This is a genomic window from Vibrio sp. SCSIO 43132 (assembly GCF_019904195.1).
GTDB lineage: Bacteria > Pseudomonadota > Gammaproteobacteria > Enterobacterales > Vibrionaceae > Vibrio > Vibrio nigripulchritudo.
The window spans coordinates 3,401,807-3,517,149 of the sequence record NZ_CP063199.1 but is presented as its reverse complement, the minus strand read 5'-3'; the positions used below and the strand labels follow the sequence as shown (position 1 = coordinate 3,517,149).

The 115,343-nt window shown below is 46.8% G+C and carries 91 protein-coding genes, 5 tRNA genes, 6 rRNA genes and 2 riboswitches (2 of these 104 running past the window's edge); of the genes, 76 read left to right on the top strand and 26 right to left on the bottom strand.

Annotated elements, in window-relative coordinates; translation table 11 throughout:
* The 4 genes from INR79_RS15725 to thiQ all read left to right on the top strand — a co-directional run.
* On the top strand, positions 1 to 158 hold the final stretch of the coding sequence (locus tag INR79_RS15725) for a flavin prenyltransferase UbiX (RefSeq protein ID WP_223095043.1). Its footprint begins 466 nt before the window's first position; only the last 158 of its 624 coding nucleotides appear in the window; the start codon falls outside the window, past its left edge; the stop codon is at positions 156 to 158.
* Between the two features lie 79 nt (positions 159 to 237).
* Positions 238 to 369, top strand: a riboswitch (TPP riboswitch).
* 44 nt (positions 370 to 413) lie between these two features.
* A complete protein-coding gene (gene thiB / locus INR79_RS15720; protein ID WP_223095041.1) occupies positions 414 to 1,406 on the top strand; it encodes a thiamine ABC transporter substrate binding subunit in 993 nt (330 codons plus the stop codon).
* Positions 1,407 to 1,473: 67 nt separating this feature from the next.
* Positions 1,474 to 3,069, top strand: a complete 1,596-nt coding sequence (gene thiP, locus INR79_RS15715; RefSeq protein ID WP_223095039.1) for a thiamine/thiamine pyrophosphate ABC transporter permease ThiP — start codon at positions 1,474 to 1,476, stop codon at positions 3,067 to 3,069.
* Positions 3,062 to 3,766 carry a thiamine ABC transporter ATP-binding protein gene (gene thiQ / locus INR79_RS15710; protein ID WP_223097036.1) on the top strand — a complete coding sequence of 235 codons (705 nt, stop codon included), beginning with the start codon at positions 3,062 to 3,064 and terminating at the stop codon, positions 3,764 to 3,766. Before thiP ends, thiQ begins: the two co-directional genes overlap by 8 nt.
* Before the next feature lies 1 nt (position 3,767).
* On the opposite strand, the gene INR79_RS15705 is transcribed toward thiQ, so the two are convergent.
* The gene (locus INR79_RS15705; RefSeq protein ID WP_004405530.1) at positions 3,768 to 4,166 is read right to left on the bottom strand and encodes a DUF2170 family protein; all 399 of its coding nucleotides are present in this window, start codon (positions 4,164 to 4,166) and stop codon (positions 3,768 to 3,770) included.
* Between the two features lie 542 nt (positions 4,167 to 4,708).
* On the opposite strand from INR79_RS15705, the gene INR79_RS15700 reads away from it, so the two are divergent.
* From INR79_RS15700 to metA, 20 genes are all read left to right on the top strand, one after another.
* Entirely contained in the window at positions 4,709 to 5,014 is a 306-nt protein-coding gene (locus tag INR79_RS15700) for a PTS sugar transporter subunit IIB (RefSeq protein ID WP_004405541.1), read from the top strand.
* A gap of 87 nt (positions 5,015 to 5,101) precedes the next feature.
* The gene (locus INR79_RS15695) at positions 5,102 to 6,436 is read left to right on the top strand and encodes a PTS sugar transporter subunit IIC (protein ID WP_022551643.1); all 1,335 of its coding nucleotides are present in this window, start codon (positions 5,102 to 5,104) and stop codon (positions 6,434 to 6,436) included.
* 60 nt (positions 6,437 to 6,496) lie between these two features.
* Positions 6,497 to 6,808, top strand: coding sequence for a PTS lactose/cellobiose transporter subunit IIA (locus INR79_RS15690; RefSeq protein WP_022602771.1), 312 nt, complete (start codon positions 6,497 to 6,499; stop codon positions 6,806 to 6,808).
* A 10-nt stretch (positions 6,809 to 6,818) separates the two neighbouring features.
* A complete protein-coding gene (locus tag INR79_RS15685; protein ID WP_223095037.1) occupies positions 6,819 to 8,129 on the top strand; it encodes a 6-phospho-beta-glucosidase in 1,311 nt (436 codons plus the stop codon).
* Positions 8,130 to 8,166: 37 nt separating this feature from the next.
* The gene (gene chbG, locus INR79_RS15680; RefSeq protein WP_223095035.1) at positions 8,167 to 8,886 is read left to right on the top strand and encodes a chitin disaccharide deacetylase; all 720 of its coding nucleotides are present in this window, start codon (positions 8,167 to 8,169) and stop codon (positions 8,884 to 8,886) included.
* Between the two features lie 126 nt (positions 8,887 to 9,012).
* Positions 9,013 to 10,011, top strand: coding sequence for a LacI family DNA-binding transcriptional regulator (locus INR79_RS15675; protein WP_022610312.1), 999 nt, complete (start codon positions 9,013 to 9,015; stop codon positions 10,009 to 10,011).
* Positions 10,012 to 10,130: 119 nt separating this feature from the next.
* Positions 10,131 to 10,955, top strand: coding sequence for an HDOD domain-containing protein (locus INR79_RS15670; protein WP_022551638.1), 825 nt, complete (start codon positions 10,131 to 10,133; stop codon positions 10,953 to 10,955).
* Positions 10,956 to 11,221: 266 nt separating this feature from the next.
* Complete coding sequence (locus INR79_RS15665) at positions 11,222 to 12,472, top strand: HD-GYP domain-containing protein (protein WP_022551637.1); 1,251 nt, start codon at positions 11,222 to 11,224, stop codon at positions 12,470 to 12,472.
* Between the two features lie 191 nt (positions 12,473 to 12,663).
* Positions 12,664 to 13,464, top strand: a complete 801-nt coding sequence (locus INR79_RS15660) for a helix-turn-helix domain-containing protein (RefSeq protein WP_004405560.1) — start codon at positions 12,664 to 12,666, stop codon at positions 13,462 to 13,464.
* A 574-nt stretch (positions 13,465 to 14,038) separates the two neighbouring features.
* Positions 14,039 to 15,590 (top strand): 16S ribosomal RNA (locus tag INR79_RS15655).
* Between the two features lie 102 nt (positions 15,591 to 15,692).
* Positions 15,693 to 15,769: transfer RNA gene (locus INR79_RS15650), tRNA-Ile, on the top strand.
* Positions 15,770 to 15,810: 41 nt separating this feature from the next.
* Positions 15,811 to 15,886: transfer RNA gene (locus INR79_RS15645), tRNA-Ala, on the top strand.
* Between the two features lie 305 nt (positions 15,887 to 16,191).
* Positions 16,192 to 19,078: ribosomal RNA gene (locus INR79_RS15640) — 23S ribosomal RNA — on the top strand.
* A gap of 94 nt (positions 19,079 to 19,172) precedes the next feature.
* Positions 19,173 to 19,288, top strand: a 5S ribosomal RNA gene (rrf, locus tag INR79_RS15635).
* A 316-nt stretch (positions 19,289 to 19,604) separates the two neighbouring features.
* A 16S ribosomal RNA gene (locus INR79_RS15630) occupies positions 19,605 to 21,156 on the top strand.
* A gap of 118 nt (positions 21,157 to 21,274) precedes the next feature.
* A tRNA-Ala gene (locus INR79_RS15625) sits at positions 21,275 to 21,350 on the top strand.
* Between the two features lie 306 nt (positions 21,351 to 21,656).
* A 23S ribosomal RNA gene (locus tag INR79_RS15620) occupies positions 21,657 to 24,542 on the top strand.
* 94 nt (positions 24,543 to 24,636) lie between these two features.
* Positions 24,637 to 24,752, top strand: a 5S ribosomal RNA gene (gene rrf, locus INR79_RS15615).
* The 16S, 23S and 5S rRNA genes sit together here with 4 tRNA genes alongside, the layout of an rRNA operon.
* A gap of 44 nt (positions 24,753 to 24,796) precedes the next feature.
* A tRNA-Asp gene (locus tag INR79_RS15610) sits at positions 24,797 to 24,873 on the top strand.
* 378 nt (positions 24,874 to 25,251) lie between these two features.
* Positions 25,252 to 26,196 carry a homoserine O-succinyltransferase MetA gene (gene metA / locus INR79_RS15605; RefSeq protein WP_004399902.1) on the top strand — a complete coding sequence of 315 codons (945 nt, stop codon included), beginning with the start codon at positions 25,252 to 25,254 and terminating at the stop codon, positions 26,194 to 26,196.
* A 46-nt stretch (positions 26,197 to 26,242) separates the two neighbouring features.
* On the opposite strand, the gene INR79_RS15600 is transcribed toward metA, so the two are convergent.
* Positions 26,243 to 27,514 carry a cation:proton antiporter gene (locus tag INR79_RS15600; protein WP_223095033.1) on the bottom strand — a complete coding sequence of 424 codons (1,272 nt, stop codon included), beginning with the start codon at positions 27,512 to 27,514 and terminating at the stop codon, positions 26,243 to 26,245.
* A gap of 200 nt (positions 27,515 to 27,714) precedes the next feature.
* Between INR79_RS15600 and metH the strand changes: the two genes are divergently transcribed.
* Positions 27,715 to 31,395 carry a methionine synthase gene (gene metH, locus INR79_RS15595; RefSeq protein WP_223095031.1) on the top strand — a complete coding sequence of 1,227 codons (3,681 nt, stop codon included), beginning with the start codon at positions 27,715 to 27,717 and terminating at the stop codon, positions 31,393 to 31,395.
* A gap of 73 nt (positions 31,396 to 31,468) precedes the next feature.
* On the opposite strand, the gene lysC is transcribed toward metH, so the two are convergent.
* Positions 31,469 to 32,902 carry a lysine-sensitive aspartokinase 3 gene (lysC, locus tag INR79_RS15590; protein ID WP_410482885.1) on the bottom strand — a complete coding sequence of 478 codons (1,434 nt, stop codon included), beginning with the start codon at positions 32,900 to 32,902 and terminating at the stop codon, positions 31,469 to 31,471.
* Between the two features lie 56 nt (positions 32,903 to 32,958).
* Positions 32,959 to 33,130: riboswitch (Lysine riboswitch) on the bottom strand.
* A 441-nt stretch (positions 33,131 to 33,571) separates the two neighbouring features.
* On the opposite strand from lysC, the gene INR79_RS15585 reads away from it, so the two are divergent.
* Positions 33,572 to 34,687 carry a pyridoxal-phosphate-dependent aminotransferase family protein gene (locus tag INR79_RS15585; protein ID WP_223095027.1) on the top strand — a complete coding sequence of 372 codons (1,116 nt, stop codon included), beginning with the start codon at positions 33,572 to 33,574 and terminating at the stop codon, positions 34,685 to 34,687.
* Positions 34,688 to 34,967: 280 nt separating this feature from the next.
* Here the strand turns inward: INR79_RS15585 and INR79_RS15580 are convergent, their stop codons facing one another.
* The 4 genes from INR79_RS15580 to INR79_RS15565 form a co-directional block, all read right to left on the bottom strand.
* Positions 34,968 to 36,743 (bottom strand): PglL family O-oligosaccharyltransferase, encoded by a 1,776-nt coding sequence (locus INR79_RS15580; RefSeq protein WP_223095025.1) that lies wholly within the window; start codon positions 36,741 to 36,743, stop codon positions 34,968 to 34,970.
* A 71-nt stretch (positions 36,744 to 36,814) separates the two neighbouring features.
* Complete coding sequence (gene uvrA, locus INR79_RS15575; protein WP_223095023.1) at positions 36,815 to 39,637, bottom strand: excinuclease ABC subunit UvrA; 2,823 nt, start codon at positions 39,635 to 39,637, stop codon at positions 36,815 to 36,817.
* 130 nt (positions 39,638 to 39,767) lie between these two features.
* Positions 39,768 to 40,637 (bottom strand): UTP--glucose-1-phosphate uridylyltransferase GalU, encoded by an 870-nt coding sequence (gene galU, locus INR79_RS15570; RefSeq protein ID WP_004405144.1) that lies wholly within the window; start codon positions 40,635 to 40,637, stop codon positions 39,768 to 39,770.
* Positions 40,638 to 40,728: 91 nt separating this feature from the next.
* The gene (locus INR79_RS15565) at positions 40,729 to 41,370 is read right to left on the bottom strand and encodes a LuxR C-terminal-related transcriptional regulator (RefSeq protein ID WP_223095021.1); all 642 of its coding nucleotides are present in this window, start codon (positions 41,368 to 41,370) and stop codon (positions 40,729 to 40,731) included.
* A gap of 392 nt (positions 41,371 to 41,762) precedes the next feature.
* Between INR79_RS15565 and INR79_RS15560 the strand changes: the two genes are divergently transcribed.
* The 26 genes from INR79_RS15560 (at position 41,763) to tldD (ending at position 72,892) form a co-directional block, all read left to right on the top strand.
* Positions 41,763 to 42,305 carry a single-stranded DNA-binding protein gene (locus INR79_RS15560; protein ID WP_022551628.1) on the top strand — a complete coding sequence of 181 codons (543 nt, stop codon included), beginning with the start codon at positions 41,763 to 41,765 and terminating at the stop codon, positions 42,303 to 42,305.
* Between the two features lie 190 nt (positions 42,306 to 42,495).
* Positions 42,496 to 44,481 carry an RNase E specificity factor CsrD gene (csrD, locus tag INR79_RS15555; RefSeq protein ID WP_223095019.1) on the top strand — a complete coding sequence of 662 codons (1,986 nt, stop codon included), beginning with the start codon at positions 42,496 to 42,498 and terminating at the stop codon, positions 44,479 to 44,481.
* A 10-nt stretch (positions 44,482 to 44,491) separates the two neighbouring features.
* Positions 44,492 to 45,922: a PilN domain-containing protein gene (locus INR79_RS15550; protein WP_022595487.1), complete on the top strand. Its 1,431-nt coding sequence runs from the start codon at positions 44,492 to 44,494 to the stop codon at positions 45,920 to 45,922.
* Positions 45,923 to 45,924: 2 nt separating this feature from the next.
* Positions 45,925 to 46,569: a type 4a pilus biogenesis protein PilO gene (gene pilO, locus INR79_RS15545; RefSeq protein ID WP_022613261.1), complete on the top strand. Its 645-nt coding sequence runs from the start codon at positions 45,925 to 45,927 to the stop codon at positions 46,567 to 46,569.
* Entirely contained in the window at positions 46,562 to 46,891 is a 330-nt protein-coding gene (locus tag INR79_RS15540; protein ID WP_004405138.1) for a hypothetical protein, read from the top strand. Before pilO ends, INR79_RS15540 begins: the two co-directional genes overlap by 8 nt.
* 15 nt (positions 46,892 to 46,906) lie before the next feature.
* Positions 46,907 to 48,556 (top strand): pilus (MSHA type) biogenesis protein MshL, encoded by a 1,650-nt coding sequence (gene mshL / locus INR79_RS15535; RefSeq protein WP_038141985.1) that lies wholly within the window; start codon positions 46,907 to 46,909, stop codon positions 48,554 to 48,556.
* A gap of 2 nt (positions 48,557 to 48,558) precedes the next feature.
* Positions 48,559 to 49,404: an ExeA family protein gene (locus INR79_RS15530; RefSeq protein ID WP_223095017.1), complete on the top strand. Its 846-nt coding sequence runs from the start codon at positions 48,559 to 48,561 to the stop codon at positions 49,402 to 49,404.
* On the top strand, positions 49,401 to 50,669 hold the full coding sequence (locus INR79_RS15525) for a tetratricopeptide repeat protein (RefSeq protein WP_223095015.1): 1,269 nt from the start codon (positions 49,401 to 49,403) through the stop codon (positions 50,667 to 50,669). The genes INR79_RS15530 and INR79_RS15525 overlap by 4 nt, the downstream gene beginning before the upstream one ends.
* Complete coding sequence (locus INR79_RS15520) at positions 50,659 to 52,386, top strand: GspE/PulE family protein (RefSeq protein ID WP_223095013.1); 1,728 nt, start codon at positions 50,659 to 50,661, stop codon at positions 52,384 to 52,386. Before INR79_RS15525 ends, INR79_RS15520 begins: the two co-directional genes overlap by 11 nt.
* Before the next feature lie 9 nt (positions 52,387 to 52,395).
* Entirely contained in the window at positions 52,396 to 53,619 is a 1,224-nt protein-coding gene (locus tag INR79_RS15515; RefSeq protein WP_004405127.1) for a type II secretion system F family protein, read from the top strand.
* A 12-nt stretch (positions 53,620 to 53,631) separates the two neighbouring features.
* The gene (locus tag INR79_RS15510) at positions 53,632 to 54,078 is read left to right on the top strand and encodes a hypothetical protein (protein WP_223095011.1); all 447 of its coding nucleotides are present in this window, start codon (positions 53,632 to 53,634) and stop codon (positions 54,076 to 54,078) included.
* An 89-nt stretch (positions 54,079 to 54,167) separates the two neighbouring features.
* A complete protein-coding gene (locus INR79_RS15505; RefSeq protein WP_004405125.1) occupies positions 54,168 to 54,737 on the top strand; it encodes a prepilin-type N-terminal cleavage/methylation domain-containing protein in 570 nt (189 codons plus the stop codon).
* A 48-nt stretch (positions 54,738 to 54,785) separates the two neighbouring features.
* Positions 54,786 to 55,280 carry a type II secretion system protein gene (locus INR79_RS15500; RefSeq protein WP_223095009.1) on the top strand — a complete coding sequence of 165 codons (495 nt, stop codon included), beginning with the start codon at positions 54,786 to 54,788 and terminating at the stop codon, positions 55,278 to 55,280.
* A gap of 72 nt (positions 55,281 to 55,352) precedes the next feature.
* The gene (locus tag INR79_RS15495; protein ID WP_223095007.1) at positions 55,353 to 55,853 is read left to right on the top strand and encodes a type II secretion system protein; all 501 of its coding nucleotides are present in this window, start codon (positions 55,353 to 55,355) and stop codon (positions 55,851 to 55,853) included.
* The gene (locus INR79_RS15490) at positions 55,843 to 56,412 is read left to right on the top strand and encodes a prepilin-type N-terminal cleavage/methylation domain-containing protein (RefSeq protein WP_004405122.1); all 570 of its coding nucleotides are present in this window, start codon (positions 55,843 to 55,845) and stop codon (positions 56,410 to 56,412) included. Before INR79_RS15495 ends, INR79_RS15490 begins: the two co-directional genes overlap by 11 nt.
* The gene (locus INR79_RS15485; RefSeq protein ID WP_223095005.1) at positions 56,412 to 57,152 is read left to right on the top strand and encodes a type II secretion system protein J; all 741 of its coding nucleotides are present in this window, start codon (positions 56,412 to 56,414) and stop codon (positions 57,150 to 57,152) included. Before INR79_RS15490 ends, INR79_RS15485 begins: the two co-directional genes overlap by 1 nt.
* A complete protein-coding gene (locus INR79_RS15480) occupies positions 57,142 to 57,585 on the top strand; it encodes a hypothetical protein (protein WP_223095003.1) in 444 nt (147 codons plus the stop codon). The genes INR79_RS15485 and INR79_RS15480 overlap by 11 nt, the downstream gene beginning before the upstream one ends.
* Positions 57,586 to 57,590: 5 nt before the next feature.
* Positions 57,591 to 62,021, top strand: a complete 4,431-nt coding sequence (locus tag INR79_RS15475; RefSeq protein WP_223095001.1) for a DUF6701 domain-containing protein — start codon at positions 57,591 to 57,593, stop codon at positions 62,019 to 62,021.
* 172 nt (positions 62,022 to 62,193) lie between these two features.
* Complete coding sequence (locus INR79_RS15470) at positions 62,194 to 63,237, top strand: rod shape-determining protein (RefSeq protein ID WP_004405117.1); 1,044 nt, start codon at positions 62,194 to 62,196, stop codon at positions 63,235 to 63,237.
* Between the two features lie 32 nt (positions 63,238 to 63,269).
* Positions 63,270 to 64,163 carry a rod shape-determining protein MreC gene (gene mreC / locus INR79_RS15465; protein WP_022551593.1) on the top strand — a complete coding sequence of 298 codons (894 nt, stop codon included), beginning with the start codon at positions 63,270 to 63,272 and terminating at the stop codon, positions 64,161 to 64,163.
* Positions 64,153 to 64,641, top strand: coding sequence for a rod shape-determining protein MreD (gene mreD, locus INR79_RS15460; protein WP_004405115.1), 489 nt, complete (start codon positions 64,153 to 64,155; stop codon positions 64,639 to 64,641). The genes mreC and mreD overlap by 11 nt, the downstream gene beginning before the upstream one ends.
* A 17-nt stretch (positions 64,642 to 64,658) precedes the next feature.
* Entirely contained in the window at positions 64,659 to 65,231 is a 573-nt protein-coding gene (locus INR79_RS15455; protein WP_223094999.1) for a Maf family protein, read from the top strand.
* A gap of 19 nt (positions 65,232 to 65,250) precedes the next feature.
* A complete protein-coding gene (rng, locus tag INR79_RS15450) occupies positions 65,251 to 66,720 on the top strand; it encodes a ribonuclease G (protein ID WP_004405113.1) in 1,470 nt (489 codons plus the stop codon).
* An 11-nt stretch (positions 66,721 to 66,731) separates the two neighbouring features.
* On the top strand, positions 66,732 to 70,595 hold the full coding sequence (locus tag INR79_RS15445) for a YhdP family protein (protein ID WP_262415354.1): 3,864 nt from the start codon (positions 66,732 to 66,734) through the stop codon (positions 70,593 to 70,595).
* 27 nt (positions 70,596 to 70,622) lie between these two features.
* Positions 70,623 to 71,450, top strand: a complete 828-nt coding sequence (locus INR79_RS15440) for a carbon-nitrogen hydrolase family protein (RefSeq protein ID WP_223094997.1) — start codon at positions 70,623 to 70,625, stop codon at positions 71,448 to 71,450.
* Positions 71,447 to 72,892, top strand: coding sequence for a metalloprotease TldD (tldD, locus tag INR79_RS15435; protein ID WP_223094995.1), 1,446 nt, complete (start codon positions 71,447 to 71,449; stop codon positions 72,890 to 72,892). The genes INR79_RS15440 and tldD overlap by 4 nt, the downstream gene beginning before the upstream one ends.
* A gap of 80 nt (positions 72,893 to 72,972) precedes the next feature.
* Here tldD and yjgA read toward each other — a convergent pair whose 3' ends face one another.
* Positions 72,973 to 73,500, bottom strand: coding sequence for a ribosome biogenesis factor YjgA (yjgA, locus tag INR79_RS15430; protein ID WP_223094992.1), 528 nt, complete (start codon positions 73,498 to 73,500; stop codon positions 72,973 to 72,975).
* 121 nt (positions 73,501 to 73,621) lie between these two features.
* On the opposite strand from yjgA, the gene pmbA reads away from it, so the two are divergent.
* Positions 73,622 to 74,965, top strand: a complete 1,344-nt coding sequence (gene pmbA, locus INR79_RS15425; protein ID WP_223094990.1) for a metalloprotease PmbA — start codon at positions 73,622 to 73,624, stop codon at positions 74,963 to 74,965.
* Between the two features lie 207 nt (positions 74,966 to 75,172).
* Positions 75,173 to 76,183 (top strand): DNA cytosine methyltransferase, encoded by a 1,011-nt coding sequence (locus INR79_RS15420; protein ID WP_223094988.1) that lies wholly within the window; start codon positions 75,173 to 75,175, stop codon positions 76,181 to 76,183.
* On the opposite strand, the gene INR79_RS15415 is transcribed toward INR79_RS15420, so the two are convergent.
* Positions 76,180 to 76,995, bottom strand: a complete 816-nt coding sequence (locus INR79_RS15415) for a hypothetical protein (protein WP_223094986.1) — start codon at positions 76,993 to 76,995, stop codon at positions 76,180 to 76,182. The genes INR79_RS15420 and INR79_RS15415 overlap by 4 nt on opposite strands.
* 570 nt (positions 76,996 to 77,565) lie before the next feature.
* Positions 77,566 to 77,650, bottom strand: a tRNA-Leu gene (locus tag INR79_RS15410).
* A 193-nt stretch (positions 77,651 to 77,843) separates the two neighbouring features.
* Between INR79_RS15410 and INR79_RS15405 the strand changes: the two genes are divergently transcribed.
* Positions 77,844 to 78,314 carry an RDD family protein gene (locus INR79_RS15405; RefSeq protein ID WP_223094984.1) on the top strand — a complete coding sequence of 157 codons (471 nt, stop codon included), beginning with the start codon at positions 77,844 to 77,846 and terminating at the stop codon, positions 78,312 to 78,314.
* Positions 78,315 to 78,338: 24 nt separating this feature from the next.
* On the opposite strand, the gene lptG is transcribed toward INR79_RS15405, so the two are convergent.
* Together lptG and lptF are read right to left on the bottom strand one after the other, a co-directional pair.
* Positions 78,339 to 79,409, bottom strand: a complete 1,071-nt coding sequence (gene lptG / locus INR79_RS15400) for an LPS export ABC transporter permease LptG (RefSeq protein ID WP_200766631.1) — start codon at positions 79,407 to 79,409, stop codon at positions 78,339 to 78,341.
* 3 nt (positions 79,410 to 79,412) lie between these two features.
* On the bottom strand, positions 79,413 to 80,510 hold the full coding sequence (gene lptF / locus INR79_RS15395; RefSeq protein WP_022595460.1) for an LPS export ABC transporter permease LptF: 1,098 nt from the start codon (positions 80,508 to 80,510) through the stop codon (positions 79,413 to 79,415).
* A 191-nt stretch (positions 80,511 to 80,701) separates the two neighbouring features.
* Here lptF and pepA point away from each other — a divergent pair, with 191 nt between their 5' ends.
* The 3 genes from pepA (at position 80,702) to INR79_RS15380 (ending at position 85,672) form a co-directional block, all read left to right on the top strand.
* Entirely contained in the window at positions 80,702 to 82,213 is a 1,512-nt protein-coding gene (gene pepA, locus INR79_RS15390) for a leucyl aminopeptidase (protein WP_004401731.1), read from the top strand.
* Positions 82,214 to 82,271: 58 nt separating this feature from the next.
* The gene (locus INR79_RS15385; protein WP_223094982.1) at positions 82,272 to 82,721 is read left to right on the top strand and encodes a DNA polymerase III subunit chi; all 450 of its coding nucleotides are present in this window, start codon (positions 82,272 to 82,274) and stop codon (positions 82,719 to 82,721) included.
* Between the two features lie 92 nt (positions 82,722 to 82,813).
* A complete protein-coding gene (locus INR79_RS15380) occupies positions 82,814 to 85,672 on the top strand; it encodes a valine--tRNA ligase (protein ID WP_223094980.1) in 2,859 nt (952 codons plus the stop codon).
* Positions 85,673 to 85,781: 109 nt separating this feature from the next.
* Here INR79_RS15380 and INR79_RS15375 read toward each other — a convergent pair whose 3' ends face one another.
* The 8 genes from INR79_RS15375 to mlaF all read right to left on the bottom strand — a co-directional run bounded on the left by INR79_RS15375 (position 85,782) and on the right by mlaF (position 91,257).
* The gene (locus tag INR79_RS15375; protein ID WP_200766635.1) at positions 85,782 to 86,513 is read right to left on the bottom strand and encodes a 1-acylglycerol-3-phosphate O-acyltransferase; all 732 of its coding nucleotides are present in this window, start codon (positions 86,511 to 86,513) and stop codon (positions 85,782 to 85,784) included.
* 126 nt (positions 86,514 to 86,639) lie between these two features.
* Positions 86,640 to 87,902, bottom strand: coding sequence for a UDP-N-acetylglucosamine 1-carboxyvinyltransferase (gene murA / locus INR79_RS15370; protein ID WP_022595456.1), 1,263 nt, complete (start codon positions 87,900 to 87,902; stop codon positions 86,640 to 86,642).
* A 9-nt stretch (positions 87,903 to 87,911) separates the two neighbouring features.
* The gene (gene ibaG, locus INR79_RS15365) at positions 87,912 to 88,166 is read right to left on the bottom strand and encodes a BolA family iron metabolism protein IbaG (protein WP_022589561.1); all 255 of its coding nucleotides are present in this window, start codon (positions 88,164 to 88,166) and stop codon (positions 87,912 to 87,914) included.
* 12 nt (positions 88,167 to 88,178) lie between these two features.
* Complete coding sequence (locus tag INR79_RS15360; RefSeq protein ID WP_004401737.1) at positions 88,179 to 88,538, bottom strand: lipid asymmetry maintenance protein MlaB; 360 nt, start codon at positions 88,536 to 88,538, stop codon at positions 88,179 to 88,181.
* Entirely contained in the window at positions 88,538 to 89,182 is a 645-nt protein-coding gene (gene mlaC, locus INR79_RS15355) for a phospholipid-binding protein MlaC (protein WP_223094978.1), read from the bottom strand. Before mlaC ends, INR79_RS15360 begins: the two co-directional genes overlap by 1 nt.
* Positions 89,182 to 89,673 (bottom strand): outer membrane lipid asymmetry maintenance protein MlaD, encoded by a 492-nt coding sequence (gene mlaD / locus INR79_RS15350; protein WP_004401739.1) that lies wholly within the window; start codon positions 89,671 to 89,673, stop codon positions 89,182 to 89,184. Before mlaD ends, mlaC begins: the two co-directional genes overlap by 1 nt.
* 2 nt (positions 89,674 to 89,675) lie before the next feature.
* The gene (gene mlaE / locus INR79_RS15345; RefSeq protein ID WP_004401740.1) at positions 89,676 to 90,464 is read right to left on the bottom strand and encodes a lipid asymmetry maintenance ABC transporter permease subunit MlaE; all 789 of its coding nucleotides are present in this window, start codon (positions 90,462 to 90,464) and stop codon (positions 89,676 to 89,678) included.
* Positions 90,457 to 91,257, bottom strand: a complete 801-nt coding sequence (gene mlaF, locus INR79_RS15340; protein WP_022551571.1) for a phospholipid ABC transporter ATP-binding protein MlaF — start codon at positions 91,255 to 91,257, stop codon at positions 90,457 to 90,459. The genes mlaE and mlaF overlap by 8 nt, the downstream gene beginning before the upstream one ends.
* A 255-nt stretch (positions 91,258 to 91,512) precedes the next feature.
* Between mlaF and INR79_RS15335 the strand changes: the two genes are divergently transcribed.
* The 15 genes from INR79_RS15335 to INR79_RS15265 all read left to right on the top strand — a co-directional run bounded on the left by INR79_RS15335 (position 91,513) and on the right by INR79_RS15265 (position 104,730).
* A complete protein-coding gene (locus INR79_RS15335) occupies positions 91,513 to 92,478 on the top strand; it encodes a calcium/sodium antiporter (RefSeq protein WP_004401742.1) in 966 nt (321 codons plus the stop codon).
* Positions 92,479 to 92,501: 23 nt separating this feature from the next.
* The gene (gene kdsD, locus INR79_RS15330; protein WP_223094976.1) at positions 92,502 to 93,473 is read left to right on the top strand and encodes an arabinose-5-phosphate isomerase KdsD; all 972 of its coding nucleotides are present in this window, start codon (positions 92,502 to 92,504) and stop codon (positions 93,471 to 93,473) included.
* An 8-nt stretch (positions 93,474 to 93,481) separates the two neighbouring features.
* The gene (kdsC, locus tag INR79_RS15325; protein ID WP_410482902.1) at positions 93,482 to 94,030 is read left to right on the top strand and encodes a 3-deoxy-manno-octulosonate-8-phosphatase KdsC; all 549 of its coding nucleotides are present in this window, start codon (positions 93,482 to 93,484) and stop codon (positions 94,028 to 94,030) included.
* On the top strand, positions 94,027 to 94,590 hold the full coding sequence (lptC, locus tag INR79_RS15320) for an LPS export ABC transporter periplasmic protein LptC (RefSeq protein WP_022551568.1): 564 nt from the start codon (positions 94,027 to 94,029) through the stop codon (positions 94,588 to 94,590). Before kdsC ends, lptC begins: the two co-directional genes overlap by 4 nt.
* Positions 94,571 to 95,068: a lipopolysaccharide transport periplasmic protein LptA gene (gene lptA / locus INR79_RS15315; protein ID WP_022551567.1), complete on the top strand. Its 498-nt coding sequence runs from the start codon at positions 94,571 to 94,573 to the stop codon at positions 95,066 to 95,068. Before lptC ends, lptA begins: the two co-directional genes overlap by 20 nt.
* 6 nt (positions 95,069 to 95,074) lie before the next feature.
* Positions 95,075 to 95,800: an LPS export ABC transporter ATP-binding protein gene (gene lptB / locus INR79_RS15310; RefSeq protein ID WP_004401747.1), complete on the top strand. Its 726-nt coding sequence runs from the start codon at positions 95,075 to 95,077 to the stop codon at positions 95,798 to 95,800.
* Positions 95,801 to 95,862: 62 nt separating this feature from the next.
* Positions 95,863 to 97,335, top strand: a complete 1,473-nt coding sequence (locus INR79_RS15305; protein WP_004401748.1) for an RNA polymerase factor sigma-54 — start codon at positions 95,863 to 95,865, stop codon at positions 97,333 to 97,335.
* Between the two features lie 23 nt (positions 97,336 to 97,358).
* Positions 97,359 to 97,646, top strand: coding sequence for a ribosome hibernation promoting factor (gene hpf, locus INR79_RS15300; protein ID WP_004401749.1), 288 nt, complete (start codon positions 97,359 to 97,361; stop codon positions 97,644 to 97,646).
* Between the two features lie 2 nt (positions 97,647 to 97,648).
* A complete protein-coding gene (gene ptsN, locus INR79_RS15295) occupies positions 97,649 to 98,092 on the top strand; it encodes a PTS IIA-like nitrogen regulatory protein PtsN (protein WP_004401750.1) in 444 nt (147 codons plus the stop codon).
* 2 nt (positions 98,093 to 98,094) lie between these two features.
* Positions 98,095 to 98,988: an RNase adapter RapZ gene (gene rapZ, locus INR79_RS15290; protein WP_223094974.1), complete on the top strand. Its 894-nt coding sequence runs from the start codon at positions 98,095 to 98,097 to the stop codon at positions 98,986 to 98,988.
* Positions 98,989 to 99,009: 21 nt separating this feature from the next.
* Positions 99,010 to 99,288 (top strand): HPr family phosphocarrier protein, encoded by a 279-nt coding sequence (locus INR79_RS15285; protein ID WP_022605526.1) that lies wholly within the window; start codon positions 99,010 to 99,012, stop codon positions 99,286 to 99,288.
* A 114-nt stretch (positions 99,289 to 99,402) separates the two neighbouring features.
* The gene (gene mgtE / locus INR79_RS15280) at positions 99,403 to 100,761 is read left to right on the top strand and encodes a magnesium transporter (RefSeq protein WP_223094972.1); all 1,359 of its coding nucleotides are present in this window, start codon (positions 99,403 to 99,405) and stop codon (positions 100,759 to 100,761) included.
* Positions 100,762 to 100,965: 204 nt separating this feature from the next.
* Entirely contained in the window at positions 100,966 to 102,603 is a 1,638-nt protein-coding gene (locus tag INR79_RS15275; RefSeq protein WP_223094970.1) for an AMP-binding protein, read from the top strand.
* Entirely contained in the window at positions 102,600 to 103,940 is a 1,341-nt protein-coding gene (locus INR79_RS15270) for a hypothetical protein (protein ID WP_223094968.1), read from the top strand. The genes INR79_RS15275 and INR79_RS15270 overlap by 4 nt, the downstream gene beginning before the upstream one ends.
* Positions 103,941 to 103,965: 25 nt before the next feature.
* Complete coding sequence (locus tag INR79_RS15265) at positions 103,966 to 104,730, top strand: enoyl-CoA hydratase-related protein (protein ID WP_004401756.1); 765 nt, start codon at positions 103,966 to 103,968, stop codon at positions 104,728 to 104,730.
* 6 nt (positions 104,731 to 104,736) lie between these two features.
* Here the strand turns inward: INR79_RS15265 and INR79_RS15260 are convergent, their stop codons facing one another.
* The 4 genes from INR79_RS15260 to INR79_RS15245 form a co-directional block, all read right to left on the bottom strand.
* Positions 104,737 to 106,182: a sensor histidine kinase gene (locus INR79_RS15260; RefSeq protein WP_223094966.1), complete on the bottom strand. Its 1,446-nt coding sequence runs from the start codon at positions 106,180 to 106,182 to the stop codon at positions 104,737 to 104,739.
* Complete coding sequence (locus INR79_RS15255) at positions 106,179 to 106,985, bottom strand: response regulator transcription factor (protein WP_004401758.1); 807 nt, start codon at positions 106,983 to 106,985, stop codon at positions 106,179 to 106,181. Before INR79_RS15255 ends, INR79_RS15260 begins: the two co-directional genes overlap by 4 nt.
* Positions 106,986 to 107,151: 166 nt before the next feature.
* Positions 107,152 to 107,349 (bottom strand): hypothetical protein, encoded by a 198-nt coding sequence (locus INR79_RS15250; RefSeq protein WP_004401759.1) that lies wholly within the window; start codon positions 107,347 to 107,349, stop codon positions 107,152 to 107,154.
* Positions 107,350 to 107,484: 135 nt separating this feature from the next.
* Entirely contained in the window at positions 107,485 to 108,858 is a 1,374-nt protein-coding gene (locus INR79_RS15245; RefSeq protein WP_004401760.1) for a PhoH family protein, read from the bottom strand.
* A gap of 422 nt (positions 108,859 to 109,280) precedes the next feature.
* Between INR79_RS15245 and rapA the strand changes: the two genes are divergently transcribed.
* The 3 genes from rapA to INR79_RS15230 all read left to right on the top strand — a co-directional run bounded on the left by rapA (position 109,281) and on the right by INR79_RS15230 (position 114,014).
* Positions 109,281 to 112,190: an RNA polymerase-associated protein RapA gene (gene rapA / locus INR79_RS15240; protein ID WP_223094964.1), complete on the top strand. Its 2,910-nt coding sequence runs from the start codon at positions 109,281 to 109,283 to the stop codon at positions 112,188 to 112,190.
* A 93-nt stretch (positions 112,191 to 112,283) separates the two neighbouring features.
* Positions 112,284 to 113,021: a bifunctional tRNA pseudouridine(32) synthase/23S rRNA pseudouridine(746) synthase RluA gene (rluA, locus tag INR79_RS15235; protein ID WP_223097032.1), complete on the top strand. Its 738-nt coding sequence runs from the start codon at positions 112,284 to 112,286 to the stop codon at positions 113,019 to 113,021.
* 39 nt (positions 113,022 to 113,060) lie between these two features.
* Entirely contained in the window at positions 113,061 to 114,014 is a 954-nt protein-coding gene (locus INR79_RS15230) for a D-2-hydroxyacid dehydrogenase (protein ID WP_223094962.1), read from the top strand.
* A 57-nt stretch (positions 114,015 to 114,071) separates the two neighbouring features.
* Here INR79_RS15230 and INR79_RS15225 read toward each other — a convergent pair whose 3' ends face one another.
* Positions 114,072 to 114,512, bottom strand: coding sequence for a universal stress protein (locus INR79_RS15225; RefSeq protein ID WP_223094960.1), 441 nt, complete (start codon positions 114,510 to 114,512; stop codon positions 114,072 to 114,074).
* Positions 114,513 to 114,566: 54 nt separating this feature from the next.
* Positions 114,567 to 115,343, bottom strand: the end of a protein-coding gene (locus INR79_RS15220) for a TRAP transporter permease (protein ID WP_223094958.1). Its footprint extends 1,806 nt past the window's final position; 777 of the gene's 2,583 nt are visible here — the last part of the coding sequence; the start codon falls outside the window, past its right edge; it ends in the stop codon at positions 114,567 to 114,569.

Below are 115,343 nucleotides of genomic sequence, written 5' to 3'. Positions count from 1 at the left end.
CTCAAATGGGTGTGACCATCATGCCAGCCGCACCGGGTTTTTATCACCAGCCAAACAGCATAGAGGATTTGGTTGATTTTATGGTTGCCCGTATTCTGGATCATCTAGGTGTGGAACAAGGCTTAGTTCCTCGCTGGGGTTATGATCAACGCAACTAGTATCCCCAAGCATCATTAGCGAATTAGATATTTAAGCCATTTGCATATGGCTAAGTGGAAATAACGCGATACAATAAACCAACTCTCATCGGGGTGCTGAATGTTTGGACGCATAAAATGTTGTCCATCTTATGGCTGAGATAAACCTTTGGTTTGAACCCGTACACCTGAACCAGATAATACTGGCGTAGGAATTGAGCGTGGAATTTTCCTCATCTCAACCCTGTGCCGCTCAACAACGGATAGGAGCGACCAGTGAAATACGCACTGACTACCGTAGCGCTCGCTACACTTGCTGCCACGCCGGCATTCGCCGATCAAAACACACTGACAGTTTACACTTATGATTCTTTCGCGGCAGACTGGGGACCGGGTCCAACAGTAGAAAAAGCGTTTGAAGCGAAATGTGGCTGTAACTTGGAATTTGTGGCACTTGACGATGGCGTGACCATTCTTAATCGTCTGCGTCTTGAAGGTAAGAACAGCAAAGCGGATATCGTTCTTGGGTTGGACAACAACCTGATGGCAGAAGCGAAACAGAGTGACTTGCTGGCAGAACATTCTGTAGATACCAGCACCGTTACCATCCCAGGTGGTTGGGATGACAATACTTTTGTCCCTTACGATTACGGTTACTTTGCCTTTGTGTACAACAAAGAGAAGCTGGCTAACCCACCGAAAAGCCTGAAAGAGCTGGTAGAAAAGCGTGATGACCTGAAGGTTATTTATCAGGATCCGCGTACTTCAACGCCGGGGCAGGGTCTGATGCTTTGGATGAAGTCTGTGTACGGTGACAAAGTAAGTGATGCGTGGAAGCAACTGGCGAAGAAAACCGTCACTGTAACCAAAGGCTGGTCAGAAGCTTACTCAATGTTCCTTGAAGGCGAATCGGACATGGTTCTGTCTTACACCACTTCACCGGCTTACCACTTGATCGCCGAGAACGATGCAAACTTCGCAGCAGCTAACTTTGCTGAAGGTCACTATGCGCAGGTTGAAGTAGCGGCAAAAGTGAAGAACAGCGCCAATCAAAAACTGGCGGATGAGTTTATGGCATTTATCCTGAGTGATGAATTCCAGTCTGCGATGCCAACAGGTAACTGGATGTACCCAGTGACGGATGTGGAACTGCCAAAAGGCTTCGAAACATTATCCCTGCCAGGCAAAGCATTGTTGTTCGAATCAGAAGAGGTGGCGCAAAACCGCAAAGCCTGGATTCGTGAATGGCAAAATGCCTTTACTTTCTAAGTTTTCAACAGACAACAAGCCATGCATAATGCATGGCTTGCTTCTATATGCTTAGGCTTTCTGCGTCGTGAACCAAAACGTACCCAAAGTAGGGATAGTTGTTGCCACCTTTATCCTGATATTTGTAATGTCAGCTTTGTGGGCGTTGCTTTCTCATTCACCCTCACTCAATCTTTTGCAAATCTGGACCGCCCCCTACTATCGTCACGTTACGGAATTCAGCTTCTATCAGGCGTTGTTGTCTACCTTACTTAGTGTTGGTCTGGCTATTCCCGTCGCACATTCTCTGTCTTACCGGCAGTTCCCGGGGCGTAGTTTATTGCTGAAGCTATTTGCCAGCACACTGGTGTTGCCTGTATTGGTGGGGGTGTTTGGTCTTTTAGCCATTTATGGAAACAGCGGTTTACTGGCGGATGGATTGAAAGCGTTAGGCGCTGAGCTGCCGTTCTCTATCTACGGTCTTAACGGCATTCTACTGGCGCATGTATTCTTTAACCTTCCCTATGCCGCAAGACTATTGCTTCAGTCTCTGGAAAGCATTCCACCTGAACAACACAAGTTGTGTGCGCATTTGGGAATGTCGCGATGGAACAAATTTCTCTGGGTAGAATGGCCTCGTCTTAAAGCCCAGTTTCCTCAAGTGAGCGGGCTGGTCTTCATGCTGTGTTTCACCAGTTTTGCCACGGTAATGGCACTGGGAGGTGGTCCTAAATCGACGACCATAGAGCTGGCGATCTATCAGGCAATAAAGTTTGATTTTGATTTACAAACGGGCGCCTTGCTTGCCATGTGGCAAATGCTACTGTGTGGTGTGCTAGCCATCAGTATTCAGAAGCTCTCTAAACCTGTGTCTGTCTCGGCTGGCAGCATGAAACCCATCTCCAAGTACACCGATTCAGTATCGGCAAAGATATGGGACGGGCTATGGATAGGCGGAGTTTTACTTTTGGTTCTACCGCCACTGGGTATGGTGGTACTCAGCGGTTTAAACAACAAGATTCTGACTACGCTGAGTGATGAACGATTCTGGAATGCGTTGTCTGCGTCTTTGCAAGTGGCGGGGATCTCAAGCCTGCTCGCATTGCTTCTGGGGACAGCCATTCTTTCAACCAGCCGAATCTGGCGTTTAAAACGACAAGCTTTTAAGGCGGATAAAATCGAGCTGGCAGGCACCATTATTCTGGTGACCCCCGGATTGGTGATCAGTACCGGGTTATTTTTACTACTTAGGGATATAGCCGATGTATTCGCGATGGCATTCTGGATTGTGGTGGCAGTCAACTGTTTGATGGCTCTGCCATATGTCATCAAGACGCTTTCCCTGCCCATGTTTCAACTGGTTCAGCAATATCAATACCTGTCGGCATCCCTAGGGATAAAAGGCTGGAATCATCTCAGGTTAATGGAATGGCGAGCACTTCGAAAACCATTCGCATACGCCTTTTCTATTAGCTTTATGATGTCGATGGGCGATCTCAGTGCCATTGCGCTGTTTGGCAGTCAGGAATTCCGGACGCTGCCTTTGTATCTCTTCCAACTGCTAGGCAGCTATCAGATGGAGGCGGCGGCTGTGGTGTCACTTTGCCTGCTTCTGCTCAGTGTGTTGAGTTTTACCCTGATCGAACTTCTATTCAAACCGAGAAAGACCCATGACCATTCTTAAACTTCATGACGTGCGATACCGTTACAACAACGAGTCTTTTCAATTCAATTTGGAAGTGGAAGAAGGGGATATCCTTGCTTTGATGGGACCGAGTGGTGCAGGGAAATCGACACTGCTGGCGCTTGTGGCAGGCTTTATTCAGCCTCAGGGTGGAGAGATCTTAGTCTCGGGTCAGTCGGTGGTTGGGCGTGCACCTCACCAAATTCCACTTTCCATGCTGTTTCAGGAAAACAACTTATTCGCCCACCTATCTGTGCGGGAAAATATTGGTCTCGGTATAGAGCCTGGCTTAAAACTCAGCTCCGCTGAAAAGCAAAGAGTCGAAGATGCCGCGCGTATGGTTGGGATTCATGATTATCTGGATCGATTGCCGGAGCAACTCTCTGGCGGGCAAAAGCAGCGGGTAGCTCTGGCGCGATGTTTTGTCCAGCCTCACGGTATCTGGCTGCTTGATGAGCCTTTTTCTGCTCTTGATCCTGTTATTCGAGAAGAGATGCTGGCATTGGTGCAGAGCTTGGCAAGAGAGCGAGGCATCGCCGTTGTGATGGTGACACACCACATCAGCGACGCTAAAGCGATAGCCACAAAGTTTGCGTTTATGTCTCGAGGACAGGTTCAGGAAACACTGCCAGTGTCGGAGCTGGTGTCGACTGGTTCAAATCAGGAACTGGCAGCGTTTGTTCGGGCGGGTGAATAACTTAATACGCCAGATGATGGTTATACATGTCGATAAAGGTTTCGGCATTTCGGAACAGAGTGGCAATCTCAATGATTATGCTCTTGTCTTTTGCCTGAGATGAGAGTGCGCCGTAAGCCACATAGTAATTCACTTCATCAACTCGGTTGACGCCAATATTAGTCAGCGGGATCAGCTTGTGAGTCTGTAAGATCTCTCGGTTTAAGGCATCCACATCGTGGACGTTTTGTTCGGGGAATAAAATACTTTCTACTACGATTTGTTGCTCTGACACTGTTAAATATGCAATCAGGCTATCTTCACTATTGTTGATGATGAGTGTGCCTGAATCTACCGAATCGACTTCCCAACCTCGTCGTGAGTCGATTAATGCCTGTAGATCCTTTAACGTCCATGACACAATTTAATTCCTTTTAAATCAGTAAGTAAGGGCAGTGAGTATAGTGATTAAAATCGATTGGGCAACACGTTGTTTCTTCTCTTTTTAATCGTTGGAAGGCGTTATTGTGGTAAATGTATCAATATATCTTGTTGTAATTTAATCACTATATTTGCATAAACGTTAGAAATTGTGATTTTAGCCTAAGCGCACTTTTTTATGACAAGAGAAATATTTGGGATAAACATCACCTTTGATGTGATTTTAGATTGATCTTGTGAAGGGAATATAAACTTTTCTATTATTTATCTAATCAATAATTCCTAGTTTTAAATTAGAAAACCCCTCATAACTACCTTCATAGATACCATCATTATTTCTGATTACGAATGTTTAAAATTAATTTATTTTGAATAACAAAATAAATTAATAAGGTAATTCTGTCGCTTTTATTTATTAAACTGAGAGGTCGTTCACGCAAAATGCAACCGGTTGCGCTTTTTTGTTTAAGCTCTATTTGATAGAGTTTTTGTAGTTCATTATTTGATCAACTGGAGTGGGTTATGAAAAGGATATTGCTTTGCTGCAGCGCAGGTATGTCAACCAGTATGCTGGTGAAGAAAATGCAAGAAGCGGCGGATAAACAAGGGCTTGAGTGCAAGATAGATGCGCTTTCTGTGAGCGCGTTTGAAGACGCAGTTTCTAACTATGATGTCTGTTTACTTGGACCACAGGTTCGCTTTCAACTAGAAGAAATGAAGAAAGTGACCGATCGCATTGGAATCAATATTGCGGCGATACCTCCGCAGACATATGGAATGATGAAAGGCGATGCCGTGCTAAAACAAGCGCTGGAATTAATTAAGTAAATAAAATAGTTAAATATTAATAAAGAACTCCTGATTAATTTTAATTAATTGGGCAGGGGTTCTTATACCTAAAATAAAGGTCTAATCATGAAAATATATGATGCGATGATGCGGGTCGTAGAGCAACATATTGCTCCTTTAGCGGCGAAAGTCGGGGCTCAGAGACATGTTCGGGCAATGCGTGACGGCTTTATCGTGGCGATGCCATTTATTATTGTCGGCAGTTTTGTTTTGATATTTGCGTTTCCACCTTTCGATCAGGATACCACTAACGCGTTTGGTCGAGCGTGGATAGATTTCGCCACAACCCATTTCGATACCATCATGATGCCGCACTTTATGTCGATGGCATTAATGGGGCTTTTTGTCTCTATGGGCGTAGCCTATAGCCTAGCGAAATCGTACGGCATGGACGGTATTACCAGTGCAGCACTGGCACTCATGTCATTTCTGCTCGTTGCGTCTCCCGCCAGCGAAGGGGCTCTGTCGATGCAGTTCTTAGGGGGAACAGGGGTCTTTACTGCGGTGCTCTCTGGTTTCTTTGCGGTTGAGCTCTACCGAGTCATGAAGAAATACAACATCACAATCCGAATGCCTGAACAGGTTCCTCCTGCAATCCAGCGTTCTTTTGAAGTGCTTTTGCCTGTGGTTGCAGTTTTCATCACCTTGTATCCACTGAGTATCTGGCTTCAGACCCAACATGACATGCTGATACCACAAGCCATCATGGAGGCATTCAAACCTCTGGTCAGTGCATCGAATACTCTGCCCGCCATCATTGGTGCCCTGCTTCTTTGTCAGTTGCTCTGGTTTGCCGGTATTCACGGTGCAGCTATTGTAGTTGGCTTGTTAGGCCCTATTTTCTTAACCAACCTTACAGTCAATATTGAAGCGTTTGTTGCGGGTGAAGAAGTACCAAATATCTTTACGCAGCCGTTCTGGGATTTCTACATCTTCATTGGCGGGTCCGGAGCCACACTTGCTCTGGTGGCGTTAATGTCTTTCAGCCGCTCGGCACACCTGAAAAGTTTAGGGCGCATGAGTGCGGTCCCTGGTTTCTTCCAAATCAATGAGCCAGTGATTTTCGGAAGCCCGATCGTCATGAACCCAACTCTGTTTTTGCCGTTCGTCTTCGTTCCTATCATCAATGCAACAGTGGCGTACTTTGCCGTTCACACCGGATTCGTGGGAATGGGGATCGCGACCATGCCGTGGACGACGCCTGCCATCATCGGGGCATCGTGGGGGGCAGGCTGGACACTGTCGCCAGTGCTGTTGGTTGTCTTGCTGTTTGTGATGGATCTATTCCTTTATTACCCATTCTTCAAAATCTTTGAGCGCGAGCTGCTCGCCGAAGAAAAACAGTCAGAAGAAAGTGAACAGCAAACGTCACCTGCCACTGGTGAAGGCGTGACGGCATAAACCTCGATATTTTATCGCCCAGCTGCGTTGGCTGGGCTTGCTCAAGAATTGGAGAGAATCATGGAACAAGAAACGGTAGTGATGGACATCATCTGCAATGCCGGTGAAGCCAGAAGTTTGTGTTTTGAAGCATTAGCGTTAGCCAGAAAGAGTGAGTTTGATAACGCTCAGGCATCTCTTAAACAAGCCAAAGAATGTTTGAATCGAGCACACCTGACTCAGACTCAGTTAATCGAAGCCGATCAGGGGGAAGGAAAAGTTCCGATGACGTTAGTCATGGTTCACGCACAGGACCATTTGATGACGACCATTCTTGCTCACGAGTTAGCAACTGAAATGGTGGAACTGCACCAGAAACTGGCAGAGAAGTAGGAGAAAAACGATGCAAAAGAAATCACTTAAACTCGCCATCATTGGTGGAGGAAGCAGTTACACACCCGAGCTGGTTGAAGGCGTGTTGAAAAGGCTCGACAAGTTGCCCGTTCGTGAAATGCATTTTGTGGATATAGCGGAAGGGGAAGAAAAACTGGAAATCATCGCGGCACTTGCGAAGCGAATGGTGGAAAAAGTGGGAGCGGACATTGAAATCAAAGCCTCTCTTGATCGCCGAAGCGCCATTAAGGATGCCGACTTCATCATGACTCAGTTTCGGGTGGGAGGATTAAAAGCACGTGCAAACGATGAGCGTATCCCAATTAAATACAACGTTATTGGTCAGGAAACCACTGGACCGGGCGGGTTTGCCAAAGCACTGCGCACTATCCCTGTCATATTGGACATTTGTAAAGACATTGAAGAGCTTGCCCCTAACGCCTGGATGCTGAATTTCACCAACCCGGCTGGGCTTGTGACTGAGGCTGTTCATCGCCACACCAAAGTAAAAAGTATGGGGCTGTGTAATGTACCAGTTTCCATGACCATGATGGTGGCGGAAATGATGGATTGCGAACCTCATGAACTGCAACTGGACTTTGCTGGACTGAATCATCTGGTTTGGGTGCATCAGGTATGGCTACATGGTGAAGACATCACGGAGACGGTTCTTGAAAAAGTAGGTGATGGTGCGAATTTCAGCATGAAGAATATATTCGAAGAACCCTGGGATCCTGATTTCCTCCATGCACTTGGAGTCATTCCGTGCCCGTATCACCGTTACTTTTACCAAACAGAAGCCATGCTGGCAGAAGAAAAACAATCTGCAGAAGAGGTGGGGACTCGTGCAGAACAGGTGATGCAGACCGAAAAAGAGCTGTTTGAGCTCTATCGGGATGTCAATCTTGATCATAAGCCAGAACAGCTTGAGCAACGTGGTGGCGCATACTATTCCGATGCCTCACTTAACCTGGTTGATGCGATTCACAACAACTTGAACGCTGTCCATGTGGTGAACGTTCGTAACAACGGCGCAATTCATACTTTACCTGATGACGCTGTTATCGAATGCAGCTCGGTTGTCGGAAGCTTTGGTGCAAAACCTCTAGCTGTCGGGGCATTCCCAGCGGAAATACGAGGCTTAATCCATCAGGTTAAAGCCTATGAAGAACTGGCGGTTGAAGCTGCGGTAACAGGCAGTTATGAGAAAAGCCTGATGGCGCTGGCCAACAACCCGCTCGTACCGGATATCGCCGCCGCAAAAGCAATCTTGGATGAAATTTTAGAATCCAATAAACCTTACCTGCCTCAATTTAGCTAACAGACATTGGCGGTATGATGGCAAAAAAGGAGGTCCTATGAAGGTGATTTTTAATGCAGACGATTTTGGTCTGACGCACGGTGTAAACCAAGGCATCAAAGAAGCTCATACTCAAGGTGTGGTGAATTCCACCACGCTCATGGTTGGGATGGACACAGACAAAGAAGCCGTTGAGATGGCAAAGCAATTGCCAGATCTTAAAGTTGGCATTCATCTGCGCTTCACGGCAGGTAAACCGCTGACTGGCTCCCAAAATCTTCAGGGAGATGATGGTTTGTTTCCTAAACAACCTGACTTTTGGCCGCGCCGAGACTTTGATGCCGAAGCGATTGAAAAAGAGGTCAGAGCGCAACTTGAGTATTTTGACCAATTGGGTCTCGACCTGAGCCATATTGATAGCCACCATCACGCTCATGGGCACCCGCAAATTTTGCCGATTGTTGAAAACATTGCGAAGGAAAGAGGCGTACCGTTGCGAGCGCAAACAGTTGAAAACTGCCGTTATCAATTTACCGAAAAGTTCTTTGATAAAACGGTCGAGTTAGATGCCTTACTGACTTTGGTGAGCTCTTATCAAGACCGTTGTGATGTGCTTGAGGTGATGTGTCATCCGGCCCATGTAGACGAACACCTGAAACAAATATCGAGCTACGCTCTTCAACGAGAGAAAGAGCTAAGTGTACTGACGGACCCTCGTTTGAAGGTGTCGCTCAAAGATATGGGCATAGAGGTTTCGGATTACTCAGCGGTACTCTGATCGCATAAACAGAAAGCAGCTGCCTCGCTGGAACCCCCTAAACCTTAATTCCAGCGGTGAAATCTGGCAGCTCGCTTTTTTCTCGGTTACATTGAGCCCAGACAGACAATAAGGAACACTGGCAGCATGGCAAGAATTAAAGACGTCGCAGAACTGGCTGGCGTCAATCGTTCGACCGTTTCTCGTATCATCAATGGAGAAGGGAAGTTTCGGGAAGAAACCAAAAGAAAAGTAGAACAAGCCATGGCAGAGCTAAACTATCGCCCCAGTGCGATTGCGCGCTCTTTAGCAACCGCCTCATCGAATATGACGGGGTTGCTCGTGACCTTCTATACTGGTGGTTTCTTCGGTGAAATGATGAATCAGGTTCAAAATGAGCTGGATAAACACAAGAAGTTTCTGATCACCGCGCAAGGGCACCATAGCGCAGAGGGTGAACGTGAAGCGATCCAGCGATTTCATGATCTTCGCTGCGAAGGGTATGTGCTCCACTGCCGCTATATGAGTGATGAAGAACTACGCACGTTAGCTGAACAGCCAACACCATTTGTGTTGTTAGACCGATTTGTTGAAGGTTTAGAAGATCGCTGTATTACGTTTGATCACACTGAAGCTGCGCGTGTTGCTACGTCATATTTAATCCAGCAGGGTCATCAACACCTCGGTTGCATCTCGGGTCCTAGTAGCCGATTCAGTGGTCAGCGACGTCTGGCTGGTTTTGTTGCCGCTGTTGAGGAACATAATCTGGAGCTAAATTCTGAACAGATTATTGAAGGGGATTACGGACGGCAAAGTGGTTACTTTGCAGCGAAATCCCTGATGGAAAACAACCCTCAGATTACCGCTATCTTTTCTGCCAGTGAAGAAATGACCAGTGGTGCCATGCAGTACTTTTACGAGAAGAATATCAGGGTGCCTGAAGATGTTTCTGTTGTCAGCTTTGACAGTGTTGAGGTGTGTGAAAGCTTTTATCCTGCTGTTTCTTCCGTCCAGTTTCCTATCAGCAAAATGGCGAGGGCCGCTGTAGAAGTGTTAACGGCTAAAATCGAGAATAAAGAAAGTGATGTGTCCCACGAGTTTGCACCTGAAGTTAAAATCAGAAAAAGCGTGCGAGCCCTTTGCTAATGAGGGAATACGTTACCTAGCAAAGGTTTAGTCACACCATGGGAGGCAGAGCTCGCCTGTAACTTTGAATTCTTGGCCTATAGTTAAAACTGCACGTTCATTAATTTGGGGAGAATTCAATGGATCAGGCAAGTTTACTATCAAGAATAAATGAATTACCTAAAATTCGAAAAGTCTTGCAGGAGCTCGTTGAAATGGTCAACCGGGATGAGGTTGACCTTATGCAGCTTTCGCAAAAAATCGCTATGGAGCAAGTGGTGTCCGCCCGTATTCTCCGACTCGCTAACTCCGCTCACTTTGGGCGTAGCCGAACAGTAGCTTCTATTGATGAAGCCGTTATCCGCTTAGGTACCGAACCCATCAGAACCTTAGTGGTGGTATCAGTATTGACCAGTGCCTTCCCTAAATTTGAAACCATGGATGTGACTGAATACTGGAACGACACTTTTGAAGTGGCCACTATTGCCAGCAACATTGCGAAAGAAGTGGGGCTGGAACCAAACCAAGTGTTTACCGCTGGTATTCTTCATAACATCGGTGAATTGATGATTCATGCGTTGGCTCCAGAAGAAGCTAAGTCTATTCAAGAAAGAATCGATGCTGGCGAAGTCGCAGAAGACGTTCAGCGCGAAGTGCTGGGCACAACAGCCTCTGAGCTTGGAGCGAAACTCGCAACAGCCTGGAAATTTGCGCCTCAGCTCGTCGATTCAATCGCTCATTGTCTTGACCCTAATAACGCCGCAGAAGAGCCAAAAATTGCCTGGTCTTTACACTTGGCAAGGCAGATCAATATCGATTGGGATGATATTGAAGAGGAAGATCAAAGGCTCGAATATATTGAGTCAAACCATGACGCGAAAGTACTTGGTCTGTCGACGGCATTTTTGCCGACATTGGAAAATGTCAGAGGACAAGGTCGAGACCTCGCAGCTCAAATGGTGTAACGAAATGTATTAAAGGGGTTTGGCTACTCCTTTTTTTCTTTATAATGTCAGTGCTCAATAAATCACAATTTATACATTTTTAGGTGGTTTATTGAGCACTGAGTGGTTGTTAACATACTGAAAATCAATCGTATTGTTACCTAAGTCAAACTTTGCATATTCGCTTTGTAATCCATTTTGTGATTGCAGGTGAATCGCGGTTAGATTGACACTCCCGCTCAAAGTTAAGCGTTAAAAACGTAACTTAGGACAATATTCGATTCAGTGTGGCCAGTATTAAAATAACGGTCGATCGCATTCAACCGGGGTTGCATATCCGGTTACCAGTCAGCTGGAAAGATCACCCGTTTCTTCTCAATAGCTTTAAGATCAAATCCCAGGACCAAGTTGATATCATTCGTCACTTGGGGATTAAACACGTCTATATAAACCCACTCCAAAGTGATGCCCAGCCACTTCCAGCTAACGAAGCAATGGAAAATGTGGAGCAAGAGACAGCACTTGAGCTTGCCAAGAAAAAAATGTGGCAGGAAAAGCAAACCCGCATAGAAAAACTCAACGCATATCGCCGACGTGTGAACAAATGCGAAAAAGAGTTTGAGCGTTCTTTGTCTCAACTGCGTTCAGTCATGAGCAAGATCCGCAGCCGACCGCTTGATGCGGTAAAAGAGGCAACGGTCATGGTGGATGAAGTTGTCGATAAGCTTTTAGCAGACAACAACGTGACACTTCATCTAATGAATGGAAAAAGCAAATTCCAGGACATTTACTTCCATTCGCTAAATGTAGCGGTGATCGCAATGATGATCGCCAAAAGCAAAGGGATGAAGGCGGAAGCGATTAAAGAGATAGCATTTGGTGCACTTTTTCACGATATGGGGAAAGTTCGTGTGCCAGCAGCCATCGTCAATAAGAAGTCACCGCTGACTGCACCGGAAGAGAATTATCTCAAGTTACACACCAAATATGGCTTGGAGCTGACAGAGAAAATTGAAGATTTCCCTTCCAGTGCCAAGCGTATCATTTGCCAGCATCACGAATACCTTGATGGCAGTGGTTACCCAGACGGTCTGAAAGGGGAGCAGATAGATCCTTATGCTCAAATCGTTGCGTTAGCCAATGCCTATGATAACTTGTGCCACCCAAGGATTGAGTCAGAGCAAAAGATCCCATTCAGCGCGCTCTCTCATCTATATAAGAAGTGCAAGCACCTATATAACAATGAAAACCTGAACATTCTCATCAAATTTATGGGAGTGTACCCACCAGGTACCGTCGTCCAGTTGTCTAATGAAATGGTCGGGATGGTCATTTCTGTCAATGCGCAGAATATCCTTTACCCGAACGTATTACTTTACGATTCAAATGTGCCACGTAATCAGGCACCCATTCTTGATCTTGCGGATAGTGAACTCAAAATTGTGTCGGCCATTTTGCCGAACAAGCTACCGGAAAAAGTGAGGGAATACTTAAATCCAAGGACTCGGATATCTTACTACTTTGAGAATGACGCCTAACGCATTCTCAAAAGTGACGATTTATGGAGAGAATTTCGTCGCTGTTTTGCCATGTGTTTGATTTGACGCTTAGATTTCATCTCAAGCACTTGGCAAACCCTAGATGCTCTGATTTTATATCTTTCTTAGATAGATGCTTGGATTCATAGCAACGAGTCGTTGTGGGATTCTATGTACATTGGAGTGTTACTATGCAGTCAACTACACAAACAGCAAAGCCGGAATACCTGCTGATGGCATTACGGCAAACAATAAAAGACGAAGGCATTACTTATAATACTCTGGCGCAGCAATTGGGTGTGCCGTTATCATCATTAAAAAGACACCTTCACAACACCTCTATTCCATTGGAAAAGCTTCTTACCTATTGTGTAGGGGCTGGTATCAATTTGTCAGAGCTTCACCAGGTTGCTCTGAAGTTACAGTTCAAAAACGAAAACTTCTTTAATGAAATTCAAGACGACGTGTTCTTCGAGTTTCCTCAGCTCTACGATTTCTATCGCGAATTGCGTCATCGTGAAAACGACCTTCATTTAATGCAGGAAGAATACGGGCTCGACGATGCGGCTACTTATCTTTATTTACGTGCATTGGAAATCTTAGGGCTTATTCAGTTGGGTGAAAGCAACCGCTTCTCTTTTATCGGTCCTTATCACTACCAAATGTCGAGCTCATCCAAACTCGGACAGCAGTATTTAAAAAGCTTAACCGAACAGCTATTGAAAGCGAAAGACTCAGCCAAAGTTATCTGTGGGCGAATGTATCTTTCCGAAGAGCAACTGGAATCCATTGAAACCAAGCTCAACGAAGAGATACTAAGAACGCATAATGAGAATATGGAACAGGGTCGAACCGAACCTGATCATCTGCGCAATTTGATGTTCTTCGAAACCAAGTATAAGAAGGTATTGTTCTCTGCTGGTATAAGCCCACTACCTAATGATGTCCTTAATAGAGTGAAGAACATGATAAGCGAAGACGGAAATGTCTAACTTATCCACAGTAAAATGTGAATAATATGTGTGATTTAGGGGGGTAAATTTTATTTAGAATAAAATTTGCTCGCTTAGCCTTTCTTTTTAATAAAAATGCTATTTCGGTGTTGCCAACTCTGAATTACTCCCTATAATGCCGCCTCACTGACACGGCAGACGCCACAAGGCTTCAGCGAATATGTCAGTCAGGCTTCTGGCTCAAAAATAGATAATTTGTTTCTTCTTTGAAAAAAGAAAAATAAAAAACGAAAAAGTGTTTGACACTAATAATTATCTCGCTAGAATGACCGCCTCTTCACAAGGAAGCTTAAATCCTTAAGAAGAAAGCTCTTTAAAAATATAGACCTATCAATCTGTGTGGGCACTCGTTGATGATAATCCAAATAGATACTTCGGTATCGATTTAGGTTTCAATGAACTGAGTGACCATTCGAATTGGGAAACAGCCTTGAGCTGTTTTGTTTTACTACTTTCTTTAAATAGAGAGTAAAAGTGAAAACCAATAAGAGCACAGTCAATTCAAACATTACTTTATGTAATGTTCAGTATTCATTGAGCCGACCAAAATCTTAAATTGAAGAGTTTGATCATGGCTCAGATTGAACGCTGGCGGCAGGCCTAACACATGCAAGTCGAGCGGAAACGAGTTGTCTGACCCTTCGGGGAACGATAACGGCGTCGAGCGGCGGACGGGTGAGTAATGCCTGGGAAATTGCCCTGATGTGGGGGATAACCATTGGAAACGATGGCTAATACCGCATAATAGCTTCGGCTCAAAGAGGGGGACCTTCGGGCCTCTCGCGTCAGGATATGCCCAGGTGGGATTAGCTAGTTGGTGAGGTAAAGGCTCACCAAGGCGACGATCCCTAGCTGGTCTGAGAGGATGATCAGCCACACTGGAACTGAGACACGGTCCAGACTCCTACGGGAGGCAGCAGTGGGGAATATTGCACAATGGGCGCAAGCCTGATGCAGCCATGCCGCGTGTGTGAAGAAGGCCTTCGGGTTGTAAAGCACTTTCAGCAGTGAGGAAGGGTGTGTATTTAATAGATGCGCATTTTGACGTTAGCTGCAGAAGAAGCACCGGCTAACTCCGTGCCAGCAGCCGCGGTAATACGGAGGGTGCGAGCGTTAATCGGAATTACTGGGCGTAAAGCGCATGCAGGTGGTTTGTTAAGTCAGATGTGAAAGCCCGGGGCTCAACCTCGGAACTGCATTTGAAACTGGCAGGCTAGAGTACTGTAGAGGGGGGTAGAATTTCAGGTGTAGCGGTGAAATGCGTAGAGATCTGAAGGAATACCGGTGGCGAAGGCGGCCCCCTGGACAGATACTGACACTCAGATGCGAAAGCGTGGGGAGCAAACAGGATTAGATACCCTGGTAGTCCACGCCGTAAACGATGTCTACTTGGAGGTTGTGGCCTTGAGCCGTGGCTTTCGGAGCTAACGCGTTAAGTAGACCGCCTGGGGAGTACGGTCGCAAGATTAAAACTCAAATGAATTGACGGGGGCCCGCACAAGCGGTGGAGCATGTGGTTTAATTCGATGCAACGCGAAGAACCTTACCTACTCTTGACATCCATAGAACTTAGCAGAGATGCTTTGGTGCCTTCGGGAACTATGAGACAGGTGCTGCATGGCTGTCGTCAGCTCGTGTTGTGAAATGTTGGGTTAAGTCCCGCAACGAGCGCAACCCTTATCCTTGTTTGCCAGCACTTCGGGTGGGAACTCCAGGGAGACTGCCGGTGATAAACCGGAGGAAGGTGGGGACGACGTCAAGTCATCATGGCCCTTACGAGTAGGGCTACACACGTGCTACAATGGCGCATACAGAGGGCGGCCAACTTGCGAGAGTGAGCGAATCCCAAAAAGTGCGTCGTAGTCCGGATTGGAGTCTGCAACTCGACTCCATGAAGTCGGAATCGCTAGTAATCGTGGATCAGAATGCCACGGTGAATACGTTCCCGGGCCTTGTACACACCGCCCGTCACACCATGGGAGTGGGCTGCAAAAGAAGCAGGTAGTTTAACCTTCGGGAGGACGCTTGCCACTTTGTGGTTCATGACTGGGGTGAAGTCGTAACAAGGTAGCCCTAGGGGAACCTGGGGCTGGATCACCTCCTTATACGATACGGATAGTTTGTTTTTACTTTTTAAAGTGAAGACGAATAAGTCGCGATGAGTGTTCACACAGATTGATACGGTTTATAACGTTAAGAGCAATGTTGGGTCTGTAGCTCAGCTGGTTAGAGCGCTCGCCTGATAAGCGGGAGGTCGGTGGTTCAAGTCCACTCAGACCCACCACTATCTTCCCAAAGATAGCGGGTCAGACATTGGATCTTTATGGGGCTATAGCTCAGCTGGGAGAGCGCCTGCCTTGCACGCAGGAGGTCAGCAGTTCGATCCTGCTTAGCTCCACCATCTTTAAGTATTTTCTTGATACAGAATATTTAAAAATGGTTCTTAACGAATCATGCTCTTTAACAATTTGGAAAGCTGACGAATAACAACAATCCCCTTATCTACGGATAAGCGTTGTTATTCAATTAAAAGTTCTCAAATCCTAATTCTATGAATTAGGTACCAACACACATTCAAGTGTTCTTGGAAACATCCTTGTGATGTTTATATTTGAGTCCGGCAAAATCGAATGTCTCTCGCTCATTCAATAATGAGAGACACAAACCTTGGTTGTTTGAACATACAGAAACCTCTTGGGGTTGTATGGTTAAGTGACTAAGCGTACACGGTGGATGCCTTGGCAGTCAGAGGCGATGAAGGACGTACTAACTTGCGATAAGCCCAGATAAGACAGTAAGAGTCATTTGAGTCTGGGATTTCCGAATGGGGAAACCCACTTACATAAGTAAGTATTGCTGAGTGAATACATAGCTCAGTGAAGCGAACTCGGGGAACTGAAACATCTAAGTACCCGAAGGAAGAGAAATCAACCGAGATTCCGAAAGTAGCGGCGAGCGAAATTGGATTAGCCCTTAAGCTTTTTATGCGTCAGGTGAAGCTTCTGGAAAGGAGCGCGATACAGGGTGATAGCCCCGTAACCGACAGCGGATTTAAAGTGAAATCGAGTAAGGCGGGACACGTGATATCCTGTCTGAATATGGGGGGACCATCCTCCAAGGCTAAATACTACTGACTGACCGATAGTGAACCAGTACCGTGAGGGAAAGGCGAAAAGAACCCCTGTGAGGGGAGTGAAATAGAACCTGAAACCGTGTACGTACAAGCAGTAGGAGCCCTTCGGGGTGACTGCGTACCTTTTGTATAATGGGTCAGCGACTTATATTCAGTGGCAAGGTTAACCATCTAGGGGAGCCGTAGGGAAACCGAGTCTTAACTGGGCGCTCAGTCTCTGGATATAGACCCGAAACCAGGTGATCTAGCCATGGGCAGGTTGAAGGTTGAGTAACATCAACTGGAGGACCGAACCGACTAATGTTGAAAAATTAGCGGATGACTTGTGGCTAGGGGTGAAAGGCCAATCAAACCTGGAGATAGCTGGTTCTCCCCGAAAGCTATTTAGGTAGCGCCTCGGACGAATACTACTGGGGGTAGAGCACTGTTAAGGCTAGGGGGTCATCCCGACTTACCAACCCTTTGCAAACTCCGAATACCAGTAAGTACTATCCGGGAGACACACGGCGGGTGCTAACGTCCGTCGTGGAGAGGGAAACAACCCAGACCGCCAGCTAAGGTCCCAAATTACTACTAAGTGGGAAACGATGTGGGAAGGCTCAGACAGCCAGGATGTTGGCTTAGAAGCAGCCATCATTTAAAGAAAGCGTAATAGCTCACTGGTCGAGTCGGCCTGCGCGGAAGATGTAACGGGGCTAAGTAGTAAACCGAAGCTGCGGCAATGCACTTTAGTGCATTGGGTAGGGGAGCGTTCTGTAAGCCGTTGAAGGTGGTTCGTAAGGGCTGCTGGAGGTATCAGAAGTGCGAATGCTGACATGAGTAACGATAAAGGGAGTGAAAAACTCCCTCGCCGGAAGACCAAGGGTTCCTGTCCAACGTTAATCGGGGCAGGGTAAGTCGACCCCTAAGGCGAGGCTGAAAAGCGTAGTCGATGGGAAACGGGTTAATATTCCCGTACTTCTTACAATTGCGATGGGGGGACGGAGAAGGCTAGGTGGGCCTGGCGACGGTTGTCCAGGTTCAAGTGCGTAGGCTTGAGAGTTAGGTAAATCCGGCTCTCTTTAAGGCTGAGACACGATGTCGAGTCACTACGGTGATGAAGTCATTGATGCCATGCTTCCAGGAAAAGCCTCTAAGCTTCAGATTGTAAGGAATCGTACCCCAAACCGACACAGGTGGTCGGGTAGAGAATACCAAGGCGCTTGAGAGAACTCGGGTGAAGGAACTAGGCAAAATGGTACCGTAACTTCGGGAGAAGGTACGCTCTTATCGGTGAAGTCCCTTGCGGATGGAGCTGACGAGAGTCGCAGATACCAGGTGGCTGCAACTGTTTATTAAAAACACAGCACTGTGCAAAATCGTAAGATGACGTATACGGTGTGACGCCTGCCCGGTGCCGGAAGGTTAATTGATGGGGTTAGTCTTCGGACGAAGCTCTTGATCGAAGCCCCGGTAAACGGCGGCCGTAACTATAACGGTCCTAAGGTAGCGAAATTCCTTGTCGGGTAAGTTCCGACCTGCACGAATGGCGTAATGATGGCCACGCTGTCTCCACCCGAGACTCAGTGAAATTGAAATCGCTGTGAAGATGCAGTGTACCCGCGGCTAGACGGAAAGACCCCGTGAACCTTTACTACAGCTTGGCACTGAACATTGAACCTACATGTGTAGGATAGGTGGGAGGCTTTGAAACGCAGTCGCCAGATTGCGTGGAGCCGTCCTTGAAATACCACCCTTGTAGCTTTGATGTTCTAACTTGGCTCCCTTATCGGGAGTGAGGACAGTGCCTGGTGGGTAGTTTGACTGGGGCGGTCTCCTCCCAAAGAGTAACGGAGGAGCACGAAGGTGGGCTAAACACGGTTGGACATCGTGTGGTTAGTGCAATGGCATAAGCCCGCTTGACTGCGAGAATGACAATTCGAGCAGGTGCGAAAGCAGGTCATAGTGATCCGGTGGTTCTGAATGGAAGGGCCATCGCTCAACGGATAAAAGGTACTCCGGGGATAACAGGCTGATACCGCCCAAGAGTTCATATCGACGGCGGTGTTTGGCACCTCGATGTCGGCTCATCACATCCTGGGGCTGAAGTCGGTCCCAAGGGTATGGCTGTTCGCCATTTAAAGTGGTACGCGAGCTGGGTTTAGAACGTCGTGAGACAGTTCGGTCCCTATCTGCCGTGGGCGTTGGAAGATTGAAGGGGGCTGCTCCTAGTACGAGAGGACCGGAGTGGACGAACCTCTGGTGTTCGGGTTGTCATGCCAATGGCATTGCCCGGTAGCTAAGTTCGGAATCGATAACCGCTGAAAGCATCTAAGCGGGAAGCGAGCCCTGAGATGAGTCTTCCCTGATACTTTAAGTATCCTAAAGGGTTGTTCGAGACCAGAACGTTGATAGGCAGGGTGTGTAAGCGTTGTGAGGCGTTGAGCTAACCTGTACTAATTGCCCGTGAGGCTTAACCATACAACACCCAAGGGGTTTTGATGGACTCAGATAAGAACATTGAATGTGTAAGAACTAGAACTTAAAAAAACAGCTTTCCGAATTAAAGAATTTGCTTGGCGACCATAGCGTTGTGGACCCACCTGATTCCATGCCGAACTCAGAAGTGAAACGCAATAGCGCCGATGGTAGTGTGGGGTTTCCCCATGTGAGAGTAGGACATCGCCAGGCTTTGATTCTGATTGAACTCGACAGAGTTCAGTCACCATAAGGTTTTAAACAAAAGTTTAGAATTTTATGTTGACTTACAGAGTCAATCGCGTAATATACGCGTCCTGCCTAAGTGCTAACGCACTGAAAGCAAAGCTCTTTAACAATATAGACCTATCAATCTGTGTGGGCACTCGTTGATGATAATCCAAATAGATACTTCGGTATCAATTTAGGTTTCAATGAACTGAGTGACCAATCGGTAGCAATACCGGCACAGTCAATTCAAACATTACTATGTAATGTAATCAGTATTCATTGAGCCGACCAAAATCTTAAATTGAAGAGTTTGATCATGGCTCAGATTGAACGCTGGCGGCAGGCCTAACACATGCAAGTCGAGCGGAAACGAGTTGTCTGACCCTTCGGGGAACGACAACGGCGTCGAGCGGCGGACGGGTGAGTAATGCCTGGGAAATTGCCCTGATGTGGGGGATAACCATTGGAAACGATGGCTAATACCGCATAATAGCTTCGGCTCAAAGAGGGGGACCTTCGGGCCTCTCGCGTCAGGATATGCCCAGGTGGGATTAGCTAGTTGGTGAGGTAAAGGCTCACCAAGGCGACGATCCCTAGCTGGTCTGAGAGGATGATCAGCCACACTGGAACTGAGACACGGTCCAGACTCCTACGGGAGGCAGCAGTGGGGAATATTGCACAATGGGCGCAAGCCTGATGCAGCCATGCCGCGTGTGTGAAGAAGGCCTTCGGGTTGTAAAGCACTTTCAGCAGTGAGGAAGGGTGTGTATTTAATAGATGCGCATTTTGACGTTAGCTGCAGAAGAAGCACCGGCTAACTCCGTGCCAGCAGCCGCGGTAATACGGAGGGTGCGAGCGTTAATCGGAATTACTGGGCGTAAAGCGCATGCAGGTGGTTTGTTAAGTCAGATGTGAAAGCCCGGGGCTCAACCTCGGAACTGCATTTGAAACTGGCAGGCTAGAGTACTGTAGAGGGGGGTAGAATTTCAGGTGTAGCGGTGAAATGCGTAGAGATCTGAAGGAATACCGGTGGCGAAGGCGGCCCCCTGGACAGATACTGACACTCAGATGCGAAAGCGTGGGGAGCAAACAGGATTAGATACCCTGGTAGTCCACGCCGTAAACGATGTCTACTTGGAGGTTGTGGCCTTGAGCCGTGGCTTTCGGAGCTAACGCGTTAAGTAGACCGCCTGGGGAGTACGGTCGCAAGATTAAAACTCAAATGAATTGACGGGGGCCCGCACAAGCGGTGGAGCATGTGGTTTAATTCGATGCAACGCGAAGAACCTTACCTACTCTTGACATCCATAGAACTTAGCAGAGATGCTTTGGTGCCTTCGGGAACTATGAGACAGGTGCTGCATGGCTGTCGTCAGCTCGTGTTGTGAAATGTTGGGTTAAGTCCCGCAACGAGCGCAACCCTTATCCTTGTTTGCCAGCACTTCGGGTGGGAACTCCAGGGAGACTGCCGGTGATAAACCGGAGGAAGGTGGGGACGACGTCAAGTCATCATGGCCCTTACGAGTAGGGCTACACACGTGCTACAATGGCGCATACAGAGGGCGGCCAACTTGCGAGAGTGAGCGAATCCCAAAAAGTGCGTCGTAGTCCGGATTGGAGTCTGCAACTCGACTCCATGAAGTCGGAATCGCTAGTAATCGTGGATCAGAATGCCACGGTGAATACGTTCCCGGGCCTTGTACACACCGCCCGTCACACCATGGGAGTGGGCTGCAAAAGAAGCAGGTAGTTTAACCTTCGGGAGGACGCTTGCCACTTTGTGGTTCATGACTGGGGTGAAGTCGTAACAAGGTAGCCCTAGGGGAACCTGGGGCTGGATCACCTCCTTATACGATACGGATAGTTTGTTTTTACTTTTTAAAGTGAAGACGAATAAGTCGCGATGAGTGTTCACACAGATTGATACGGTTTATAACGTTAAGAGTAAGGAAAACTACTTTTCCAGATGGGGCTATAGCTCAGCTGGGAGAGCGCTTCGCTGGCAGCGAAGAGGTCATCGGTTCGATCCCGATTAGCTCCACCATCTTTAAGTATTTTCTTGATACAGAATATTTAAAAATGGTTCTTAACGAATCATGCTCTTTAACAATTTGGAAAGCTGACGAATAACAACAATCCCCTTATCTACGGATAAGCGTTGTTATTCAAATTAAAAGTTCTCAAATCCTAAAACTGTGTTTTAGGTACCAACACACATTCAAGTGTTCTTGGAAACATCCATGCGATGTTTATATTTGAGTCCGGCAAAATCGAATGTCTCTCGCTCATTCAATAATGAGAGACACAAACCTTGGTTGTTTGAACATACAGAAACCTCTTGGGGTTGTATGGTTAAGTGACTAAGCGTACACGGTGGATGCCTTGGCAGTCAGAGGCGATGAAGGACGTACTAACTTGCGATAAGCCCAGATAAGACAGTAAGAGTCATTTGAGTCTGGGATTTCCGAATGGGGAAACCCACTTACATAAGTAAGTATTGCTGAGTGAATACATAGCTCAGTGAAGCGAACTCGGGGAACTGAAACATCTAAGTACCCGAAGGAAGAGAAATCAACCGAGATTCCGAAAGTAGCGGCGAGCGAAATTGGATTAGCCCTTAAGCTTTTTATGCGTCAGGTGAAGCTTCTGGAAAGGAGCGCGATACAGGGTGATAGCCCCGTAACCGACAGCGCATTTCAAGTGAAATCGAGTAAGGCGGGACACGTGATATCCTGTCTGAATATGGGGGGACCATCCTCCAAGGCTAAATACTACTGACTGACCGATAGTGAACCAGTACCGTGAGGGAAAGGCGAAAAGAACCCCTGTGAGGGGAGTGAAATAGAACCTGAAACCGTGTACGTACAAGCAGTAGGAGCCCTTCGGGGTGACTGCGTACCTTTTGTATAATGGGTCAGCGACTTATATTCAGTGGCAAGGTTAACCATCTAGGGGAGCCGTAGGGAAACCGAGTCTTAACTGGGCGCTCAGTCTCTGGATATAGACCCGAAACCAGGTGATCTAGCCATGGGCAGGTTGAAGGTTGAGTAACATCAACTGGAGGACCGAACCGACTAATGTTGAAAAATTAGCGGATGACTTGTGGCTAGGGGTGAAAGGCCAATCAAACCTGGAGATAGCTGGTTCTCCCCGAAAGCTATTTAGGTAGCGCCTCGGACGAATACTACTGGGGGTAGAGCACTGTTAAGGCTAGGGGGTCATCCCGACTTACCAACCCTTTGCAAACTCCGAATACCAGTAAGTACTATCCGGGAGACACACGGCGGGTGCTAACGTCCGTCGTGGAGAGGGAAACAACCCAGACCGCCAGCTAAGGTCCCAAAGTATTGCTAAGTGGGAAACGATGTGGGAAGGCTCAGACAGCCAGGATGTTGGCTTAGAAGCAGCCATCATTTAAAGAAAGCGTAATAGCTCACTGGTCGAGTCGGCCTGCGCGGAAGATGTAACGGGGCTAAGCAATACACCGAAGCTGCGGCTGCATACTTTGTATGCGGGGTAGGGGAGCGTTCTGTAAGCCGTTGAAGGTGGTTCGTAAGGGCTGCTGGAGGTATCAGAAGTGCGAATGCTGACATGAGTAACGATAAAGGGAGTGAAAAACTCCCTCGCCGGAAGACCAAGGGTTCCTGTCCAACGTTAATCGGGGCAGGGTAAGTCGACCCCTAAGGCGAGGCTGAAAAGCGTAGTCGATGGGAAACGGGTTAATATTCCCGTACTTCTTACAATTGCGATGGGGGGACGGAGAAGGCTAGGTGGGCCTGGCGACGGTTGTCCAGGTTCAAGTGCGTAGGCTTGAGAGTTAGGTAAATCCGGCTCTCTTTAAGGCTGAGACACGATGTCGAGTCACTACGGTGATGAAGTCATTGATGCCATGCTTCCAGGAAAAGCCTCTAAGCTTCAGATTGTAAGGAATCGTACCCCAAACCGACACAGGTGGTCGGGTAGAGAATACCAAGGCGCTTGAGAGAACTCGGGTGAAGGAACTAGGCAAAATGGTACCGTAACTTCGGGAGAAGGTACGCTCTTATCGGTGAAGTCCCTTGCGGATGGAGCTGACGAGAGTCGCAGATACCAGGTGGCTGCAACTGTTTATTAAAAACACAGCACTGTGCAAAATCGTAAGATGACGTATACGGTGTGACGCCTGCCCGGTGCCGGAAGGTTAATTGATGGGGTTAGTCTTCGGACGAAGCTCTTGATCGAAGCCCCGGTAAACGGCGGCCGTAACTATAACGGTCCTAAGGTAGCGAAATTCCTTGTCGGGTAAGTTCCGACCTGCACGAATGGCGTAATGATGGCCACGCTGTCTCCACCCGAGACTCAGTGAAATTGAAATCGCTGTGAAGATGCAGTGTACCCGCGGCTAGACGGAAAGACCCCGTGAACCTTTACTACAGCTTGGCACTGAACATTGAACCTACATGTGTAGGATAGGTGGGAGGCTTTGAAACGCAGTCGCCAGATTGCGTGGAGCCGTCCTTGAAATACCACCCTTGTAGCTTTGATGTTCTAACTTGGCTCCCTTATCGGGAGTGAGGACAGTGCCTGGTGGGTAGTTTGACTGGGGCGGTCTCCTCCCAAAGAGTAACGGAGGAGCACGAAGGTGGGCTAAACACGGTTGGACATCGTGTGGTTAGTGCAATGGCATAAGCCCGCTTGACTGCGAGAATGACAATTCGAGCAGGTGCGAAAGCAGGTCATAGTGATCCGGTGGTTCTGAATGGAAGGGCCATCGCTCAACGGATAAAAGGTACTCCGGGGATAACAGGCTGATACCGCCCAAGAGTTCATATCGACGGCGGTGTTTGGCACCTCGATGTCGGCTCATCACATCCTGGGGCTGAAGTCGGTCCCAAGGGTATGGCTGTTCGCCATTTAAAGTGGTACGCGAGCTGGGTTTAGAACGTCGTGAGACAGTTCGGTCCCTATCTGCCGTGGGCGTTGGAAGATTGAAGGGGGCTGCTCCTAGTACGAGAGGACCGGAGTGGACGAACCTCTGGTGTTCGGGTTGTCATGCCAATGGCATTGCCCGGTAGCTAAGTTCGGAATCGATAACCGCTGAAAGCATCTAAGCGGGAAGCGAGCCCTGAGATGAGTCTTCCCTGATACTTTAAGTATCCTAAAGGGTTGTTCGAGACCAGAACGTTGATAGGCAGGGTGTGTAAGCGTTGTGAGGCGTTGAGCTAACCTGTACTAATTGCCCGTGAGGCTTAACCATACAACACCCAAGGGGTTTTGATGGACTCAGATAAGAACATTGAATGTGTAAGAACTAGAACTTAAAAAAACAGCTTTCCGAATTAAAGAATTTGCTTGGCGACCATAGCGTTGTGGACCCACCTGATTCCATGCCGAACTCAGAAGTGAAACGCAATAGCGCCGATGGTAGTGTGGGGTTTCCCCATGTGAGAGTAGGACATCGCCAGGCTTTATATTTGAACATCTGCTTATGATAAGCAGGTCTTCCACTGCGGAGTGGTAGTTCAGTTGGTTAGAATACCGGCCTGTCACGCCGGGGGTCGCGGGTTCGAGTCCCGTCCACTCCGCCATTTATTCAGACGAAGCCCTAGCAGCAATGCTAGGGCTTTTTCGTATTTGCCATTTAATTCCCCCAATAGGCGAATGAATCCCACTTGAACCCTCATCCAGCCATACGTCCTTAGATTCCTTGTCCCTTATTTTACAAAGCCTCAGTAGAAATTAGTGTTTATCAACTAATGGATGTACGAATAGAGGCTGGCATCTTTTCTCTAAGACGTACTTTTCGCTTTCTAAGCCAGTCTAATAGTAGGTTTGTGCTAGGTATTCGGCTTGGTAAAGAGAGTCATCTTACCTTTTATTTCAGCGATGAGTTTCTGCTCGACATGCGGTATCGTCTGTTATAGTCTGGACATATAGACGTCTAGCCGCTTTAGGGAGAAAGTAAGATGCCCATTAAGATTCCTGATCAATTGCCCGCATTGGATACATTAAGGGAAGAGAATATTTTCGTGATGCCAGAATCACGAGCAACGACTCAGGAAATCCGTCCACTTAAGGTACTGATCCTTAACTTAATGCCAAAAAAAATTGAGACGGAGACTCAGTTTCTTCGTTTACTTTCAAACAGTCCGCTTCAGATTGATGTTGAGCTACTTCGTATCGATAACCGTCCAAGTAAAAATACGCCGACTGAACATCTGGATACTTTTTACCGTCAATTTGAAATGGTGAAGAAAAGAAACTTTGATGGCTTGATTATTACAGGAGCACCACTTGGCTTAGTGCAGTTTGAAGATGTGATATATTGGGAGCATCTACAAGCCATCATGAATTGGGCAAAGGAGCATGTGACTTCGACGCTTTATGTATGCTGGGCTGCTCAGGCAGGACTGAAGTTACTTTATAATCTTCCTAAACGCACCAGAAAAGAGAAGTTATCGGGGGTTTATAACCACCACATTCTTCAGCCTTATCATCCAGTGCTTCGAGGCTTTGATGATACTTTTCTTGCGCCTCATTCTCGTTATGCAGACTTTTCACCTGAGTACCTCTCTGAGCACACGGATTTGGATATTCTTGCTACGTCGGATGTAGCAGGCGTGTATCTGGCTTCTACAAAAGACAAACGAAACGTATTTGTTACGGGTCATCCTGAGTACGACTCACATACACTTCACAATGAATACGTTCGAGATCTTGGTGAGGGAATGGAGCCTGCTATACCGGTGAACTATTACCCAAATAATAACCCAGACAATAAGCCAAACGCTAGCTGGCGTAGCCATGGTCATTTGCTGTTTTCAAACTGGTTAAACTACTGTGTTTACCAGCAGACGCCATACGACCTTTCTCATTTCTCCGAGGCGAACTTTACCAAAGACGAGGATTGAGAAATTTGAATATTTACAAGGGCAGCATAAGCTGCCCTTGTTCATTTTAAGCCTCTTCTTTTTTGGCTTTCTCAATCATCGGCGTAATCGTCGAGCCCTGTACCAAAATAGAAAACACCACAACGGAATAGGTCATTACCAGGATAATTTCTTTCACATCAATGAGCTTATCTGGGATGACAAGTATTCCCGGAGGGATAGACAGCGCCATTGCCAACGCTAAGCCTCCACGCAATCCTCCCCAAGTGAGAATCTTAACAGACCACGAGTTATAGCTCCGATAGCGTCTGAATCCCAGATAAGACAGCCAAACACTCAGGTATCGGCTAGTCAGAACGAGTGGAACCGCAAATGCCATCAAGATCCAGTCTTCGTGGTGGAATTCAAACAGTAGCATCGACATACCGATTAACAGGAAAAGTACGCCATTTAAGAATTCATCGACGAGTTCCCAAAAGTGATCAAGGTGTTCTTCGCTTTCTTTTGAAAAACCAATAAAGCGGGTCCAGTTACCAATCATGATCCCAGATACCACCATTGCTAAAGGACCGGATACATGAATGACGTCAGCGAAAGCATATCCAGCAGTAGGGATGCCAATCGTCAGAAGCAGTTCCATGGAGTGGTCGTTGGTCGAGCTAATCAAGTAATGAAAGAGCAGACCCAGAGCAAATCCATAAACAATGCCGCCAATTGCTTCCTGAATGAACAGAAGCGACACACTGGTAAAGGTTGGTGTTTCTGTGCCAAATGCCATGGTGTATAGAGTGACAAAGATGACCAAACCAAAGCCGTCATTAAACAGAGATTCTCCCTCAATTTGAGTAGATATGCGTTTCGGAGCATCTAGCTTTTTTACAATGGCAAGCACGGCTATGGGGTCAGTCGGCGAGATGAGGGCACCGAATAACAGGCAGTAAACAAGCTCAAACTGAATCCCGATTATTTGACAAAAACCGTAAAGCACACCACCAATGAAAAACGTTGAGAATAAGGTCGCACCAAGCGCTAAAACGGTGATTTCCCACTTCTGATCTTTCATGTTTGGAAGTTTGATACCCAAGCCACCGGCAAAGAGCAGAAAACCTAAAACGCCTTTGAGCAGGAAAGCTTCAAAGTTAATGGTTGTCATGGTGACTGCGGCAACTTTGGTCAAATGAAACCAATCATTTTGACCTGCTATGATGATAAAGAGAGAAAGAATCAAGGCGCCAGCAGTAATGGCGATGGTGGTTTGCATTTTTCCTATCTTGCTGTTTACAAAGGCGATTAGCATCGCCGCTGCAGAAAGAAAACACAGGGTGTAATAGACGGACATGAGCTTGCTTGTTCCAAATGTAACAAAATGTGTAGTTGGCGAATTTTCCTCCGACTTGTTCCTAATATCAAATACTTTTTTAACCTAATTAATCGGTCTAAAAATACAAATGACATAAGGCTAATTAAGCAGTTTGGACGTCTAGAATTCTATTGGATGTATGGTAGGATGAGGGCAAAGATAAGGAATGAGGCTGTAGTGTGGCTGGAAGCAATATAAGACAACAAATAGAACAACAATTATCCGAGAGAATCCTGTTTATTGATGGTGGTATGGGCACCATGATTCAGGATCTCAAATTGGAAGAAGAGGACTACCGCGGTAAACGTTTCTCTGATTGGCATTGTGACCTAAAAGGAAACAACGACCTGTTGGTCTTAACGCAACCAGAGCTTATCAAGAACATTCACAGCCAGTACCTTGAAGCCGGTGCGGACATTCTTGAAACCAACACCTTTAACGCTACGACCATTGCGATGGCTGACTATGATATGGAAAGCCTTAGCGAAGAGATCAATTTTGAAGCGGCTCGCTTAGCCAAAGCAGCGGCAGATGAATGGACGGCAAAAACACCGGACCAGCCTCGATATGTTGCAGGTGTGCTGGGGCCAACGAACCGTACTTGTTCTATTTCCCCTGATGTGAACGACCCAGGTTATCGAAACGTGAGTTTCGATGAATTGGTGGTTGCTTATTCCGAGTCCACACGAGCCCTTATCAGAGGTGGCTCTGATCTTATCCTTATCGAAACCATATTCGACACTTTGAATGCAAAAGCGTGTGCCTTCGCGGTTGAATCGGTATTTGAAGAGCTAGGCGTTGAGCTGCCAGTAATGATTTCAGGTACCATCACCGATGCTTCCGGGCGTACGCTCTCCGGTCAAACTACCGAAGCTTTTTACAATGCTCTAAGACACGTAAAACCGATTTCTTTCGGACTGAACTGTGCATTGGGTCCCGATGAGCTTCGTCAATACGTGGAAGAGCTTTCCCGTATTTCTGAATGCAGCGTGTCTGCGCACCCCAATGCCGGGCTTCCCAATGCTTTTGGTGAATACGATCTTTCGCCAGAAGATATGGCTGAGCACATTGGCGAATGGGCACGTTCTGGTTTTCTAAACCTGGTTGGTGGTTGTTGTGGTACCACTCCCGAACACATTCGTCAGATGACGCTTGCCTGCGAAGGTGTAAAACCCCGTCCATTACCTGACATTCCAGTGGCATGTCGCCTTTCTGGTCTTGAACCTCTTACCATCGAAAAAGAGACATTGTTCGTTAACGTTGGTGAGCGTACCAACGTGACGGGTTCGGCTCGCTTTAAGCGTCTGATTAAAGAAGAGTTGTATGACGAAGCTCTCGACGTTGCCCGTCAACAGGTAGAAAACGGCGCACAGATTATCGATATCAATATGGATGAAGGGATGTTGGATGCAGAAGCCTGCATGATCCGCTTCCTTAATTTGTGTGCGTCTGAACCTGAGATATCCAAAGTACCAATCATGGTTGACTCCTCTAAGTGGGAAGTCATCGAAGCCGGTCTTAAATGCATTCAGGGTAAAGGCATTGTTAACTCGATCTCGTTGAAAGAAGGGAAAGAGAAGTTTGTTGAGCAAGCGAAGCTGATCCGTCGATACGGTGCTGCCGTTGTTGTGATGGCGTTTGACGAAGTCGGACAGGCTGAGACTCGCGAACGTAAACTCGAGATCTGTACCAATGCTTATAAAATTCTGGTCGATGAAGTTGGCTTCCCGCCAGAAGACATCATATTTGACCCGAATATCTTCGCTGTTGCGACGGGTATTGAAGAGCACAACAACTACGCTGTCGACTTTATCGAAGCTGTTGGCGATATCAAACGAGACTTGCCACACGCCATGATCTCTGGTGGTGTATCTAACGTTTCTTTCTCTTTCCGAGGTAATAACTACGTACGTGAGGCGATTCACGCCGTGTTCTTGTACCACTGTTTCAAGAACGGTATGGACATGGGGATCGTAAATGCTGGTCAGCTAGAAATTTACGACAACGTACCTGACAAACTTCGTGAGGCAGTGGAAGACGTTGTACTAAACCGCCGTGATGATGGCACAGAACGTTTACTGGATATTGCGGCGGAATACGCAGGAAAAGGCGTCGGAAAAGAAGACGATGCCTCTGCTCTGGAATGGCGTACTTACCCAGTGGAAAAGCGCCTGGAGCATGCACTGGTTAAAGGTATCACTGAGTTTATTGTTGATGATACGGAAGAAGCACGTCAGAAAGCCTCCAAACCACTGGAAGTGATTGAAGGTCCTTTGATGGATGGCATGAACGTGGTTGGCGACCTGTTTGGTGAGGGCAAGATGTTCCTTCCTCAGGTGGTGAAATCAGCGCGTGTAATGAAACAGGCGGTTGCCCATTTAGAACCGTATATCAACGCAGAAAAGCAAGCGGGTTCATCCAACGGTAAGATCCTGCTGGCAACCGTAAAAGGAGATGTTCACGATATTGGTAAAAACATCGTGGGTGTAGTTTTGCAGTGTAACAACTACGAAATCGTCGACCTGGGCGTGATGGTTCCTTGCGAGCAGATTCTGAAAGTCGCTAAAGAAGAGAATGTTGACATCATTGGTCTTTCTGGTCTTATCACACCTTCACTGGATGAAATGGTGCATGTGGCGAAAGAGATGGAGCGTCAAGGGTTTAATCTTCCATTGCTCATCGGCGGTGCCACGACGTCAAAAGCGCACACTGCGGTGAAGATAGAACAGAACTATCACCAGCCCGTGGTCTATGTGAACAATGCTTCGCGAGCGGTAGGTGTGTGTACTTCTTTGCTATCGGATGAGTTGAGACCTGCCTTTGTTGAAAAAGTGGATGCCGACTACGTTCGTGTTCGTGACCAGCATAACCGTAAAAAACCTCGCACTAAGCCAGTGAATCTTGAAAAGGCTCGCGCAAACCGCGTTGATATTGACTGGGAAAACTATACGCCTCCTGTCCCCGCCAAACCTGGCGTGCATGTGTACGACAATTTCGATGTGGCCACACTGCGCAAGTACATCGACTGGACTCCATTCTTTATGACTTGGTCACTTGTGGGTAAGTATCCAAAGATCCTCGAACATGAAGAAGTCGGTGAAGAAGCAAAACGTCTGTTCAAAGACGCGAACGATTTGCTTGATCGTGTGGAAAAAGAAGGCTTACTGAAAGCACGTGGTATGTGTGCGCTATTCCCGGCAGCGAGTGTCGGCGACGACATCGAAGTGTACAGTGATGAGAGCCGTACTGAAGTAGCACATGTTTTACATAACTTGCGCCAGCAAACTGAAAAGCCTAAAGGTTTTAACTACTGCCTTTCAGACTATATTGCGCCGAAATCGTCAGGCAAAAAAGACTGGATTGGTGCCTTTGCAGTTACTGGTGGTATTGGTGAGCGTGAACTTGCTGATGCCTATAAAGCGCAGGGTGATGACTACAATGCCATCATGATTCAAGCGGTGGCAGACCGTTTAGCGGAAGCTTTTGCAGAATACTTGCACGAGCAGGTTCGTAAAGACATTTGGGGCTATGCAGCAGACGAAAATCTGGATAACGAAGATCTGATTCGCGAAAAATATCAGGGTATTCGACCAGCGCCGGGCTACCCTGCCTGTCCGGAACACACTGAGAAAGGCACTTTGTGGGAGATGCTCAAAGTCGAAGAAACCATTGATATGTCGCTGACAACCAGCTACGCCATGTGGCCGGGTGCTTCTGTGTCTGGCTGGTACTTCTCTCACCCTGATTCACGTTACTTTGCTATTGCACAGATTCAAGAAGATCAGGCGAAAGACTACGCCGAGAGAAAAGGCTGGGAGTGGGAAGAAGCTGAGAAATGGTTGGGTCCAAATCTTAATTGATTTTATCCGGGGAAATAAAAAGGGTTGGCATCTGCCAACCCTTTTTGGTGTTTGATCGCTATTTTTTGAAGAGTTATCTTTCGAAAAGTTCTTCGTGAAGCGCCTGAACCGCTTTTTTCGATACAGATTCGTGTAACAAGAAGCAGAGGTTATGGGCACTGGCTCCGTAACAAATCATACGAAGGTTAAAGTCTTCAAGTGTACTGAAAACTTGCTTCGCGTAGCCTTTGCTCTCTTTCATGTTATTACCAATCAGGGCGACCAGGCAGAGGTTGTGTTCTATTTCTACCGTACACAGCTCTTCCAGTTCTTTCTTTGCTTCTGGTGGTAGTTCAGGAGCGCCGCCTCCAGTATTGGTTTGATCCAGTGTCAGAGACACACTGACTTCTGACGTTGTGATCAAATCGACGGAGATTTTGTGCTTCGCCAAGATTTGGAATACTTCGGCTAAGAAGCCATAGGCCTGGAACATGTTGGGGCTGCGCAGTGTTACCATCGTCTGATTACAGCGAAGTGCCAGAGCACGGAATAAAGGTGCGCTTTCTACCTGTTGACGAATCCATGTGCCGCCTTTTTCGGGCGCTTTCGATGAACCGACAAACACTGGAATTTGATGACGAAGTGCAGGAAGCAGTGTTGATGGATGAAGGATCTTTGCACCAAAATTGGCCATCTCAGATGCTTCGCTAAAGCTAATTTCCGGAATCGGGCTGGCTTTAGGTGCAATGCGAGGATCGGTAGTGTATATACCGGGAACGTCAGTCCAGATTTCTAACCCTGCTGCTTCAACCGCTTCAGCAATCAGTGCGGCACTGTAGTCACTGCCACCACGACCAAGTGTAGTGGTGTTGCCTTCTTCGTCAGAACCAATAAAGCCCTGAGTGACAACAACTTGTTGCTGGCAAAGAGGTACCAGCTTTTCTTTTGCCAGTTTAGATATTTCTTCTAGCTCTGGCTGCGCCTTACCGTGCACGGAATCGGTACGCATGACATCGCGAATATCAAATCGAACTGCATTAACACCACGCTCGCGCATCAGCTGCGTCAAAATGTGAGTCGACATCAGCTCGCCACAAGAAACAAGGTGATCGGTCAGCTTGTCGCTGGACTGAAATGAAGCGGCTTCTGCAGCACTGGCAACGGTTTCTAAAATGGCGTGTACTTGTTTCTCAGCTCCCGCCGGGTCGGCTAACTGATCTAAAATCTGATGATGAATGTCAGCAAGCTGCTTAACTAAGGTTTGACGATGCTTAGCATCTGCCACACCATTCGCCAGCTCGACAAGCAGGTTGGTAACGCCTGAACAGGCACTGCTCACCACCAAACGGGTATCAGGGTTATTTTCAATAATGGCACTGCAGCGGCTCATGGCTTCAAAATTCGCCACACTGGTTCCACCAAATTTCGCTACATTAAATGCGCTCGCGGCTTTGTTCTCGTTCAAAGCACTGTCTCCCAAAAAACGTCCAAAGATAACGACATGGCAATCAAAACGACTGCCTAACATCCGATGTTGAAGAGAGATTTCGTAGAGCAGAGGGAAAGCATAAAGAAAGGAATGCGTACCTCAGAAGCTCTTCACCTAGGGTGACAGTCGGCAGGATTCAACCTGCTCGCCCGATGCTCAATTCACCCGCAATGAATTGTCATCTCGGCATTGCTCCCCCTGAGTTAAGTGTCTTGGAATTGGGGTTCCACACCAAACCTGCCTGGGCAATGCTCCTCTTCTGCTAGAAAGCCCGTTTATTGAACGGTTTTATGGTGAAAATGTCAATGCTTATACCCAAATTACCTGAAGACGTTATGTTCAGCGAGAATGGCTTGGTTTTCAGACAAGGCATTGATTTGAAGATCTAGTGGTTCTAAATCAAAAAATCAATAACGCGGTATGAAAGCCAAGCCAACTCGCCCTTGGGAGCTTATCTTCTGTCCCATTTCGTTGTTAAAGAGCTTGGAAAGGGCTTGCCATTCCGCTGCGCTCTTTTCCTTGAACTGAAACAGAAGATAGAGCTCTGAATCAGACGTCTTCAAGTAGTTTGGGTATACCCGAGAATTTGTTATTTTGTGATATCAGCATTGTAAAAAGCGTCTTTTTGGCGCTCGACCTTAACAAAGTGAATGCATTAGAGTAAAAATTAAACAGTAGAAAATCCAATAACGATAAAATGAGAGCACTATGACAATAACAAGCTTTAATCCTCCACGACGTATCTTAATGGGTCCCGGTCCTTCGGACGTTTACCCTGAAGTCTTGCAAGCCATCAGCCGACCTACTGTCGGGCATTTGGATCCTTTATTCATCAAGATGATGGATGAGCTTAAACAATTGCTCAAATACGCCTTCCAGACAGAGAATGAATTTACCATTGCGATTTCTGCTCCGGGGAGTGCCGGAATGGAAGCCTGCTTTGTTAATTTGGTTGAGCCGGGTGATAAAGTGATTGTATGCCGCAATGGCGTGTTCGGAGAACGTATGAAAGAAAACGTTATCCGGTGTGGTGGTGATGCGGTTGTCGTGGATGATGAGTGGGGGACACCTGTCAGTGTTCAGAAAGTGCAGGCTGCATTCGACCAACATCCCGACGCCAAAATTCTTGCCTTTGTCCACGCTGAAACGTCAACCGGGGCGTGCTCCGATGCAGAAGCTTTGGCAAAAATTGCTAAACAACATGGTGCGCTTACTATCGTAGATACGGTCACTTCTTTAGGTGGTGTTCCCCTTTATGTCGATAAATGGGGGCTGGATGCCGTTTATTCAGGGAGCCAGAAGTGTTTGTCTTGTATTCCCGGTTTGTCACCTTTGACCTTTTCCGCAGCAGCAATCAGTAAAATTACAGAGCGCAGTGCTCCGGTTCAAAGCTGGTTCTTAGACCAAAGCCTGGTACTAGGGTACTGGAGTGGAGAAGGTAAGCGAAGTTATCATCACACCGCGCCTGTAAACAGCTTGTATGCGCTTCATGAATCCCTGTTGAAGCTGAAGAATGAAGGGCTCGAGAATACTTGGAAGCGACATAAAGACATGCACGATAAGCTGAAGAAAGGTCTGGAAAAACTGGGAATTCAGTTTGTCGTGGACGAACCTTATCGTCTTCCTCAATTGAATGCTGTGTACGTTCCTGATGGAATTGGTGAAGCTAAGGTCAGAGCTGAACTTTTGGAAAACTACAACCTCGAGATTGGGGCTGGGCTGGGTGCTCTGGCTGGAAAAGCCTGGCGAATCGGTCTGATGGGTTACGGCGCGAGAGAAGAAAACGTTGCTCTGTGCTTAAAAGCCCTTGAAGAGTCTCTTTGATTATACCCAAGTAGCCTCAAGATGCTCGGTTCAGCGAGAGTTAAGTGGCTTTCAGGCAAGGCATCGATTTGAAGGTTTAGCGGTTCTAAATCAAGAATCGGTAACGCAGCATGAAAGCCACTTAAACTCGCCCTTGGGAGCTCATATACTGTCTCATTTCAGCGTCAAAGAATTTGGAAAGGACTCGTCATTCCGCTGCATTCTTTTCCTCGAACTGAAACAGTAGTATGAAGCTCTGAACCCTGCACCTTGAGGTCACTTGGGTATATATGAAAGCCGCTTATTCAGCGGCTTTCTTTTCATTGGTTATAATTGCTTGGGATTCTTTGGAATACCTGACATTCGAGAAGTCGTGCTTAGGGAATAGGTATTGCGCTTCTTGTTGAATCTGCGTTGCTTTACTTTCATTACCCATTCCACGATAGGCAACAATAAGGTTGTTGTAAAAAGCAGGTCTTGGTTTACGTTTAATGATGTCCTGCGACCATTCAATGTAAGGCTCTATCAGAGACTTATCTCCAGTGTATAACCCTATGGTTAAATAAGTGCTGTATATGTCCCAATCGTATCTGTCTTTCCAGGCAACAGGATTAGTTACTCTGTCTAATATCTCGGGATTTCTTGGCTGAGATTTTTCAAATTCTGTTAGCACATAGTTGGTATGCAAAGTGCTCCCCATGTAAAAAAGCGTGAGGAGCGGCAGGACTAAACTTGCCACCCTCAACGTAACTTTGCTGATTACGCTGAATTTTACGGTTTTATAACGTGCCGTGCGTTGGTCTAACCAAAAGAGCAATATGACAAATGTGACCCAGTGAATTGCAGAATGGTAAAACGGGTATTCAAGCTGGGTATGCACTGCAATCGGAACAAACAAAGCCAACATTGCCAATTTCGTCCCTTTTCGAGCTGATGAGGCTTTGTAAATGACGTAAAACCCCGCCAATAAGATAGCGATGATCGCGACTATGCCACCTTCTACTCCCCAAAGCATAAGCTCGTTATGTGGATGGTCTAATGCTGGAACTGCTGGGGGGTATTGTGAATTCAGTTGATGTTGTCTTGCCGTGTATAGGAGATAAGAGGACTCAAATTGACCATATCCATAACCAGTAAATGGCTTTTCAATAATCATATCAATGGCCTGTGGGAAGTGAATGTCTCTTAAACTTTGGAGATCTTTCTTATCTTGTAACAAGCTATCGAAATTGGAACTGGCAAATTTTGGGACTGTTAACCCTAATGCAATGCCTACTGCAATAGACGCAACCCAAGCGATAACACGCTTTGGTGTAGAAAATCGAATCAGGTAGGGCAAAACCATCAGGACAGCCAGCGACGAGCCAAGCCATGCAGTACGGGAGGCAACAATAACCAGCATAGAGACACACAACATAGGTACTGTTGCCAGAAAGATAAGTTGCCAGAATTTTCTACGATATTTCTGAGGTTGTCTGGCGAGAAGATACCCCGACAATACCAGACCGGTAGCGATGAAGCTGGCGAATACATTGGGTTGTTGAAATATGCCATAGGGGCGGTTGGCTTCAGTAGGATAACCAAACATGTTACCCGGCTCTAATATCAGAAACTGTATGTACCCAATGGCTACCTGCAAAACGACGGCAAAGAGCACAAACCAGAGCAACCGTTGTTTTTGTTTGTTACTGAACTGAAATTGCTGAAGGCTAAAGAAAAGGATAATTCCAGCCCAGAGACCTAAAATTCGACCCGTTGATTCTTCTAATACGGTGTTAGGGAAAAAGAGCGGTACCGACAAAACAAGACTGCACAGCAGCAGTACTACCCCCATTTTGGAGTATCGGATTTGAAATCGGTTTGATGTTTGATAAAGCCCCATTGCCAAAGCGATAGAAAGGGTAATCCAGGTTGCAGGGTTGTATGATAGCGCTAAACCAGAGCCGCCAGGGTTAGGCATAAAAAAGTTCATTGCGATGATGAAGGTGACTGCGAGGGCAAGGAGGAATTTTCGATTTAATGGGGTACGAATTTTGTCAGCTTCGAGCTGAGTACCTTTAACAAGCAAAGTTGCCATATTTAAATGCTTCCTCTATAAAATTCAACGGTCTGCCCCCAGACCGCTGAACGATACTATCACTTTTTACTTTAAAGCATAGGTTTTAAGAAGCGCGCGGTATGAGAGCCTTTAACTTTTGCGACCTCCTCTGGAGTTCCTTGCGCAATGATTTCACCACCGCCTTGTCCACCTTCCGGTCCTAAATCGACAATCCAGTCTGCGGTTTTTACCACGTCCAGGTTGTGTTCGATAACCACTACCGTATTGCCGTGGTCTCTTAGGCGATGCAAAACAGTCAGCAGTTGCTGAATATCATGGAAGTGCAGACCAGTGGTCGGCTCATCAAGAATGTACAGCGTTTTCCCTGTATCGCGTTTGGACAGCTCACGTGCTAGCTTCACACGTTGAGCTTCACCACCTGAAAGGGTGGTGGCAGCCTGACCTAATCGAATGTAAGACAAGCCGACATCCATCAGAGTCTGGAGCTTTCTGGCGATGACAGGAACCGGGTCAAAGAACTCTCGCGCATCTTCTACCGTCATCTCAAGCACTTCATCGATCGTTTTGCCTTTGTAGCGTACTTCTAGAGTTTCACGGTTGTAACGTTTACCCGAGCAGACATCACAGGGTACATACACGTCTGGAAGGAAGTGCATTTCCACTTTTATCACCCCATCACCCTGACAAGCTTCACAGCGTCCGCCACGAACATTAAAGCTAAATCGTCCTGGTTTATAACCGCGAGAGCGCGACTCCTGAGTACCTGCAAACAATTCGCGAATCGGGGTGAAAATACCGGTATAGGTCGCTGGGTTAGAGCGAGGTGTTCTGCCGATCGGGCTTTGATCGATATCGATCACTTTATCGAAATGCTCTAGACCAACGATCTTTTTATAGGGTGAAGGAGTCGCAATGCTGGCACCGTTTAGTTGGGTTTGTGCAATCTTGTAGAAAGTGTCGTTGATCAAAGTGGATTTACCTGAACCTGAAACACCAGTAATACAGCTGAACAGACCAACAGGAATAGTAAGGTCGACATTTTTTAGGTTGTTTCCTGTAGCCCCAATGAGTTCGACTACCTTCTTTGGATCCATCGGCGTACGCTCTTTAGGCACTTCAATGGCTTTTACTCCACTCAAATACTGACCCGTTAACGAGTCTGGAGTATCCAGAATGGCTTGCATATCGCCTTCTGCGACCACTTCACCACCATGAACACCCGCTCCCGGACCAATATCGATAATATAGTCGGCGCATCGAATCGCATCTTCGTCATGTTCTACCACCAAAACCGTGTTACCCAGATCGCGAAGATGCGTCAGAGTTTTCAGCAGCCTCTCATTGTCCCGCTGGTGGAGACCGATAGACGGTTCATCCAACACATACATCACCCCAACAAGACCTGCACCAATCTGGCTAGCGAGTCGAATACGCTGCGCTTCACCACCCGAAAGCGTTTCTGCACTGCGAGACAAATTCAGGTAATTGAGCCCGACGTTAACCAGGAAATGAAGGCGATCATTGATTTCCTTCATGACCTTTTCTGCAATTTTGGCTTTCTGACCAGTCAGTTTCAGGCTGTTGAAAAAGCCCATTGCATCGCTGATGCTCATATCCGCAATGGCGGGTAAGGGTGTATCTTCAATGAAGACGTTACGCGCTTCAGTTCGAAGTCGGGTTCCACCACAGGTTCCACACGACTTGGTTGAAATGTACTTCGATAGTTCTTCTCGTACTGAGTTAGATTCTGTGTCTCTGTAGCGTCTTTCTAGTGTATTGAGTATCCCCTCAAACGGATGCTTTTTGGTGCGACTATCACCGCGATCATTAATGTAGGTAAATTCGATCTGAGTTCGACCTGAGCCTCTTAGCACCACATCCTGGTGTTTTTTCGATAGCTTATTGAAAGGTGTTTCCAGACTGAAATCGTAGTGCGATGCCACAGAACCAAGCATCTGATAGTAGTAGTAATTCTTTCTGTCCCAGCCGCGAATCGCACCATCAGCCAGACTTAAAGATTCATCCACAATGATTCTGTCTGGGTCGAAGAATTGCTGCACACCTAAACCATCACAGGTCGGGCAGGCACCTGCAGGGTTGTTAAATGAGAACAGTCTTGGTTCAAGCTCCTGCATGCTGTAGCCACATTTAGGGCAAGCAAAGTTAGCTGAGAAGATGATGTCTTCCTTGCTCGGATCATCCATATCGCAGACTGCGGCGATACCACCAGAAAGCTCCAGTGCGGTTTCAAATGACTCTGCTAGGCGTTGTTGTAGGTCACCACGCACTTTAAATCGGTCTACGACCACTTCGATGGTGTGTTTTTTGTGGAGTTCTAATGTCGGTGGATCAGACAGGTCACAGGTTTCACCATCAATGCGGGCGCGAATAAAACCTTGTGCAGCGAGGTTTTCAAGCGTTTTTACGTGCTCCCCTTTACGCTCTTTCACAATGGGAGCCAGAAGCATCATCTTGCTGCCTTCTGGTAACTCCAATACTTTGTCTACCATCTGGCTGATGGTTTGTGCCGTCAGTGGAATTTTGTGCTCTGGACAACGTGGCTCCCCCACTCTGGCATAAAGCAGACGAAGATAATCGTAGACTTCGGTTATGGTGCCTACTGTCGAACGTGGGTTATGGGAAGTGGACTTTTGCTCGATGGAGATCGCCGGAGACAATCCTTCAATGTGGTCGACATCAGGTTTTTCCATCAATGACAGGAACTGTCTGGCATAGGCAGATAGAGATTCAACGTATCTTCTCTGGCCCTCAGCGTATAACGTATCAAAGGCTAATGAGGATTTTCCGGAACCGGATAAGCCTGTAATGACGATCAATTTGTCGCGAGGAATGGTGAGGTTTATGTCTTTGAGGTTGTGGGTTCTGGCGCCACGTACGTCAATGGTGTCCATCTGCTATGCTCTTGTGTAATTGATAGCCACAAGTATTACATAGACTTATTTTTGTGCAAAGAGAAAATACTGGATAAAATAACAGTATTTGTTTTTACTACGTTATTTTATCCAGTAGAAGACAAGAAGATTAGGCTTTGTGGGTGGAGTGTTTATCTAATTCCGTTTTTTTCTTGTCTTTCTGGTACAGGTTTTCGTAGCAGTAGTTCGTTGCTTCGATGTAACCTTCAACGCTGCCGCAGTCAAAACGCTGACCTTTAAATTTGTATGCCAGGACACAACCCGCTTTGGCTTGTTTTAATAGCGCGTCAGTGATTTGGATCTCGCCACCTTTGCCTGGTTCGGTCTGCTCGATTAGATCGAAAATGTCTGGTGTCAGGATGTAGCGACCAATGATTGCCAGATTGCTTGGCGCAGTGCCTTGCTCCGGCTTTTCGACCATGTCATCGACACGGAAAAGGTCGTCTTTGATCATTTCGCCTGAAATCACACCGTACTTGTGCGTCTCATCTTCAGGAACTTCCTGAACCGCAACGATGGAACAACGGAATTGTTTGTAAAGTGCCACCATTTGCGCCAGAACGCCTTGGTCTTCGTTGACACACAAGTCATCGGCCAAAACAACAGCGAATGGGTTGTCACCGACCAGCTCTTTACCCGTCAGAATGGCGTGACCAAGCCCTTTCATTTCACGTTGACGAATGTAAGTGAAGTGAGCTGACTCAATCACATTACGAATGTCTACCAGCAGCTCTTCTTTGTTGGTGCCACTGATCTGATGCTCTAACTCGTAGTTTTTATCGAAATGATCCATGATGGAGTGCTTACCACGACCAGTAACGATGCACATGCCATCCATGCCTGCTTGAATGGCCTCTTCTACCCCATACTCAATAAGAGGTTTATTCACCACTGGCATCATTTCTTTTGGCATGGATTTGGTTGCCGGTAAAAATCGTGTACCGTAGCCAGCGGCTGGGAACAAGCACTTTTTAATCATAATCTTTCCTGTTCGATTTGTTCAGTTCCTAATTTTGGGCGTAACTTTACCATGCCTATTGTGACAATCGAAACGTAAAAGCTGAACATTGTTAAGAAGGAAGATGCTGTTTTGCCCATGCCATAGCCTGGATGCGGTTTTTTACGTCCAGTTTTTTAAAGATATTATAGAGGTGAGATTTTATGGTGTGTTCGCTAATGAAAAGCTCATCGGCGATTTCAAGGTTGGATGCCCCGCTTTTTAAGCTCTGTAAGACATCCAGTTCTCGCCGGGTTAATTCTATTTCAAATGTGGGCTTTGACGCTTCTATGGATTGATAATATTCCACAACCTGAGTCATGGTTTCTCTCGGAAGCCAGCTTTGCCCGCGTAGTATGCACCGAATTCCGATCATTATCTTTTCGACATCTTCATTGATAAGAAAGTATCCTGACAGCCCTTGCCACTTCAATACATCAGACAGAGTCAGATTCTTTTGAGCATTTAGCAAAACGAGAAAACGCTTAGTTACCGTGCCATTCAATGTCTGCTGAAGAAAGCCAATATTTTCAATAGCAGTTAAATCAACAATGATAAAATGTTCGCTTTCATTTGAATTGAGTCTTATAAGTTCTCTGGTGGTAATGCGCTGAAATTGAAGGCTTAAGTGATGTTGAATGTCTTTTTCAAGATGATGGGGTAATGATTGATCTGAAACCAAATAAAAGTGGGGTAATAGATTGGTTTCTTTCATATTCCAGCCCAGTAATCGATGGTTTAGCGAAACTTATAAATATCTTTTATTTATATGCCTGATAAATAACCTATCAAAACTGAGCAATTAATAGAATTGAATATCCATCCATTGCTTATAGGCATTTGGAATAACTACGGATGATATTTCTTTAAAAAGTAATTGATAAACCTCGTTGTCCAGATTTTTTCGAGTCAGACTACACTATGTGTAGGTTTATTCGCTCCAATCATTTTTTCAACTGATAGTTAGCAATTAGCTGTCTATGATTAATAAATGAGCGCTTAGCGACACTTTGCTAGCAATTCGTACCCTGGATTTGAGCATTGGTGATATCGTGGTATCCTTGAGCGTTAAAAATTTAGTCGAATTGAGTTTAGACGGAGCAAAACATGGCCAGCCGTGGAATTAATAAAGTTATTTTGGTGGGGAATTTAGGAAATGACCCTGAAATTCGTTATATGCCGAGTGGCGGCGCGGTGGCGAATATTACAATTGCGACCTCTGAATCGTGGCGCGACAAAGCGACTGGCGAACAGCGCGAAAAGACAGAATGGCACCGTGTGGCACTGTTTGGAAAGCTAGCAGAAGTAGCGGGTGAGTACCTTCGTAAAGGTTCTCAGGTTTACATTGAAGGTCAGCTTCAGACTCGTAAATGGCAAGATCAGAATGGTCAGGATCGCTACACAACAGAAGTGGTTGTACAAGGCTTCAATGGTGTGATGCAGATGCTGGGTGGTCGCCAACAAGGTCAGGGTGCACCGGGTCAAGGAATGGGAGGTCAGCAGCAACAAGGTGGTTGGGGACAGCCTCAACAGCCTGCACAGCAGCAATCTTACCAGCAGCCAGCTGCGCCTCAGCAACAAGCACCGCAACAGGCTCAACCACAATATAATGAGCCACCAATGGATTTTGATGACGACATTCCGTTCTAAACCGTCGAGCAATCGACTTAGAAATGAATGTCAATGAGATGAAGCCGCGATTTTCGCGGCTTTTGTTTAGGTTTTTTATCGATTTACTTGTGAACTTAAGGTTCCCTATTCACAATAAGATTAATTAAAGCAGTTCGTTACTCGCTTTGCTCTTCCCCAAAAATTGGATTGAAAAGGATTTCGCCTGACAATGCGATATACCCCCACGCTCAAACTCAGCACCAGACTGGTTTCGTTTGTCACCATGATTGTCGTCTGTGCCATGTTTATTCTTTTTATTGGCGGCACTCTCTCTTTCAAGCGTATTGGTCAGGAATATGTCCATCATTACATTTCTGGTATTGCAGACGTTGTTGATTCAGAGCTGGACAACCCTCAGGCAGCAGAGTCTATGGCAAAGTGGCTGCCAAAGCTGCTTCAGGCAAGTAACGTTCTGGAGATGGAAGTAACGTCTTCATCTGGATCACTATATCACTTCAAAGATACCCGTTCGGTTTTGCAGTCTGAAAGAGCGCAACAGCTTAGTTTTCAACTTGAACACCACTCAGATTACTGGATTCATTTTACTGTTTTACCTCCTTATGTGGGCTTGGAATACTCCGTCGGAGCGATGTCGTCCATCAGTTTGGCGGTTTTGCTGATCGTTGTTTGCCTGATTCGAGGAATTAAGTGGCTAAGAGAGCAACTCTACGGCTCGGAGCTGCTGGAAGAGCGAGGCAGAATGATCCTAGCAGGGAAAACTCAAGATTTTGAAAAAGGGGACCAGAGAGAGTGGCCTTACACCGCCAGTGAGGCGCTGGATAAACTGATCGGAGAGCTTAAGGACTCAAGGCAAGAGCGAAGCCGCTTTGATACCTTCATTCGCACTCACACTTTCCTTGACCAGCTTACAGGTGCGGCGAATCGGGTGCTTTTTGATTCCAAGCTAGAAGCCAGTCTTCAGGAAGCAGGATCGTTTGGTGGGATCATCCTTTTCCGTGTTAAGTCATGGGAGGAAGTCTCAGCCTACAATGATAAAGAAGCGGTAGATGAGTTTGTTGTCGAGGTGGGTCAAAGTCTCTCTAATATCGTACAGCGCTTTCCAGATGTTATTTTCTCGCGCTATTACGATTCCGATTTTGCCATATTAGTGCCTCATCAGGGCAGCAAGGAAATTGACACACTTTGTGGTCAGCTTATTAAACAAATATCGAAAATCGACCCAATCTCGCCTTTGTCTCCTGATGACTGGTGTCATATCGGATGCACAATATATTCGGAAGGTGAGCGACGCGGCTATATATTAGACGAAGCTGAAACAGCAATAAGAACTGCTCAAATTGAGTCTGTGAATAATTGGTCACGCTTTGATAAGAAGCAGAAAAAAGATATTGCCCGGGGAAATGTAAGATGGCGGACACTTTTCGATAAAACACTCCGTGCTTCTAATATTCAAGTATTTTCTCAACCTTGTTTTATTATCGAGAATCAACAGGACGAATTATTACACTATGAATTGTTTCTACGCTTAAAAGACGAAAGTGGCGCGGTAATAAAAGCGTCACGTTTTATGGCAGCCATTGAACAAGTTGGTTATGAAACAGCCATGGATCGTGTTGTTATTCAAGAAATTCTGTCCTGGATAAAGACGCAAAATGAAAGGATATGTTATTCTTTAAATATAAATGTGCTTCCATTCAAAGAAAAAGCATACACGCGTTGGTTGAGAGATGAGCTACTCCAACTGCCCGGTGAATTAAGAAAAAGCATCAGCTTTGAGTTTTCCGAAAGGAGCTTAGTAAAAAATCTCGATTTCATTCGTCCGGTTATTCGAATGATATCAGGACTGGGCTGCAAAATAATCGTTCACCAAGCTGGCAGGACAATTGCAAGTACTCATTACATAAAAGACTTAGATGTCGATTATCTGAAATTGCATCGCAGTCTGATAAAAAAAATAGATCAACGACAGGAAAACCAGTTGTTCATTCGAAGTTTGATTGGCGCTTGTATGGATAGTAAAACTAAAGTTATTGCTGTTGGCGTCGAAAATAGTTCTGAATGGATGGCTTTAAAGAGTTTGGGCATTGACGGGGGACAAGGCAGAATGTTCGCAAAAGAAGAACTGCTATTTCCTAAACGTCTTGCATCAAAAGTGACAATTGGTCGCAGAAATCGATGGCGGCAGAAAACATGAGCAGTAACTGATGAATAAAATGGTTTCTTTGCTAGAACGACTGAAAGGAAAAAGTTCCAGTGCTAAAAAGGTGAGCGTGTCTCTCCTTGAAGATGCCGTTTATTGCTCAATTGACAGCCAGACCGAATTGTTCCCAATTAAAGACAGAAGTTGGGAACAGACGCTTGCTAAAGTACTATCGGATGAAAAGTATACGCATTCAGAAGTTGTCATCACACTTGGCGCGCACCACTACCAAACCTACCAAATTGAACGCCCTGAAATCCCAGAAGAAGAATGGTCTGTTGCTTTACCTTTCCTTCTGAAAGACCTTATTGCTGAGCGTGTAACAGACATCGTTGCCGATGGCATTCCACTACCAAACAGCAGCAAAATTCAAACTTACGTTCTAAGCAAACGAGTGTTGACGCCGTTACTGGCGATACTAGAGAAAAGTCAGATTACTCTTGACCGCATTTTGCCGGAAGACGAAGTTTGGGGGCAGGCGAACGAGCACGCAGAAGACTTTTTGCTTTTGCATCAAAGCGCTCACAGCAGCTTCAAAATCAATGCATATGTGACCAGAGACATCTGCTTTCACAGAACCATTCGTGGTGTGTCTGCTCCGTTAACAGGGGCTCAGGCAAGCAGCCTGCAAATCGACGGGCTTGCGCTCGAAATGCAGCGCTCAATCGATTATCTCAGTTCACAAATCAAGCAGGCTCAATTCCATAAGCTGTTTATCTGTTGTGATGATGAAATTGACGAGGAACTGACGACCGCTCTGGAAGAACGCCTAAGCGTGAAAGTCGGAACGTTGATGGATGGCGATGTACGTTGTGGAGAAGTACTGACCAAGTACGCTCTGCGCAGCGACTATCGGATCAATCTGTACCCTGAGCATTTGAAACCTAAAGTTGAATTGTTCACATTACCCGTCGTTGCGGCTAGCTGGTTAATTGTTGCGCTCGTCATGTTTGGATACTACGGTTTCATTGAATATCAAATTCAACAGGAGAAAGCTCAAATCGCTCAGCTTTCCTCCCAATCAACAACGCTGAAAGCGCAGTTGACTGAACTTCAGACCATGCTGGGTGAACACAAGCCCTCTCCTAACAAACTGGCTGCAGTCCAGAGAATAGAAGCTGAAATACGGGCAAAAGAAGCGTCGCTAAATGCAGTTGGTCAGTTTGATAATCAAAAACAGGTGGGGTACTCGGGGATCATGAGCGCACTTTCGCGGCTGGGTCGAAATGACATTTCCCTGAGCCAGATATCCATCAATAAAAACACATTGAACGTGTCTGGTTTAGCCCGCACACCAAGCGCAGTTCCAGGCTGGATAAAACAGTTCCGCAATGAACTGGATTTGGTTGGCCGTAGCTTTGAACAACTGAATATCGGTCGAAACGAAGACGATATTGTGACCTTTGAACTGCAGGCAAAGCGAGGAGGTGAATAACAATGGCACTTCTTCAGGATATGAGTGAAAAATTTTCGGCGCTATCTGGTCGGGAAAAATGGCTGATTACGGCTGGCGGATGGGTAGCGATCTTCTTCATTATACTGACGGTTTTTTTAGAGCCTGCATTCAAAACACAAGCCTCTCAAACCAGTCAGTATCAATCTCTTAATCAGGGGATCAGCAACACCAGTAACCAGATTGCCAAAGTAAGCGGTCAGTTAAAGTCCGACCCAAATAGAGAGGTTGACGCCAAACTTCAGCAGCTACAACGCCGAAGTGATGAGTTGTCCTCTCAGCTAGACGCGGTGGTGGAATCCCTAGTAACTCCTAGCCAAATGGCAGAGTTGCTGGAAAGGGTTCTGTTAAGCAGTAAAGGGTTGAAGCTGGAGAACCTTCAGTCTCTGCCAGCAGAACCCATCATGGCAGGCAGTGATTCGCAAGCCGTGGGTTACTACATACACCCTGTGAAAATTGAGATAACAGGGAAGTACTTTGACATAAAGAATTATCTCGTAGAGCTGGAAAGCATGCCAACTACGTATTTCTGGCGCAGCTATCAATACGAAGTAGAAGAATACCCTACGGCACGATTAGTGCTTGTTGTCTATACATTAGGAACAGGGCAGGAGTTTATCGGTGGTTAGATTCTGTGTTATCGCAATGTTGTTGGTCTCTGGTAGTGCATACGCCAGCCAGGACCCAACTGCCCCTCTCGGGTGGCAGGCACCGAAAACCGTAGAGAAAGCCAAGGCGAAAAAGAAAGCAGTGGCACCTGTTCCGACATTACAGTCCATAGTCTGTATAGAGGGAAAACCTTGCTATGCCATTCTTAACGATGTGGTAGTAGAAAAAGGAAAAACCGTACAAGGGTATCTGGCGAAAAGGATTCAGCCGGAATTTGTCGATCTGATTCGGGGTGGGAAGCAATGGCGACTAGAGCTGTTTCCTTCTGACGTTAAACACTAAGGTTTCATGGTAATTATGCGTAAAATTGTAGTAGCAGTCATCATCGCGTCACTCACGGCATGCTCCATGGGGCACCGGGAACCTGTTGAGGTCAAAGAAGCGCTCAATGAGGCAATCAACGAAGCTGGCAGTCGGAGTCTGGATGAATTGCCGGCTTCTGTACAGGCGGATCTGATGCCAGAGCTCGGAAATGAAGAGTTCACTGTATCTCCAACGTTAAAACGCTTTCGTGTCCAGGCAAATGGCGTTCAGGCGAAAACGTTTTTTGCTAGCCTAGTCAAAGGAACTGATTACAGTGTGGCCATCCACCCTAATGTCGAAGGGCGAATTACCGTCAACCTAACGGATGTCACATTGGATGAGGTACTGAAAGTCGTTCGTGATTTGTACGGTTTTGAAGTCGTACAAAGCGGTAAAGTTATTCAGGTTTACCCCGCGGGCTTGCGCACAGAAACCATTCCAATTGATTATTTACAATTCAAACGATTAGGACGCTCTCTGACGTCTATTACCACTGGTTCAATCACCAGTAAAGACAGCGGTAGTTCTTCATCTTCAAGTTCCAGCTCTTCAAGTTCGTCTAATAACTCAAGCTCCTCTTCCAGTTCGAGCACTTCGCCAACGGGTGGAACAGAGATCGAAACCATCAGTGAAAGTGATTTCTGGGTGCAGTTAGAACAGGCGGCACAGGCGCTAATTGGGGAAGGTGATGGACGAAGCGTGGTGGTTTCACCTCAGGCAAGTGTGCTGACAATTCGTGCTTACCCTGATGAAATTCGAGAAATTCGCCAGTTCCTTGGTATTTCCCAGCAACGCATGCAGCGTCAGGTGGTTTTAGAAGCCAAAATTCTCGAAGTGACTCTGTCTGATGGGTACCAACAAGGCATTAACTGGAGTGGATTAACCTCAACCTTTGGTAACAGCTCGGTTTCTATTGGTCGAGGGACTTTACCGTCAGATGGGAGCATTCCAACCCTACCTGGATTAGATGCCATCGGCAGCTTATTAAATGGGCAGACGAACGTCACTATCAGCAATGGTAGCTTTAATGGCGTATTAAGCTTTATGGGGACTCAGGGTGACCTGAACGTGCTATCAAGTCCACGCGTGACCGCGGCTAATAACCAGAAAGCGGTGATTAAAGTAGGGTCTGATGAGTACTTTGTAACTGATATCTCAAGTGTGGTGGGGAGTGGTGACAATGCCAACGTCGCACCAGATGTAGAACTGACCCCATTCTTTTCGGGTATATCACTGGATGTGACTCCACAGATCGATGACGACGGGTATGTACTATTGCACGTTCATCCTGCGGTAATAGACGTACAAACCCAGAACAAAAAAATCAACCTTGGTAGTGCGACTTACGAAGTTCCTTTGGCTAAAAGCTCGATTCGTGAATCGGATTCGGTGATTCGTGCACGTGATGGTGACGTCGTAGTTATTGGTGGACTTATGAAGTCCAACACCATTGATCAAGTGTCCAAAGTACCTTTCCTTGGAGATGTGCCAGGGCTGGGACACCTATTCCGAAATGTTTCCAAGCTGACTCAGAAAACTGAGTTGGTTATTTTGCTTAAACCGACAGTAGTCGGCGTTAATACCTGGTCGCAGGAACTGGAACGCTCGCGCGATTTGCTGCAAGAATGGTTCCCTGAAGAGTAATTATGTATCAGACCTATTTTGGATTTAACCAAGCGCCTTTTTCGCTAACCCCTAATACTGAACTGTTTCAGGGTTTAGTGCCGCATTACGAGGCGATCCAAACCGTTCTGTCTGCGATTAAAATGGGCGAGGGGGTAATTAAGGTTTCTGGTGAGGTCGGCACGGGTAAGACAATGGTCTGTCGGATGCTCATTAACCAACTGGTTGATGAGGTCTCGCTGGTTTATCTACCCAACCCTCAGTTGACTGGGGAAGAGCTGAAAATCGCCATTGCCAAAGAATTGGAAGTTGAAATCAGAGACAGCGAAAGTCTGGTGGATGATATTCAGGCTCAGTTGCTGAAACTTCACCTTAAAGGCAAGCGAGTTGTGGCTTTGATAGACGAAGCACAAGGGTTGTCCGACGAAGCTCTCGAAACTATTCGCTTGTTCGGAAATCTTGAAACCGAGCATGCCAAGCTGATGCAAATCGTGTTGTTAGGGCAGCCTGAGTTGGACGCGAGATTGGAGCATCATCATCTGCGTCAGTTAAAACAGCGTATATCTTTCAGTGCGACTTTACGTCCACTTTCAATGGAAGAAGCGTTTGCCTATATCGACCATCGGGTACAGGTCAGTGGCGGCAACGTAAATTTGTTTGAAGCCAAAGTTAAAAAAGCAATCTGGAAGGCGTCGAAAGGTGTGCCTCGTTTGATCAATCAGGTGTGCCACAAATCCCTGTTGCTTGCCTGTAATTCGAACGCAACGCACATTCATATGGAACATGCGTACGATGCCATTAATGACACTCTCGATACGGTAAAACCAAGGTTTAAAACCCCATTTATGTGGGGGTGGGGCTTGTTATGAGTGTCATTAACAAAGCTCTTTCAGATATGACGGACAAAAAGCCGTCCACAAGTCGAATCGAAAAGGTCGATGTCGCGCCTATTCGTTCGGGCAATAAAAAGTGGTGGCTGACCGGAGGCGTTTTGTTAGCGCTCATTGCTTACGGTGTGTGGGCTTTACTACCAGTCAAACCGCAGCCTGAACCTGAATCTATCCCTGAGATTGCCGAGCAAAGTGCGAAAAAAAATGTGACCACTGTTGTTACCCTCGAATCTACATCTCCAACTAAGCAGTCGGTGGAAGAATCGGTGAGCAGCATTTACGAAGAAAGTGAAAAGCTTGAGCAGCTTAGCGGCGACTTCGTCGATCCTGAATCTGATTTAGATGACATCGTTTCGGAAAGTGTTGAAGAAACAAAAGCAACCCCCGAGGTTGTGGCAGTCGAACGTAGCCAGCCAACGAAAACTAATCCACCTTCGAATACAGAAAAAAGCAAAACGGTAGCGGCGAAACCTAAACCTGTTGAAGTTAAAGCTGAACGCCCGAAAACTGAAGAGCCAAAAATAGCGAAGAAGGCAAAGAAAGCCGAACCATCTCAAGCTAATGAGAGTAAAACAGCGGCTATCGCAAGTGCCAACCCAGATCCAAAAGTGGTGGAAGATGGCGCAATGGCTATTCAGCAAGTCGAGCTGACGCCACAACAGTTAGCTGAAAAAGCGTTATCAAGAGCGAAAAAAGCATTGGATTCCAATGACTTTGACGGTGCCATTAAAGGGTATCGCACGGCGCTCCGCTATGTTCCTAAAGATGATGTTGTGCGGAAAAAGCTCGCCGCACTTTACTACGGTCGGGGTGACGTAAGGCAATCTCTCGAAATCCTGCAGCAGGGTATTGTGTTAAACAAAGACAGCCAGACCCTGAGGCTTGCCGCTATGAATATTCTGGTCAAGGAAGGGATTACTGAGGCAGCCCTGGGCGTGTTGGAATATTTGCCACCAAGCCCAAGCATGGATTATCTGTCTGCAAGAGCGGGTCTGGCTCAGCAGCTTAAAAAACATGAGTTGGCGCTCGAAAGCTATCAAATGCTGGTAAACAAAGATCAGGATAATGGCAAATGGTGGCTTGGTCTGGCGATTCAGCAAGAACGTAACGAAGAGTTCAGCAAAGCAAAAAACTCTTATGAAAAAGCTTTGAATCGCGTCGGATTGTCCGCCCGAACCAATCAGTTTATCCGAGAAAGAATCAGCTATCTCAGCAGTAAAGAGGCGACATCGAATGCAAATTAAATTACGTAAACGCCTTGGTGACTTACTGGTTGAAGAAGGCATTATCTCAGAACATCAGGTAGAAGAAGCTCTGAGTCATCAGAAGAATACTGGTCGCAAGCTGGGTGACACATTAATCCAACTGGGCTTCCTGACGGAAACTCAGATGCTGACCTTCCTATCTCAGCAGCTAAACGTGCCTTTGATCGACTTAAGCCGGGCCAATGTGGATGTGGATGCCGTTCAAATTCTGCCGGAAGTGCATGCTCGTCGATTGCGTGCTTTAGTAGTTGGACGTCAGGGTGACACATTGCGGGTCGCTATGAGTGATCCAGCGGATCTCTTCGCTCAGGAATCTTTGCTAAGCCAACTGCAGCAATATGCCCTTGATTTTGTTATCGCCCCTGAAAAGCAGCTGGTAGAAGGGTTTGACCGCTATTACAGAAGAACCAAAGAAATTGCCTCGTTTGCAGAGCAGCTTGGCGCAGAGCACCAAGTCAGCGATAGTTTTGATTTTTCTTTTGGTGAAGACGAAGACAGCGAAGAAGTTACCGTCGTAAAGCTGATCAACTCACTGTTCGAAGATGCAATACAGGTTGGCGCATCAGATATTCATATTGAGCCAGACGCCAATGTACTTCGATTACGCCAGCGTGTTGATGGCGTTTTGCACGAGACTTTGTTGAACGAGGTGAACATTGCCTCTGCGCTGGTACTCAGACTTAAACTGATGGCAAACCTCGACATATCTGAGAAGCGTTTGCCTCAGGATGGACGATTCAATATCCGCGTTAAAGGTCAATCCGTCGATATCCGTATGTCTACCATGCCTGTGCAGCATGGTGAGTCGGTGGTGATGCGTTTGCTCAATCAGTCTGCAGGTGTTCGTAAACTGGATGAATCTGGGCTTCCGGAAGATTTACTGCTCCGACTCAGGCAGCAGCTACGCCGGCCACATGGCATGATTCTGGTTACAGGACCAACGGGGTCGGGTAAAACCACCACACTTTATGGCGCGTTGAGTGAACTCAACGAACCAGGGAAGAAAATCATCACCGCAGAAGATCCGGTGGAATACCGATTGGATCGTGTTAATCAGGTACAGGTTAATACAAAGATTGATTTGGATTTCTCTACCATCCTAAGAACCTTCTTACGTCAGGACCCGGACATTATTTTAGTGGGGGAGATGCGAGATCAGGAAACCGTTGAAATCGGTCTTCGTGCCGCTCTGACGGGGCACTTAGTGCTGAGTACTCTGCATACCAACGATGCTGTTGACAGTGCGCTTCGCATGATGGACATGGGTGCACCAGGCTATCTGGTTGCCAGTGCTGTTCGAGCGGTGTTAGCACAGCGATTGGTTCGGAAAATCTGTCCGGACTGTCGAACAGAGGATCATATTGATGATGCTCGCAGGCAATGGCTTGAGAGCCGTTTCCCGAATCAGGTCAACGCGACCTTCTATAAAGGGGTTGGCTGTCAGAACTGTAATCTAACGGGGTATAGAGGGCGAGTGGGTGTCTTCGAATTACTGGAGCTAGAACAGGGAATGATGGACACCCTTCGAGCGGGAGATGCGGTAAGTTTCGCTCAGCAAGCTCGAAAAGCACCGGGTTATAAGCCGTTACTGGCGTCTGCGATGGAGCTGGCACTGCAAGGTGTGGTGAGTCTGGATGAAGTCATGAATCTGGGTGAAGGGGATTCCTCGGGTTCGAATGAGCCGATTTTCCTCTAAGGTGGCGACATGGCGACTTACCAGTATCAAGGCAGAGATTTACAAGGAAGCAAAGTTGCGGGGCAGGTGGAGGCTCCGACAGAAGAACTCGCCGCCGAAGCCTTGATCAGTAAAGGTGTGATACCGACATCGATCAGTGCTGGTAGAAGTGCTGAAGGTGGGGCTGGTTTTGATGTATCAGCGTTATTTACACCTTCGATCCCTTTAGAAGTGTTAGTGATTTTCTGTCGGCAGCTGTACAGCCTGACAAAAGCGGGGGTTCCAATCCTTCGTGCTATCAAAGGGTTGGTACAGAATTGCGCCAATAAGCAGTTAAAACAAGCGTTGGAAGACGTGGGTAATGAGCTGACAAATGGTCGGAATTTGTCTTCGTCTATGCAGCAATACCCAAAAGTTTTCAGCCCGCTTTTTGTTTCAATGATCAATGTGGGTGAAAACACAGGGCGATTAGACCAGGCTTTATTGCAACTGTCTCAATACTATGAACAAGAATTAGAAACACGAAAAAGAATTAAAACCGCAATGCGTTATCCGATATTTGTGTTAAGTTTCATATCAATAGCGATGATAGTGCTTAACGTAAAAGTGATTCCGCAATTTGCCACGATGTTTGCAAGGTTTGGTGTTGATTTACCTTTGCCAACTCGAATTTTGATCACCACATCCAACTTTTTTGTGAATTATTGGGTATGGCTGGTTGGAGCATTTATCGCGTTTCTGTTTGGTATGAAAGCCTGGATAGGAACGGCTGACGGGCGTGAAAAGTGGGATAAGTTTCGCCTTCGTATTCCTATTGTTGGTGATATTGTCAACCGGGCTCAGTTATCTCGATTTTCTCGTACCTTTGCGTTGATGTTGAAGTCGGGTGTACCACTGAACCAGTCGCTAGCACTTTCGGGTGAGGCGTTAGGGAATCGATTTTTGGAACTCCGGATTCTGGAAATGAAATCAGCCATTGAAGCGGGTAGTACGGTGTCTTCAACAGCAATCCAAAGCCAGATTTTTACACCCTTGGTTATCCAGATGATTTCCGTTGGTGAAGAAACTGGGCGAATCGACGAATTGTTGTTGGAAGTGTCTGATTTTTATGATCGGGAAGTGGACTACGATCTCAAGACACTAACGGCTCGAATCGAACCCATATTACTGACGATTGTCGCTGGCATGGTTTTGATTCTTGCTCTTGGTATTTTCTTGCCGATGTGGGGCATGCTCGATGCGATTCAGAAATAAGGCGGCAATTTAGTGGCGGCAAAAACGGTTTCTGCGTTTTCGGTATGGGCAGCTTTGGTGTTCATTTTGCTAGGCATTATGGTTGTCAATTGGCAAAAAATTGACGATGAGGCAGCAAGTACTACGTTTTTAATGGTTGAAGATAATATTACTGAACGAGCAAATGCCTATAGACAACAATGGGTTATTAAGAAACAGCCCAAAGTGATTGAGTACCAAGAGCAACAGATCCAGTTGGATCATAACGGGTGGGTATTACCTTTGCATGGTAATACAGTGGATTGTGAGTGGTGGCTGGAGACACTGTATCCAAGCGTAGACAGTACTTACTTAGGGAGACCCAAAGCGACGATGGTATCAGGAGCTCCCAGTTACCACTGTCGTTACGAGTTTTCGAGCGATTTGGTACTGGACTTAGTTTTGAATGAGAAGAAGCTCTCAATAAGTGCTATAAAATAAGCAAACAAATTACTTAAATCATAGGCTTACTGTTAGGCATACGATATAATGAATTCGCTCAGATTGAGCAAAAATGCATAGGTGATGAAATGAGAAAGCAGTTCGGTTTTTCATTAGTAGAACTGGTTGTCGTGATTGTTATTTTAGGGTTGCTTGCCGCTGCTGCATTACCCAAGTTTTTGGATGTCACCGATGAAGCTAAAAAAGCTAGTATAGAGGCTGTAGCAGGTGGGTATGCCACTGGAGTGCTTTCTGCAAGAGCTCAGTGGGAGGCGAAAGGTCGACCTGGCATTGGTACTGGCAACAACAAACAACATTTCATTGAATACGATGGTATTGAATTTTGGCTAACGCGTTCATTCGATAACGATGGTAATGACAGTGGATTCCGTGATGGCTATCCGATTGCGTTAAAAACCACCGGACAGACTACGGCACCGTCAACCATTTCATCGTCCGACTGCGTTAACCTGATGGAAAACCTGTTGCAAAATTCTCCTAAAGTTGGGGATGCAGCAAGCAGTAATTTAACAGATGTAAAATACACTGCTGAAGCCGACAGTGGCGAAAGCACTTGTACCTATGTGCAACAAGAAGGCAGTGATCACAAGTTTGTGTATGAAATAAAAACTGGTCGTGTGACCGTAGAATTGCAGTAACTTATTTGGTTACAGCGCATTAATATCTAAACATAGAGAGAAGTGACTATGAAAAGACAAGGCGGTTTCACCCTAATTGAATTAGTGGTTGTAATTGTTATTTTGGGTATTCTGGCGGTAACCGCCGCACCTAAGTTTTTAAACCTACAAGGCGATGCGCGTGAATCCTCGTTGCAAGGGCTAAAAGGAGCGATGAACGGTGCTGCAGGTATTGTATATGGTAAGTCAGCTATCGAAGGCGAAGAGGGTGTTAGCAAAGGTGCAGCCACTACGCCAATAGCTAGTGGTATCGATACTCATTTTGGTTATCCAAGTGCTGAAACTGATGGAATTCAGCTAGCTGTTGAAGGACTTCCAGCAGACTGGGATACTGCTGTTTCGGGAGCTGGTTCTGCAGGGGCATCTTACCTAGCAACATTCAAAGCGTCTCCTACACATGCTGATGCTACAGCAATTGCTAACACAAATTGCTATGTTTCATACACGGAAGCTGCGAATTCATCCAGTGCTCCAACAATTACTGTTGTGTCTACTGGTTGTTAATTGTTGAAAAGAGACCAGCGTGAGCTGGTCTCTTTTTGAAATTATCATTGTTACATCGATCAGTTTGTGGTTATGCCTTTAAAGAAGCATAAGTTTACTCAGGTTGGTTTTACGCTAACCGAGTTGATTGTTGTCATTCTTGTTCTTGGTGTCATCTCTACCTACGCTGCTTCTAAATACTCCGGTCCTTCTGGCTTTTCAGCATATGCTGCCCAAGAACAAGCCATTTCAGTTATTCGACAAATTCAATTGGGTCGAATGCAATCTAATCTTAGTTCTCTCGACTATTCCGGTAACCAAAGCAAATACCGACTTGAAGTCTCTGGCAATTGTCTGGGATCAGGGGAAGGGTGTTCTTCCGAAATCAGAAGTAACTACGTTATGGTGGAAGATCAGACATTTTCATTCACCCCGGCTTCCTTAGTTGTAGAGTTTGACCTTTTGGGGCTTCCTACATGCATATCTGGTTGTACAACTCCAACGGCGGGTGGGAATATCACTATTGGTATGTCCAACGGTGTTGAGTCGACTCAGGTATGCATTAACAGTGAGGGTTTCGTCTATGGCTGCTAAGGCTAAAGGCTTTACCCTTATTGAAAGCATCATTGCAATTCTTGTTCTGGGGATCTCGATGTCTGTATTGCTGACCATCTTATTCCCTCGGGTAGAAAACTCCGCAAGTTCCCAATATCAGGTCCGTGCTTCTATTCTGGCGCAGAGTATGATGACGGAAATACTGGCACGAGGTTTTGATGACAATAGTGACCCCAATGGTGGAATTGTCCGGTGTGATGAAACCGGAGCCACATCCTGCACCACAACCTTGGACGCAGAAACGGGGGAAACGCCTGCGACCTACAACGATGTGGACGATTACGTGGGCTGCTGGCACACCAATAATTCGTCAGAATGTAGCTCTGGTGTCACGGTAAAAGGCAACTTAAATGATATCTTTGGCTCAGACATCAGTAGCGACTATCGCAACTTCAGGGTAGAAGTCAGTGTCGTTTACGACCCGGACTCACGCTTTGGATTTACCGATTCACTTAATCGATACAAAAAGATCACCCTAACCGTGTTTGCTGGAAAGTATGGCGAATACAATTTCCGTGCATATCGAGGTAACTACTGATGAAAAAATCTGGTTTTACCTTGATGGAAATGGTTGTCACAATACTGATTGTGTCGATTATGTTTTTAGGTATTGCTGGGTTTGTTCAGATCGGCGCTCAGGGTTACGCTGACACCACCAAACGACAGGCTCTTCATAACCAGGCACGATTTGTTATCGAAAAGATGTCGCGCGAGATCCGACATGCTGTTCCAAATAGCCTAGAAACGAATGTCGCTAATACCTGTCTGTCTTTTTTCCCGATTCGTTATTCTGGTTTTTACCAGCTTGACGAAGCACTAAGTGGTGCCGATACGCTACGATTTATTGTCGGAAACGAAGGGTTTGATACCGACGATTTGAATGCCGCTATTAGCTCAGGGGCACGGCTGATCATTAATCCCGGTCAGGTACAGGACTTGGAAAGCTCCTCTTCTGCCTCCCTTGCTCTGACGAACGTCAGCATCAGTGGGGCGGTTTACAGTATCTCAGCTTCACTAGCCAGCAACTCCATTGCTAAAAGACATTACATTTATATTCCCTCTGAAAAGGTTCAATACTGTGTTGATACCAGCTCAGGGCAAATTACCCGAGATGCAGGAACCGTTGTTCAGGTTGGGGAAAACGCGACCAGTGCTTCGTTTCGGGTCGATGGTATGTCTCTGCAGCGTGGCGGCTTAGTCCACATGGATATCCTATTTACAAACGGTGACGAAGAAAGTCACTATAAACATGATGTGCAGGTGTTGAATGTCCCTTAACAATCAAAAAGGCAGCGTTCTTATTATTGCCATATTTGTGATTGTGGTAATGGGGATGCTCGGTTTGACCTTAATGCGTCTAGAAGCATCTAATCAGGACACACTTACCCGTGAAATTTTAGGGACTCAAGCGTGGTTTCTCGCTCACTCTGGTAATGAGTGGGGGCTGACTTACATGTACCCTTTGAACGAGAGTGCCGCCGTATCCAACTTACAAAGCCGATGTACGGCACTAACCACATCTGCGGCAGCGAATGCTGCTACGGCGATCATTGAAAACTCGCAAGCGCCTTGCTCGTCACTTACAATACAGTGTGATGAAGTTGGATCTGGCGATCTGACTTTTTTTAGAATCAGTTCCGTTGCCGTATGTGGCAGCACCACCTTTGAAGTTAGCCGTGAACAGGAAGTTTGGGCTAAAAGCATGGAATAAAATCAATGATGTTGAGAATGATACGCTTGGTGCATGCCAAGTGGACTTTGCTTTTGGTTTTTTTACTGTTTTCAGTTTACTCATTAGCTGCGGTTGAAATCCCGAATGGCAGTTCAGTCAATGCAAACAACGGTTTTTGTTTTGTCTTCAATATGGACTCTGATGGCAGTAACCGCATCCGGTTGGAAAACAACAATTTTTACCCGCTCTGGACTGATGATCATATTTACACTCAGTATTCCCCTTTTGTATATGAATCACGCCACCTGAGCGATAACCTGATTCGTCAGTACAAAGTTCATTTCGTCCCAAACCGAAATAATCAAAGCAGCATAAAAGGAACGTTGAAGTACTACGTCAATGGTGCTTTGCAGAAGAAACAGAAAAATTTCAATTTAACCAGTGTGACAGGCGCAACGATATTCTCTCCAGTACTGAACCTGCGAGTATTGGGGAATCAGTTTACTGCTGGGCGTTTTCGTATTACCACAGGTCGAGATTGTCCACCATATCCGCGAGTTACTATGGGGTATGATGATGCTCAATACGAATTTGGTCGTCTGGAAAATGCGAACTGTAAGAATGGTTGCACCATTCGGTTTACCAAAAACTACCGAACTGAACCCCTCGTTTTTCTTATGCCCACGTTGTCTTCGACCAATCCTGAAGACGATAAACCCGCAACTGTTACGGTTACATCCGTCACCAGGCAATCCGCCAGTTTTATACAGGATACGGCGCCATTCTCTTGGGAATACGCTCATCTGAATGAAGAAATGATGGGCTCCATCAGCTATTTGGTTATGGAACCAGGTACAGCCACGTTTTATTCCCAGGATGACGATGATGATGACGGTGACAACCAGCACAAGGTCGTTGCAGGTTACGTTCACACCAACGCTTACCGAGGGGATCAAACCAGCAGCAATCCAGCGAATGTCAGTGTTGATTACTCACTTTTTTCAAATGTGACTCTGGACGATCCTATTGCTCTGGCACAGGTCAATTCACCAACAAACCGATGGATGACCGCTGGGATCAAAGCAGTAAAAGACCAATCCATCGACTTGTTTCTGGAACTGACACGTGTTCATAGAACCGTGCCTGTCTCTGATTATGAAAAGATCGCTTTCCTTGTTAGTGAGGAGGGTAAGGGTATCTCCGATGGTGTGCGATTTGAATTCGGTCGAGTGGAAATTGATGAACATAACAGCAGTACGCCAATGCTCGAAGGGTGTAATGACCTTCATGATTTAGATAATGACTACCCCTCAGAGCCTGGAATTATCGCTAACAAACAAAAGCGCAGCGGTAGTCATGGCGGGTGGTTAAGGCGATGTAAACTGGTCAATGACGGCGATAGCAGTACTCAAGACGATGACGACAACGAGTTCGAAGTCAGTTTTGTTGTTGATGAAGATATGTCCGAACCAGGTTCTCGAACCAAGCGTGGACACACTAAAGAAGAAGTGGGGTATTTCGCATTTGGTCAGAAACGATTACCAAAACCTAAGTTTGACGTTTGTAATCTGTTCCCTTCTGCGGCGCAAGGCTGGAAAGAAGGCGGAAATAGCCGTATAACTATGTCCAACTACGCCAGCATTCTAAATGCCAGGTTGGTCGGTGGTCAGCCTACGGTAGGATTTGAAACCTCTCGTTTTGACAATCAATCTAACTGTGATGGCGGGGCTTGTAATAACGACCCTCAATATCAGGTTTCCATGCCTAAATTACCTGATTTTAAACTCACGGACTCTATTCCCAATATATGGAATGAAACCGTCACACTGTCTCCATTGAGCTCCAAAACTCTGACTATTGGTCAATCTAACGTTACGCTTCAGCCTGGGCATTATTACTTTGAAAGTTTGGACATCAACAACCGTTCGGTTATCAATATTCAGGGGAAAGTGGTACTCCATGTACAACGTTTGACGCTATCCAATGATTCGAAATTCAATAATCAAGGTAATCCTGATCACTTGTTCATCGTGGGGTACAACCCAGAGAAATCAAATCGAGCTTGCCCGACTGGTGGTTGTGTTATTAGCCTGACTAAGAACGATAAACTCAAAGGGTTGATTTACAGCGAAGCCACCGTAAACCTGTCTAATAGCGTGCATATTTATGGTGCGGTCACGGCGCTAAACCTGAATATGTCCAATCACTCTAAAATTACTGGAGAAAGCCAGTGTTTTTCCGAGCCAGAATTGGTGATCACTCCCGTGCAATCATCTGGTCTCGCCTGTGATGGTATCCCTGTGACGTTTAAGCTGGTGGATAAAGCGACCAAACAGCTAATAAACAACTATTCGGGTACGCTGGAAGTCGACATACCCAATAACAGCAATCGAGAGTCATGCTGGCTTTCTGACTCAAATCCGGCAACCTGTGACACGCCATTTCGCCATGAATTCATTGCTGGTCAGGATGCCATTGTGACCAAAAAACTCTCCAGCACCTCGCTGTCTCCCGTTTATATTCGTGGAAAGATGCTGCAAAACACCAATGTCACGGCTAACGGTGGTCCCTATCAATTTGTCCCCTATGGTTTCAAGGTGGTGGATGAAGATCGAGTAGACAACGGAAAAGGACAAGTTGCGAGCCGACCGTTTAATGTAAAAGTTTCAGCGGTCGCATCCAGCGCAGCAAATCCAAGACAGTGCCAGACAATTGAAGATTACTCAGGGCATCAGTCCTTGAAGATGTCTTACGAGTTAATCTCTCCATCAGTGATAGAAAAAAACAACTCATTGATTGTTCACAGAACAGCCATTCCAAAAGGAAACGACCCATTAACGGGTGCCACAGTTTCAAATGTGATGTTTACAGATGGTGTTGCCAGTCTGGAAAGTCTCTATTCTTCGGCAGGTCAGTTCAAACTGCATGTTGCTGATGCCAACTGGCAGCCCGTGAACAGTAACATTCCAAACTGGATCGGGTTAAATGGTTCCGCCACCATAAATAACCGACCTTTTGCTCTTTCAGCCTGTTACAAACCGCCGGGCAGTTATTACCAACTCTTCCCTTCTGGTGATTCGAATGGAGGAGAAAGTTTTATTACTGCGGGAGCCAATGCTGATACTCAGTTTAGAGCATTACAATGGATGCAAACTGCGGATACCGACAATAACGGCATCCCTGATGATGGCTATATGAACGTTATGGTTTGTCTGGAACACACCGTGACGGGGTTCGAAATTGCGGGTGAAGTGAAGTTTGATCTTCATAGCCCGCTGGGTGGTCAGAAAGGTGTTCTAGAGCTGGGAAGCCAAGTTAGCAGTTCGGTTAATAACTACGCTCCTATTTCGGTTAACTTTAATGAGTGGGGTGTCTCGGATCAGCGTTTTCGTTGGTCGGAGGTGGGCAGTATTTTCATGTGGGTAGAAAAAAATAACTATCTGAATGGGATGTCGGTACCGTATTTTAAGAATCCAATCGGAAGATTTTACCCATCACATTTCTCACTGGATAAGGCCGAGTTTACTTATCCCGATAGCCAGAATGGCTTCGTCTACATGAATCAACCTTTTAAAGAGTTTGAGGCTGAAGTCAGTGCCTGGTCTGCAATGATCGACAAGGACGGGCGCTATTTACCCACCTTAAATTACGGGCACGATAACTACAAAAAAGAACTTCGTGCCACGTTTGCGTTAACGGGAGAGCATCGAGATCGCCTATCACTTAAAGACGCAGAACTAAGCAATGATTTGTGGCAGAGCGATGCGAAATGGAAGCTTAGCCAATCAGATGTGTTCTGGTCTCGGCTTCCAATCAACAGCAAGCAAACGTACCCAGATAAGCTCTTTAATTACACCGGTAGCGAAACGGGCATGCAGTCTACAGCAACAGATATTGACCTAGAGATAAAGGGTACGGATCCAGTGAGCTTTTCTGCGCTAAAGGATGAAGATTCGGTCCGACTTCCAGAGCAACCTGACGTTCGCTACGGGCGAATGATTCTGGAAGATTTGGGTACACAATCCAATGGTGAAGTCATGATCCCGCTACGAACAGAGTTTTGGTCTGGTGAAGAGTTTATTGCAAATAAAGACGATAACCTGAGCAGTTTTACTGACAAGCAGTTCTGTCGCCAATCTATTTGGACGAGCACAGGAGACACCGATTCACAAGCCAGCTTGAATGAATCGGGACGAGTCACTTCAGGTTTTTCTGATGAGCTCATGGCTAAACAAAATGCGCCGATAAGAGAGCAAGTTAGATTGTGGTTAAGAATGGGCAGCGGCACACCAGAAAAGGTGAATGCTTCTGACAAAAATATTCAGTGTATAGGCAGTCATGGCAATCAGGATTGGCTCAAATACAACTGGCGTGGTAAAGGGGATGAAATACCTTCGGCAGTTATCACTTTTGGAACTTACCGCGGAAATGACAGGATCATTTACCGTGGAGAGCCGAGATTGACTGGCAGATAAAACTGAGGATTTCACGCCTTAACATTAAAAATGAGGGCTTAAGTAAAGAATCTGCAAGAAAAAGCGAGATTCAGCCCATGTTTACATGCCAATGCCTTGCTGATAACGCAAGGCATTGGTACATTTAGTGCAATTTTATGTCTTCTTAATGCTTGCAGGATGAACGAAGAATATGTTTAAAAAACTTCGTGGCATGTTTTCAAACGATCTCTCTATCGATTTAGGTACAGCCAACACTCTTATCTACGTAAAAGGTCAAGGCATTGTTCTTGATGAACCCTCAGTAGTTGCTATTCGACAAGACCGCGCGGGAAGTGCAAAAAGTGTCGCCGCTGTAGGGCACGAAGCCAAACAAATGTTAGGTCGTACTCCTGGTAACATTTCTGCTATTCGCCCAATGAAAGACGGCGTTATCGCAGACTTCTATGTGACAGAAAAAATGCTTCAGCACTTCATCAAACAAGTGCATGACAACAGCGTTTTAAAACCAAGCCCACGTGTGCTTGTTTGTGTTCCATGCGGTTCGACTCAGGTAGAACGCCGAGCAATTCGTGAATCGGCTTTGGGTGCAGGCGCACGTGAAGTGTATCTGATTGATGAGCCAATGGCGGCAGCAATCGGTGCTGGTCTTCGCGTTTCTGAGCCTACAGGTTCTATGGTGGTCGATATCGGTGGCGGTACGACAGAAGTTGCCGTTATCTCACTAAATGGTGTGGTTTACTCTTCATCCGTTCGTATCGGTGGTGACCGCTTCGATGAAGCTGTGATCAACTATGTGCGTCGAAACTACGGTAGCTTGATTGGTGAAGCAACCGCCGAGAAAATCAAACACGAAATCGGTTCTGCTTACCCAGGCGATGAGGTTGAAGAAATCGAAGTTCGTGGTCGCAACCTTGCAGAAGGGGTGCCTCGTAGCTTCACACTAAACTCGAATGAGATTCTGGAAGCTTTGCAAGAACCTTTAACAGGTATTGTGTCTGCTGTGATGGTTGCCTTGGAACAGTGCCCACCAGAACTGGCTTCTGACATCTCAGAAAACGGTATGGTTTTGACCGGTGGTGGTGCTCTTCTTAAAGACTTAGATCGACTACTGACAGAAGAAACGGGTATCCCAGTTGTTGTAGCAGAAGAGCCATTAACGTGTGTAGCACGCGGCGGTGGTAAGGCGCTGGAAATGATCGACATGCACGGTGGCGATCTGTTTAGCGAAGAGTAAGCTTTGCAGCTTTTAACTTCTGGTAAACAGCGATGAAACCGATATTCGGCAGGGGACCATCCCTGCAACTGCGTCTGTTTTTTGCTGTCATTCTATCAGCCAGCCTTATGCTGGCTGATAGTCGTTTAGACACATTCTCAAGCGTACGCTATTTATTAAACAGCTCGGTCGCCCCTATTCAGTACTTAGCAAACTTACCTCGTACCATGTTCGACGGTATGTATGAACGAGTGAACACCCGTGAAACTCTGCTAACGTCAAATCAGGCTTTGAAGCGCGAAGTGTTGCGCCTGAAAAGTAACCTCACACTGCTCGATCAATACCGGGAAGAAAACCAGCGCCTGAGAAAATTGCTTGGGTCACCGTTTGTCCGTGATGAGAAAAAGGTGGTTACCGAGGTGATGGCCGTGGATTCGTCTCCATACCGACATCAGGTGGTGATCGACAAAGGTCAGATAGACGGTGTTTATGTTGGACAGCCAGTCATCAACGAAAAAGGCATTGTAGGTCAGGTCACTTTTGTTGCCGCGCATAATGCTCGTGTGCTGTTAGTCACGGATACAAACAGCTCCATCCCGGTGCAAGTGGTACGAAACGACATTCGAGTAATTGCCTCAGGGAATGGCAGTATCAATTCCATTCAGATTGAACACATTCCTAGTAGCACAGAGATTGAAGAGGGCGACTTACTGGTGACCTCTGGTCTGGGCAGGCGTTATCCGGAAGGCTACCCAGTGGGTTACGTAACTTCAGTGGAGAAAGACAACCGCAGACCATTCGCTACCATTACAGCTGAACCTGTAGTGGCATTCGACAGGCTGCGCTATCTGCTGCTCGTTTGGCCAAGCGAAGAAAGGCAAAAAGAACAATCTTTAGACACTGAAAACGAAGAAGCAAAAGACGAGGTGAACAACAATGGCGAATAGTGTTCTTCAAGGGCGCATGGTCATTTGGGCAACCTTCCTGATTGCTCTCGTGTTTCAGGCTATTCCATGGCCGGGAATGTTCGAAATATTCAGACCTGCCTGGCTGCTGCTGATCGTTTTCTACTGGGTTCTTGCCCTGCCACACAGAGTGAATGTGGGTACAGCGCTAGTTCTTGGTCTCATTTGGGATCTGCTATTGGGTTCCACTTTGGGCATTCGCGGTATGATGATGTCCATCACCGTGTACCTCGTGGCGCTTAACTTCCTCGTATTGCGGAATATGGCGTTATGGCAACAGGCCATCATCATTGGATTGCTGACTATTCTGGCCGATCTACTGGAGTTTTTCGGTGAATACTTAATTCAGGATGTCACCTTTAACCCACTTTCCCTTTGGGCGGCACTGGTGAACTGTATCTTGTGGCCTTGGATATTCTTATTGTTGCGTCGAGTGAGACGCCATTGGCATATTCGATAATTGATAAGGAAAAAGGTATGTCTCAGCAATCGCGCAGGTTAACCTTAGCTTCAAGCTCACCAAGAAGAAAAGAACTGCTTGGTCTGCTGGGGTATACGTTTGATACCGTTTCTCCAGACATTGTTGAAGAAAAACAGAGTAACGAGACGGCGGAGCAGTACGTTCAACGTCTTGCAAAAGAAAAAGCGCAGGCAGGGTTCGAGCTAACGGATAACTCGGGTGTGGTGCTGGGTTCCGATACCATCGTTGTCATTGATGGTGACGTGTTGGAAAAACCCGATGACTTAGAACATTCAGTCGCAATGTTAAGCAGAATGTCAGACAGACGCCACCAGGTACTTACGGCAGTGACCGTAATGGACAAAACTCGAAACGAGTCAAAACTAATTGAAACAAGCGTGTGGTTTAAACCCCTATCAGAACAAGAAATAAAAAGTTACTGGGAAACAGGTGAACCATGCGATAAAGCTGGCAGTTATGGAATTCAGGGGATTGGAGGGAAGTTCGTCTCTCGCATCGAAGGCAGTTACCACGCAGTGATGGGGTTGCCTTTAATGGAAACTGACCAGCTCTTGCACAAATTTTTCTAATTTAATTTGAGGCACACGAATGAGTGCAGAGTTGTTAATAAACGTTACTCCGAGCGAAACTCGGGTAGCGATGATTGTAGGTGGCATCTTACAAGAAGTTCATATTGAACGAGAATCGAAACGAGGCATTGTTGGCAACATATACAAAGGGCGAGTGAGCCGGGTATTACCAGGGATGCAGGCAGCATTTGTGGACATTGGTCTTGATAAAGCCGCGTTTCTTCATGCCTCAGACATTGTTCCTCATACTGAATGTGTTGCTGAAAACGAAAAGCAGCAATTTCAGGTCAGAGACATCTCAGAGCTTGTCCGTCAGGGGCAGGACATTGTCGTCCAGGTGGTGAAAGACCCTTTGGGCACCAAAGGCGCACGTCTTACTACCGATATTACGTTACCTTCCCGCTATCTTGTGTTCATGCCCGGAGCAAGTCACGTCGGTGTTTCTCAGCGCATTGAAAGTGAAACAGAGCGCGACCGACTGAAAAAAACGGTTGCTGATTATTGCGATGAGCATGGCGGATTTATTATCCGAACGGCTGCGGAAGGCGCAGACGAGCAGGAACTTTCACAAGATGCAGCCTTTCTAAAGCGTCTGTGGAGCAAAGTAATAGAGCGCCGTAAGAAATACAAAACCCGCTCTATGCTTTACGGAGAGTTGGGGCTGGCGCACCGTATTCTTCGTGACTTTGTCGGTACAGAGCTGGACAGTATTCAGATTGATTCACGCTTAGTGTATGAGAACCTCAGAGAGTTCGTGTCTGAATTCGTACCAGAGCTGCATGAAAAGCTGAAGTTGTACGAAGGCGATAAGCCGATTTTCGACATGTACGATACCGAGAATGAGATCCAGCGTTCATTGGATCGAAAAGTCGAGCTTAAGTCTGGTGGCTACCTTATTATCGATCAGACAGAAGCAATGACGACGATTGATATCAATACAGGGGCTTTCGTAGGTCGCAGAAATCTCGAAGAGACCATATTCAACACTAACATTGAAGCCACTCAGGCAATAGCCAGACAGCTTCGCCTGCGTAATCTTGGCGGAATCATCATTATCGACTTTATCGATATGTTGTCAGATGAACATCGCAAGCGAGTGCTTGCTTCGCTGGAAATGGCGCTGTCGCTTGACCGTGTGAAAACCAACATAAACGGGTTTACGCATTTAGGTCTGGTAGAAATGACGCGCAAACGCACACGAGAAAGTATTGAACATGTTCTCTGTTCTGAGTGTCCAACCTGCAAAGGACGAGGTTCAGTGAAGACCGTTGAGTCGGTGTGCTACGAAATATTGCGCGAAGTTACTCGAGTCAACCGAGCTTACGATGCCGACAAATTTGTGGTGTATGCTTCTCCGGCAGTGTCAGATACCCTAATGGGTGAGGAGTCTCACGCGCTGGCTGAGCTCGAAGTCTTTATCGGTAAGGAAGTGAAGATTCAACCTGAGCCACTGTATGTCCAAGAACAGTTTGATGTCGTGATGATGTAAATGGAGCAGCAGTGAAGTTTAAGCCATCTTTACTTTGGCGCACACTCATTTGGAGTTTAGTTAGTGTAATGGTGATCCTTGCGATCACCGTTACTGTTTTGCGTGTGTCACTTCCTCGGTTAGACAAATACCAAAGCGATATTGAATCCTGGGTTTCGCAAACCACGGGAATCGAGTTCCAGAGCGATACCGTCAGTGGTTACTGGAAAAACACTCATCCATTCATTGCGCTCGAAAACCTTAAAGCCATTCTTCCTGATGAAGAAAAAACTCAGATCACTATTCAGCACGCAGAGGTTGAATTGGATCTGTTTGCTTCTCTTCGCTACCTGACGCCCGTTGTTTCGACATTGCGTATCGATGGATTGAGCCTCGATATCAGTCACATTAAATGGCTGAAAGAGTCCGGTCAGGCGGTAGGAACACCTGCAACAGAGAACTCCTCATCCGAGCAAGTTCTGAAAGATATAGAGCACCTGTTGCTCCGACAGCTTAATGACTTCTCCATCGCCAATTCCAATATCGCTTACCAGACTTTTACTGGGGAATTTCGAACGCTGGAAATCGAGCACCTGAAATGGCAAAACCGTAACCAGCGCCATCGGGCTGACGGTGTGATTGGTATTGCAGATGAGAACATCAACAGTTTGACGGTAAAAGCCAATTTTGAGGAAACCGCGGATTTAACTCGTATCAATGGTGACTTTTTTGTTGGCGCGGAAAACTTGCAGGTGACACCTTGGCTGACTCAGTACCTGAAAGATAAAGTAGGAATCCTTGAAGGTCATGCCAGCTTTAATTCCTGGCTGTCTTTGAAAGACGGTCGCCCAAGCAATGCCTATGTTGAATTACTGCCCAGTGAAGTGAGCTGGAATAAAGAGTCTGAGCACAGCCTGCTGATTGAGCACGGCATCATTAACATGATGCCGGCTGAAAACGGGTGGCAAGTGAATGCTCACTCACTCAAATTAAGAACCGATGATACGCCTTGGCCAGAGCTGGATGCGGTCTTCAAATTTGATGCAAACGCCTGGCAACTGAATGTGTCAGAAGTGGATATTGTCACTTTGACCCCTTTCACTCACCTAATGCCCGAGTCTGAAAAACTCAATGACTGGCTGGAAACCGTTGAGCTGGGTGGAAGAATAGAAGACATTCGCGTTTCTATGGGGGAGTCGTTATCCAGCCTGAAATTTTCAGGGAAGTTACAAGACGGTGCCATGAAGCAGTGGGAACTTCTTCCCGAGGTTCATCATTTGGCAGCAGATATCTCAGGCTCACTAGAGCAGATAAACGCTCGTGTTTCACTGATTGATGATGAACTGCCGTATGGTGATGTATTTCAGGCTCCTCTTCGAATTCGTCAGGCACAGGTCGATATAGCCTGGAAAAATGGCGAAAATGGCTGGAGCCTCTGGGCAGATAAAGTCACCGCCGCCACACCAGACATGCAGGTGTTAGGGGCATTTAAACTCGATGTACCGGATGAAGGCAGTTCGTTCCTTTCAATTTACGCCGAAACCGACGTGTTCAACGCGGGCGAGACATGGCGCTATTTGCCTACTCTGGCGTTAGGGACCGAGCTGACCGATTATCTGTCGACGGCGATTCAGGGTGGTAAGGCTTCGACCTCTAAATTACTTTGGTACGGAAGCTTAGGGCAATTCCCATATCAAAATAACGATGGCATGTTTCAGGCACTGGTGAATCTTAAAGAGTCACAATTCAGCTTCGATACTGCTTGGCCTCCTCTAAAAAACCTTCAACTGGATCTGCTTTTCCAAAACGATGCCATGTATCTGGACTCGCGCAGTGCCACGTTGATGGACGTGAAAGCGACCCGCATTACAGGGCGGATTCCAGAACTTGCTGAAGATGGTCACATTGAAATTGAAGCCATAGCCAACGGTGAAGGTGACGCTGTTCGCGATTACATGATGGCGACACCACTTGTTGATTCGGTGGGGGCAGCGTTAACCGCCGTTCAGGTTAAAGGTGGAGTCAACGCAGATTTCAGACTCAAGATACCTTTTGATGGCAGCGACACAAGAGCTTGGGGCTGGGCAAGGTTGCCGGATAATCAGGTCGAAATTGAAACACCGTCAATGACATTGAGCAACGCGTCGGGTCGCATTGAATTTGATAATGATGTGGTTCGCTCGTCCGGACTCTCTGCCGATTTGCTTGGGCAACCTGTCTCGCTTGACTTTAATGGTCAGACTCAGGGGAAAAACTACGCAGTAGGCATCGATGTTGTCGGTGACTGGGATGTTCAGCCTTTAAAAGCTTATGTGGGCGAAACCTGGCTGAAACGAGTGCAAGGGCATGCGCCATGGACGATGGATGTCGATCTACAAATCAATGATGTCGGTTTTACCTATCAGGTTGATGTTAATGCTGATGCGCAGTTTATTACCAGCCAGTATCCCGAGCCTTTGGGGAAAGCGCTGGGAGAAAAAGCATCCGCCCGCTTGCAGGCTTCCGGAAATCAGGAAACCATTTCAGCACGTCTTCAGTTGCCAGAGTTTAAGTATCAGGCTGAAATTGATATTACTGAGGACATGCCAAAGTTTGACGCGTCTCGATTGGTGGTCGGGCGTGGTGCATTTCGGGTTAGCCCGATCTCCGGTCATAGCGCGGTCATCCGACGCGATGAGTTCGATTTAGATCAGTGGCTGGAACTGTTCCTAGGACCTGTAACAGGACCTCAACCCTTAGTGAGTGAACTGGACGTACCTGAAATTCCGGTTCCAGACGTTGTAAAAGTAGAAAGCAAGTCCCTGACTCTTGCTACGGTTGAATGGAACGATTTCAACTTTGACGCACGCAGGAAGAGGCTTGGCTGGAAAATGGAGGTCGAAAGTGCAGAGATCTCCGGGCAGGCCAGCTATCTAGAACCTTATGATTTAACGGTTTCACTAGACAGACTTCAGCTTTATATCCCGGGGCTAGAAGAGACCGATGAGCCAAAACCCCTTGCACTGGATGATGAAAAACCTCAGCCGCTGATCACGCCTTTCGACCGTGCTTTTCATGATGCTGTACCTAACCTGACTCTCGCCATCAATGATTTTTGGTTGCAAGGCTATAAGATCGGTAAAGTAAACGTGGACTTCCTGCGTCAGGGTGACAGACTGGAGTGGAAAAACATCTCTTTCTCCAGTGGTGATAACAAGTTCAAAGCATCGGGCTGGTGGAGGCTGAACGAATCCGACAGCCGCTCTAAATTCACTATGTCGATGTCTGGTAAGAATAATACTGAAGTGATGGAGCGATTCGGTATCACGTCAGGGATCCAGAAAGCGCCATTTGATATGGAATCGGATCTTGAATGGAATGGAGCGCCTTGGTCTCCGCAAATGAGCACCGTAAATGGGCGTATATCTTCTAAGCTTGGGAAAGGGATCATTTCAGACGTGAGTGGGGCCGCTCGATTACTTGGTTTGTTCAGCCTTGACTCCATCATCCGTAAAATGCAGCTCGACTTCAGCGATGTGTTTGATAAAGGGATGGCGTTCAATAGCATTACCGGTTCGGGCGAAGTGAAGAACGGTATTTTCGTGACCAATGATATCGAAATGGACGCCGTTGCGGGTCGCATGAGCATAAAAGGCTTAGCCAATTTAGAGACACAAACCGTGGATGCTGAAGTGGAGTTTGTACCTGATCTTACGTCTGGTATTCCAGTACTCACCGCCTTTGCGGTTGCACCGCAGACAGCGATTTACGTATTTGCCATTACCACCGCGTTATCACCAGTGGTTGATGTTTTCACAAAAGTGAATTACGCGGTCAAAGGTCCGTTAGATAACCCGAATGTCACTGAGATTTCCAGAAGCAAAGGGCAGTATCAAGTACCTGAAAAGGCGGAATAAACGAAATTGTGCAAAGAAGGAGTGACGATGCGTATTGGTATGATTCAAATGACCTCCAGTGCGAAACCGAAGGAGAACCTCCAGTACATTCGTGAAGGTGTCGAAGCTCTTGCAGTACAGGGGGCTGAGCTTATCTCTACACCAGAAAATGCACTGGTATTTGGTCAACGTTCAGATTATCACTCCGTCGCAGAGGAGCTGGGTGAAGGCGAGCTTCAATCTGAGTTCCAGGCGTTGGCAAAATTGCACCGGATATGGTTACACATCGGGAGTTTTCCTATTCGGCAGGAAAATGGTGTGTCGACCACCTCGCTTATTTACTCACCCGATGGAGAGCTTGCTGCTCATTACGATAAACTGCATCTGTTTGACGTGGACGTAGAGGACAAACAAGGCAGTTACCGGGAGTCGGATACCTTTACTTACGGTAACAAGATTTCGCTACTTAAGTTGCCCTCTGCTACACTTGGTCTAACAATTTGTTATGACTTAAGATTTCCTGCACTGTTTAATGAACTGCGTCTTGGTGGGGCTGATGTCATATTGGTTCCCGCTGCATTTACTGCGGTCACGGGGAAAGCCCACTGGGAAACACTACTGCGCGCCCGAGCTATTGAGAACCAGTGTTTCATCATAGCGGTGAATCAGGGTGGGACACACAATTGTGGTCGTGAAACCTGGGGACATTCTATGGTAATTGACCCATGGGGTGAAGTCATCGCATCACTTGAACAGGACGCCAAAACCTTATTGGTTGATCTGGATTTAGAACAGGTCGCCACAATCAGAAAGAACATGCCGCTAACTGAACACAATCGGTTCAGTAGCGAACTAAAGAAAGAGCCAATCAAATGACAATCAACCAAATCGAACAAGAGCTTCTGGCACCAACCGGGCTGACAGAACAAGACCTGACAGAAACCTTGGGCATCATTGCCAGCCGAGACATTGATTATGCTGACCTGTATTTCCAGTCGAGCTGGCACGAGTCGTTGGTTTTGGAAGACAGTATCATCAAAGATGGCTCTTTCAACATTGACCGCGGCGTCGGTGTTAGGGCGATAACCGGAGAAAAAACGGGTTTCGCATACTCAGATCAGATTGACCTTACCGGACTTAAGCAGAGTGCGATTGCGGCAAGAGGCATTGCTGGGCAGGGACAAAATGGTCAGGTTAAAGCTTTTTCACGTAACCAAGCTCCAGAAATTTATCAGTCAACTAATCCTCTAGAAAGCTTGGAAAAGCAGCAAAAAATCGAGTTGTTAAAGCAATTAGACGCTTACATCCGAACTAAAGAGCCTTTGGTGCAAGAGGTGTCGGTGAGTCTGAGTGGGGTTTATGAGCAAATGCTGGTTGCAGCGACTGATGGTACTTACGCGGGAGATATTCGTCCTCTTGTTCGCTTATCCATCAGCGTGCTGGCGAAAAAAGGCGACAGACGTGAACGCGGTAGCTCGGGCGGCGGTGGTCGCTACGGCTACGAGTTTTTCCTACAGGAAGAAAACGGACGTAAAAAAGCGTTTGAATTTGCTGATGAAGCCATACGTCAGGCAATAGTCAACCTAGAAGCTGATGCTGCTCCTGCCGGCACTATGCCAGTGGTACTTGGCGCAGGTTGGCCGGGTGTGCTTCTGCACGAAGCGGTTGGTCATGGCTTAGAGGGTGATTTTAACCGTAAAGGCTCTTCTGTCTTCTCCGGTAAAGTAGGCGAGCAAGTCACATCTAAACACTGCACCATAGTGGACGATGGTACTTTGCCTGATCTTCGCGGCTCTCTGAATATTGACGATGAAGGCGTAGCGGGTCGTTACAACACACTCATCGAAAATGGTGTGCTGAAAGGCTACATGCAAGACAAGCACAACGCACATTTGATGGGCGTTGCACCGACAGGTAATGGTCGTCGTGAGTCCTATGCACATCTACCAATGCCACGCATGACCAACACTTATATGCTGGCTGGCGAACACTCACCGGAAGAAATCATTTCAACAGTTAAAAACGGTCTTTATGCACCTAACTTTGGTGGTGGTCAGGTCGATATCACGTCAGGTAAGTTCGTATTCTCGACATCAGAAGCATACCTAATTGAAGATGGTAAGATTACTCGCCCAGTGAAAGGTGCTACCTTAATTGGCTCAGGCATTGAAGCCATGCAGCAGGTGTCTATGGTTGGTAATGATCTGGCGCTGGATCGCGGCGTTGGCGTATGTGGCAAAGCGGGTCAGAGTGTACCAGTAGGTGTTGGTCAGCCAACCCTTAAGCTGGATTCCATCACTGTAGGTGGAACGGAATAAATCTTAAATCAGATATTAAAAAAGCTGCCACTGGCAGCTTTTTTTGTGCGTGAGAGCTATAGTTTCGTGAGAGCTATGGTTTATAGCTCATCATCATGAAGTGCTTTCAGAGTTTGAAAAATCTCTCTGAATGCCTTGGGTGGCTTATTACCCTGTTTTTCTTTCTTCGCCTGTCGTGCTAACTGGCGCAATCTTTGACGATCAGCAGTTGGGTACAGCTCAATCACGTCGGCAATAGCGCTGTCACCCTCTGCAATAACACGATCACGCAGCTGTTCTAGTTTATGCAGTTCAGCCGTAGCCTGAGAGTGTTTATTGCGCACCTTATCGAGTGCTGCCTGAATTGGCTCAGGATCTTCAGTTCTCATCAGTTTGCCAATGTACTGAAGCTGACGGCGCCTCGCTTCGTTTTTGAAGCGCTGTGCATCGGCGATTGCATCACGCAAATCTTCATTCAATGGAAACTTGTCTAAGACAGCGGGTTTCAACTCAACCAGCTCTTCCCCCAGCTTTTGCAGAGCTTCCATATCCTGCTTCATCTCGGTCTTACTCACCCAGATGATTTCTTCTTCCTCTTCCCACGGCGCTTTTTGGTTTTTACGTGCCATTTCTGCTTGCCTACTTCAATATCGATGTTCAATTGTCGCTTATTTTAACAAGAATTATGGGGCGAAAGCGAAAACCTTGTTATCCTTAATTAATAATCCCTTAAAACACAGTTATTTCGGTATGGACGTAAAACAGCAAATCGCCCAACAGACGTTGGAATTGGAAAAAGCGGTCAGCAAAGCGTTAGACATCGCAACAGGTACTGCGGATGCGGCTGAAGTCGCCATTAGCAAAAGCACAGGTATCAGCGTTTCCACACGTATGTGTGAAGTTGAAAACGTCGAGTTCAATAGTGACGGTGCATTAGGTATAACGGTTTATCGTGGGCAACGTAAAGGCAGTGCTTCTACATCAGATTTGAGCGAAAAAGCCATCCACCAAACAGTGATGGCGGCGTTAGACATTGCGAACTACACCTCTGAAGATCCTTGCGCAGGTCCAGCCCCGAAAGAACTGATGGTTAAGGACATTCCCGATCTCGATCTTTTCCACCCAGATGAACCTGAACCCGATCAGGCTGCGGAGCTCGCTATTGCGGCAGAAAAAGCAGCGCTGGCGTTCAGCGACAAAATTAAGCAAAGCGATGGTGCAAGCTACGACAGCCACTATGGTTTGAAGGTTTACGGTAATAGCCACGGTTTGTTAGCGAGTTATCCTTCGAGCCGACACAGTATTAGCTGTTGCGTGATTGGTGCTGGTGAAAACGGCGATATGGAACGAGATTACAGCTACACCGTATCTCGCCGTAAACAGGATTTGTGGTCACCTGAAGCTGTGGGGCTAAAAGCCGCAGAAAAGACCATCAGTCGTTTAGATGCACAAAGATTGCCTACCGGGCAAATGCCTGTGATGTTTGCTGCAGATGTAGCGACAGGGCTTATCGGTCATCTCGTGATGGCGATTAGCGGCGGCAACCTATATCGCAAATCTTCTTTCTTGTTAGACAAGCTGGGCGACCAAATCCTGCCTTCATGGTTCAATATTCAGGAGAAACCTCACGTATTACGTGGCCTGGCGTCTAGCCCGTTTGATAACGAGGGCGTGTTTACGCAAGATAAGCAAATCATTACAGATGGTGTACTTTCTACTTATCTATTGACGAGTTATGCCGCTCGTAAAATGGATATGACACCAACCGGTCACGCGGGTGGTATTCATAACTGGTTTGTTCAGTCTACGGGTCAAAGCTTCGAAGCCATGCTGAAAGAGCTAGGGACAGGCTTCTTAGTTACTGAGTTGATGGGGCAGGGGGTTAACACAGTTACGGGTGATTATTCTCGTGGTGCAGCCGGTTTCTACGTTGAAAATGGTGAAATCAAATACCCTGTTTCAGAAGTAACGATCGCCGGTAACTTAACGGATATGTTCCAGCAGATAGTGGCTGTGGGAGACGATGTTGAAACACGCTCACAAATTCAGACGGGCTCAATCCTTATCGAGTCAATGAAAGTTGCGGGTGAGTAACCGTTTATCGTTGTAACAAAGCGCCGCACTGTACGGCGCTTTTTTTGTTTATGAGACACACTTTTTGAACCAGTCAGTAAGGTCGCTAGAGCATAAACCCATCTCACAAAAATCAATGTATGTGATATAATCCTCAGCCTTTTTACTGACTCTATATACAGTAAAGTGCTTTAATCTTTTCATGACGTAAACTAAACGAGAGCATCAATGAAATTAACAGTCGCTTCTTTTTTTAGCGGAGCTGGTGGGTTAGATCTAGGCTTTGAAAAAGCGGGATTCAGCATTCCATTTGCCAATGAGTTCGACAAGCAGATTTGGGCAACCTATGAACATAACCATCCAGATACTCAGTTAGACCGCCGAAGCATTGTTAATATCGAGAGTGAAGATGTGCCGGATTGTGATGGCATAATTGGTGGACCGCCGTGTCAGAGCTGGAGTGAAGCTGGCAGTAAGCGTGGAATTGATGATCATCGTGGTCAGCTTTTTTATGAATTTATTCGTATTCTGACAGACAAGAAACCCAAGTTCTTTTTAGCGGAAAACGTTAGTGGTATGCTGGCACCAAGGCATAAGCATGCATTAGAGAACATCAAAGAGACGTTTCGTGAAGCGGGCTATGATTTGCACTTTAAGTTACTGAACGCTGCCGATTATGATGTTCCTCAAGACAGAAAGCGCGTTATTTTTATTGGCTTTCGCTCGGATTTGAATGTGGAATATCATTTTCCACAGCCTCAAGAATACAAGCCCGCATTGAAAGACTGTCTGAAAGACTTGGATGGTCTGGAAGTGCCCGCTATTTCGAAATCCAAACCCAACCCTGACGCTTCCATTCCTAATCATGAATACATGACTGGCGGTTTTTCCAGTATGTACATGAGTCGAAACCGGGTACGCTCCTGGGACGAACCTTCTTTTACGATTCAGGCAGGCGGTCGTCATGCTCCTTTGCATCCAGGCGCCCCAAAAATGCATAAGCTTGAGACCGATAAGTTTGTGTTTGTCGAAGGTTACGATTATCGAAGATTAAGTGTGCGTGAGTGTGCTCGTATCCAGGGTTTCCCGGATTCATTTGAGTTTCTCTACAACGATCTTGGGGCTGGATACAAGATGATAGGTAATGCGGTTGCGGTGAACTTTGCAGCAGCATTGGCTGAAAGCATAAAAGAAGCGCTTGCCGAAGCAGGCGCCATTGAATCGTTTAAAGCAGCTTAGCGTTTTTTCGGAATATTAATGTTAAACGCTTTCAAGTTCTCGATCAGGCGGTTGTGATTGAGTCCGTTAGGCTGGATGACTTCAAATCTACCAAGCTTAACGAGCTCATCAAGAGTGTCGACCTGTGTCATCTTATTCAGACGCTTTTTAGGGCGAAACTGGGTGTAAGTACATTTACTGCGATTACTGCCTTCAGTTTTCGGGTTGATTGGTCGGTAAACGACTTTAAAATTTCGACTCAGCGTCTGTATCACTTCATTATTGATGGGCTTAAGCTTCTTGATTAGATCAATAAGATCGTTTGGAACTTTGTTACTCACCAGCAGGCAGTTGGCGACAGAATTGCCTTGCCCTGTACCAGCAACAATCTTGACGATGTCCTTGTAATCAAACACTTCAGTAAACTCTCGTGCCGTTTTACCAGAACGTTTACCAAAACAAATACTCACCCCTACAAAGAAAGAAGCTGTCGGGCTTTTTACCCATTCATTCGCCCATTTAGTACAGTCTTTGGTGAGGTTTTCAAACGCTCTGACGCCAAAATCCCTTAAAATCCGGCTGTGTGAGTACCAGTTTCCAAAGTAATCTGCACTGCTCATTTTGGCTGAGATTTTTATTGGGCTACCTTCGCTTAATTTAATAAGAATGTCGGTCTTTCCGCCTTGTGCTCCTTGAGCATCAACTGAGGTGACTTTCGCTCCGGGTTTTATGCCAATGTCCAGCATCCACTTTGGAATCTCATTTGGCAGTGATTCTCCAACTGTGACACTACTTGCGACATCTCTTTCAAACTTATCGGTTTTCTTAGACATATTTTCCCTGAACAACTCAGCGTGATTTGGTGAGGGTATTATGCATATGAGTGATTATTTTGTAGGCAAAACTATCAATGGATTCAAAAAATTGCGAGTTGCCAGATCTAATTCGGTAATTGATAAGATTCGGTTTTTCTTTTCTGGGTGTTGCAGTATGTAGGTTATGGGAGGATTTTGTATGAGATTTTGGTTGCTGAAATTTTGGGAAGTCTAAAACGAAAAAAGATCTCTATAAAAGGGATTTTTTAAATGTGGTTCTGGTGAGCGTACTGACTGGGCTCGCATTCGAGACGTCACGCTGGAATTTTGGGAATTCTAAAACGACGAAAGGTGGCTATAAAAGGGATTTTTAAATGTGGTTCTGGTGAGCGTACTGACTGGGCTCGCATTCGAGATGTCACGCTGAAATTTTGGGAATTCTAAAACGACAAAAGGTAGCTGTAAAAGGGATTTTTTAAATATGGTTCTGGTGGGCGTACTGACTGGGCTCGCATTCGAGACGTCACGCTGGAATTTTGGGAATTCTAAAACGACGAAAGGTCGCTATAAAAGCGACCTTTCTAAATATGGTACCGGTGGGCGGACTTGAACCGCCACGCCCGAAGGCAACGGATTTTGAATCCGTCGTGTATACCAATTTCACCACACCGGCATCTCTGGGCTGTTGCCCTTTGATGATTGGCATTATACGTATGACTTAGAGTGGCGCAAGTGTTAAATCTTTAAAAACCATTCGTTTGGCGATTATTTCGGCATAAGTCCCTGAGCTGTGCGCTCTGTCACTTACATATTAGCTAACAAGTTTATATTCTGTCGCTTTCCAACCCATTACCTATGTGAGAAATATGTCTATTCAAACAAAACCCGCAGGCTTGTTCCGAAGGTTAGGTGCACTAATGTACGACGCGTTGATTATTCTGGCCATAGAAATGATGGCGGGGGGGCTCGTGATCGCGGTCATTTTTGCATTGAACGCGGCTGGAATGATGAGTTATGGGAGTTACGTTGATGCAAGTGATTTACTGACGAATCATCCGGTTTGGAGTGCGTTTTACACAGGCTACTTAGCGCTCGTATGGGTTGGGTTTATCGTATTTTTCTGGACAAGGGCTGGGCAAACATTAGGAATGCGAGCTTGGAAACTGCGAGTTCAAAATGAAGATGGTTCAACTATTTCCTTTACGCAAGCTTTGATTCGAGTTGCCACCTCGGGATTTGGGTTAGCGAACTTAACGGTGCCATTTGACCCCAAGAAACGTGGATTTCATGATATATGGGCAAAAACCCAAGTGGTTGTGTTACCTAAAGCGAATTAAAAAAGGAGGCATTGCCTCCTTAAATTAAACTTTCCGCCTCATCAGCAATACGGCGATGGTCATAAATACCACACTAGGCACTAAAGCTCCGACAGGGGCAGGGAGCTTATAGAGCAGGCTAACATTACTGAAGGTTTCTGCAAATATGTAGAATCCGAATCCTGCTATAACACCTGAAAGTATCCTTGCGCCCATGGTCACGCTACGAAGTGGACCAAATACGAAGGACATGGCTACAAACATCATGACACCTACAGAAATAGGTTGTGTCGCTTTACGCCAGAAAGCGAGATCGTACCGGCTGGCATCCTGCTCAGAATCTTTCAGGTAAGTTACGTAGCTCCAAAGCTCTGTAAGTGGTAGCTCTTCGGGTTGAACGGTAACTACGGCGAGCTTGTCTGGAGTAAGTGTGGTCGTCCAGCTCAGAACACCAATGTTCTCTTTCGAAACTTCGATGTTGTTATTGAAATTGGTTTTGACCACATCTCTGGCTTCCCAGGTGCGATCGGAAAGATAGTTCGCTTGCTCTGCAAACATGGTGTACGAAAGATTTTTGTTTTCATCGAAAAACCAAACGTTAACACCCTGAAGCTGTTCACCGTTGACGCGACCTACATAGATGAAGTTACCGCCATCTTTTGCCCAGACTCCACTTCGAACAGATACAATGTTGCCGCCTGAAACCGCAAAGGTGCGAAGTTCCCGAGCCATTTTCTGAGTGGTCGGCGCGCCCCATTCCCCAAGCATCATGACGATTACCATGATCGGAATGGCGGTTTTTAATACTGAAAATCCGATATCCAGCTTGGAGTAGCCTGCGGCTTGCATTACTACAAGTTCAGAGCTGGCGGCCAGCATGCCCAAGCCAATCAGCGCACCAAGCAATACCGCCATGGGAAAAAAGAGTTCAACATCACGCGGAAGTGCCAGCATAACGTAATAGAAAGCAAGCAAGGCGTCATAAGATCCTTCACCCACCGCTCTTAACTGCTCTACGTACTTAATAATGGCGGAGAGCCCGACCAAGGTTGTGAGCGTTAAAGCGGTCGTCGAAATGATGGTGCGACCAATGTATAAATCTAAAATCTTAAACACGTGTTACGCCACCTTTCTTCTGAAGCTTTCTTTGATTTGTCGAACGAAAACGCTGTCCATGCTGTTGAGCAAAATACCGATTAACAATGTAACGCCATTGATTGACCATAATCCAATGTGTGCAGGCAAACTTCCTTCTTCGATGGCTGATTTTCCAGAGCTCAACAACAGGAAGTAGGTCAGGTAAATAAGTACGGCAGGTGCCATCTTAGCAAAGCGACCCTGACGAGGATTGACCGCCGAGAGTGGAATAACAATCATGGTCAGTAATGGAATACAGACAATCAAAGAGATACGCCACTGCAATTCAGCCTGTTCACGTTTGTCATCAGAACGAAGAAGATCGAGAGTTGATGTCGCCATCAAACTGAGAGACTTTTGCTGAACTTCTCTTTGTCCGATGAGCGCCTCATATTCTTTGTAATCGGTGACCATGTAGTCGAGTCGAGTAGGGATACCTTCATAGCGTTTACCGTCGTATAAAGTCAAAACCTGTCGACCATCAGACAATTCCTGCATTTTACCCGTGTTAGCGAACATCACGCTCGGGCGGATGGAATCTCTCGGGCGAAGTTGAGCAATAAAAACATTTTTAAGTTCTTTGTTCTCAATATCATCAACAAAAACGACGGCAGAACCATCAGGAGACGCCTGAAATTGTCCTTTTTGAAGCAGATCAATACTGTTATCTGACTCAACTTCAGAGCGGATTTGTATGATTTGCTGCTGGCTCCAGGAAGACAACCACAGAGAGTTAACCGCTGCCAGACCGCTGGTGATCACTGCCAGACTTAATGCAGCCTGAATCAAGAATTTATTGCCAATTCCGGTCGCGTTCATCACGGTAATTTCACTTTCAGCGTATAAGCGTCCAAAAGTCAGTAATATCCCCAGATAAAGGCTCAAAGGCAGCATAAGCATGCCCATTGTCGGCATATTTAAACCGACTAGCGTTAAGATTAGACGAGCAGGAATATCGCCGTCAGACGCGTGGGAAAGGATACGAATGAACTCCTGACTGAGGAAGATCAGAAACAGGACTAAAAATACAGCAAATTGCGTCTTGATTGTCTCGCGGATCAAATATCTAACAATAATCACGCTGAAATCACCTATAGAAAACTTGTTTTTTTAATTGAATCACTATAATTTCTCGTTGAATCTTTTATTTTTAAATCTTTGGCTAATTGTTAGTCAACATAATGGGCTTAGCGTTCCAACGTGAGTATTTTAAGCTAAGTGAGCATTATCTAACATTTAGTTCAGTTTGTCTTCAGGATGTAGGAGTACGCATGGAGTTCAGTGTAAAAAGTGGCAGCCCTGAGAAACAGCGCAGCGCATGTATCGTTGTCGGTGTTTTTGAGCCTCGCCGTCTTTCTCCAGTAGCCGAGCAGCTCGATAAAATTAGTGATGGCTACATCAGTTCACTATTACGACGCGGTGACTTGGAAGGAAAACCAGGGCAGATGCTACTTCTGCACCAAGTTCCTGGTGTTCTCTCTGAGCGTGTGTTGCTGGTAGGTTGTGGTAAAGAGCGTGAGCTAGGCGAACGCCAATACAAAGAAATCATCCAAAAAACCATCAGCACTCTGAATGAAACAGGCTCAATGGAAGCGGTTTGCTTCCTGACAGAATTACACGTTAAAGGTCGTGATACCTACTGGAAAGTACGCCAGGCGGTAGAATCTACTAAAGACGGTCTTTACACTTTTGATCAGTTCAAGAGCACCAAGCCAGAAACTCGCCGCCCACTTCGTAAGCTGGTCTTCAATGTACCAACTCGCCGCGAATTGAATCTTGGTGAGAAAGCCATCAGCCATGGTTTAGCAGTGGCTTCTGGTGTGAAAGCATCAAAAGATCTAGGCAACATGCCACCAAACGTTGCGAATCCGGCTTACCTAGCTTCTCAAGCTCGTCGTCTTGCTGACGAGTACGAAACGGTAACCACCAAAATCATTGGTGAGCAGGAGATGGAAAAGCTAGGCATGACTTCATACCTGGCAGTCGGTCGTGGTTCACACAATGAATCTTTGATGTCCATCATGGAGTACAAAGGCGCGCCAGACCCTGATGCGAAGCCTATTGTACTTGTCGGTAAAGGTCTGACATTTGATTCAGGCGGTATCTCTCTAAAACCTGGTGCGGGTATGGATGAGATGAAGTACGACATGTGTGGTGCAGCATCTGTCTTCGGTACCATGAAGGCACTGGCGAAGCTGAACCTGCCAATCAACGTAGTCGGTATTCTGGCGGGTTGTGAAAATATGCCGGGCAGCAACGCTTACCGACCTGGTGACATCCTGACTACCATGTCTGGTCAGACAGTTGAAGTATTGAATACCGATGCCGAAGGTCGCTTGGTGCTTTGTGATGCACTGACTTACGTTGAGCGTTTCGAACCAGAATGTGTTGTAGATGTTGCCACGTTAACAGGCGCTTGTGTGGTTGCACTAGGTCACCACATCAGTGCTGTGATTTCGAATCACAATCCGCTATCACATGAATTGATTAATGCTTCTGAACAAGCGGGTGACCGTGCTTGGCGTTTGCCAATGGCAGAAGAGTACCAAGAGCAAATCGCCAGCCCGTTTGCCGATATGGCAAACATTGGCGGTAAATCAGCAGGTACTATTACCGCAGGTTGCTTCTTGTCTCGCTTTACTAAGAAATACAACTGGGCGCACCTCGATATCGCAGGTACAGCTTGGAAATCGGGTGGCAAAGACAAAGGCTCAACAGGGCGCCCTGTCTCAATGCTGGTCCAATTCCTTCTGAACCGCAGCGGCCAGGACACAGAAGAGTAAATCTTCAGAATTCAGAAAGGGCCGAAAGGCCCTTTCTTTTTTTAGGTTAACGGGAAAAATGACAACAGCGACGTTTTATCTGGTTAAAGAAGACAGTTCACAATCACAAGAGCAGGGGCTCTTCGAGTATGTGGTGTTTCTCGCTCACCATTTTGCCAGGCAAGGAGCAAAGGTTTTTGTGAATGCCGACGATAAGCTTTCCGCTGAAGCCATTGCAGAACTGTTGTGGCAGGCAAAACCTGAAGACTTTATTGCTCATAACCTGGTTGGTGAGGGACCTAAATCGGGGACGGCAATTGAGGTAGGACACTCCTCCGTTAAGCCATCCTGGAACCGTCAATTAGTTATAAATGTGGCGAATGATAATACAATTTTTGCCCCAACCTTTGGTCAGGTGGTAGACTTCGTTCCCTGCGAAGAAAAAGCAAAGCAACAAGCTCGAGAAAGGTATAAAATTTACCGTCAGGCTGGTTATCAGCTTCAAACAATCGAGATTCAATATCCTTAGTCCAACCCTATAGTTAAGGCGTCTCTCCAGAGAGCCCTCAATTATAGAGTTTGACCAAGATTAACCCGTAAACGTATCCATTAAAGAGCACTATGGAAAAGACATATAACCCAACATCTATTGAACAAGCACTTTATCAAGCTTGGGAAGAGAAAGGCTACTTTAAGCCGCACGGTGACACGACAAAAGAATCATACAGCATCATGATCCCGCCACCGAACGTCACTGGTAGCCTGCACATGGGCCACGCGTTCCAGGATACCATCATGGATACACTGATCCGTGCTGAGCGTATGAAAGGTAAAAATACGCTTTGGCAGGTGGGTACGGACCACGCGGGCATCGCCACTCAAATGGTGGTTGAGCGTAAAATTGCCGCTGAAGAAGGTAAAACCAAGCACGATTACGGTCGTGACGCATTCATCGATAAGATTTGGGAATGGAAAGGCGAGTCAGGCGGCACTATCACGAAACAGCTTCGTCGCCTAGGCGCTTCTGTCGATTGGGAACGCGAGCGTTTCACCATGGACGATGGTCTTTCTAATGCCGTTCAGGAAGTGTTTGTTCGCCTTTATGAAGACGACCTAATCTACCGCGGTAAGCGTCTGGTTAACTGGGATCCTAAACTGCACACAGCGATTTCTGATCTAGAAGTTGAAAACAAAGACAAAAAAGGCCACATGTGGCACTTCCGTTACCCTCTAGCGGATGGTGTTAAGACTGCAGAAGGCAAAGACTACATCGTTGTCGCAACGACACGTCCAGAAACTATGCTGGGTGATACAGGTGTTGCAGTAAACCCAGAAGATCCACGTTACAAAGATCTGATTGGTAAAGAAATCCTGCTTCCTATTGTTGATCGTCGTATCCCTATCGTAGGTGACGAGCACGCCGATATGGAAAAAGGCACTGGTTGTGTGAAGATCACACCAGCTCACGACTTCAATGACTACGAAGTGGGTAAGCGCCACCAGCTTCCGATGATCAACATTCTAACGTTCAACGCGGATATTCGTGATGCGGCGGAAGTCTTCACCACTAACGGTGAAGCGAGCGATGCCTACCCAACGGACCTTCCTGCCAAATACCAAGGTGTGGAACGTTTTGCGGCGCGTAAGGCTATCGTAGCGGACTTTGACGAGTTGGGTCTTTTGGATGAAGTGAAAGATCACGATCTAACTGTTCCTTACGGTGACCGCGGTGGCGTGGTTATTGAGCCAATGCTGACCGACCAATGGTACGTTCGCACAGCGCCTCTTGCCGAAACGGCAACCAAAGCGGTGGAAGACGGTGAAATCCAATTCGTTCCTAAGCAATACGAGAACATGTACTTCTCCTGGATGCGTGATATTCAAGACTGGTGTATCTCTCGTCAGCTTTGGTGGGGACACCGCATCCCAGCTTGGTATGACAATGATGGCAACGTATATGTAGGTCGTACTGAAGAAGAAGTTCGCGCCAACAACAACCTAGCGCCTGTCGTCGTTTTACGTCAGGACGACGATGTACTGGATACCTGGTTCTCTTCTGCGCTGTGGACGTTTGGAACGCAAGGCTGGCCAGAAAACACAGATGACCTGAAGACATTCCACCCTTCAGATGTACTGGTTACTGGTTTTGACATCATCTTCTTCTGGGTTGCTCGTATGATCATGATGACGATGCACTTCTGTAAAGATGAGAACGGCAAACCACAAGTACCATTCAAGACTGTTTACGTGACGGGTCTTATCCGTGATGAAAACGGCGACAAGATGTCTAAGTCTAAGGGTAATGTTCTTGACCCAATCGATATGATAGACGGCATCGATCTTGAGTCTCTTGTTGAGAAGCGTACGGGCAACATGATGCAGCCTAAGCTTGCAGCGAAGATCGAGAAGAACACGCGTAAGACGTTTGAAGACGGTATTGAACCTTACGGTACAGATGCATTGCGTTTCACTCTTGCAGCAATGGCGTCTACAGGTCGTGATATCAACTGGGATATGAAGCGTCTGGAAGGTTACCGTAACTTCTGTAACAAGCTATGGAACGCAAGCCGTTACGTATTGATGAATACCGAAGATCAAGATTGTGGCTTTGGTAGCAATGAAATTGAATACTCACTAGCCGACAAATGGATCGAATCTCAGTTCGAACTGGCAGCGAAAGAATTCAATGGTCACATTGATAATTTCCGTCTGGATATGGCAGCGAACACGATTTACGAATTCATCTGGAACCAATTCTGTGACTGGTATCTAGAGCTTACGAAACCGGTTCTTTGGAAAGGCAATGAAGCTCAGCAACGCGGTACGCGTCGCACGCTAATAACCGTGCTTGAGAAGACTCTTCGTCTGGCGCATCCAGTAATTCCATACATCACAGAAACTATCTGGCAGAGTGTTAAGCCATTGGTTGACGGTGTTGAAGGTGACACAATCATGCTTCAATCGCTTCCTCAGCACGACGAAGCAAACTTCAACCAAGCGGCGCTTGATGATATTGAGTGGGTTAAATCATTCATTACCAGCATTCGTAACCTACGTGCAGAGTACGACATCAACCCAGGTAAGCCGCTTGAAGTAATGCTTAAAGCGGCAAGCGAAGAAGATGCCGCTCGTCTTGAAACGAACAAGCAAGTTCTTGTTTCTCTGGCGAAGCTTGAATCTGTGCGCGTTCTAGAGTCTGGCGAAGAAACCCCTGCTTGCGCGACAGCGCTCGTTGCTAAATCTGAGTTAATGATCCCAATGGCGGGTCTGATTGACAAAGACGCAGAGCTTGCTCGTCTGGACGGCGAAATCAAGAAAACTCACGGTGAGATCAAACGCATTGAAGGTAAGCTAAGTAACGAAGGTTTCGTTGCGAAAGCGCCTGAAGCGGTTGTGGCAAAAGAGCGTGAGAAGCTTGAAGGTTACAAAGAAACGCTAACGAAACTTGAAGAGCAAAAAGCAACGATTGCTGCTCTGTAAGCGATTTTCCTGCTAGTTAACCACTAGCAGGAATGCTGTTATTTGCTTTGTAGTAGATACAAAAAAACGGTCATCAGTTGATGACCGTTTTTTATGTTTTGAAATTAACCTACTTTTGGTTGTTCAGTTTTTCCACTTCAGCATCCAACTCTTCAAGTTTGGCTTTCATTTGGGCACGGCACAGGTTAGCTAGCTCGCGTACATTTTCTTTGCTGTAACCTTCGATACTGACCGGAGGTAACATCTCAACAATCACATGCCCATTATTCCAGCGATTCAGCTTGAATTTACCCTCAGTGGTGCTGCAGACAATCGGAATGATTGGCACATTTGCACCAACTGCAGCATGGAAGGCCCCTGTTTTAAATGGCAGCAGACCGCGTCCACGTGAACGAGTACCTTCAGGAAACATCCACACTGACACGCCACGCTCTTTCACTTTCTCAACCACTTGCTCAATAGTACCCATCGCTTTGCTTCGGTTTGCACGATCAATCAGGATGTTACCAGTAATCCAATAAAGCTGACCAAACAGTGGTAGCCAGGCCAGGCTTTTCTTACCTACGGTGACGACATTGGGTGTTACCGCAGAAGAAACGGTGAACATATCCCAGTTGTTTTGATGGTTAGCAATGTAAATGTGCTGACCACGTTGGTAAGCATCTTCAGGAATACGCAAATCCAGTTTGATACCGAATACTTTAGACATACGACCAAAGTAACGACCAAAGGTGAATACGTGTTTTGGGTTTCTCGGACTAAGCAGGCAATAACCGCAGCCAAATACAAACATCAGGACAGCAAATATTGCTACAGCAATGATACGCAACAACGCAATCATAGAATTCTCTTTGTGATTCAAGGACTACCGAGGCAATCTAGGTTGCCTGCGTAGTGAATATAAACGCAACAAAAAAGCCGAAACCTGAGAAATACAGTTTCCGGCTTTCGGGTTCAGGGGTAGAGTTTAACCAGACTCTCTGAAACGCTCAATGTTTGCTCCGAGCGCGGAGAGTTTATTTTCGATTTTTTCATACCCTCGATCAATGTGGTAAATGCGATCGACGATGGTTTCACCTTCTGCGATACAGCCAGCGATCACCAGGCTGGCAGAGGCACGCAAGTCCGTTGCCATTACCTGTGCACCGCTTAAACCTTCGGTATCACCGCAAATAACGGTGTTTCCTTCGATTTCTGCTTTTGCACCCATGCGCATCAGTTCCGGGACATGCATGAAACGATTTTCAAAGATGGTTTCGGTAATGACGCCACCACCTTTTGCCATCATATTCAGGAGCGTGAACTGTGCTTGCATGTCGGTTGGGAAACCCGGGTGAGGTGCTGTGCGAATAGATACGGCTTTCAGATCTCTGCCTGTCATGTCTAGGCTGATCCAGTCTTCACCTGTTTCGATAAGCGCGCCTGCTTCTTCAAGCTTTGCGAGTGCAGCTTCAAGCAGTGAAGCGTTGGTGTTTTTACAAAGGATTTTACCACCAGAAACTGCGGCAGCAACGAGGAAAGTCCCCGTTTCAATGCGATCCGCAACAACAGAGTGTTTGCCTCCGCCTAAACGTTCAACGCCTTCGATGGTGATGGTATCAGTGCCCGCGCCAGTAATTTTCGCGCCTAATGTATTTAGGAAAGCCGCAGTGTCGACTATTTCAGGTTCACGCGCTGCGTTATCCAGAACCGTTTTACCTTCAGCCAGGGTTGCAGCACACATTACTGTAATGGTTGCGCCAACACTGACTTTGTCCATAACGATGTGTGCACCTTGGAGGCGACCATCTACTTCGGCTTTTACATAACCTTCTTCTAGAGTGATAGTCGCCCCAAGTTGTTCAAGACCGTATATGTGAAGGTCGACCGGGCGTGCGCCAATCGCACAGCCACCAGGCAGGGAAACTTGCCCCTGACCAAAACGAGCCACAAGAGGGCCTAACGCCCAGATAGAGGCGCGCATGGTTTTAACTAAATCGTAGGGTGCGCAGTACTGGTCGATAGAGCGTCCATCCACATGCACAGAACCGTTACGCTCTACTTTTGCACCTAAACGCTTGAGCAACTCCATGGTTGTGTCGATGTCGCGCAGTTTAGGAACATTGGCAACTTCCACTGGCTCTTCTGCAAGGATAGAGGCAAATAAAATTGGGAGGGCGGCATTTTTAGCGCCAGAGATAGAGACCTCGCCACTGAGAGGACCCGAACGTTTAACTCGAAACTTTTCCATCAATAAACCTTAAAGAGACATGAGTTTCTTATCGCGTTCCCACTCTTCAGGCGTATAAGCCTTAATTGAAACCGCATGGATATCGTTTCTTTGGATGTATTCCATCAGCGGAGCGTAAATGAGCTGCTGTTTCTTTACACGGTTCATTCCTTCAAAACTGGCATCAATCGCAATCACTTCATAGTGGCTGCCTTCGCCTTTAACGTGCAACTCTTCTAGATTAAGAGCTTGATCTAAAATGTTTTTTACTTCAACGCTGTCCACGGTAGATCCTATTTAAACTTCAATGTGTTTGCGTTCACCCAGAGCTTCATTGTGAGGCTTATTTGCAGCCTCGCTCTCGGGAAATAGCAGTGATTCGACGTTACTCAGTTGACACAAAGTGCGTAGCTGGTCGGGCACGAAACTGAGCATTATATGACAGTTTTGTTTTTTTGCATGCTCAATTAAATGAATCAGCATCACCATACCAGCGGAATCAACTCGATTCACTCCGCTCATGTCAATATTTAACTGGGTTGTGTCAGTTTTTCGTTGCTTTAAAAAATGCCATAAACCTGGAACACTTTCGCGATCCAGGTTTCCAGATAAATAAGATTGAGTAGGGGCAGCTTGCTGCCATTGAGGATGCGCCATCAATTCACATCCTTAAACTGAATTGGGCGAGCTGCCAGCTCTTGCAAGTCTTTGCTTACGGCTACAAGCCCGTCTTTACGGATTTTTCCATTCCACTCAGATTGTTTACTGGAAAGTAGGCTGACACCTTCGGCAACCATATCAAAGGCGGCCCATTCACCACTTTTCTTGTTCTTTCTTAACTTAAAGTCCAGTTTGATGTTTGGGTTAGGTGCATCAATGATTTCCACGCGAATTGAAATGATGCGACTCTTGGGGTCAAGAGGTCTTGCAGGCGCGAATTCTATTAATTGATCGGTGTATTGGGTTAGAACCTGAGCGTAGGAGGTAACCAGATATGCTCTAAATGCTTCGACAAAGACTTTAACGTCTTCTTTCTTGGCTTTTTTAAGGTTTGGACCGAGTAGTTTTAGAGCTGCGTAACGATCGTTGACGTAGGGCATCAGCTCTTCCTCAACCACCACTTTGAGTGTTTCCGGATTTTCTCGAATCTGGCTTTGTTCGTTTTTTAAGCGGCTAAATGTTTTGTCTGCCACTTGCTTCATCATGTCGTAGGGTTTGGTTGCATCTATGGCTTGTGCCATGCCTGTGAAAGACATTAAGCTCATCAAACCAATCACTAACCACTGCTTCAACCGGATCATTATTGTTCCTCCGAACCTTGAGAATCCCCACCGACGCGGTAAAGCACCTGACCAATCAAGTCTTCAAGCACCAATGCGGATTTCGTATCCTCTATATAGTCGCCATCCTGCAGCATGTCGATGTCTTCGTCGACAAAACCGGGGACAAGTCCAATATATTGCTCACCAATAAGACCAGACGTCAGAATCTGAGCACTTGATGTTTCTGGAAAGTCGCCGTATTTCTTATCAATGGTCAACGTGATAACGGGCAGGTAGCTTTCTGTATCTAACGTAATGTCAGACACTCGTCCAACGACTACACCACCGATTTTGACTGGTGAGCGAAGCTTCAAACTGCCGATATTGTCGAATTGCGCTCTTAACGTGTATGTCTCACCGGAACCCAGACTTTTGACATCGGCGACTTTTAATATCATCACCAAAATCGCAACCACACTCGCGATGACAAAGCTTCCTACTAATAATTCTAACTTACGAGTTTGTTGCATCTTTAGTTCCCAAACATAAGTGCTGTTAATACGAAATCTAACCCAAGCACAGCCAATGAAGAGTGTACAACGGTTTTAGTGGTAGCACGGCTTATCCCTTCAGAAGTCGGAATGGCGTCATAGCCGTTAAACAGTGCTATCCAGGTAACGGTCAGAGCAAATACTATGCTCTTAATCATACTGTTTCCAATATCTTGCCCAAGCTCGACAGATGATTGCATGGATGCCCAGAAGCTGCCGTGGTCAATGCCTTTCCAGTCTACGCCAACCAGTTGACCGCCCCAAATACCCACAGCCATAAAGATCATCGCTAACAGCGGCATAGAGATGACCCCAGCCCAGAAACGTGGCGCAATCACTCGACGGAGCGGGTCAACAGCCATCATTTCCATACTCGACAACTGCTCAGTCGCTTTCATCAGACCGATTTCTGCTGTTAAGGCTGAACCCGCCCGACCTGCAAAGAGCAGAGCGGTCACTACAGGGCCTAATTCCCGGAGCAGGGACAGTGCGACCATCTGACCCAGAGCGCCTTCAGCGCCAAAATCCACCAGTACAACATAGCCTTGCAGGCTGATGACCATGCCGATAAACAGACCTGACAAAACAATGATGACCATGGACTGGACACCAACGCTGTACAGCTGTTTAACGAGCAAAGGAAAGTGTTTTACAGGTTGCGGTTTAGCGAACAAGGCACCAAACAACATAAGGGTTGCTCGCCCCCATGCTCTACAGATAGACAGCGCACTGTGACCAGTGTTCGCGATAAAAGTGAGAAAACTACTCATTAAACAGTTCCTCACTCAGTGACGAAGCAGGGTATTGGAATGGAACAGGCCCATCTGCCTGACCGGTTAAAAATTGTTGTACGTTTTCATCGGGGTTTGACATCAGCTCTTCTGGTGAACCGCTGGCAATGACCTTGCCATTCGCCAGTATGTAGGCGTGATCTGCAATGCTCATGACTTCAGGAACATCATGGGAAACAACAACGGATGTCAGGTTGAGTGCTTGATTGAGGTTTCGAATCAGCTTGACCAGAACTCCCATGGTTATCGGGTCCTGCCCGACAAAAGGTTCATCGTACATGATGAGCTCTGGATCCAGAGCAATGGCACGGGCAAGGGCTGCTCGTCGTGCCATGCCTCCTGATAATTCACTTGGCATTAACTGAGAAGCTCCCCGTAGCCCGACAGCTTCAAGCTTCAGTAAAACGATACTGCGGATAAGTTCTTCGGTAAGTTCAGTATGTTCGCGTAATGGAAATGCGACGTTATCGAAAACATTGATATCGGTAAACAAGGCGCCGGATTGAAACAGCATGCTCATCTTCTTGCGTGCGTCGTACAATGCACTTCGCGATAAAGTGGGAATATTCTGCCCATCAAAAATCACCTCGCCAGAATCCGGGGCGATCTGCCCGCCAATCAAACGCAGTAACGTGGTTTTCCCTATCCCAGAAGGTCCCATAATGGCGGTGATTTTTCCCTTTGGAACTGACAGGCTGACATCGTCAAAAATTTTCCGTGTTCCACGATAAAATGTCAGGTTTTGGATAGTGACTAAATCCGGTGTCGACATAAAGTTCTTCTAACATGCTGCTGGTTGAGCGGAGGTGAATTAGCAATCATAAGCACTAAGCGCCTTGAATTCAAAGCAAAGCTATCGAATTTGACCTTAATTTAACCCAAAGTTCAAACCTATTGAGATTTCTTAATACGAATTGTTTATCTCATTCTGCCCTTTCTTTTTTCCTTAATGACTTCCATTTTTACTCATGAACCGTCAAAATTGGCGGTCACTTGTCTTTCTACTCAGTAAATTAAAGGGAACATCATGCTAGAAGCCGTTGCGTTGCTTGTCGTAGGCTTAATTTTGCTCGTCTGGAGTGCAGATAAATTGGTCTTAGGTGCCGCCGCTCTTGCCCGAAATTTTGGTATTTCACCGCTGGTCATTGGTATGACGATTCTGGCAATGGGTTCTTCAGCTCCCGAAATGATGGTTTCTGCCACCGCGGCACTGGATGGAAAGACAGACACTGCAGTGGGTAACGTTATCGGTTCTAACATTGCCAATATCGCCCTTATTCTGGGTATTACTGCACTGATTAAACCTCTTTCAATCAGCTCCGTCGTTGTGCGTCGTGAGCTGCCTCTAATGATCGTTGTTACCCTGGTTGCGGGTGCGTTGATGTACGACAACTTCCTTGGCTTCTACGAAGGCATTCTACTTTTTGTTCTGTTTGCGGCATTCATCATAGCGATGCTAAGAATCAGTCAGAAAGAGAAACAAAATGGCGATGCGTTTGTCGAAGAGCAGGAATCTGAAATTCCAGAAGGCATGGCAAACTGGAAAGCTGGCATGTGGGTAGTTGTTGGTTTGGCGCTTCTGCCATTATCGGCGGATCTGTTAGTAGACAATGCGGTAGTGATTGCTAAATTCTTTGGTATGAGCGATCTGGTGATTGGATTAACGATTATCGCGATTGGAACAAGTCTTCCTGAGTTGGCGGCGTCTCTTGCTGGTGTCATGAAAGGCGAAGACGATATGGCAGTAGGTAACATCATCGGCTCGAATGTGTTTAACATCCTGGCCGTTATGGGTATTCCTGGCATTCTGAACCCTAGTATCCTGAATGAAAATGCCATGGGACGCGACTTCTGGGTCATGCTGGCTGTATCACTGCTGTTAGTGGTTATGGCTCTTGGAAAATCCCGCAGCGTTAATCGCGTCGAAGGTGGTGCCTTGTTCACCATTTTTGCCGTTTACCAAGGTTATCTGTTCTACCACCTGGCTGCTTAATCTAAATTTTCGGGGGCTCATTCATGTCGAAATCATTTGATTTCTGTGCTGCTGCACGAGAAGTGTTGAACATTGAAATTCAGGGTTTGTCTCAGCTAGAGCAATATTTTGATTCGTCATTTGAAAGAGCCTGCCAAAAAATCCTGTCTGCTAAAGGCAAGGTTGCCGTGATGGGAATGGGAAAGTCCGGTCATATCGGTAAGAAAATAGCTGCGACGCTGGCGAGCACAGGTACTTCGTCTTTTTTTGTACACCCCGGTGAAGCGAGCCATGGCGATTTAGGCATGGTTGGTGCTGGCGATATTGTTCTCGCCATTTCAAATTCGGGTGAGTCCTCAGAAATTCTGGCTCTCTACCCAGTGCTTAAACGCCGTGGCATCGATATCATCAGCATGACAGGCAAGTCTTCGTCCAACATGGCGAAGCAAGCCGACATCAACCTCTGTATTTATGTCCCTAAAGAGGCGTGCAGTTTAGGGTTAGCGCCTACCACCAGTACCACGGCGACTCTGGTCATGGGGGATGCATTAGCAGTATCACTCCTACAGGCCAGAGGGTTTACCGCCGACGACTTTGCTTTATCGCACCCTGGTGGCGCGCTGGGTCGTAAACTTTTACTCAAACTACGAGATGTCATGCAAACGGGTGATGCATTGCCAAAGGTTTCTCCTGAGGCAACAGTTAAAGATGCACTACTTGAGATTTCTCAAAAAGGCTTGGGTATGACTGCAATCGTGGATGAGCAAGATCAGGTACTGGGCATTTTTACGGATGGTGACTTGCGTCGTCTTCTTGATAAAAAAATCGATATTCATTCGGCTTCAATAGGTTCTGTTATGACCAAAAGCCCTATGATGGCGTCACCCGACATGCTGGCGGTGGAAGCGGTCAACATGATGCAGGCAAAAAGCATCACCAGTTTGCTGCTGAGTGAAAATAAAACATTGGTTGGCGCGTTGAATATTCATCACTTATTAAAAGCTGGAGTAATGTAGTGGGGCAAATGATCTCAACTTTGTATGGTGAAGTAGAAAGCGGCATTGTGGACATTGCCAAAAATATTAAGCTGTTAATTTGTGATGTAGATGGCGTGTTCTCTGATGGTCTTATTTACATGGGCAATCAGGGAGAGGAGCTAAAAACTTTCCACACTCGTGATGGTTATGGCGTGAAATCGCTGATGAACGCCGGGGTTGAAATCGCCATCATAACAGGGCGACAGTCTAAGATTGTTGAAAATCGTATGAATGCGCTTGGTATCTCCCTTATCTATCAGGGACAAGATGACAAGCTCAAAGCCTATGAAGACATTTGCAGTAAGCTCTCTGTTTCCCCCGAAGAGACAGGCTACATAGGGGATGATTTGATCGACTGGCCTGTTATGGAAAAAGTCGGTCTTAAAGTGTGTGTCGCAGATGGTCATCCGCTATTGGCAAAGCGCGCGAACTATGTCACCCAAATTAAAGGCGGCCATGGCGCAGTGCGAGAAGTCTGTGACTTGATTTTGGAAGCGCGTGGCGAGCTGGATGTGCACAAAGGTTTGAGTATATGACCTTACCGCGCCCAATTTATTTGGTTCTGATTTTTATCTCGTGCTGGTGTGTGTATTATCTATACGGTAAAAGCGACCCTGAGATCCTACAGGTAAAACCAAATGTTGAGCTGCCTGCGTTTTCTGGTAAAGACCTTCTTAACACCAGTTATGCTGAAAATGGCGTGCGAAATTTTGATATACGGTCTAACTTTTTGGACCACTTTGCGAAAAGTGGTGATACCGTTTTCGAAACTTTGGAGCTGAGTGTATACCGAGAAGGTGACGTTCGCGAATGGGCTATCACGGCGAATAAAGGCGTTCTCAATGAAGACAACGTGCTGACTTTGACTGGTAATGTGTTAGCCAAAAATTTAAATCCAGAAGCTGGATTTGATTCGATGACCACGGAAAAGTTGATCATTGAATTAGTAAGTAAAGATTTTAATACCGATGAGCCTGTAAAGCTTGTTGGTCCGACGTTTATTTCAAACGGAAATGCCATGGTGGGTAACTTCGGTGACAACACGGCGACTCTGTTTAACCAAGTGCAAAGTATCTATGAGACAAAGACTCCTTAGCCTTATTTCTTGCCTAATATTGTCTGCTCCGGTTTATGCCTTAAGTACGGACTCTGAGCAACCAATCTACATTGATTCTGATAGCCAGGCGCTGGATATGATCAGCAATACGGTCACATTCATTGGCGACGTGGTGTTGAAGCAAGGCAGCATCAATATCACAGCAGACAAAGTTGTTGTTGTACGAAATTCTGAAGATGAGAGCATCGAGCAAATTGAAGCATTCGGAAAGCCGTCCGTGTTTACTCAGTTAACGGATGACGGTAAAACTCTCCATGGTGAAGCAAACACGCTGCATTATCATGTTCGTGATGACTTGCTCACCATGACCAAAAACGCAGTACTTTCCCAAGACGACAGCGTAATCAAAGGTCCGTTAATCAAATACTTGATAACGCCTCAAAAACTGATCGCAGATGGTAAGAAAGGCGAACGTGTTTCCACCGTACTGCAACCGACTCAACCTAAGAAGCAATAAATTTTCATGGCGACTTTAAAAGCAGAAAACTTAGCAAAAAGTTATAAAAAACGAAAAGTAGTCACGGACGTAAGCTTAGAGGTAAAATCAGGTCAAATAGTAGGGTTACTCGGTCCTAATGGTGCGGGTAAAACCACCTCTTTTTACATGATTGTTGGGCTGGTCGGGCGTGATGAAGGGCGAATTTCGATTGATGAAGAAGACATCAGCATTTTGCCAATGCATGCCCGTTCTCGTTTAGGGATCGGTTACTTACCACAAGAAGCGTCGATTTTCAGAAAGCTATCGGTGGAAGACAACATCATGGCGGTTCTGGAAACGCGAAAAGAGCTGACCCGAGAACAGCGTCAGGATCGATTGGAAGATCTGCTGGACGAGTTCCATATTCAGCACATTCGCAAGAGTAATGGTATGGCGTTGTCCGGTGGTGAGCGTCGCCGGGTGGAAATTGCCCGAGCATTAGCGGCTAACCCTAAATTTATATTGCTGGACGAACCGTTTGCTGGGGTCGACCCAATCTCGGTTATCGACATTAAGAAGATCATTGAGCACCTGCGAGACAGAGGGCTGGGTGTATTGATTACCGATCACAATGTGCGTGAAACGCTGGATGTGTGTGAGCGTGCATACATAGTGAGTCAGGGACATTTGATTGCGGAAGGTACACCGGAACAGGTTCTCAATAATGAACAGGTAAAACGGGTTTATCTGGGTGAGCAATTCCGTCTATGATTAAATAGTGGATAGAAGATGGCGCATCCTCTCCCAAATTAGAAAGATAAGAAAAGGACTACATGAAACCCTCATTACAATTAAAGCTAGGTCAACAGCTGGCAATGACGCCTCAGCTACAACAAGCGATACGCTTGCTGCAGTTGTCGACGTTAGACTTGCAACAGGAGATTCAGGAAGCGCTGGAATCCAATCCTCTGCTGGATGTGGATGAAGGGCAGGATGAAGCTGCGGCAAGTGACGAGTCAGCCAAAGAGACCAGCGCTAATGAGAAAGAGTCCAACGACGAAATAACCGCAGAACCTGAGCTTAGTGACAGCTCAGATCTGATTGAGAAATCCGAGATCAGCAACGATCTGGAAATCGATACCACTTGGGAAGATGTTTACAGCGCCAATACGGGTAACACAGGTATTGCACTTGATGATGACATGCCTGTTTACCAGGGTGAAACCACCCAAAGCTTACAAGACTACCTAACCTGGCAACTTGACCTCACTCCTTTCACAGAAACTGACCGTACCATTGCTATGGCTATCATCGATGCTGTAGACAACTACGGCTACCTCACGTTGGAAGCAGAAGAAATCCTAGACAGCTTAGGCAATGAAGAAGTCGAATTGGATGAGGTGGAAGCGGTACTTAAGCGTATTCAGCAGTTTGACCCTCTTGGTGTTGCTTCACGCAACTTGCAAGAATGTTTGTTGCTTCAACTGGCTACCTTCCCTGAAGACACACCGTGGCTTTCGCAAGCTAAATCGCTGTTAGAGAATCACATCGATCAGCTAGGCAATCGCGATTACAAGCTGATCATCAAAGAAACCAAGCTCAAAGAAGCCGAGCTGCGCGACGTATTGTCGTTGATTCAGCAGCTTGATCCTCGCCCCGGCAGTAGCGTCACTCCTGACGAGACAGAATATGTCATTCCTGATGTGTCCGTGTTTAAAGAACACGGTCAGTGGCGCGTGTCGATTAACCCAGACAGTGTGCCGAAGCTGAAAGTGAACCAGCAGTATGCAGCTCTTGGTAAGGGAAACAGCTCTGACAGCCAGTTTATCAAAACCAATTTGCAAGAAGCCAAATGGCTGATTAAGAGCTTGGAAAGTCGAAACGAGACGCTGCTCAAAGTTGCACGTTGCATTGTTGAACATCAACATGATTTCTTTGAGTATGGTGAAGAAGCCATGAAGCCAATGGTGCTGAACGATATTGCACTGGCGGTCGACATGCACGAATCGACCATATCAAGGGTCACCACTCAAAAGTATATGCACACTCCGCGTGGTATTTTTGAACTGAAATATTTCTTTTCCAGTCACGTCAGTACCGATAATGGTGGAGAGTGTTCATCAACGGCAATTCGCGCCTTAATTAAAAAGCTGGTGGCTGCGGAAAACACCGCTAAGCCTCTCAGTGACAGCAAAATTGCCGCTTTGTTAGCTGACCAGGGGATACAAGTCGCACGACGAACGATCGCGAAATACAGAGAGTCCCTCGGCATCGCGCCATCGAGTCAGCGTAAACGCCTACTCTAGGCCAACAACAAGAAGGAAAGTCTATGCAAATCAATATCCAAGGGCACCACGTTGATCTTACCGATTCAATGCAAGACTACGTTCAATCCAAGTTCCAAAAACTAGAGCGATTCTTCGATCACATCAATAATGTTCATGTGGTTCTGCGAGTTGAAAAATTGAATCAAATCGCAGAAGCTACACTCCACGTCAATCAAGGCGACATTCACGCTACTTCAACGGATGAAAGCATGTATGCTGCCATTGACTCTTTAGTCGACAAACTTGTTCGACAACTCAATAAGCACAAAGAAAAGCTAAGTAGCCATTAACCATGCAATTAAGCGAAGTACTTTCATTGGACTGCACAAAAAGTGCAGTCCAATGCACAAGCAAGAAAAGAGCACTGGAAATCATCAGTGAAGTTGCCGCCAGTCACACGGGGCAAAACTCAACGACCCTGTTCGAGTGTATGCTCAACAGAGAAAAAATGGGCAGTACAGGAATTGGCAATGGCATCGCCATTCCGCACGGTCGCATGATGGACAGCGACCAGGCTGTCGCCGTATTGCTTCAATGCCAGGAACCCATTGAATTTGATGCCATCGACAATCGTCCGGTGGATCTGTTGTTTGCGTTGCTTGTACCGGATGCACAATGCAAAACACACCTTAAGACTTTATCTGCCATGGCAGAGCGCCTGAACGATAAGTCTACTCTCAAATCTCTGCGTAACGCTCAGAGCGATCAAGAGCTTTACGACATCATCACTCAGTAGCCATGACAAACTCATCTCAGCCATCTTCCCAAAAACGCCTGATTGTCATCAGTGGGCAGTCAGGGGCCGGCAAAAGTGTCGCCCTGAGAGTTTTGGAAGACTTAGGCTATTACTGCGTCGATAACTTACCTGTATCGCTGCTGGAAAGCTTTGTTCAGTCCATTCAGGGCGGGCAACAAAACGTGGCAGTGAGTATTGATATTCGCAACCTTCCGCAAGACCCTGCTCTGGTAACGACAACGCTGACCAAGCTGAAATCAGAGCTGGACGTCAACGTCCTGTTTTTGGATGCAGATGAGACCACTCTGCTGAAAAGATACAGCGAGACACGTCGGATTCACCCTCTCTCAATGCGCCCTAAAGAGAAACTTTCTCTGGAGCAGGCGATTCGTCTGGAGAAGGGCTTACTCCTCAATTTGAAAGAGTATGCGGATCTGGTGTTGGACAGCAGTAATCAGTCTTTGCATGATTTGAGCGAGACAGTTCGCCAGCGAGTTGAAGGGCGGGAAAGCAAAGAACTGGTGATGGTATTTGAATCTTTCGGTTTCAAATATGGGCTACCTAACGACGCCGACTACGTTTTCGATGTTCGCTTCCTGCCCAATCCACATTGGGAACCGGCTTTGCGACCTCAGACGGGGTTGGATGCGCCGATAAAAGCTTTTCTGGAAAAGCATGACGAAGTAACGGAACTGAAAAATCAGATTCAGTGCTTTATCGAGCACTGGTTGCCGCTGCTTCAGAAAAACAATCGCAGTTACCTCACCGTAGCCATTGGCTGTACTGGCGGTAAGCACCGTTCGGTGTACATTACTCAGCAGTTGGGTGAGCATTTCACCAAGCAGGGGCAACAGGTTCAGATTCGCCACACCAGCTTGGAAAAGCACCACAAATAACAATTGAATTGAGGATAATGAATGGCAAAGGAATGCTGTAGAACGGTATTTATCCAAAATCGTTTAGGTTTGCACGCTCGTGCAGCAGTCAAACTTGTCGAACTGGCTCAAAGCTTTGATGCGGATATCAGTGTTAGCAATGGTGAGAAAACCGTTGTCGCAGATAGCGTGATGGGGCTTCTGATGCTGGAATCATCCCAAGGACAAAGTGTTACCATCTCTGCCAACGGTCAGGATGCAGAAGCCGCATTAAGCGCTGTTTGCGACCTGATTGAGCATCGTTTCGACGAAGAAGAGTAATTCTTCTCCTCTTTCACAATAAGTTAATAAAGTCGTTCTCCCTGAACCTAGCATCTTGAGGCAGTTTGGGTATACTCAACATATTGTAAACGAATGTAAAAATAGGGGACGAGAATGGCAGAGCAGTTAGAAATTGACCAAACTCATCAAACCCTACAAGAAGTCAGCGATGCGCTAGATAGCGGTCGATTTGTCCATGTCCGTAGAATGTTACAGGACATGGAACCGGAAGATATTGCCCACCTTTTACAAGCTTCTCCTCGAAAAAGCCGTGACGTACTTTGGCAGCTCACCGATCCTGAAGATTACGGTGAAATTCTTGATGAGCTATCGGAAGATGTCAAAGACAGTCTGGTGTCGAAAATGGCACCAGAACGACTGGCTGAAGCGACAGAAGGTCTGGAAACCGATGATGTTGCTTACGTTTTACGTAGTCTGCCAGACGACGTATCCCGGGAAGTGTTGTCGCAGATGGATGCGGCAGACAGGCACCGAATTGAAACCGCACTTTCTTACGATGAGGATACCGCTGGTAGCTTGATGAGCACCGACGTTATCACCATCCGTAGTGATGTGGATGTCGATGTGGTTCTTCGTTATTTGAGGATGAAAGGCGAACTTCCAGAAGCGACCGATGCATTGTATGTGATTGATGATGACAACAAGCTGGCTGGGTATTTACACCTCACCACGCTCCTGACGTCTCAACCGGATGTGCAAATCAGCGAAATCATGGAAGACGCCGATGAAGCGATTTCCGTTAATGCCAGCGACAGTGACGTAGCAAGCCTGTTTGAACGTCGTAACTGGGTTTCTGCACCTGTTGTGGATGAAGATAATCAGTTGGTGGGTCGTATCACCATCGATGACGTGGTTGACGTTATCCGTGAAGATGCCGAACACTCGATGATGAGTATGGCGGGCCTGGATGATGAAGAAGACACCTTCGCCCCCGTCGTAAAATCGGCACGAAAGCGCAGTATCTGGCTGGGTGCGAATGTACTGGCGGCACTGACCGCAGCCTCTGTTTCCAATCTTTTTGAAGCCACTTTACAACAGATGGCGGCGATTGCTGTTTTGATGACCATAGTTCCTTCCATGGGAGGCGTAGCGGGTAACCAGACGGTTGCGCTTGTTATTCGAGGTTTGGCGCTTGGTCACATCGGTGATACCAACAAACGTGAATTGCTGTTAAAAGAAGCGGCCATCGGCTTTCTGAATGGGTTGCTATGGGCACTCATCATTGGCGGTATAGTGGTTGTCTGGAAAGACGACTGGTTTCTAGGGGGCGTCATTTCTGCGGCTATGATGACCAACCTGCTTGTTGCAGGGGTCGCTGGGGTGAGCATTCCTATCTTCCTGAAAAAAATGAATATCGACCCGGCTCTGGCTGGAGGAATGGCTTTAACCACGGTGACGGACGTGGTGGGGTTAATGGTCTTTCTTGGTCTCGCCACACTCTTTATTGTATAAGCAATATCAAAGGATTACATCAATGCCTCTTTCAGTTGAAAGGGGCATTTTTTATTCTACCTTGCCATTTCAATGTTCGGTTTTCATCAGAGTTTCTTCACAAAGACTGGCGAGAAACTTGTGACAAACTCAGTACCTGGTTGTGAGAATTTTGTGAACTTCTCTTGTTAGCTTTTTAGCAAATCAATAACAAGGAGAAAGTTAATGAAACTCCCAAAGTTACAGTCAGAACACAACCTCCACCCTGAGCTTGAGCAATCTTTCCATCAGGCTACGCGTCGTTTTCATTTTCACAGAGACGCGCTGTCTGAATTGCCAATGAGCGATCAGATCTTATTCGAGCAGTTTGGTCAGGGTCCTTACGCAACCCCAGAATTCTCTTGTCTTCATACGGCAATTGAAGCGCAGGCACTGCAGCGCCCTGAAGCCATTGCCGCAATTCATGAAGGTCGGGAAATTACCTACCAAGCTTTAAACGAGAAAGCCAACCAGCTCGCCCAATTTCTGAGTCAGCGTGGCGTCGGGCAGGGTGATGCGGTCGGGATCTTTCTAACCCGTTCTATTCCAATGCTCATCGGGATACTGGCTACCTTAAAACTGGGTGCCTGTTACGTTCCGCAGCACGCCGGAGTCGCGCCTGAGAAAGTGCTTAAACACGTGTGCGATACAGCAAATATCGACGTGGTACTCAGCCTCTCTCATCTCTCAGAGCACCTGCCAGAATTCGAGCACCAAAAGCTATTCTTTCTCGACGAGCTGCTTGATGAACTCTCCCCAGCCAATCAATACAGCTTTCCACTAGTCGACCCCACGTCCCGTTGCTTTATTTTGTTCACATCAGGAACCACAGGGACACCTAACGGAGTACAGGTAACACATCAGAATGTGGCAAATATTGTAATGACGTCGCCAGGCAACCTGGGAATAGAACCGGGTATGAAAGTAGGACAAATTCTGAGCATTGCCTTTGATATGTGTGCCTGGGAAATCTTTGTCACGCTCTGCCACGGGGCTACCTTACTGATTCGCAGCCGAAACATAGAAGAAACCGTCAGTCGCGCGGACGCCGTCATCGCGACCCCTTCCATTCTGGCAAGCTTAAACGCTGGGCGTTGTCAGTCTGTTCAGGTGGCAGCCGTTGCTGGAGAGCCATGCCCACAGCCTCTGGCGGATAGCTGGTCATCGTTCTGCCGTTTCTACAATTCCTGTGGTCCTACGGAAACCACCATCATCAATACTGCACAACATTATTCTGAGTCCTGTGATGAACTCACCATAGGTAAACCGACACCGAACAACACCGTTTACGTTCTGGATGAAGATCTGAAGCCGTGTGCCATTGGTGAAGTCGGTGAAATGTGGGCTGGTGGATTGTGTGTCACCTCGGGCTACATTGGCAATGAAGTGCTCAACGCCGATCGCTACCGCCCGGATCCTTTTCTTGGTGGTAAATACAAAATGTTCCGCACCCGAGACTTGGGGAAATGGAATAAAAATGGCGAGCTCATTCATCTGGGGCGAACCGATGATCAGGTCAAGATCCTCGGGTTCCGAGTTGAGCTGGATTCGGTGTCACGTGTACTCGAAAAAACCGATCACTGCCACCAGGCCGTCACTATGAAGGTCGACTGCAAAACACTCATCGCATTTGTTACTCCAAGCCATGTTAACCCTGAGCAGGCGCAAGAAAGCGTGAGAGCCCATTTGCCTTATTACTGTGTGCCCAAGGTGGTTTTTGCGCTGGATAGCCTGCCCAAAACATCAAGAGGAAAAATCGATAAGCGCGCATTGATGGCGCATTTCCAAGAGTCGCAAACAGAAGTTACGGAGGAAACCCAATGAGTTCGATAGATCAAAGTGCCATCGTTCTGCCCGAGCAAAAATCGTTACTTCGTCGTATCTGGTCTTATCCTGCGATGGAACACTACTACCGTTTGGTGATTGTAGTGCTCACTGCGAATTTGATGACACTGGCTTATGGCGTTGTTGCAGGAGGCTGGTTTCAATCTGACTCCATTGCACTGCAAACACTCTCTAACATGGTGGTTCTGAACTTGACTGTCGCGGTGCTGGTGCGTCAGCAATACGTAATCAACCTGTTGTTTTGGTTAGCAACGCGAGCGCCTACCTCGTGGCCGTTAGTAATTCGCTGGCACCTTGGGAAAATTTACCACCACGGTGGGTTACACAGTGGAAGCGCGATGGCAGCAACTACATGGTTCGCCATCTTTACTGGTGCTTTGGCATACAGCTACCAGCATCAACTAGCAAACATTTCGCCAAGTACACTGGGAATTACGTACGCCATTCTTGCTCTGCTGATGCTGATCATCTTTATGGCGCTGCCAAACATTCGTAAAAAATATCACAACGCGTTTGAGAAAACGCATCGCTTCGGTGGCTGGAGTGTTCTGGCGCTGTTCTGGACGCAAACTTTTGCTCTGGCGGCAGATTTACATCCAGAGCAGAGTTTCGGACAAGTCTTGTTGGAGTCCGCATCGTTTTGGGCTCTGGTGGTCGTTACCTTCAGTATTCTTCTTCCATGGCTGCGCCTGCGTCGTGTTCCAGTGGAAATAGTGACGCCATCAAACCACGTCGCGCTGCTTAAGTTTGATTATGGCGTGACACCATTTGCCGGGTCTTCTACGGCTATCAGCACTAACCCTTTAATGGAGTGGCACCACTTTGCAAACGTGCCCAGCCCAGGTGAACCGGGTTTTCGATTGACGGTATCACGAGCGGGTGACTGGACGGGCAAGCTGATTGAAAACAAACCGAGCCACCTTTGGGTCAAAGGGATTCCGACCGCCGGTGTAGCTAACATTGAAGTGCTGTTTAAGCGAGTGGTGTATATCGCGACAGGAAGCGGAATCGGACCTTGTCTGCCACACCTTTTGGCAAAAGAAGTGCCGATGCATCTGGTCTGGTCAACCCGAACACCACGCGAAACCTACGGTGATGAATTAGTTGATGAAATCTTATCAGTTCAGCCGGATGCGGACATCTGGGACACCACGGAAAAAGGCAAACCAGACATGGTGAAGCTGGCGTACGCGGCTTACAAAAAATTCGATGCAGAAGCGGTGATATGTATCGCCAATCAGAAACTGACCCAGGAAGTGGTGTTTGGCTTAGAGAGTCGGGGAATTCCAGCCTACGGCGCCATTTGGGATTCCTAAAACCATTCTAGCAAGGAGAAAGGTCATGATTATCCAAACTGAACTAATCGGTCGCGTCGTTCTTATTCGACTCAACCGACCTGATAAACTCAACGCCCTCAACAGTGAAGTCATGTCTGCGATTACGCAGACATTGACTGAGTACGATCAAAACCCTGATATCGGCTGTTTTGTGATAACGGGGTCAGAGCGGGCTTTCGCTGCTGGTGCTGATATCGCAGAAATGTCAGACAAAAGCTACAGTGAAATGCTCAGCACGGATTACTTTTCAGGTTGGGATGCGTTTTGCTCCCTCCGGACTCCCAAGATTGCTGCGGTGTCTGGTTACGCATTGGGGGGAGGGTGTGAACTCGCCATGATGTGCGATCTGATATACGCCGCCGAATCGGCACTGTTTGGGCAGCCGGAGATTAAACTGGGTGTTATTCCAGGCATTGGAGGGACTCAGCGTCTGACTCGTTTGGTCGGCAGAGCCAAGGCGATGGATCTGATTCTCACAGGTCGAATGATGGATGCGTTGGAAGCCGAAAGAGCAGGTTTGGTCGCAAGAGTAATGCCGGATGAAACCTTACTGGAAGAGACATTAGCGATTGCCAAAGTCATTGCCAGCTACAGCAAACCATCGGTATTAGTCGCCAAAGAAGCGATTGATCGGGCTGAACAAGTGCCACTTAAGGAAGGGTTGTTGTTTGAAAGAAGAGTATTCCACTCTCTGTTTGCAACCAGTGATCAGAAAGAAGGGATGCACGCTTTTTTAGAAAAACGTGCTCCTAACTTTCAGGGACATTGATTAGGGTTAACCAATGTGATTGATGGCGCTGTTAACCGCTAAACCATCTGAAATCGGTTCGGCTTGCAGTCTGAATTTGGCGATAAACAAGCCCGGTTGTTCCGAGATTTCAAGTTTGGACTGATGCAGCGCCAGTATCGCATTGACGGTTTTAAGCCCCATACCTAACTCGCCACCGCTGTTAGCTGGGGCAACTGTATTGATGATCACAATGCTGATGTCCCGAACGTGCAATTGCGAAGACAGCCCAGAATGCGGTTTGACAAACAGTTGAATGGTGGCGTGTTCCGGGCTGTGTCGGATGGCATTTTCCATCAGGTTATCCATCAGACGATTTAGCAGCTTTTTATCGGCATGCACTAACGCGTTAACTGAAATCGTGGTGAAAATATCCAACGACTTTTTCTCCAGCCCCATTTCAAAACGATCTTTCAGCTCTTTGATAAACTCACTCACATCGATGGCTTCGGGTGCAACTTCGGGCTCAACCAGCTCCTTTTTTGCGGCTTCAAACTGTTCTTTAAGCTGTTCGTGAAGCTTTAACGCATTGCTGTGGGCAGTAGAGACAAGTTCTGCATTTTGTTTGCCATCGATTAACCAGGTCTCCAGATAACCTTGTATATTGGCTAACGGAGTTTTCAGGTCATGACTTAAGCGCATCAGATATTCACGCCTTGAATGCTCTTGCTGTCGAAGCCTCAGAAACTGCCATTGTATGTGCTCAAGCAGGTAACCAAACTGTCTGGAAAGCGGCATCAATTCAGAAACAGGCACTTTAAGGTTGGGTTCAACGCGAAAATTCTCCTTAGCGGAGTGTTCAATCTGGCGAATCAGATGCTGGCTCGGATTAAGAAGATCTTTTTTGATTAAGCGATAAATCAGGAAGGTGAACAATAAAATCAGAGCGATACCGCCGACCAAGATGGGTGAGTATTGAATCATATAACGATTCACACGCGCGATGGCGGAAGACTGTCGACCAATTAACACGTAAAGGTAGCCTTCAACCCCTTCTGCCCCCTGAATTTCAGAAACTGAAAACACTTTCTGGCGAGACATGTCACGAGGATCATCTCCTAAAATGGGTAAGTTGCCGCCTTTAAGGAACTGCTTTATCGGAGCGATGTCAACGCGGGGCGCAAACTCAACCCCTTCTTTTAGCCCTGTCGTGGTGATCTTCCCTGTTTTATCCAGAAAGTAGATTTCAAAATCGGGACCTAGCATCATCAATGTATGGAAGATGCTTTTCAACGCTTTAGGGGAGTAATCATTCCCCTCCATCAGCGGGTTTTCGTCTCGCATGTGGCGAGCCAGATCTTTATGAAGAAACTGACGGGCACTTTGTTCGCTGTTTTGCCAGGTCATGTGGAAATGGTAGGTAAGGAGAGGAATGCTCACCAAAGCCCAGACAAGAGAAAGCAGGAAGAGGCGTTTTTGAAACGAACGGGTCATGGTCTCGCCTCATGCTGAAATTTGTATCCGACGCCCCACACGGTTCGAATGTAGCGGATTTTGTTTTGAGGCTTTTCTATTTTGTTTCTCAGTCGGTTGATGGTGCTGCACACCGTGTGATGGTAGCCGTCATAGTCGGTATCCCATACTCTCATGAGCAGTTCATCTTTGGTGAATACTCTTCCCGGTTTGCTGGCAAGGCAGTAAAGCAGGGAGAATTCGGTTGGCGTAAGATTGACGTTTGCTCCGGCAAGGCGTACTTCATGCTGCTTTTTGGAAATAACCAGCTCGTCGAAGATCAAAGCGGCAGGCGTATCCCGTTCAACCTGCTCGGGAGCAAGCTGGTGGGTTGAATGGTTCGCAACCTGCCAGTCTGGGTTGGCTTGTGGTGGCGTCACATCTGATGCATTGTCGCTGGCATCTTGCCAGTGGGAGTGCTGAGCCCTTCGTAGCAAAGCCCGGACTCTGGCCTGAAGTTCGATCACACTGAACGGTTTGGTCAGGTAATCGTCCGCTCCGGCTTCCAGTCCATCCACCATATCATGCTCGCTGGTTAAGGCTGTCAGCATAAGGACGGGGATCCCGATATGTTGTTGGCGTAATAGTTTGCACATTTCAGTGCCGTCACCGTCACACAGCTTTCTGTCCAGAATAACCGCGTCTGCCAACCCCTGGCAGGCGATCTGATACCCTTCGCTGATGTGAGATGTAAGAATGGTTTTGTAACCCTGAACCTTCAAATTAAGGCTGATCAGGTTCGCCATATCCTGGTCGTCTTCGACCACTAGAATCGTATATGACATCGTGACTTCCCTCTCTAGTCGATTCAAGAAGTAGACCAATTCTGGTGTGCTTCTCTTTCAGACCAACGTCAGGAAATTCGCTTTTAGGATAGAAAAGTGGAACTGGTCTCAAAAATGATTGAAGAGTGAAACACAGGGAAAATTAGCGTGTCACGAAATGAGCTTTTCAGGAAGAAAAGAGCGTAGGTGAGTAGTCAAAACGCCAGGTCCATCGCTCAAAGGCGTTCGTTTTATTCACATTTTGAAGATGACGAATAATATCAACCGCTTTGATTGAACCCATGTAAGTATCATCGGGTTCGAACTCGTCAATCAGGACTGATTGGTCGAGGGTACTTTCCAGTTGTAAATAGATTCTCGCCATCGTTCACCTCACTATTGATAGAATTCTTGGTCTCTGAACCTAATTATTACCAGCAAAAGCGATAAGTTGAACGTCGGGTATGTAAGCGTATGTCAGGAAGTGCCTCTCACATGGTGTGAGAGGCACTTAGGGTTATTACAGGTTTTCTTCAGCAAACTCTGCCAGGCGGCTACGTACAACACCATTTAGATGCACGTTGGCACTGCCTTCAAAGTTTTTGAAGCGCTCAACCATATAGGTCAAACCCGAGGTGACCGGGGTCAGGTAAGGGGAGTCGATCTGTGCCAGGTTACCGGAGCACACGATCTTAGTCCCTTCACCACAACGTGTGATGATGGTTTTGATTTGAGAGGCCGTCAGGTTCTGACACTCATCCAGCAACACAAAGGCATTCTGAATAGAACGACCGCGCATAAAGTTGATCGACTTAAATTGAATGTTGGCCTTATCACAAATGTATTTGAGCGAACCTTCAGTGCAGTGGTCGTTTTTATGCAGTGCTTCTAACGTATCGGTGACGGCTGCCAACCATGGCATCATCTTCTCTTCTTCCGTCCCCGGTAAGAAGCCGATGGATTCACCAATGTCTGGTGTATTTCGGGTGACGATGATCTTGTCGAACTGATTGCGTTCAATTGACATGTCCAGCGCAGCAGCCATGGCTAACATGGTTTTACCGCTGCCCGCCGCACCAGTGAGGATGACCAAATCAATATCCGGGTCGAGCAGAGCATCAAGCGCCATACCCTGATAGATATTTTTTGGTCTCACATCCCATGCCTGGCGGTTCATCAGGCGCTCTCGGCTAAGATGTTTGAGGGTGACTGTCTGCTTGTCCATTGAATCGACACGAGCTGCAAAGTCGGTATCTTTATCTACGATGTATTGGTTGATGAAAGTAGGTTCTAGCGACTCTTTGTTGATGTCGTGATAGGTTCGACCGGCTTCGCTGCGGCTTTCTACCTTTTCTATGTTTGTCCAGAAATCCCCTTCGTAGGTATGGAAGCCCTTGGTCAGGAACTGAACATCGTCAATCAACTGATCGGTGCGGTAATCCTCTACGAACCGCACGCCAGCACCTTTGGCGCGTAATCGCATATTAATGTCTTTGGTTACAAGAACCACTTCACGGGGTGATCGTTTGTTCTGCAGGTAAATCACCCCGTTTAAAATTCGGTTATCGCCTTCTTTGTCGGCAAACGCGCGGACGGTTTCCTGCAATTCAAAATCGGCAAGAATGGCGAGCGTGCCGCTGGCGTTGTCTTTGGAGAGAGGAATGCCTTCAGAGATTTGGTCTGGCGTGGCATCGTGAAACAGGTTTTCCATTGCTCGAATCGCTACGCGTGCGTCCCTTGCTACATCGCGTTTACTGTCTTTGATTCGGTCGAGTTCTTCGAGGACGGTCATTGGAATGACCACATCATGTTCTTGAAAGGAATAAATTGCGAAAGGTTCGTGCAGAAGGATATTCGTATCCAGTACAAAGATTTTCCGGTCGGTATCGCCCATAAGCGTCTCCTTTTCTGCCGCAGCAGAGTGCTTAGCCAAGCATTTGTCTGAGGCATAGGTCACTGCAGAAGGCGAGGGGTACCAAAACCCCAAAAAGGTACCGCTAGGAGAGTGACATACTTCAGACCCGTTAAGATACCAAACTCAACACCTTTCCTGTTTCGGTGCGAGCTCATTAGTAAGTATAAGCAACAGTTCATGGGTTTGTAATTTAGATTTGTCACAACTCTTTTACACTTTGATTGCAAATGCGAAATGGGTAAAAAAAAGCGTCAAATTACTCGCGATGAACGTGACGCGAATCACGTGTTCAAGTAAGATGAGCGCCCTTTTGAACAGGGTGAAGAAAAAACACAGGATTCTATCCTTCACGTATAATTGCCTTGTAGAAACAGAACATATCAATTGAGGTAGTCAATCACATGACATTTGCTTTAGGTCAACGCTGGATCAGTGACACAGAAAGTGACTTGGGTTTGGGTACGGTAGTGGCGCTGGACGCCAGAACCGTGACTTTGCTATTTGCGGCGTCGGAAGAAAACCGAGTGTATGCCCGCTCAGATGCCCCGGTAACTCGCGTGACGTTCAATGTTGGTGATGTGATTGATTCCCATGAAGGCTGGAGCCTGAAAGTCGACCAGGTTGTTGATGACAACGGCGTCTTATCTTACCTAGGTACACGTACTGACACCGAAGAAACTGGCGTGTTACTGCGCGAAATCATGCTCAGTCATCAAATCCGTTTCAATAAGCCTCAGGACAAACTGTACGCCGGTCAAATTGATCGCATGGACAACTTTGTTTTGCGTTACCGCGCTCTGAATAATCAGTATCAGCAGCATAAAAGCCCAATGCGCGGTTTGTGTGGTATGCGTGCAGGTCTAATTCCTCATCAGCTTTACATCGCTCACGAAGTGGGTCGCCGACATGCACCGCGTGTTCTCCTTGCTGATGAAGTAGGTTTAGGTAAAACCATCGAAGCAGGCATGATCATCCACCAGCAGGTGTTATCTGGTCGCGCTGAGCGCATCCTGATTGTGGTGCCAGAAACCCTTCAGCATCAGTGGCTGGTGGAAATGATGCGCCGCTTCAACCTGCACTTCTCAGTGTTTGACGAAGAGCGTTGTATTGAAGCGTACGCCGAAGCGGATAACCCGTTTGACACTCAGCAATACGTGCTGTGTTCTCTGGATTTTTTACGCAAGAGCAAAAAGCGTTTTGAACAGGCTCTGGATGCAGACTGGGATCTTCTGGTGGTCGACGAAGCGCATCACCTAGAGTGGAGTCAGGACAACCCAAGCCGCGAATATCAGGTGGTAGAAGGTCTGGCGCAGCGTACGGCTGGAGTGTTATTGCTTACCGCAACACCAGAGCAGTTAGGTCATGAAAGCCACTTTGCCCGTCTTCGTCTTCTCGACCCTGATCGTTTTTACGATTACGAGGCTTTTGTAAAAGAAGAGCAGCAATACGCGCCGGTTGCTGATGCCGTCGCAACTCTGTTTTCTGGTGAAAAACTGGAAAATGAGGCGAAAAACCAAATTACTGAATTGCTTTCCGAGCAGGATGTCGAGCCATTGTTCCGCATCATAGAAGGCAATTGCGAAGAAGAAGAAAAAGCCAAAGCGCGCCAAGAGTTAATCGATAACTTGATGGACCGTCACGGTACAGGTCGCGTACTTTTCCGTAATACTCGTGCGGCAATCAAAGGCTTCCCGGAGCGAAACGTACACCTTCTGCCAATGGATATTCCGAGCCAGTACACCACGGCTATGAGAGTGGCAGGCATGTTAGGCGGGCAGATGAGCGCAGAAGCCCGCGCTATGAAGATGCTTTATCCAGAAGAAATCTATCAGGAATTTGAAGGCGACAGCGCAACCTGGTGGCAGTTCGACTCCCGAGTAAACTGGCTTATCGAAAAAGTGAAGGCCAAGCGTAGCGAGAAGGTTTTGGTGATTGCTTCTCGTGCCAATACTGCACTTCAACTTGAACAGGCTCTTCGTGAACGTGAGGGCATACGTGCCACGGTTTTCCATGAAGGGATGTCGATTCTGGAACGTGATAAAGCCGCCGCTTACTTTGCGCAGGACGAAGGTGGCGCGCAGGTGCTGATTTGTTCTGAGATTGGTTCGGAAGGTCGTAACTTCCAGTTTGCTAACCAATTAGTGATGTTTGATCTGCCATTTAACCCTGACTTGTTAGAGCAGCGAATCGGTCGTCTGGACCGTATTGGACAGCAACGCGACATCGATATCTACGTGCCTTATCTTAAAGGGACTTCTCAAGCGATTCTTGCACGCTGGTTTGATGAAGGTCTGAGTGCCTTTGGAGAAACATGCCCGACAGGGCGTGCAGTTTACGATCAGTATTCCGAGCAACTAATCGAGATGTTGGCGTCAGGCAATACTGAAACGCTGGACGAAGTGATTGAACACTCACGTCATATGAACCAAGAGCTGAAATCCAAGCTAGAGCAAGGTCGCGACCGTTTGCTTGAGATCCACTCCAATGGTGGTGAAAAAGCGCAAGGGATTGTTGAGCAAATTGAATCGACCGACGGCGATACTAATCTGGTTACGTTCGCTCTTAGCCTTTTCGATACCATTGGTCTGAATCAGGACGATAAAGGCGAAAATGCGCTGGTGGTGACGCCGTCTGAGCACATGATGGTGCCGAGCTACCCGGGTCTGCCTTATGAAGGCGCGACCATTACTTTTGATCGTGACACCGCGCTTTCTCGCGAAGACATGCACTTCATGAGCTGGGAGCATCCAATGATTCAGGGTGGCATTGATTTGCTGCTAAGCGAAGGGGTAGGCACCTCGGCGGTATCGCTTCTGAAAAACAAAGCGCTGCCAGTGGGTACGATTCTTCTGGAGCTGGTTTATCTGGTGGATGCGCAAGCGCCTAAACGCAGTGGCTTGTCTCGCTTCTTACCGCAAACCCCAATTCGCATGATGCTGGATGGCAAAGGCAACGACTTGTCTGAACAGGTTGAGTTTGAAGGCTTCAACCGTCAGTTAAGCCCTGTGAATCGTCATCTAGCAAGCAAGCTAGTGAATTCGGTTCAGAATGACGTTCACAAGTTGATAGAAGCGGGTGAAGGACACATTCAGGGTCACCTTGAAAAGGTACGTGAGGGAGCATTGAAAGACATGCAATCCAGCTTGAATGGTGAACTAGAAAGACTGCAGGCATTAAAAGCCGTCAATCCGAACATTCGAGATGAAGAGCTGGAAGCGATTGAAGCCCAAATCAAAGAACTGACGGGTTACATCCAAAGCGCTCAGATTCAATTGGACTCGCTCCGCCTGATTGTGGTGAGCCACAACTAAAGCAGGGTATAGATGCAAAGGAGAAGTGGGCAGCCATTTCTCCTTACTCTTTCAGCTAATCAAAGTGTTAAACCAATCGAACGCGTCTTTGTTATGGCAATGCTTGAATACATTCCCCCCACAGAACCTTGGACAGACATCAGTTATCAGGATGAAGATATTCTGATTGCCAATAAGCCGTCTGGCTTACTGTCTGTTCCCGGTAAAGCGCCAGAGCACGCAGACTGCATGTGGAGCCGTTTGCGTGAAACGTATTCTGAGATAGAAGTGGTGCATCGGCTGGATATGTCGACTTCTGGCTTGATGCTGTTCGCCAAACACAAGGAAGCAGAGCGAGCACTGAAAAAGCAGTTTCAGTATCGCTTAACCCATAAGATCTATTACGCTCGCGTTTGGGGGCATCCCGAAAACGATCAGGGTGAAGTCGATTTGCCGCTGATTTGCGACTGGCCAAATCGCCCTCGCCAGAAAGTTTGTTTTGAGCATGGAAAAGCTTCATTGACTCGCTATCAAGTCGTTAAGCGTGAAGAGAAGACGTCCATCGTCAGGTTATTACCTATCACCGGACGCTCTCACCAATTAAGAGTTCACATGCAAGCTTTAGGTCACGCAATTGTTGGGGATGAGTTTTATGCGTCTCCAGAAGCCATGGCGTTTGCCGATAGGCTGGAGTTGCATGCAACAGAGCTGACGTTTTACCACCCGACAACGCAACAATTACAGGCGATGTTCGTGCCTTGTGATTTTTATCCCGAAGCGAAACCCGAAATTCTGCAACAATTTCAGCTCGATAACACATTACCGGATTATAAGACCCTGCCTACACCCTAGGTCAACAGACCCTAATAAAAGGCAGGAAAGGAGCCTTCAATGAAAATCGTCTTTCTAGACAGAGACACCATTCCTGCCCAGATTCCCGTTCCAAAACCTGCTTTTGATCATGAGTGGATAGAGTATTCACTCACGACAGTCGAAGAAACGGCAAGTCGCATTCAGGACGCCGACATCATCATTACCAACAAAGTGGTTCTGAACTCCGACAACCTGCAAGCTGCGGTGTCGGTTAAGCTGATAGCTGTTGCGGCGACTGGCACCAACAACATCGATCTTGAGTACTGTAGAAGCCGTGGTATCGCTGTTTGTAATATCCAAGGATATGCGACTCAATCAGTTCCTGAGCACGTTATTGCGTCGGTGTTTGCGCTAAGACGCAACCTTATGGCGTACCATCAAGATATCGCTAATGGTGAATGGCAGAAGAAAAAGCAGTTCTGCTTTTTTACTCACCCAATCGGTGATATTGCCGGTTCCACAATGGGCATCATTGGCTCGGGCGCACTGGGAAGAGCGACAGGCGAACTTGCAAGATCCGTGGGTATGAATGTCATTTACGCTGAACGCAAAGGTGAATCGGAATGTCGTCAGGGTTATTCACCCTTTGACCAAGTGTTGATCGAGTCGGATGTTATCAGTTTGCACTGCCCACTTACCGAAAGTACCCTCAACCTGATTGGCGCATATGAGCTCAAGCAAATGAAGAACAACGCTATTCTCATTAATGCAGGTCGAGGTGGCTTAGTTGACGAGAACGCGCTGGTGGAAGCACTTCAATCCAATGCCATTGCAGGTGCCAGTGTAGATGTATTTACCCAAGAGCCCGCCGACGAGTCTAACCCTCTGATAGCGAATATGGATTTACCCAATCTATTGCTGACACCTCATGTGGCCTGGGGAAGCGACAGCGCGATCACTCGCCTATGTGAAATTCTGGTCGAGAATATTGAGTCTTATGTCGATGGGGAATTACACAACCGAGTGGTTTAGAACATACAAAAAAGCACGCTGAATAGCGTGCTTTTCACTTCTGTAAGGTATTGAACTTTAACCTTGTGGTTTCACCACCAATACACTGACTTTGGTGCTTTGCACAACCTTAGATGCGACTGAACCCAATACTGCCTTGTTTAGCTTAGAACGCTTGTGACTAGGCATGATGATAAGGTCAACATTGAGTTTGTCTGCATGTTTAAGAATGGCAGCGTAAGGCTTGCCTTCAGCGACATGTGCTTCGTTTGTGATTTTTGCTTTGGTTAGGCTTTCGTCTGCTACTTTCTGCAACTGTGCTTTTACGTCTTTCTTCATCTGGCTGGCCGCGTCTTTTGGAAAGTACGTAGCGACCATGGAGTTATGAATACCCGGAAGAACAGTTAGTAGGTGGACTTTTGCATCTGAGTTTTTAGCGTGCCAAACAGCCAGCTCAATGGCTTTATCAGCAAAGCCTTCGTCATTAAGGTCGACGGGAACCAGTATATTTTTATACATAGCTTATCTCTTGTAAGGCAGCACCCGATTGGGTGCTGCCGATTTTAGAATGAATTAAGCTGGAATGGCGTCTTTCATCGCGCGACGTCGTTGGTTCCAGGCCATGGCAAACAAAATCAGAAGGGCAGGAACAAACACCCACTCTTTCATTGGGCGATCCGCGTCCAGAACGACTGATTTGATTTCCCAGTCAAAATCGATACCAGATGCTTCAGCAGGGCTGCCAAACTCGACCATATCAACAATCATACGACCATCGACTTCATTCAGCATCAGACCCATGGAGCTCACTCGCTCTTCACCTGTTGCGGCTGAATCTTCGAATGGCAGACGTACTGTCTTTTCACTGTAATCGCCATCTAGGTTTTCACCGCCCACACGAAGTTCCAGAGTCTGACCTATGTTCAGACCTTCTGCAATTTCAACAATCTGATTACCTTCATAGTAATCTTTTGCCGGGTAAAGCATGTCCCACCAGAAACCCGGACGGAAGAAGGAGAATGTCAGCACCAACAATAGTACGGTTTCCCACCATTTGTTTCTCGTGAACCACCAGCCTTGCGTTGCTGCTGAGAAAATCAGCATTGCGATAATGGAAGAAATCACCGTCAGAAGCAGATGCCACCACGAGTCAATTCCCATCATCAGTAGCTGGGTATTGAAAATGAACATGAATGGCAATATTGCGGTTCGGATGTCGTAGGTAAAGCCCTGAATACCAGTTTTGATTGGGTCAGACTTTGCAATCGCTGCTGCAGCAAAAGCAGCCAGACCAACTGGTGGCGTATCATCGGCTAAGATACCGAAGTAGAACACAAACAGGTGAACGGC

Bases quoted from the DNA above. Each gene is read 5' to 3' on its own strand.
- INR79_RS15420 (WP_223094988.1), top strand. From the start codon at position 75,173: ATGAAATTAACAGTCGCTTCTTTTTTTAGCGGAGCTGGTGGGTTAGAT.
- mreD (WP_004405115.1), top strand. From the start codon at position 64,153: ATGGCGAATAGTGTTCTTCAAGGGCGCATGGTCATTTGGGCAACCTTC.
- INR79_RS15405 (WP_223094984.1), top strand. From the start codon at position 77,844: ATGTCTATTCAAACAAAACCCGCAGGCTTGTTCCGAAGGTTAGGTGCA.
- lptA (WP_022551567.1), top strand. From the start codon at position 94,571: ATGAGACAAAGACTCCTTAGCCTTATTTCTTGCCTAATATTGTCTGCT.
- INR79_RS15455 (WP_223094999.1), top strand. From the start codon at position 64,659: ATGTCTCAGCAATCGCGCAGGTTAACCTTAGCTTCAAGCTCACCAAGA.
- mlaF (WP_022551571.1), bottom strand. From the start codon at position 91,257: ATGTCGACACCGGATTTAGTCACTATCCAAAACCTGACATTTTATCGT.
- INR79_RS15250 (WP_004401759.1), bottom strand. From the start codon at position 107,349: ATGGCGAGAATCTATTTACAACTGGAAAGTACCCTCGACCAATCAGTC.
- uvrA (WP_223095023.1), bottom strand. From the start codon at position 39,637: ATGGACACCATTGACGTACGTGGCGCCAGAACCCACAACCTCAAAGAC.
- INR79_RS15265 (WP_004401756.1), top strand. From the start codon at position 103,966: ATGATTATCCAAACTGAACTAATCGGTCGCGTCGTTCTTATTCGACTC.
- INR79_RS15375 (WP_200766635.1), bottom strand. From the start codon at position 86,513: ATGATTGCGTTGTTGCGTATCATTGCTGTAGCAATATTTGCTGTCCTG.
- INR79_RS15500 (WP_223095009.1), top strand. From the start codon at position 54,786: ATGAAAAGACAAGGCGGTTTCACCCTAATTGAATTAGTGGTTGTAATT.
- galU (WP_004405144.1), bottom strand. From the start codon at position 40,637: ATGATTAAAAAGTGCTTGTTCCCAGCCGCTGGCTACGGTACACGATTT.
- pilO (WP_022613261.1), top strand. From the start codon at position 45,925: ATGGCACTTCTTCAGGATATGAGTGAAAAATTTTCGGCGCTATCTGGT.
- INR79_RS15695 (WP_022551643.1), top strand. From the start codon at position 5,102: ATGAAAATATATGATGCGATGATGCGGGTCGTAGAGCAACATATTGCT.
- INR79_RS15490 (WP_004405122.1), top strand. From the start codon at position 55,843: ATGGCTGCTAAGGCTAAAGGCTTTACCCTTATTGAAAGCATCATTGCA.
- lptB (WP_004401747.1), top strand. From the start codon at position 95,075: ATGGCGACTTTAAAAGCAGAAAACTTAGCAAAAAGTTATAAAAAACGA.
- hpf (WP_004401749.1), top strand. From the start codon at position 97,359: ATGCAAATCAATATCCAAGGGCACCACGTTGATCTTACCGATTCAATG.
- kdsD (WP_223094976.1), top strand. From the start codon at position 92,502: ATGTCGAAATCATTTGATTTCTGTGCTGCTGCACGAGAAGTGTTGAAC.
- INR79_RS15530 (WP_223095017.1), top strand. From the start codon at position 48,559: ATGTATCAGACCTATTTTGGATTTAACCAAGCGCCTTTTTCGCTAACC.
- INR79_RS15565 (WP_223095021.1), bottom strand. From the start codon at position 41,370: ATGAAAGAAACCAATCTATTACCCCACTTTTATTTGGTTTCAGATCAA.
- INR79_RS15380 (WP_223094980.1), top strand. From the start codon at position 82,814: ATGGAAAAGACATATAACCCAACATCTATTGAACAAGCACTTTATCAA.
- INR79_RS15505 (WP_004405125.1), top strand. From the start codon at position 54,168: ATGAGAAAGCAGTTCGGTTTTTCATTAGTAGAACTGGTTGTCGTGATT.
- INR79_RS15470 (WP_004405117.1), top strand. From the start codon at position 62,194: ATGTTTAAAAAACTTCGTGGCATGTTTTCAAACGATCTCTCTATCGAT.
- INR79_RS15230 (WP_223094962.1), top strand. From the start codon at position 113,061: ATGAAAATCGTCTTTCTAGACAGAGACACCATTCCTGCCCAGATTCCC.
- INR79_RS15335 (WP_004401742.1), top strand. From the start codon at position 91,513: ATGCTAGAAGCCGTTGCGTTGCTTGTCGTAGGCTTAATTTTGCTCGTC.
- INR79_RS15495 (WP_223095007.1), top strand. From the start codon at position 55,353: ATGCCTTTAAAGAAGCATAAGTTTACTCAGGTTGGTTTTACGCTAACC.
- INR79_RS15385 (WP_223094982.1), top strand. From the start codon at position 82,272: ATGACAACAGCGACGTTTTATCTGGTTAAAGAAGACAGTTCACAATCA.
- INR79_RS15255 (WP_004401758.1), bottom strand. From the start codon at position 106,985: ATGTCATATACGATTCTAGTGGTCGAAGACGACCAGGATATGGCGAAC.
- INR79_RS15480 (WP_223095003.1), top strand. From the start codon at position 57,142: ATGTCCCTTAACAATCAAAAAGGCAGCGTTCTTATTATTGCCATATTT.
- INR79_RS15275 (WP_223094970.1), top strand. From the start codon at position 100,966: ATGAAACTCCCAAAGTTACAGTCAGAACACAACCTCCACCCTGAGCTT.
- INR79_RS15660 (WP_004405560.1), top strand. From the start codon at position 12,664: ATGCAGTCAACTACACAAACAGCAAAGCCGGAATACCTGCTGATGGCA.
- INR79_RS15245 (WP_004401760.1), bottom strand. From the start codon at position 108,858: ATGGGCGATACCGACCGGAAAATCTTTGTACTGGATACGAATATCCTT.
- INR79_RS15520 (WP_223095013.1), top strand. From the start codon at position 50,659: ATGCAAATTAAATTACGTAAACGCCTTGGTGACTTACTGGTTGAAGAA.
- tldD (WP_223094995.1), top strand. From the start codon at position 71,447: ATGACAATCAACCAAATCGAACAAGAGCTTCTGGCACCAACCGGGCTG.
- lptC (WP_022551568.1), top strand. From the start codon at position 94,027: ATGACCTTACCGCGCCCAATTTATTTGGTTCTGATTTTTATCTCGTGC.
- INR79_RS15685 (WP_223095037.1), top strand. From the start codon at position 6,819: ATGCAAAAGAAATCACTTAAACTCGCCATCATTGGTGGAGGAAGCAGT.
- INR79_RS15560 (WP_022551628.1), top strand. From the start codon at position 41,763: ATGGCCAGCCGTGGAATTAATAAAGTTATTTTGGTGGGGAATTTAGGA.
- rluA (WP_223097032.1), top strand. From the start codon at position 112,284: ATGGCAATGCTTGAATACATTCCCCCCACAGAACCTTGGACAGACATC.
- INR79_RS15285 (WP_022605526.1), top strand. From the start codon at position 99,010: ATGGCAAAGGAATGCTGTAGAACGGTATTTATCCAAAATCGTTTAGGT.
- csrD (WP_223095019.1), top strand. From the start codon at position 42,496: ATGCGATATACCCCCACGCTCAAACTCAGCACCAGACTGGTTTCGTTT.
- pmbA (WP_223094990.1), top strand. From the start codon at position 73,622: ATGGACGTAAAACAGCAAATCGCCCAACAGACGTTGGAATTGGAAAAA.
- INR79_RS15440 (WP_223094997.1), top strand. From the start codon at position 70,623: ATGCGTATTGGTATGATTCAAATGACCTCCAGTGCGAAACCGAAGGAG.
- INR79_RS15415 (WP_223094986.1), bottom strand. From the start codon at position 76,995: ATGTCTAAGAAAACCGATAAGTTTGAAAGAGATGTCGCAAGTAGTGTC.
- rng (WP_004405113.1), top strand. From the start codon at position 65,251: ATGAGTGCAGAGTTGTTAATAAACGTTACTCCGAGCGAAACTCGGGTA.
- pepA (WP_004401731.1), top strand. From the start codon at position 80,702: ATGGAGTTCAGTGTAAAAAGTGGCAGCCCTGAGAAACAGCGCAGCGCA.
- murA (WP_022595456.1), bottom strand. From the start codon at position 87,902: ATGGAAAAGTTTCGAGTTAAACGTTCGGGTCCTCTCAGTGGCGAGGTC.
- INR79_RS15585 (WP_223095027.1), top strand. From the start codon at position 33,572: ATGACAATAACAAGCTTTAATCCTCCACGACGTATCTTAATGGGTCCC.
- INR79_RS15550 (WP_022595487.1), top strand. From the start codon at position 44,492: ATGAATAAAATGGTTTCTTTGCTAGAACGACTGAAAGGAAAAAGTTCC.
- INR79_RS15670 (WP_022551638.1), top strand. From the start codon at position 10,131: ATGGATCAGGCAAGTTTACTATCAAGAATAAATGAATTACCTAAAATT.
- INR79_RS15485 (WP_223095005.1), top strand. From the start codon at position 56,412: ATGAAAAAATCTGGTTTTACCTTGATGGAAATGGTTGTCACAATACTG.
- INR79_RS15690 (WP_022602771.1), top strand. From the start codon at position 6,497: ATGGAACAAGAAACGGTAGTGATGGACATCATCTGCAATGCCGGTGAA.
- rapA (WP_223094964.1), top strand. From the start codon at position 109,281: ATGACATTTGCTTTAGGTCAACGCTGGATCAGTGACACAGAAAGTGAC.
- yjgA (WP_223094992.1), bottom strand. From the start codon at position 73,500: ATGGCACGTAAAAACCAAAAAGCGCCGTGGGAAGAGGAAGAAGAAATC.
- INR79_RS15360 (WP_004401737.1), bottom strand. From the start codon at position 88,538: ATGGCGCATCCTCAATGGCAGCAAGCTGCCCCTACTCAATCTTATTTA.
- INR79_RS15600 (WP_223095033.1), bottom strand. From the start codon at position 27,514: ATGTCCGTCTATTACACCCTGTGTTTTCTTTCTGCAGCGGCGATGCTA.
- ptsN (WP_004401750.1), top strand. From the start codon at position 97,649: ATGCAATTAAGCGAAGTACTTTCATTGGACTGCACAAAAAGTGCAGTC.
- mlaC (WP_223094978.1), bottom strand. From the start codon at position 89,182: ATGATCCGGTTGAAGCAGTGGTTAGTGATTGGTTTGATGAGCTTAATG.
- rapZ (WP_223094974.1), top strand. From the start codon at position 98,095: ATGACAAACTCATCTCAGCCATCTTCCCAAAAACGCCTGATTGTCATC.
- INR79_RS15260 (WP_223094966.1), bottom strand. From the start codon at position 106,182: ATGACCCGTTCGTTTCAAAAACGCCTCTTCCTGCTTTCTCTTGTCTGG.
- lysC (WP_410482885.1), bottom strand. From the start codon at position 32,902: ATGTTAGGCAGTCGTTTTGATTGCCATGTCGTTATCTTTGGACGTTTT.
- INR79_RS15225 (WP_223094960.1), bottom strand. From the start codon at position 114,512: ATGTATAAAAATATACTGGTTCCCGTCGACCTTAATGACGAAGGCTTT.
- mshL (WP_038141985.1), top strand. From the start codon at position 46,907: ATGCGTAAAATTGTAGTAGCAGTCATCATCGCGTCACTCACGGCATGC.
- INR79_RS15270 (WP_223094968.1), top strand. From the start codon at position 102,600: ATGAGTTCGATAGATCAAAGTGCCATCGTTCTGCCCGAGCAAAAATCG.
- mreC (WP_022551593.1), top strand. From the start codon at position 63,270: ATGAAACCGATATTCGGCAGGGGACCATCCCTGCAACTGCGTCTGTTT.
- kdsC (WP_410482902.1), top strand. From the start codon at position 93,482: ATGATCTCAACTTTGTATGGTGAAGTAGAAAGCGGCATTGTGGACATT.
- INR79_RS15580 (WP_223095025.1), bottom strand. From the start codon at position 36,743: ATGGCAACTTTGCTTGTTAAAGGTACTCAGCTCGAAGCTGACAAAATT.
- mgtE (WP_223094972.1), top strand. From the start codon at position 99,403: ATGGCAGAGCAGTTAGAAATTGACCAAACTCATCAAACCCTACAAGAA.
- mlaE (WP_004401740.1), bottom strand. From the start codon at position 90,464: ATGAGTAGTTTTCTCACTTTTATCGCGAACACTGGTCACAGTGCGCTG.
- INR79_RS15515 (WP_004405127.1), top strand. From the start codon at position 52,396: ATGGCGACTTACCAGTATCAAGGCAGAGATTTACAAGGAAGCAAAGTT.
- chbG (WP_223095035.1), top strand. From the start codon at position 8,167: ATGAAGGTGATTTTTAATGCAGACGATTTTGGTCTGACGCACGGTGTA.
- mlaD (WP_004401739.1), bottom strand. From the start codon at position 89,673: ATGCAACAAACTCGTAAGTTAGAATTATTAGTAGGAAGCTTTGTCATC.
- INR79_RS15525 (WP_223095015.1), top strand. From the start codon at position 49,401: ATGAGTGTCATTAACAAAGCTCTTTCAGATATGACGGACAAAAAGCCG.
- INR79_RS15700 (WP_004405541.1), top strand. From the start codon at position 4,709: ATGAAAAGGATATTGCTTTGCTGCAGCGCAGGTATGTCAACCAGTATG.
- metA (WP_004399902.1), top strand. From the start codon at position 25,252: ATGCCCATTAAGATTCCTGATCAATTGCCCGCATTGGATACATTAAGG.
- INR79_RS15675 (WP_022610312.1), top strand. From the start codon at position 9,013: ATGGCAAGAATTAAAGACGTCGCAGAACTGGCTGGCGTCAATCGTTCG.
- INR79_RS15305 (WP_004401748.1), top strand. From the start codon at position 95,863: ATGAAACCCTCATTACAATTAAAGCTAGGTCAACAGCTGGCAATGACG.
- INR79_RS15475 (WP_223095001.1), top strand. From the start codon at position 57,591: ATGATGTTGAGAATGATACGCTTGGTGCATGCCAAGTGGACTTTGCTT.